Source organism: Pseudomonas monachiensis (genome assembly GCF_047345015.1).
In the GTDB taxonomy this organism is placed as follows: domain Bacteria; phylum Pseudomonadota; class Gammaproteobacteria; order Pseudomonadales; family Pseudomonadaceae; genus Aquipseudomonas; species Aquipseudomonas monachiensis.
This window is the reverse complement of record NZ_CP178857.1, coordinates 1,457,916-1,573,258: the sequence shown is the minus strand read 5'-3', so window position 1 is coordinate 1,573,258 and position 115,343 is coordinate 1,457,916. Positions and strand designations below refer to the sequence as shown.

Genomic DNA, 115,343 nt, shown 5'->3' with positions numbered 1-115,343 from the left:
CCGGCACGATGATCGACACCAGCGGGCGTTCGGTATGGCGGTAATCGATCTGATAAGTGCCAGGCAACGTCGAAGTGACCTTGGCCTTGTAGCCAAGATTGCCCAGGTGGCGCAACAACGCCAGGCGTTCATCGGCGTTTTCTTCCAGTGCCGGCGCCCGTGCAATCACCAGCGGTTCGTCCAGGTGGGCCAGCCCGTTGAGGCCACCCTGCTCGATGATGCGCAGCAGCAAGTCGAATTCCAGGGCCTTGCTGAAGTCTGGCTGGTAGCCGCCGACTTCAATGAACACTTCCCGACGGATCAACCAGTGACGCGCCATCAAGGCCGGCAGGCTTTGCAGCAAATCAAGGTTGAAACCCGGACGGAATACATCCACCAGTGCGCCTTCTGAGGTGCGCTGGATTTCGTCGGTGGCGACGGCGCGGCATTGCTCATCCGACAACAGCTCCAGGCTGGCGCGCAACAGGCCGCCAGCGGTGAACTCGTCGCCGGCTTCAGCCAGCATCAACCAGTCGCAAGGCGACTGACGAGCACTCTGGTTGAGTTTGTCGACATAGTTGCTTTGCGTGACACGGACAAAGTGCAAGGTGTTCTGCGCCGTGGTCGCCGCCGGTGCTTCACCGGTAGTGAAGATCACAATCTTGAATGCCTTGCCGTGACCTTCGAGCAGGCTGTCGAGAGAGACTTGCAGCTTGTCGATATCGTTATCCAGGTCCAGCAGGAAGATCCCGAACTGTGGACCACCGTCGTTGGCCGCCAGGTACTGGTTGATCGACTCAGCCTCGTCAGCCTCTGGCTGGCGGGGCGCGAGCCATTTGAGCAGTCGACCGGAGAGCATCTTGTCGAATGTCGCGCTGTTGCCTTCGACCGACACCGCCTCAAGACGCGCGGCCCAGTCAGTCATGGCCTGCGCTTCCTCCTCTTCGCCCAGCAGTTCGAGCTGCGCCGCCAGGCGCTTGACCACCGTACGGTTGAACACGTTGCTGTCGTGGGCTTGCCACAAACGGTCGACCACGCTTTCCGGTGTGTCATTGTTACGCGCCTGCATCAGGCTCTGTTGCCGCGTCCAGACGCCTTCCAGGCCTTGCAACTGGACACGACCGGCCGGCATGGCGTGCAACAGGAATTCGAACTGGGTCAACTGATCGAAAAACTGCTGATTGTAGAACGGCATTTCGACGTATTGCTTTGGACCGAAACGGCGCACAGGGCCAGTCTCGACACTGGTCCACGCAGACTCGAAAATCAGCTCTGTTGTCAGCGCCCGGCCCGTGCGCAGGCTATCGGCCAGGGTTTCGAAGCTTTGCAGTGCGAACTGCCTGCCTCGCTCTGGGTCCTCGCCTTGAACTTGAGTCGGCAGCCCGAAGAGGAAAGCGGCAAAGGCTTCACGTTCGGCGACCGTCCTGGTATCCGTATGAGCCAGCGTGTGGAAGATCTCGGTGTTGTGATCCGAGTACCCGTAGTTCATCTCGCGCACGACATACGGGATCGGCAGAATTCGCGCCTTGCCCCGCGCCAGCATGTAGTACGTGTGACCGATTTCCTGCCATTGGAAGGACGTATCGTGAGGCATGGCCTGATACCAGTCACGTACCAGGTCTGTGCGCTGGACTGCATAGAATGGCGGGAGGTACTGGTGCATGTAATCGAGCACACGCTCCTCGGCGTGCTCGGAGCAATAGTCTTCGCAGACTTTCTTGTCACGCCGGAAGTAGCTGACGCTGTTGGGTTGTGACAGGTACATCATGCTGTAGCCATGGCACAGGCCGTAGTCGGGATTGGCCTCCATGAATGCCACGGCGGCGCGCAGGGCGTCATGTACATGGAAGTCATCGTCGGCGGCGAACACCATGAACGGCGTGGTCACTTGCTCCACGCCAAAGGCCAGCTTGGCGCGAACGCCCCAGTAGCCAAACTGCGGGACATGCTGGTAATCCACATTTTCAAACTGCCCGGCCAGGCTTGGCTGACCTTCGGTCGAAGAATCCAGCACCAGAATCCTGCAAGGCAAGCCGCTGTAGAAACGTGCCGCCCGGCGCAAAAATGCCGGCCGCTCATGAGACATCAGCACCACGGTCAACTGTTCGTTGAGTGCCAACCCGTGTTCAGAATTATTCTTGCCTTGCATACATTTCCCCACAACGGCGAATCGCCGAAAAAACCCAACGATGTCTTGTCGATTACCGCACGCGACGCAGGTAGCCATCCGGCGCGACGGTGATCAGCAGCTTGCTGTGAATGGCCTGGTCGATTTCAAAGTTGCGGTTTTCTTCCAGGTAGGCCCATACCGCGGTTTTCGGATTGTCGCCCTTGCCCCACGGACGGTCCGGGAAGGCATCTTCCGGCATGTCTTCAACCACGGTGTCCATCACCACGCAGTAGCTGCCCACCGAGGTCATCGGTGCATAGGCACGCAGCTCTTCGAGTACGTGCTCGTGGGTGTGGTTGGAGTCCAGAACCACCAGCACTTTCTTGCCTTCGACGCGCTGGCGAACCTGCTCGACGATCGCCGGATCAATGCTCGAACCCTGGATCATCCGGATCCGCTTACTCATCGGGTGCGCTTCGATTGCCTCACGGTTGTGCTGGCGGATATCGATGTCGACGCCCAGCACTTCGCCATGGCCGATCAGCTCCAGCATCGAGGCGTAAAACACCAGCGAGCCGCCGTGGGCGATACCGGTCTCGACGATGATGTCCGGCCGCAGCGCCCAGATGATCTCCTGCATGGCGACCATGTCCTGGGGGAACTGAATGATCGGGCGGCCCATCCAGCTGAAGTTGTAGGTGTACTTGTGTTTGGCGGTCGTGCCGACCCAGTCCAGCGACGTGGCTTGCAACGCTTTGTCCTGTTGCAGGCCTTCGATGTTCTCTTTTACTTCTTCACGAAACTGCTCATGAGGATTCATTACAGACTCTCCGGAAATTAGTCGCGGTGGTTAGTTGAAAACCCGACCGTCTTGAAAGGAAACAGGATTGGTCTTGATGGTCCTGGCGGGACTGCCCACCACAACCGCGTAGTCTGGAACGTCTCTGGTCACCACGGCACCCGCACCGATGGTGACCCAGCGGCCGATGCGCAAACGCGGCAGGATCGTGGCGTTGGTGCCGATGAAGGTGCCGTCGCCGATCTCGACACAACCGGCAATGCAGACACCCGGCGCCATGAACACCGAATGGCCGATCTGCCCCTCATGCCCGACCACGCAGCCGGCGCTGATGCTGGTGTTGTCACCCAGGCAGACTTGCGCCTGCATGATCACGCCCTCTTGCAGATAGGTGCCGACGCCCATCGTGATCATCGTCAGATCGATGCCCGGGTGGATGAAGTTGCCCAGGGTGCCACCGGCCTCGACGATCTCACAGGTGGTCCGGTAACGCAGCGCCGTGCTGCCGGTGATCAAATTGACAAAGCGTGTGTCGGGGCCTTTCAGCTCGGTCACCTTGTCGGTGCCACCCACCACCGGCACGCCATGAAACAGCGTGCCTTGCTTGGCCGGATCGTTATCGAGAAAGGCGAACTGCACGTCCGGCTGACTGCGTTTCAGGGTGAGGATCATCCGTACCGCTTCAGGATTGGCCGCCCCCAGCAGGTAAACCTTCATAGCCGCGTCCTTTTGAGTACCAGCGCGCGCAGCACCTCGATGACCCGGTGCTGATCGTCATCGGTCATGTCGTGGTAACTCGGCAGATTGATCGCGCGCTCAGGCAGCGCATGCGCCACGGGCGAGTCAGCCGACAGTTGGCTGAACATCGGCAAGGACGACAGCGGCCAGAAGAACACCCGCGCGTCGATATCGGCGGCCTGGAAGGCTGCGATCAACATGTCCCGCGTAATCCCCAGCTCGCGGTCAAAGACCACGGTGGGCATCCAGTAACCGTTGCGCGCGTGTTCGGGCTCAGGGTTCATGGACAAGCCCGGCAACGGCGCCAGCGCCTGGGCGTAGTTGGCGAAGATCGCTCGCTTGCGTTCGATCAACTCGTCGATCCGCTCAACCTGTGCGCAACCGACGGCCGCTTGCAGGTTGCTCATCTTGTATTTGAAACCGAGGAAATCCGGCCAGAACTGTTTGCTGCTGCCCGCCACCCGGCCATGGTTGGACAGGGTCAGTACGCGGTCATACAGGGCCTTGTCCGACGTCACGAAGATGCCGCCTTCGCCGGTGGTCATGGTCTTGGTGCCATGAAAGGAAAACGCGCCGAACGCGCCCAGCGAACCGGCGGCCCGCCCACGCCACTGCGAGCCAATCGCCTCGGCGGCGTCTTCGATGACCGGCAGGCCAAACTCGCGACCGATGGCCAGCAACGCATCCATGTCGCAGAGATTGCCGTAAAGGTGCACCGCCAGAATCGCTTTGGTTCGTGGGGTGATCGCCCGCCTGACCTGCTGCGGGTCGAGGCACCAACTGTCCGCCAGCACGTCGACGAACACCGGTGTCGCCCCCAGATAGGTGATGGGCGCGGCCGAAGCGATCCAGTTGGTATCGGCAAGGATCACCTCATCGCCGGCACCGATGCCCAACGCCGCCATGCCCATGTGCAGCGCGCCGGTGCAACTGGAGGTTGCGATCGCGTACGTCGCCCCCACGTGCTCGGCAAAGGACTTTTCGAAGCGCGTCAGGTACTCGTAGCAGCGCTCTCCCCAACCATGGCGGACGGCATCGAGTACGTAGTCGGCTTCCAGCTCACCGACGCTGGGCTTGGTGTAATGAATTCGGCTCATCGAATGATCAACTCGGGAATGGCAATGACAAAACGACCGTCCCATGCACGGATGCCGGCAAAGGCCTGGGTAATCTCATCCAGCAGGTTCCACGGCAATACCAGCACGTAGTCCGGTTTTTCGATGTCGATCTGTGCTGGCGACACGATCGGAATACGGCTACCGGGCAGGTACTTGCCTTGCTTGTGCGGGTTGGCATCGGCCACCCAGGCCAGCAGGTCCGGCTTGACGCCGGCGTAGTTGAGCAGGGTGTTGCCCTTGGCGGCGGCGCCGTAGCCGACCACGCGCTTGCCATCGGCCCTGGCCTGCAACAAAAAGCGCAGCAGGTCATGCTTGATGCGTTCGGCGGCGGGCGTCAGGGTCGCGTAGAACTCCGGCGTTTTCACCCCGGCGGCGAGTTCGGCCTGCAGCTGTTGCCGGACCGCCGGTTGCACGTCGCGAGGCTCGCCGTCCAGGCGCTGGACGAACACCCGCAGGGAACCGCCATGGGTCGGGAGTTGGCTGACGTCGAACACTTGCAGGCCATTGCGCTCGCACAAGGTCTGCACAGCGGTCAGCGACAGGTAGGAATAATGCTCGTGGTACAGCGTGTCGAATTGCTGGCCGGCCATCAGGGTCAGCAACTGCGGGAATTCGAAGGTTGCCACCCCCGTCGGCTTGAGCAGGGTCGCGAAGCCGCCAAGGAAATCGTTGATGTCCGGCACATGCGCCAGCACGTTGTTGGCGGCCATCAGGTCGGCGCCCCAGCCTTCGTTTTTCAATTGCGCGGCGGTGTCACGACCGAAAAACAGTTCACGAATCTCCAGGCCTTTTTCCCGCGCCGCTTGCGCGGTGCTGCGAGTCGGTTCGACGCCCAGGCAAGGAATGCCGCGCCCGTCCACGTACTGCAACAGGTAACCATCGTTGGCGGCGACTTCCACCACACGGCTGTCACCGGTCAGGCCGAAGCGCTCGACCATCTCGGCCACATAGCGCTCGGCATGGGCCAGCCAGGTACTGGAGAACGAACTGAAATAGGCATACTCGGCATCGAACAGGCTGTCGGCGCTGGTGTAATCCTCGGTTTGCACCAGCCAGCACTGCTGGCACACGGCAACCTTCAACGGCACCCATTGTTCGGCCTGCTCCAGCTGGTCGGCACGCACGTAGGCGTTGGACGGCGGCGAGGTGCCCAGGTCGATCAGCGGCAGGGTCAGCGCAGCGGCGCAACCTCGGCAGTTCATAGACGCACTCCGGCAAAGTGTTCATCAAGCGCCGGATGACTCGCATCGCGCGCCGACAGATTATTGACAGGCAACGGCCAGGCAATCGCCAGCCGTGGATCGAGCACCGACAACCCGCCTTCGTGTTCCGGCGCGTAGTCGTTGCTGTGCAGATAAAGCAGCTCGGCGTCGGCACTCAGGGTCTGGAAGCCATGGGCGAACCCGGCCGCAATCAACAGGCTGCGGCCATCGCCGGCACGCAGGTGTTCGGCGTGCCAGTGCAGGAAGGTCTCGGAGTCGGGACGCAGATCCACCGCGACATCCCAGACCTCACCGCGCAGGCAGGTGATCAATTTGGCTTCCGGCGCTCGGGCATTCTGGTAATGCAGGCCACGCACGCTGCCGCGTTCGCGGGTGCAGGAGTGATTGATCTGGCGGATATGAAACGCCTGGCCAAACGCATTGAGGCTGCCTTCGCAAAACAACCGGGAAAAGTGCCCGCGCTCGTCCTCGAAGCGTTTGTGCTGCACGCTGAACAAACCGTTCAGCGGCAACGCCTTCAACAGAAATTCACTCACAGCGTGCCTCGGTACAGGTTCAATTGCGCCAGGCTGACGGCGCGCATGTCGTCGCCGTTCTGCCACGCCAGATGCCAATCCAGGGTCTGGGTCAGGCACTGCTGCAGCGACCAGCGCGGTTGCCAGCCGAGCAATTGACGGGCGCGGCTGCTGTCCAGGCGCAACAGGCCGGCTTCATGCATATCGCTCGGTTCGATACGTAGTCCGCGTGCTTGCGGCCAGCGGCTGGCGAGCAGTTCGACCACTTCACCGACGCTGCACATGTCCGCTTCACCGGGACCGAAATTCCACGCCCCAGCCAATTGCGGGCCTTGCTCGAACAAGCCGGCCGCCAGTTGCAGATAGCCGGCCAGCGGTTCCAGCGCGTGTTGCCATGGGCGCACCGCCTGCGGATAGCGCAAGGTCACCGGCTCATCCGCCGACCACGCCCGCAGCACGTCGGGAATCAGCCGCTCCGGGGCGAAATCGCCACCGCCGAGCACGTTGCCGGCACGCGCCGTGGCCAGCGCCAAACCGTGCTCGGCGTGCTTTTGCGGCGCAAAGAACGAGGCGGCATAGGATTGCGCCAGCAATTCGCAGCACGCCTTGCTGCTGCTGTAGGGATCGTGACCGCCCAACGCTTCGTTTTCGCGGTACGGCCACAGCCATTCCTGATTGGCGTAGACCTTGTCGGTGGTCACCAGCACGCAGGCGCGCACGCCGCCCACCTGACGGATCGCCTCGAGCAGGTTGAGCGTGCCCATGACGTTGCTGGAGTACGTGCCCAACGGGTCGCGATAACCTTCACGCACCAGCGGCTGTGCCGCCAGGTGCAGGACGATTTGCGGCTGGGTCTCGGCGATCAGTTCCAGCAAAGCGCCCAGGTCACGCAAGTCGCCGCGCTGATCGTTGATGCCTTCATGCACCCGCGCCAGTTCGAACAGACTCGGCTCGGTGGACGGATCGAGGGAAAACCCGCTGACTTCGGCACCCAGGCTTTGCAGCCACAACGTCAGCCAACTGCCCTTGAAACCGGTGTGGCCGGTGACCAGCACCCGCTTGCCGCGCCAGAATTGCGGGCTCAGTCCCATTGCTTCCATGGGGCCTCCCCGCTCTGCCACAATGCTTCGAGGTGATTCTTGTCGCGCAGGGTGTCCATCGGTTGCCAGAAACCGTCGTGCTGGAACGCCATGAGCTCGCCGCGCTCGGCCAGGCCGTCCAGCGGGCCGGACTCCCAAGAGGTGTCGTCGCCGTCGATCAACGGCAGCACTTTGGGCGACAGGACAAAGAACCCGCCGTTGATCCAGCCACCGTCGCCGCGAGGTTTTTCAGTGAAGCCCAGGACCTTGTCGCCATCGCGATTAAGCGCGCCGTAGCGGCCTGGCGGCTGTACCGCGGTGACGGTCGCCAACTTTCCGTGCTTGAGATGGAAATCCACCAATGCACCGATATTGAGGTCCGATACACCGTCGCCATAAGTAAAACAGAAGGCCTGTTCGTCTTCGAGGTAGCGTCGGGCGCGGCGCAAACGGCCGCCGGTCATGGTCTCTTCGCCGGTGTCGATCAGCGTGACGCGCCATGGCTCGCTGTAGTTCTGGTGAACATCCATGCGGTTGTTACACATGTCGAACGTGACGTCGGAGGTGTGCAGGAAGTAGTTGGCGAAGAAGTCCTTGATCGCATAGCCCTTGTAGCCAAGGCAGATCACGAAATCGTGGATTCCGTGAGCGGAGTACTGCTTCATGATGTGCCAGAGAATTGGCTTGCCGCCGACCTCGATCATCGGCTTGGGCTTGAGGTGCGACTCTTCGCTGATCCGCGTACCCAGGCCACCCGCCAAAATAACTGCCTTCATCCCCTTTCCCTCTTGTTCGTCACAGGGCTCAGCCAAGCTGTATCAAGCTTTTGCGGGCCATCTGGGTTAAACCTGCCGCCGTTCAGAGCGCATCCGGACTCACCGCAAGTGCTCGTTTTATGGCGATATAAGGGGGACTTGCAGGAAACGCGCCAGCTCTTTCAATCCGCTACCGGGCAATGCCTGGCGGGCATCTTCAACGCTGATTGCAAAGTCTGGCGGCAAAAAAAAGGCAGGCGACTCAAGGTCGCCTGCCTGTTCCGGATGGATGCGCGAACGGTCAGTCCGCCAGCCAGCCATTTTCCCAGTAGCGCAAATTGTCGCCGCGCAGCACGTAGTCACGCAGCACGATCTCGCGCAACTCATCGCCCATGCGATAGCTCGCGTCGGGATCGGCCAGGTGCATGCGGATCGCCTGCAGCCATTCATCCGTGGAGTTGGTCTTGATCCGGGTGCACGGCAGGTAGCCGCGATAGGCCTCGGTGTCGGTGCAGATCACCGGGTAACCGCAAGCACCATACTCCAGTAGCCGCAGGTTGCTCTTGCAGTCGTTGAAGATGTGGAACTCCAACGGTGCCAATGCCAGATCCAGGTTCAGGCTGGCCAGTTTGGCCGGGTACACGTCCAGCCCGATCACCCCGTGAAACTCATGCATGTACGGGCGCAAATCGTCCGGGCACATACCGAAGAATACCCAGTCGACTTCATTGGCCAGTTCGCGGACCACATCGGCGATGACCGCCAGGTCACCGTGGTGGCTGGTGCCGCCCCCCCAGCCGACCCGAGGCTTTTTCGAGGTGCGGCGCTGACTGCGCAGATCGGTCCACAAGTGCGACGCCAACATGTTGGGCACCACGCGAATGTCCTGATGCATGTCCGACAGCGCGTTACCCAGCGGCTCGGTGGACACCACCACGCGATCGCACATGCCGATGGCGCGCCGGACCAGCGCCTCCATTTCATCCTTGCCCGGCATATTGCGGATATGCGCATTGCGGTGCGGGACGTTGATCACGAAGTCATCGAGCTCATAGATGCGTCGCGCGCTGGAGTATTTTTGCAGGCTCGGGATTTCGTTGATCGGACCTTCGGAATAGCGCCCCTGCAAGATGATCACGTCAGGCGAATGGCGCTCAACTTCAATGATGGTCGGCAGGTTGTAATGAATGCGTCCGTGCGCCCTGCCGGCGGCCTCAAGCTCGATCAACGGTTGCGTGACCCGGTAATGGCCGATGGCGGACGCGTTGACCGGCAACGCGAGAATCTTCGGCAACTGAGCCTTGGAAAACGGGCTCCAACCAGATCGCAAGCCGGGCTCGAGACTGAAGCTTGCCCCGCCCAATCCCTGCAATGTCAGGTTGGTGTTGTAGGCCGGATCACGGGCCACGATCGGCAGCCAGCGCTTATAGAAAACCTCCTGCTCCTGCTCGCCCCGGGCCTGGTCACCTTCTTGCGCAGCCACCGCCGGTTGCGCGCCCAACGCCAGTTGAGCGTGAGGCGTCCAGACCACCAGGTAACCTTCCTGGCCGACGCGCAAACACAGGTCGACCTCGTTGAGGGACTGCGCCAGGCCCTGCTCATCCAGGCCACCGACCGCGTCAAAGACCGCCTTGCGCACCATCAGGCAATCGCCGCCGACAGCACTGTAATTATGAGCGACCTGCAAGCGGTACATGTACCCCGCTGCGTGCAACATCTCACCATGGAACGGCACCCCGGCCGGCCCTTGCAACCCGAGAATCAGGCCGGCGTGCAGCACGCGGCCATCGGGGTTGAACAGCTTGGCCCCCACCACGCCGACTTCCGGACGTTGCGCATGATTGAGCAGTTCACCCAGCCATTGCGCCTGGGTGATCACCGTGTAGGGATTGAGCATCAGCACGTACTCGCCAGCGGCCTGCTTCACGGCGAAGTTGCGCACCGCCGCCGCATTGCCCTGCAACTCGCAACGCAGCACCCGGATCCGGTCGCTGCCCAGCTGCGACATGCCGGCGAACCAGTCAAGCGCCTCGGCGCTCTCGCTGCCGTTGTCCACCAACAGCAACTCGTATTCGCCGTAGGCGGTTTTCTCCAGCAGGCTCTCGACACAGCGTTGCAATGCCAGGGTCTGGTCCTTGCTGACGATCACGATCGACACCAGCGGCCGATCCGCATGGAGATAGTCGACCCGATTGAGCAGCGCCGAACTGCCCTGGCGAATGTCGTGGGCGACACCCAGGCGCTGCAAGTGCGCCTCAAGCAACCGTGGATTGGTGTCCACCACTTGCGGCAGCGACAGCCATTTGGCCAGGTCGAACGCCGACTCCAGCAACACCTCCGAAATGTGCCCGACCACGTGCGTGCCAGCACTCTCGACCATTCGCCACAACACATCGTGTGGCGCCAATTCGCCGTACACCGAATCGAAACCGCCCAGCGCCAGGAATTGCTCGCGCTCGAATGCCAGCGCACGCCCCACGTAGGGATAGCTGCGCATCAGGTCCAGGTTGAAGTCTGGCTTGAATGCAGGCTCGGCCGACTCCCCCTGATGCAGCCCACCTTCGTCGCTGTACAGGCAGGTCAGCGTGCGCGACAGCGCAATGCGTTCAGCCATGACCAGCAAGGCCGGCGCCACCAGGCGATCACCGGCACGCAACAGATAGAACCAGCCAGTGCCTTCCAGTTGCGGTAACAGCGCGTTGATCTGCTGCTGCCAGTCGTCCTGCAACGGCATGCGGAACACACGCTCGTCCAGCACGGCTTCCGTGCAAGACGCCGAAAGCACCAGCGTCAGCTCAGGGGCGTATTCCTGATCCACCAGCGATTGCAGGGTGAGTTCCAGCGCCGAACGGCTGCCTTGCTCATCGATGATGATCGGAACGATTCTGGGTCGGGTTGGCCACCCCTCCAGCGTATCCGCCAGCAGCTCGCGCTGACCCTCGGTGAGAGCGCGGCACGCCAGCCACTGGGCATACAGTTGCGCGAAACTGACACTGGCGATGCCGACATGCCAGTCCTGGGTGGTCTGCTTGGTGCCCAGGGTCCGGCTCAGTGGCAACTCCTCCCAAACCCGTGGCGATTCATCCGCCCGAGTCAGTGGCAGATAGCGCACCCAGCCCTGCGCCGGCGCTGATTCGCCGCTACGGGCCTTGAGCATCTGCGACAGCCACTGCCGTTCGGTTTCGGCTGCGTCCTTCATCGACTGCTGGCTGCTCAAACGCTCGGGGTACAGGCGCTCGATGACGAGCACGTGATTGGACACCGCCAGGTTGCCGCGCCGCATCAGGCAGACGTACAAGGCGAAATCGAGGGTCGCGACAAAGCAATGGCCGGGCTGAGTCAGTGCTGGAAACAGTTCGAGCACATCAGCCCGACGGAACATGGCGTTGCTGAAACCACCGAGGATGTTGACCGGGAAGTTTTCGAAGATCGCCAGCAGGTCCTCGCCCTTGAATATCCCGCCCACCGGGGAAAGCGGAGTGTTTTCCAGGCGCGACGGCAGTGGCATGTCGTCGGCATCCCAGAGCAGGCGCTGGGCCACGACCAGATTGACGTCAGCGCAGTCGATGAGCACCTGGGCCTGACGCTCGATGCAAGCCGAAAACAACTGGTCGTCATCACAAAGAAACTTGATGTACTCGCCCTGCGCCTGCTCCAGGCAAGCCTGCAGGTTACCCACCAGCCCCAGGGTCCGCGGGTTACGCATATAGCGCACGGTCGCCCCTTCCTCGACCAGCGAAGCCACGATGTCTTCGATCTCACGGCCGCGACTGTCATCGCAAACGATGATCTCCAGATTGCCGTAGCTCTGGCTCACAGCCGTGTGCAAGGCACGACCGAAAAAGCGCGGATTGAAGGCGGGAATGACCAGGCTGACAAGCGGGAGTGAATTCACGGCAGGCTCACAGGCGGCGCGAGCCCGCCCTGAAAAGCGAGCCCTTTGTTACCGCAAAAAAAGACGATAAATACTGAAGGGGCAAGGCCATCGGGCGCCTGCGCGCCCGACCACCGTCAGATCTTGTTGAACAGGCCCAGCTGGGAAATCTTGCTGAACGCCAGCTGCGCCGCCTGCAACATGGTCTGCTGCAAGGTCAGGCGAGTCATGACTTCGGCCGGATCCGAATCGCGAATAGACTTCTGACTGGCGCTGTTCGCCAGGGTCAGGCTCTCGTTGGTCGCGGTCTGGTTATCCAGTGCCTGACCGCGGGCACCGATCGTGGTGATGGCCGAGCCGATCTGGTTGGCCGCACTGTCGATGTTGCCCATCCCCGACTCCATGGCGCCGAGAAACTTCTGCTTGGCCACCGCGTCGCCGTCGATTGGCGTGTTCAGCGCAGTCATCATCTGGCCCAGGGTGTCGAGCACGTTCTGGGTCTGATGGTTGTTGTTCTGGATCACGAACTGGTCACCAGACGCCGGGGCACCACCGCCCAAGGCAAAGGTCACGCCCGCGGCGGTAGCGTTGCCGCTGGATACGGTGCCCGACGACACCGGCTTGCTGTCGGCGGTGATCGGGGCCGCATACAGGTCGAAAGCGGTCGCGCTGGTGAACTTGAGGATCGCCCCGCCCGACGGGAAGGCGTTGGTGTAAGCCGCCGGGTCGGTCACGCTGGAACCGGTGATGACCGCGGTCGACGGGTTACCGGCGCTGCGCGAGGTGTTGAAGCTATCCGACGTGGAAGACAGGTTGAAACTGTGGCCGGCGATCACCGCATCCGGGTTGGTATCACCGGTTTTGAGGTTGATGTTCAGCTTCAGGTCGACGCCACGGAAACTGACCGTCTGGTTGGCACCATTGGAGTTGCTGATCAGACCGTTCTGGCTGGCTTCGGCGGTCACGTCGTTGCCCAGCGAGTCGGTGATCTTCAGCTGGGTGCTGCTGAGGAAACTGACGGTATAGGGTTGGCCGCCGGTGAACTTCGCGTTGTAGGTAGAGCTGGTGCCGACCGTGCCGTTGGACAGCACCACGCGGCCGTCATCCACCGCTGGAGCGGTCATGGTGGTCTGGGTGCGACTGGTGTTGATGGTCTGCTGAAACGCATCCCAGCCTGTGGTGTTGGTCCCGACCGTCATGCCATCGCCAATGCCGAGGTCCACGGTGGTCTGGTCACCGTTGTAGCTGTAGGTGCCGTCGGCGTTCTGCGAGTAAGGCGCGGTGTCGGTTTTCGAACCGGAGAACAGGTAGTTGCCGCTTGCATCCTTGGAATTCATCAGGCCCAGCACCTGTTGCTGGATCTGGCCTAACTCCGACGCGTAGGCCTTGCGGTCAGCGTCGGTGGCAATGCCATTGCTGGCAGCGAGAGCCAGTTCCTTGGCGCGCTGTAAAGCGGTACCGATGGAGTCGAGCGTGGTTTCCTGCAGGCTCAACGCACTCTTGGTGGTGTTGATGTTGGTGCCGTACTGATCAAGCATCGCACTCTGCTGACCCAGTTGCAGCAAACGACCGGCACCGATCGGATCATCGGCGGCAGTGTTGACGCGGATCTGGCTGCTGACTTCGTTGCTGGTCGCGATGGCCTTGTTGAAGTTGCGCTGGTAGTTGGCAGCGGTGATTTCGTAATACTGGGCGGTGGAAATGCGCATGAATTACGACTCCTTAAAGGCTGTTGATCAGTGTGGTGAAAATTTCCTGCGCCGCCTTGATGATCTGCGAAGACGCGGTGTAGTACTGCTGGTACTTGACCAGGTTGCCGGTTTCTTCATCCAGGTCGACCCCGGAGTTCGAATCCCGCGCACCCTTGGCGTTGGCCAGGATCGCCGTGGTGGCCTCGCTGTCTGACTTGCCCTGGGCAGCCTTGGCGCCGACGTTGGTCACCAGCTTGTTGTAGGCATCGGTCAGGCTGATGCCCTTGCTCGCCGTGCCGGTGTCGACGGTCTGTTTGGTTTGCAGTCCGACCAGTGCCTGAGCGTTGCGGTTGTCCGAAGACGCCGCGCCCGTCAGGTTGATGGTGAAGCTTTCGCCGCTGGCTGGCGTGGCGCCCACCGTGGTCTGCACGGTGAACGTCTTCTGCACGGCCGGCGTGACGCTGGTGTCCATGACCGGAGCACCACTGGCATCGACCATGCCCACTTTCAGGTTCAGGGTGTTGCTCTGGCCCGGAACGATGGTGCCGGTGCCGATCGAATTACCCTTGGAATCGACCATGTTGTAGGTCTGGCTACCGCCGCTGGCCGCCCCGAACACCAGTTTGACCGGCGTCGAGCTCTTGAGCGCGGTCTGCATTTCTGCCTGGGCCGCCGGGTTGTAGATATCGAGGGTGCTGGTCAGTGTCGGCTGAGTGTAGGTGCCGGTGTTGTTGGCACTGGTCACGCCGGTCAAGGGGGCTGCCGCGGCGATTTTTTTCGGGTCGGTGAGCACGGCCTGGATACCGGCCGCCGCGCCACGGGTCGGCGTCACCTTGAACGAGTCGCCGGCGCTCAGCGCACCGCCGTTGAGGTTCAGGCTGAAGCCATCGATCACCGGAGCCGGTGTGGTCGTGGTGCTGAACGATCCCATGTCGGTGCCGTCCGAGCGCTTGACGGTGTAGTTGGTCGCACTGGTGAACGTCACCTGATAGTCGCTGGCGGTCAGCCTGCCGGTGTCCTTGATGGTGACATCCAGGTTGCCGGAGCCGGCACTGTTGCCAGCCGCCGCAATGCTGCGCTGACTGATCAGGGCGGCACTGTTGATGTTGTTGAAGATCGCCGCGCCGAAATCACCGTTCTTGTCGATGCCTTGCGCCTGCTGGCTGTTGATCTGGTCGGCCACCACCAGCGCCACGCGCCCCAGCTCATTGAGCGAAGGGTCGAGCACTTCCTTGCGGTAAGTCAGCAGACCACCGATTTCGCCACCGCTGACCACCGCGGTCACGTCGATGGTGCTGGAGCCACGATTCAGCTGCAGCGCCATGCGCGATGGATCGCCCTGGCTCGGCACGGTTTGCAGTGTATTGGTGGTATTACCCACTACCAGGGGCTGGCCGCTGCCGATGTAGATGTCGTAGCTGCTGCCACGTTCGACCACCTGGGTACCGACCAGCTCGGAGAGTTGACGCACGGCTTCGTTGCGCGAGTCCAGCAGGTCGTTTGGCTGATTGGTGCCGGTGGAGAGTTCGGAAATCTTCTGGTTGAGCGTGGCAATAGTGGTAGACAGCTTGTTCACCTGATCCGCCATGTCGCCCAGGCTGCCGTTCAGGTTGGTGTTCTGGTCGTTCAACTGCTTGGCAATCGAATTGAAGCGCGCCGACAAGGCCTGGGCACCGGTCAGCACCGACTGGCGGGACGTGTCGTCGGTGGCCGAGGTCGAAACGCCTTGCATCGACGTGAAGAATTTTTGCAGCACACCGGTCAGCCCGGTGTTGGAATCGGAAAGCGTGGCGTCCAGCGGCGTGGCCTGAGCGTTGTACGACGTAGCTTCGCTGTCGAGCGAGGTGGCGGTACGCAGCTGCGAATCGAGATACGAGTTATACACGCGACGCACATCGGCCAGCGTCGTGCCGGTGCCGATGAACACATTGCCGTACTGAATCGAGCCCTTGGTGCTCTGCACAGACTGCTGGCGCGAGTACCCGGCGGTGTCGACGTTGGCAATGTTGTTGCCAGTCGTCACCAACGAGTTATGGCCAGCACTCAGCCCCGACATCCCGATATTGAGCAAACTCATGATTCAGACCTTATACCTTGTGCCTATAAAGGCGTAGTGGAAACGCCCGCCGCAGCGTAGTTCTGGTAACTCGTCATCTGCCTGGCTATCTGCGAAATCTTGCTCGCGTAGTTCGGATCGGTTGCGTAACCGGCTCTCTGCAACTCGCGTACAAACTGTTCTGGGTTATCGGCCGACTTCACGACATCTTGATAGCGATTGTTGGTCTGCAACAAAGTTACAAGGTCGTGGAAACTGTCCTTGTAGGAGTCGTAGGAGCGGAACTCGGCCGTCTCCTTGACCATCTGCCCGTTCCTGAATTCGCTGGTGATCGCCCGCGCCGAATTGCCCTGCCAACTATTGCCGGCCTTGATGCCGAACAGGTTGTGGCTGCTGCTGCCGTCCTGGGCACGCATTACCGACTTGCCCCAGCCGGTTTCCAGGGCCGCCTGAGCCACCAGGTAACGTGGATCGACCCCAATCCGTGCGGCGGCCTCCTTGGCCATCGGCAGCATGGTGTTGACGAACTGGTCGGCGGAACTGAAGGCTTTCTTCGCCGGCGCCAGCGGAATCTGCGCCATGGCGCGACCGTAGATCTGCATGCCTCCAGAGGAGGATTGTTGCGCGGTCGCCAGCCAGTCGCCGTTGTACAGCGGCCCCGTGCCGGTGTTCGTCGTGCGCTCTGGCAAGGCTGTCCGGTTGAGCATCGTGGTGGCAGCGGTCGTCGCCGAAGGCACCAGCCCGGCCAACAGCCGGTCAGCCAGTTTCGGTGGCAGTGCCAGGCGTCGCTGATTGATCAGCGCCATGTCATTGCGATGAGCACCCTCGCCCGCCTCTTGTGGCGTATGGATTGAGCGCGAAGCCCACAACGGACGCTGGCCATTGACCCGCGACAACGGGCCATTGATTGCCACCGTGCCGGCCGCCACCGGCGTCTGCACGGCGGCCTTGGCAGCCTCTTGCTTGGCCAGCGATGCAGCGGCCGCCTCGCCCGGCGCCAATGGCTTGTTCTTCGACATCTGGCGCATCAGCACGTCCGCCAAACCAATACCACCGCCCTCGCGGGACATGGAAACGGCCAGCTGCTGATCGTACATTTCCTGGTACTGCTTGGCCGCCGGCGTGTTCATTGGATTGTCCTGCCCCAGCGCTTCGGTTGCCGAGCGCATGGACTTGAGCATCTCACCGAGGAACAGCGATTCGAACTCCTGCGCCACCTTGCGCATATTGCCGTCGCTGTTCTTGTCGCCGACCTTGAGCTGATTCAGGCGATTGAGGTCCGAATAGGAGCCCGAATCGCTGCTGCTGACCAGACCGCTCTTGCGCATATCCACGATGGCCGTCCTCAGATCACGATCAGATCGGCTTGCAGGGCGCCGGCCTGCTTCAGCGCTTCGAGGATCGCCATCAAGTCACCCGGTGCCGCGCCAACCTGGTTCACCGCCCGTACGATTTCGTCGAGGGTGGTGCCGGGGCCAAACTTGAACATCGGCTTGGCTTCCTGCTGGGCGTTGACCTTCGAACGGGGTACCACCGCCGTCGTGCCATTGGACAGAGGGCCGGGCTGGCTGACGATCGGGTCTTCGGTAATGGTCACGGTCAGGCTGCCGTGGGTCACGGCGGCCGGGGAAACCTTGACGTTCTGGCCGATCACGATGGTGCCGGTGCGGGAGTTGATGATGACTTTGGCCACCGCCTGGCCCGGATCGACTTCGAGATTTTCCAGGATCGACAGGTAATCGACGCGCTGGCTCGGATCGAGCGGCGCGGTCACGCGAATCGAACCGCCGTCGATGGCCTGGGCCACGCCAGGGCCGAGCATGTTGTTGATCTTGTCGACGATGCGCTTGGCGGTGGTGAAGTCAGAACGGTTGAGGTTCAGCGTCAGGCTGTTGCCCTGGTTGAAACCGCTCGGCACCGAACGCTCCACCGACGCACCACCGGGGATGCGACCGGCCGACGGAACGTTGACGGTAATCTTCGAGCCGTCTCGCCCTTCCGCATCGAAACCGCCGACCACCAGGTTGCCCTGGGCCACCGCATAGACGTTACCGTCGATACCCTTGAGTGGCGTCAACAGCAAGGTGCCGCCACGCAGGCTCTTGGAGTTACCGATGGATGAAACAGTGATATCGACCTGCTGACCCGGCTTGGCGAACGCCGGCAAATCGGCACTGATCGACACCGCCGCGACGTTCTTCAACTGCACGTTGCCCGAACCCGGCGGCACCTTGATGCCGAACTGCGAGAGCATGTTGTTGAAGGTCTGCAGGGTGAACGGGGTCTGCGTCGTCTGGTCGCCGGTGCCGTTTAGCCCGACCACCAGGCCGTAGCCGATCAATTGGTTGGAACGCACGCCGGAAATGCTGGCGATGTCCTTCAGGCGCTCGGCTTGAACGTTGAACGCTGCGGACATCAGGAACGCAGCCATCATGAGACTTCTGAAATTCAACGTAGCCACCTAGAAAGGGAACAGCGGGCTGAGGAAGAAACGGTCGAACCAGCCTGGCTGACTCGCATCGGCAAACGAACCGGTGCCCGAGTAGGTGATGCGCGCATCGGCGACACGGGTCGACGGCACGGTATTGTCGGTGGCGATGTCATCGGCGCGAACCAGGCCGGCAATCCGCACCAGCTCGTCGCCGGTATTGAGGGTCATCCACTTTTCGCCGCGTACCGCGATGATGCCGTTGGGCAACACATCGGCGACGGTGACCGTGATCGAACCGGTCAGGGTGTTGCCCTGAGCCGCCTTGCTGTCACCCTTGGTCGCGCGGTCACCTTCGTAGCTGGCACTCAGGCTCAGGTCGCCATCGCCGAACGGGTTGTTGGTGGTGGCGCTGCTGCCGAACAGCGAACTCAGGCCGATGTTGGCCTTGCTGTTCTTGCCAATTTGCGAGTTGGCGTTTTTGCTGGCCTGGGTCCTTTCGTTCAGGGTGATGGTGATGATGTCACCGATCCGGAACGCCTTGCGGTCGGTGTACAGGTTCTGTTCGAAACCGGCCTGATAGATCGAGCCATTGTTCGCGGCCGCCGGCAACGGCGTGCGCGGCAACACCGGAGCGTAGTAAGGGTCATTGGGCTTGGGCGTCGCAGGTACGCAACCTGCGAGCGCGGTGATCCCACTCAGTGCCAGAACAAATACATAGCGATTCATGACCCTACCTCACGGTGTTGCAGGCGGCCCAATGGCCGCCACATAGACTTGATTACAGATTCTGCGTTACGAACGAGAGCATCTGGTCGGCGGTGGAGATCACCTTGGAGTTCATCTCGTAGGCGCGCTGGGTGGTGATCATGTTGACCATCTCCTCAACGGTGCTGACGTTGGACGTTTCCAGGGTGTTCTGCAGCGTGGAGCCGAAACCGTTCAGGCCCGGAGTGCCGACTTGCGGCGCGCCGCTGGCGGCGGTTTCCAGGAACAGGTTGTTGCCCACGGCCTGCAGGCCGGCCGGGTTGATGAAGTCGGCGGTTTGCAGGTTGCCGATCACCTGGGCTGCCGGGTTGCCGGCAACGGTGATGGACACGGTGCCGTCGCGGCCGACCGTGAAGGTCTGCGCTTCGTTCGGAATGACAATGGCCGGCTCCAGGGCAAAGCCGCTGGCATTGACGATCTGGCCGTTGGAGTCCAGGTGGAACGTACCGTCACGGGTATAGGACGTGGTGCCGTCCGGTTGCAGGATCTGGAAGAAACCGCGACCGTCGATGGCCATGTCCAGCGGCTGCTCGGTGGTTTGCAAGCTGCCGGCGGTGAAGTTTTTCTGGGTGCCGACGATGCGCACACCGGTACCCAGTTGCAGGCCCGACGGCAGTTCGCTGTCCTGGGTCGACTGGGCGCCAGGCTGGCGCTTGATCTGGTAGAGCAAATCCTGGAACTCGGCGCGGTCACGTTTGAAACCCGTGGTCGACACGTTGGCCAGGTTGTTGGAAATGGTCGTCAGGTTGGTGTCCTGGGCGGACAGACCTGTCTTGGCAACCCATAGAGCCGGAAGCATTCGATTCTCCTCGTGCGCCTGTTTTACGGCGCGACGTTCTGGTAATTAGCTGATCTGCAAGACCCGAGCCATGGCCTGGTCATCGTCTTTGGCGGTGTTCATCATCTTGATGTGCAGCTCGAACTGCTTGGCCAAGGCCAGTACCGAGGTCATCTCTTCCACGGCATTGACGTTGCTCGACTCGAGGAAACCGGACACCAGCTTGACGTTGGCATCGGCCTGCGCCGGTTGGCCGTCCTTGGTATGGATCGAACCATCCAGACCCTTGGTCATGTTCTTGAGGTCCGGGTTGACCAGCTTGATGCGGTCGACTTCCGCCATCACCCGGGGACCTTCGCCCAACGCACGGATGCTGATGGTGCCATCCTCGCCGACTTCGATCTGCTGCTCCGGCGGTACGGCAATCGGCCCGCCATTGCCTATGACCGGCATGCCGTTGCCGGCGCGCAACACGCCCAGGGCGTCAACGTTCAGGCTGCCGGTGCGCACGTAGCTTTCAGTGCCATCGGGCGTCTGCACGGCAATCCAGCCGTTGCCTTGCACGGCAACGTCGAGGTCGCGACCGGTTTCCACCAGTGAACCAGGGGAGAAATCCGTGCCCGGGCGTTCGGACATGGCAAACGCACGCGCCGGAAAGCTGTCACCGAACACCGGCATCGAACGGGCTTGCTCCAGGTCTTTCTGGAAACCGTTGGTGGAGATGTTCGCGAGGTTGTTGGCATGAGCCTTTTGCGCCAGTGCATTCTGGCTGGCGCCGGTCATTGCCACATAAAGGTACTTGTCCACAATTGTTCCTCTGCCTGCCGGACGTTTGCCGTCCACTGCTGTACTGCTGAGCCATAAGCAATTTGCAGACCAACTTGTTTTTGGCAGCGCGAGGCCCGGCAAACAGGGGACTTTGAGGAATCAGAAGGGAATGGTGATTTGTATCAGAGACGAAAAACCGGCGGTGTCATGCCGCTTCGCGGCAACGGATCAAAAGATCGCAGCCTTCGGCAGCTCCTACAGGGTTCGACGTAGGAGCTGCCGAAGGCTGCGATCTTTTGATCTTAAATGCTGTTGTCCTTACCCACCTCATACTCACGCAACTTGTTGGCAATGGTGGTATGCGAAACCCCCAGGCGCTTGCCCAGTTGCCGACTGCTCGGATGCTCGGAATACAGCCGCTCCAGCACCGCCTTCTCGAAACGTCCAACGATCTCGTCCAGCCCTCCTTCCAGCGAAAAGTCGCCAAGGGGCTGACGCACGCCATAGTCCGGCAAACGAATGTGCTCGGCCTTGACCGTGCCGCCGTCGCACAGGGAAACCGCCTGGAACAGCACGTTCTCCAGTTGCCGTACGTTACCCGGCCAATGGTAATGACTGAGCCGCTCCATGGCCGCCGGGGCCAGTTTCGGCAGCGGGCAACCAATCTGCCGGCTGGCCTGGTCGAGGAAGTGCTCCACCAGCGGCGTCAAACCGTCGAGGCATTCGCGCAACGGCGGGATGTGCAGCGACAACACATTCAAGCGGTGATAGAGGTCCTGGCGGAACTCGCCGCGAGCGCACAATTCGGACAGGTCGACCTGGGTCGCGCAGATCACTCGCACGTCGAGGTAGACCTCTTCATCACTGCCTACACGGCGGAAGCAGCCGTCCTGCAGGAAGCGCAGCAATTTCACCTGCAAGCGCGGGCTCATCTCCCCGACGCCATCGAGAAACAGCGTACCGCCCGCCGTCAGTTCCAGCAGCCCGAGCTTGCCTTCGGCCCGCGCCCCTTCGAATGCACCGGGGCCGTAACCGAACAATTCCGTCTCGGCCATGGACTCTGGCAGACCGGCGCAGTTGAGCGCCATCAACGGCGATTGCCCACGAGGACTGGCCAGATGGCAGGCCCGCGCCAGCAATTCCTTGCCGGTGCCAGTCTCCCCTTCTATTAACAGCGGCGCATCCAGCGGCGCCATGCGCCGGGCTTCGCGCACCACGGCGGCCATGACTTTCGAGCTTTGGAAGATGCTGTCGAAACCACGCAGCTCCTGCTTGCGCACGTTGTAGATGCGCTCGCCCACCCGGTCGGCGCGGTGCAGCGTCAGCACCGCGCCAGCCATGGCCTCGCTGTCGTCATGCTCCGATTGCAGCGGCGCGATGTCGGCCAGGAACACATCGCCCTTGACCTTGACCCGCAACCCGTTGATCCGCGACTTGTTGGCACGCACCAGTTCCGGCAAATCGAAATCCTCGGCGTAGCGCGACAGGGGAATCCCCGGCACTTCGTCGACCCGCACCCCGAGCAACTGCGCCGCTGCCCGGTTGGCCGCGACGATGGAACCGCCCATGTCGATCGACAACACAGGGAATTCCAGCGCACCAAGCAGTGCATTGAGCTCCATGTGCCGACGCTCGCTGGGCATCAGTCCTACACGCTTGACGCCAAACACCCCGGCAATCGCTTCAAATTTCGGACGCAAGGCCTGGAACTGAATGTTGATCAGGTTCGGGCAATGCAGGTAGATGGCGTTGCCATGCTCACCGCCCACCTCACCGCGGGCCACGTTGATCCCGTACTCCACCAACAGGTTGAGAATGTCGCGCAGGATGCCGATGCGGTTCTGGCAGTGGACTTTGATACGCATATAAAGACCCGAAAAGCGATGAATAAGGTTGGTATCAACGCAAACCCTATGGGAATGGCGGTGCGACGATTCGACTTGCTCGCGAAGGCGGCCTGCCTGATACATCAATGTTGGACGTGCCAGCGCTTTCGCGAGCAAGCCCGCTCCCACAGGGGTATTGCGGTGCGCGCTCGATCGCATTTTTCTTTCGAGTCGCTCAGATAGTCGTCAAGATTATGTGACAGGCAAAGCGTTTTTCAAACCGGGAAATCTCAATAGCTGCGCGATCGCGACCAATTCGTAACGAAAACTTTACGAAATTTACGGTTTTTTCCTACGCGTGTCGCTGCTCACCTGCTGCAACAATGCAATCCTTGGGGTATTTCTAGGTCCATAGCAGTACATAACAAGAACGAAATCCCCTAGCAGGAGAGCAGCATGAAGCAGACGCAATACGTGGCTCGCGAGCCCGATGCGCAAGGTTTTATCGACTACCCCGCCGAAGAACACGCGGTGTGGAACACGCTGATCACCCGTCAACTGAAAGTGATCGAAGGGCGTGCGTGCCAGGAGTACCTGGACGGTATCGAAAAACTCGGACTGCCCCACGACCGCATTCCTCAACTCGGCGAAATCAACAAGGTCCTCGGTGAAACCACCGGCTGGCAGGTTGCCCGGGTTCCCGCACTGATTCCCTTCCAGACCTTTTTCGAATTGCTGGCCAGCAAGCAGTTTCCAGTGGCGACCTTTATTCGCACCCGCGAAGAACTGGACTACCTGCAAGAGCCGGACATTTTCCACGAGATCTTCGGTCACTGCCCGCTGCTGACCAACCCGTGGTTCGCTGAATTCACCCACACCTACGGCAAGCTCGGCCTCGAGGCGACCAAGGAAGAACGCGTGTACCTGGCGCGCCTGTACTGGATGACCATCGAGTTCGGTCTGGTCGACACCCCGCAAGGCCAGCGCATCTACGGCGGCGGCATTCTGTCTTCTCCGAAAGAGACCGTGTATTGCCTGTCGGACGAGCCTGAGCATCAGGCGTTCGATCCGCTGGAATGCATGCGCACGCCCTACCGCATCGACATCCTGCAGCCAGTGTACTTCGCATTGCCAAATCTCAAGCGTCTGTTCGACCTCGCTCATGAAGACATCATGGGCATGGTCAAGCAAGCGATGCAGATGGGTCTGCACGCACCGAAATTTCCGCCAAAACCAAAAGCCGCGTGATCCGCCGCTTTTAAAATCAAGTGAGCCTGTCAGAAACCATCGCTTTGGATTAGCGTGGTAGCACTGAGGGCCGATTTTCCAACATTCGATTTCAGGAACACATCATGACCGCATTAACTCAAGCCCATTGCGAAGCCTGCCGCGCCGACGCCCCACAAGTCAGCGACGAAGAATTGCCGATCCTGATCAAGCAGATCCCGGACTGGAACATCGAAGTACGCGACAGCATCATGCAGCTGGAAAAGGTCTTCCTGTTCAAGAACTTCAAGCACGCCCTGGCGTTCACCAACGCCGTCGGTGAAATCTCCGAGGCCGAAGGCCACCACCCAGGCCTGCTGACCGAGTGGGGCAAAGTGACCGTGACCTGGTGGAGCCACTCGATCAAGGGCCTGCACCGCAACGACTTCATCATGGCCGCGCGCACTGACGAAGTGGCGAAGAATGCCGAGGGGCGCAAGTAATGCATTTCGACGCCATCGGTCGAGTGCCTGGCGACCCGATCCTGGGCCTGATGGAGGCCTATGCGCAGGACCCGAATCCGCGCAAGTTCGATCTGGGCGTGGGGGTCTACAAGGACGCCCAGGGCCTGACGCCGATTCTCCAGTCGGTGAAGCTGGCCGAGCAGCGCCTGGTGGATCGCCAGTCCACCAAGACCTACATCGGTGGTCACGGCGAACCGGCGTTCGGCAAAGCGATCAATGAGCTGGTGCTGGGTGCCGACTCGAAACTGATCAGCGCACAACGCGCCGGCGCCACCCAGACGCCGGGCGGCACCGGGGCTTTGCGCCTGAGCGCGGACTTCATCGCCCAATGCCTGCCGGGGCGCGGCGTATGGTTGAGCAACCCGACCTGGCCGATCCACGAAACGATTTTCGCGGCAGCCAAGGTCAAGGTCAGCCACTACCCGTACGTGGGCAGTGACAACCGTCTCGATGTCGACGGCATGCTGGCGGCGCTCAATGAAGCGCCCAAGGGTGACGTGGTGTTGCTGCACGCCTGCTGCCACAATCCGACCGGTTTCGACCTGTCCCGGGATGACTGGCAGCGGGTGCTGGAGGTCGTACGCAAGCGCGAACTGCTGCCACTGATCGACTTCGCGTATCAAGGATTCGGCGACGGGCTGGAACAGGATGCCTGGTCGACCCGGTTGTTCGCCGCCGAGTTGCCGGAACTGTTGATCACCAGTTCGTGCTCGAAGAACTTCGGCCTGTACCGCGACCGTACCGGCGCGCTGATTGTCTGCGCGAACACCGCCGACAAGCTCACCGACATCCGCAGCCAGCTGGCCAACATCGCCCGCAACCTGTGGTCGACGCCGCCGGATCACGGCGCTGCCGTGGTCGCGACCATCCTCGGTGACACAGAGTTGAAAAACCTCTGGGCTGACGAAGTGGAAGCCATGCGCCTGCGTATCGCCCAACTGCGCAGCGGTCTGGTGGAAGCACTGGAGCCTCACGGTTTGCGCGAGCGTTTTGCGCACATTGGCATGCAACGCGGGATGTTCTCCTACACCGGCCTGTCGCCTGAGCAAGTGAAGAACCTGCGGGATCATCACAGCGTGTACATGGTCAGTTCGGGCCGGGCCAACGTGGCGGGGATTGATGCCACGCGCCTGGATCTGCTGGCCGAGGCGATTGCCAGCGTCTGCAAGTAACCATCAGACACTGCAAGCCCCCTGTGGGAGCGAGCTTGCTCGCGATAGCGGTCTATCAGTCAACATCACCGTTGAATGACACTCCGCTATCGCGAGCAAGCTCGCTCCCACATTTGTTTTGTGTCGCTCCTCCAGTCATGTCTAGACAATCCCATCCGTCGAAACAAATGGATATAAAAGTCCGTTTGTCATTTTCAGTGCTGTATCCTGCCCAAGCTTTTTAAAAAGCGCGGATCTACCAGATCTATCAACAGACTTAGCGAGGAGCGCAACCATGCACGAGATTCCTAATCTCCCCTTCCCAAGCCTGCACGAACCTGAGCAGACGACCACGCAGCAAGCCGGAGCCCAACAGCCCGAGCCGAAAGAAGCCACTGACAGCCGCCAGGCTGACAGAGAAGACTGAAACACCCGCCGCACAGACCGTGTGGAAAGCGCTACCATGCGCTTTCCACACTGCCTGAAATGAGCCTGACCATGACCGATGAATTCAGTGAAGCGCAGGCCAGCGTCCTGATCGGCACCGCCGAGAAAATGATCGAGATCTGGAACCGCCTCTCCCCCGAGAAACAAGCCACCTTGCTCGCCCGCTTCGGCACCCAGGAAAATGCGCTGGCCGCCCTGGTCACCACGCAATTGGTCGCTCCCGCCAAACCTGAATGACGCCGCCCGGCAAATAGTTTTACTTTTTCACGACCTGTGACCGTCCACACCGCTATCATAAGCAGCCTATCTATCCTGCTTTACCGTGGACCTTTACCCATGCCCGAAAACCAGCGCCCCCTGGCGGTCACGCTGCAAGTTGTCTCCATCGTCCTTTTCACCTTCATCGGCTACCTGAACATCGGCATCCCCCTGGCCGTATTGCCCGGTTACGTCCACAGCGACCTGGGCTTCGGCGCGGTGATCGCGGGGCTGGTGATCAGCGTGCAATACCTGGCCACCCTGCTCAGCCGCCCCTATGCCGGGAAGATCATCGACAACAAGGGCAGCAAGCTGGCTGTGATGTATGGCCTGGCCGGTTGCGGCTTGAGCGGGGTGTTCATGTTGCTCTCGGCCTGGACCCAGAGCCTGCCGACCTTGAGCCTGATCTGCCTGTTGATCGGCCGCCTGGTACTCGGCAGTGCCGAAAGCCTGGTGGGCTCGGGCTCGATTGGCTGGGGCATCGGCCGGGTCGGCGCGGCGAATACGGCCAAGGTCATCTCCTGGAACGGTATCGCCAGCTATGGAGCACTGGCTGTCGGCGCGCCCCTGGGCGTATTGCTCGTCCATCAACTGGGTTTGTGGAGCATGGGGGTGAGCATTGTTTTGCTGGCCGTGCTCGGTCTGCTGCTGGCCTGGCCGAAAACAGCCGCGCCGATCGTTGCCGGTGAGCGCCTGCCGTTCATGCACGTACTCGGGCGGGTTTTCCCCCACGGCTGCGGCCTGGCCCTGGGCTCCATCGGTTTTGGCACAATCGCCACCTTCATCACCCTGTATTACGCCACTCAACACTGGGACAACGCGGTGCTGTGCCTGAGCCTGTTCGGCGCCAGCTTCATCGGCGCGCGCCTGCTGTTCGGCAACCTGATCAACCGCCTCGGCGGCTTTCGCGTGGCCATTGCCTGCCTGTCAGTGGAAACCCTGGGATTGCTGTTGCTGTGGTTGGCACCGGATGCCCATTGGGCTCTGGCGGGCGCGGCGCTAAGCGGCTTCGGCTTTTCCCTGGTATTTCCGGCACTGGGCGTGGAGGCGGTCAACCTTGTCCCCGCATCCAGCCGAGGCGCAGCCGTCGGCGCCTATTCGCTGTTCATCGACTTGTCGCTGGGGATCACCGGACCGCTCGCCGGTGCGATTGCGGCAGGATTTGGTTTTGCATCGATCTTCCTGTTCGCCGCGCTCGCTGCACTCAGCGGTTTGCTGCTGAGCCTTTACCTGTACCGACAGGCACCGAAGCAACGCGAAGCGCGGGACGCCCGCTAGAAATCGACCTTGCCACGTCCGGCCTTGATGTTGCCACGCTTGGACTTTGACTCGAGTCGGCGGGTCTTCGAGCCGAGGGTCGGCTTGGTCGGGCGACGCTTTTTCTCGACCTTGGTGGCACTCTGGATCAACTCGGTCAGCCGCAACAGCGCATCGGCGCGGTTCTGCTCCTGCGTCCGGTACTGCTGGGCCTTGATGATCAACACACCGTCGCTGGTGATGCGGCTGTCGCGCAGCGCCAGCAGCCGTTCCTTGTAGAACTCGGGCAAGGACGACGCAGGTATGTCGAAGCGCAGGTGCACGGCACTTGAGACCTTGTTGACATTCTGCCCACCGGCGCCCTGGGCGCGAATGGCCGTCAACTCGATCTCGGCATCCGGCAGCTGCACGTTGTTGGAAATCACCAGCATGGAAAAGCGTCCGTATTCAGAACGTGCAGGATACCGCGAATGAGTGTCAGGAACGCAGCAGAACCAATGTGGGAGCGGGCTTGCTCCGGGCGGCGCTCCGACAAATGCGGAGTGTCAGTCGACTTGAATGCTGACGGTTAAACCGCTTTCGCGAGCAAGCCCGCTCCCACAAAGGGTTTTGTATGAACCTTGAAAACAACAAACCCGGCACTTGGCCGGGTTTTTTGTTTCTGCGCGGAGTTACTCCACTACGGCCTGCAAGGCACGCTGAGCACTGCGCTTGTTCTTGATGCCGTAGCAGACCCACATGAACACCAGCCACACCGGAATCGCATACACCGATGTCTGGATCCCCGGAATCAACAGCATCACGCCAAGGACGAACACTACGAACGCCAGGCAGATGTAGTTGCCGTACGGGTACCACAGAGCCTTGAACAGCGGCGTCTGTTTGGTCTTGTTCATGTGCTGGCGGAACTTGAAGTGCGAGTAGCTGATCATCGCCCAGTTGATCACCAAGGTAGCAACCACCAACGACATCAGCAGTTCCAGCGCGTTCTGCGGGATCAGGTAGTTCAGCAGTACCGCGATCAGGGTCACGGCGGCCGAAGCCAGGATCGAACGCACTGGCACGCCGCGCTTGTCGATCTTCGCCAGGCCCTTCGGCGCGTCGCCCTGCTCGGCCATGCCCAGCAGCATGCGGCTGTTGCAGTAGGTGCCGCTGTTGTACACCGACAACGCCGCGGTCAGGACCACGAAGTTGAGGATGTGCGCGGCGGTGTTGCTGCCCAGCATCGAAAACACTTGCACGAACGGGCTGCCGCTATAGGAATCACCGGAGGCGTTCAGGGTGGTCAGCAAGCTGTCCCACGGCGTCAACGACAGCAGGATCACCAGGGCACCGATGTAGAAAATCAGGATCCGGTAGATCACCTGGTTGATGGCTTTCGGGATCACGGTTTTCGGCTTGTCGGCTTCGGCAGCGGTGAAACCGAGCATTTCCAGACCACCGAAGGAAAACATGATGAACGCCATGGCCATCACCAGACCGCTGACGCCGTTCGGGAAGAAGCCACCGTGGGACCACAGGTTGCTGACCGCTGCTTGCGGGCCGCCATTACCGCTGACCAGCAGGTAGCTGCCCAGGGCAATCATGCCGACGATCGCCACGACCTTGATGATCGCGAACCAGAACTCAGCCTCGCCGAACACTTTGACGTTGGCCAGGTTGATGGCGTTGATCAGCACGAAGAAGGCAGCTGCGGAGGCCCAGGTCGGGATGTCCGGTGCCCAGTAGTGGATGTATTTGCCGACCGCGGTCAGCTCCGACATGCCCACCAGAATGTACAGGATCCAGCAGTTCCAGCCCGACAGGAAGCCGGCAAAGCCGCCCCAGTACTTGTGCGCGAAGTGGCTGAAGGAACCGGCCACCGGGTCCTCGACGATCATTTCACCCAGTTGGCGCATGATCATGAAGGCGATGAAGCCGCAGATGGCGTAGCCGAGGATCATCGACGGACCGGCGGATTTCAGTACCCCGGCCGAACCGAGGAACAAGCCGGTACCGATCGCGCCACCGAGGGCGATCAATTGAATGTGGCGATTTTTCAGGCCGCGTTTCAGCTCGCCTGATTGCGGGTTTTGTCCACTCATGAAAAGGGTCTCACGCAAGGTTTGATGATGTTCAGTAGACGTTGCTGCTCAAGAAAGGCGTTAAGCGGCACCGATCAAACCCCAGCGCAGGCACCAGGAGTTCAGCGTAATTACAACGGTCATGCGTCACCTGTTTGTTTTTATCTGTGACGAAATCGAACCCGACACGCTCGTGACGCGACGGAGTGAACAAGGCGGATAGCCTTGAGGTTTGCGCAGATGCGCAGGAGGTCACAGGTAAAACGCGGCGCATTGTACACCTGTAACCCCCTGCTGCCAGACCCGCTGGACAAGCGTGTCTATGGCCGGGATTGCCTGTGTCCGCCCCGAGAGGCTCGGGCGGCTGCAAAAAATGGGTCAGACCCTTGCGGATCATCGACGGGAAAGGCAGGAAAACCGCCCCTCGCAGAGAGATGGAGATGGAATACGGCGTTCATTGCGCCTCCTTTTTGTTATGCACCTGCACGACAGGCATGGCGCGCATAACACCCTGCATGGAGCGGTGAAACAAGCGGGCCAGAGGGCTGGAAGGAGGAAGGAAGACGCTGTTGCGTAAGCGTTTTCTTACGGCATTCGGGGAATGGCGATTCCACGGGGCTAATCCGTGATTTTTGTCAGGATTTCTTTACAAGCCGTAACATCGGGTTTCCATTCGGGAGAGTGTGGTGTTGCCGCTATCGCCTTCGCGGGCAAGCCCGCTCCCACAATGGATCGCATTTCGACCAAACAACTCCGCCCCCCCTGTGGGAGCAGGCTTGCCCGCAAAGAGGCCATTGAAAACACCTCACCACTGAAGCCTGACCCAAAAAAAAACGCCAACCCGAAGGTTGGCGTTTTTTTATGAAGCGCTTACCGATTACTCAGGCTTGCGACGACCAAAGCCTGGACGCTGGCCCGAACCGGCCGGTGCGCCACGGCGCTTGCCCGATGGGGTATCGCCGTCGACCAGTTTGATCCCCGGACGCTTCGGCGCTGGCTTGGCCGGGCGCTTGGTGTCGGCCGGGCGATCGGCTACCGGCGTACCACGACCTTCGCCCCGTTCGGTACGGCCATTGGCCGGACGTGGCGTGCGCGGACCGCGTTCGCCGTCCTGACGGGCAGCCGGCTTGCGCCCTGGACGCTCGCCTTCGATCTGCGGCTCGCGGCTTGCCCGTGGAGCAACAGGAGCGGCAGGAGCCCCAGCGGCTGGACGCAGGGTACGCACGCGCTCGGTCTTGGCCATTGGACGCGACGATTTGCGCTGCATCCGGTCAAGCTTGTCCTTGCTCTTGGCGTTCATCTGCGGCATCGCGACCGGCGTCAGGCCAACCTCGGCACTCAGGATGTCGACTTCGTACTGGCTCATTTCGCGCCAGCGGCCCATCGGCAGGTCGGAGTTGAGGAACACCGGACCGAAACGCACGCGCTTCAGACGGCTGACCACCAAGCCCTGGGATTCCCACAGGCGACGAACTTCGCGGTTGCGACCTTCCATCACCACGCAGTGATACCAGTGGTTGAAACCTTCACCGCCTGGCGCCTGCTTGATGTCGGTGAACTTTGCCGGGCCGTCTTCGAGGACAACACCAGCCTTCAGGCGCTCGATCATTTCGTCATCGACTTCGCCACGCACACGTACCGCGTATTCACGGTCCATTTCGTAGGAAGGGTGCATCAGGCGGTTGGCCAGTTCACCGTCGGTGGTGAACATCAGCAAACCGGTGGTGTTGATGTCCAGACGACCGATGTTGATCCAGCGTCCCTCTTTAGGGCGCGGCATCTTGTCGAACACGGTCGGACGGCCTTCCGGGTCGACACGGGTGCAGATCTCGCCGTCGGGCTTGTTGTACATGATCACGCGACGCACCGACTCGGCGGCCTCTTCGCGCTTGATCACCTTGCCATCGATGGTGATAGCGTCGTGCATGTCGACGCGCTGGCCAAGGGTGGCGTCTTTGCCGTTGACCTTGATGCGGCCGTGGCTGATCCAGGCTTCCACGTCACGGCGCGAGCCGACGCCGATACGGGCGAGGACTTTCTGCAGTTTTTCGCCTGCTGGGCCGATTGGCTGGTCGTCTTGCTGGTCTTTGATACTCATCTGGGCACCTCCCGGTGTGGTCTGAAAACTGGGTACTTGGGCGAAGGGATCGCCGAAGGGTCGCGAATCATACGCGCATGAGGGCGTTTGCGCATCAGAGACTAGCTGATCAAGGCAAGGTTATTTGTTTTTCCGCCGACCGGTGACACGCAACTTGCTAACGAACACAAAACCCTGTGGGAGCGAGCTTGCTCGCGATGACGGTGGCACATCCGACATCGAAGCGACTGACCTGTCGCCATCGCGAGCAAGCTCGCTCCCACAGTGAATCTCCATTGTTCATGAGAATCGTATCAATCTTCGAACTGGCGACGCTCTGCTTCGATGGCTTCGGCCAAAGCCTGGGCTTCGGCCTCTTCGTCCGACAGCTCCGGCTCGGGTTTCGGCTGTTCAAGGGCGGCAACGGCGGCCAGGAGTTTTTCCCGGGCTTCGGCAACGCCGAGGATATCGTCGTCCTGCTCCGGCTCAGTCTCCGGCTCAGGCTCGCCTTCCGGCCCAGGCTCGGGTTGTGCCGCTTCGACTTCTGGCTCGATGACCGACTGTTCCGGATCGAACTCAGGCGGCGCACCATCACGCAGCAAGTCGTCGAAGTCGGTCTTGATCCCCTCCTCCATGCTGTCCAGTTCCAGCAACAGCGTGTGGAAACTGGTTTCTTCCTTGGGTTCTTCCGGCTCGGCGCTGGCATCGGCCAACTCTTGCAACCCGGCGGGTACGGGGGCGTCGTCGAAGTCGAGCACCGGGTCCGGTTCCAGCTCGCGCAGTTCCGCCAGCGGCGGCAGGTCGTCGAGGTTCTTCAGGTTGAAGTGGTCGAGGAACGCCTTGGTGGTGGCGAACATCGCCGGTTTACCGGGCACGTCGCGGTAGCCGACGATGCGGATCCACTCGCGCTCCATCAAGGTCTTGACGATGTTGCTGTTGACCGCCACGCCCCGCACGTCTTCGATTTCGCCACGGGTGATCGGCTGGCGATAGGCAATCAGCGCCATGGTTTCCAGCATCGCCCGAGAGTAACGCTGCGGGCGCTCTTCCCACAGGCGCCCGACCCACGGCGCAAATTTCTCGCGAATCTGCAGGCGATACCCCGAGGCCACTTCCTTCAATTCAAAGGCGCGGCCATCGCAGGACTTGGCGAGAATCGTCAGGGCCTTCTTGAAGACCGGTGGTTCCGGGCGCTCACCCTCCTCGAAGAGTTCGAACAGGCTTTCCAAAGATTGCGGCTTTCCCGAGGCCAACAGAAAGGCTTCAAGCAAGGGTGCCAGATCACGGGGTTCAGTCAGGTTCATGTTTCGACTCGTTATTCGGCTCGGGCTCGCACGTGGATCGCGGCAAATGGCTCATTCTGCACCAGCTCGACCAGGGATTCCTTGACCAATTCAAGGATCGCCATAAAGGTCACCACCACCCCCAGGCGCCCTTCTTCAGCGGTGAACAGCTCGACAAACGGCACGAACCCGCCGCCCTTGAGGCGTTCCAGCACATCACTCATGCGTTCGCGGGTCGACAACGCCTCGCGGCTGACCTGGTGGCTTTCAAACATGTCGCCACGGCGCAAGACTTCGGCCATGGACAACAGCAGCTCTGACAAGCGCACGTCCGGCAACAGCTTGCGTGCCCGGGCTTCAGGGGCGTCCAGCTTGGGCACCACCACATCACGACCGACGCGGCTCAGGCCATCGATGCCTTCGGCCGCAGCCTTGAAGCGTTCATACTCCTGCAAGCGGCGGATCAGTTCGGCGCGGGGGTCGTCCTCTTCGTCTTCGACGGTTTCGGCCCGTGGCAGCAGCATCCGCGACTTGATCTCGGCCAGCATCGCGGCCATCACCAAATACTCGGCGGCCAGTTCCAGGCGCACCGACTGCATCAACTCGACGTAGCCCATGTACTGGCGAGTGATCTCCGCCACAGGGATGTCGAGAATGTTGATGTTCTGTTTGCGGATCAGGTACAGCAGCAGGTCGAGCGGGCCTTCGAACGCCTCTAGAAAGACCTCGAGGGCATCCGGCGGGATGTACAGGTCCAGCGGCATTTCCATGACCGCCTGGCCATAGACCATGGCGAAAGGCAGCTCTTGCTGGGCCCCGGCCTGACTGTCGACGGGTTCTACTGCAGACATCTAGGCCTCGACCATGAACGGCGCAGGGTCGCCGCAACCAACGCGAATGACTTCCGGCTCGCCGTCGGCAAGGCTGATCACCGTGGACGCCTTGATCCCGCCGAAGCCGCCATCGATGATCAGATCGACCTGGTGTTCAAGCAACTGGCGCATTTCGTGCGGATCGGTCAACGGGTCTTCATCGCCGGGCATGATCAGGGTCACGCTCATCAACGGTTCACCCAGTTCAGCCAGCAGCGCCAGGGCAATCGGGTGGCTCGGCACGCGCAGGCCGATGGTACGTTTCTTCGGGTGCAACAACAGCCGCGGCACTTCGCGGGTGGCGTTGAGAATGAAGGTATAGGGCCCCGGCAGATGGGCTTTGAGAATGCGGAACGTGCCGGTGTCGATCTTGGCGAACAGGCCTAGTTGCGACAGGTCGCTGCAGATCAGTGCGAAGTTGTGCTTCTCATCCAGCTGTCGCAGGCGTCGAACGCGCTCCACGGCCACCTTGTCGCCGATCTGGCAACCTATGGCGTAGGAGGAGTCCGTGGGATAAATCACCACCCCGCCCTTGCGGATGATTTCGACAGCCTGTTTGATCAGGCGCGCCTGCGGGTTTTCCGGATGAATCTGGAAAAATTGACTCACATTCTCTACCTGTTCAGACGGCGGCAATAACTGGGTCATGTTTGAATCGACACCATAGCGGCGGCAGATCCTCCGGGAGCGGCCGGTATTCACCGATCTCCGACCAGCCTCCAGGGCCATGAAAATCACTGCCGGCGCTGACCAGCAGACCGAACTCGCGGGCCAGGATGGCCAGGCTGCCCACTTGCTCGGCAGGCTGGTAACCATTGACCACTTCGATGGCGTGGCCCCCCGCTTGAATATAGTCGGCAATCAGACGACGGCGCTTGCTGCGTGTGAATTCATAGTGCCATGGGTGTGCCAGACTGACCCAGGCCTTGGCCGCGCGCAGGGTTTCGACGGTGTCCTCCAGAGTCGGCCAGTGTTGCTTGACGTCGCCCAGCTTGCCGGCACCCAGCCATTTGCGAAACGCCTCGGCGCGGTCCTTGACGAAACCTTCACGCACCATCCAGTCGGCGAAATGCGGGCGGGCCGGCGCGTTACCGCTGTCGCCCAGCTCCTGCTGGATCTCCCGAGCTCCATCCAGCGCCCCTGGCATGCCTTTGAGCGCCAGTTTGCGGCTGATTTCCTCGGAGCGTAGCCAGCGGCCATCATGCAATCTGGCGATGGCCTCGACCAACGGCGCGGCATTCACGTCAAAACCGTAGCCCAGGACATGAATGGTCGCGCCGCCCCAGGTGCAGGACAATTCGACGCCGTTGACCAGTTGCATCCCCAGCGCGGTAGCCGCGTGCCGGGCCTCGTCGAGGCCCTCGAGGGTGTCGTGATCGGTCAAGGCCAGGACTCGCACGCCTTTCTCGAACGCCCGCGCCACCAGAACCGCAGGCGCCAGGGCGCCATCGGAGGCCGTGCTATGGCAGTGCAAATCAACATTCACAGGGCTTTGTAACCTCAAATCAGCTGGCGCTATCGCGCGCCCATATGTTTGTTATTATGCCGCCACATCCTGCTTCTGGCTGCCACTGTGAAACAATTCATCGATTTCATCCCGCTCCTGCTGTTTTTCATCGTCTTCAAAATCGACCCACGGGTCGTCGACATCGCCGGTCATGAGTTCACTGTAGGCGGTATTTACAGCGCCACCGCAATGCTGATCGTCAGTTCCCTGGTGGTCTACGGCACACTGTTCATCAAGCAGCGCAAGCTGGAGAAGAGCCAGTGGCTGACCCTGATCGCCTGCCTGGTCTTCGGCAGCCTGACGCTCGCGTTCCACAGCGAGACGTTCCTGAAATGGAAGGCCCCGGTGGTCAACTGGCTGTTCGCCCTGGCGTTCATCGGCAGCCACTTCGTCGGTGACAGCCTGCTGATCAAGCGCATCATGGGCCACGCGCTGACCCTGCCGGAGCCGGTCTGGACGCGCCTGAACATCGCCTGGATCGCCTTCTTCCTGTTTTGCGGTGCCGCCAACCTGTTTGTCGCGTTCACCTTCCAGAGCTACTGGGTCGACTTCAAGGTCTTCGGCAGCCTGGGCATGACTCTGCTGTTCCTGGTCGGCCAGGGCATTTACCTGTCCCGCCATCTGCACGATGCCGACACCACAACGCCAAAAACCGAGGACTGACATGCTTTACGCAATCATTGCCACAGACGTCGCCAACTCCCTGGAAGCCCGCCTGGCCGCACGGCCCGCACACCTGGAGCGCCTGCAAGTGCTCAAAGGCGAAGGTCGCATCGTATTGGCCGGCCCACACCCGGCGATCGACAGCAATGATCCGGGCGCGGCGGGTTTCAGCGGCAGCCTGATCGTTGCCGAATTCGACTCCCTGAGCGCCGCCCAGGCCTGGGCCGACGCCGATCCGTACATCGCCGCGGGCGTCTACGCCAACGTTCTGGTCAAACCGTTCAAGCAAGTCCTTCCGTAACTTTCTTCTTTCAACTGCCCCACGCGGTGAACCATATCGGTTCATCGCGTTCTCAATCGCTCATTATTCTCGTTTGCCGGCCGACAACTTCCCCAATACTCGTATTGGAACCAGGAGTCGCCATGCGCAAGGGTCCGTTGTGCCTGATGTTGGTCACGTTGTCGATCGGGGCGCCTGCCCACGGTGAGGAAAGTGTCGAGGGCGGTAATTCGACGCCGTTTTCCTTGAGCGCCGGCAGCCAGATCACCGAGTTACAGCAACGCTTGAAAGAAAGCGAACGGCAACGGGAAGAACTGAACAAGCAATTGCAAACTGCCGATAGCGAACGCGAAAGCCCGCTGCTGGCCCGGTTGCGCCAGGAGAACCAGCGATTGAAGCTGCAACTCAAGGAAGCCCAGGCCAGCAGTCCCCTGCCGCGCCTGCTGACCGACCAGCAACAATGGTTCGTCATTGGCGCCGGGGTAGCGCTATTGGCTCTGCTCTGCGGTATCTTCGCCAGTGGAGCAAGTCGAAAACGTCGACAATGGCTAAATTGAGTGAGTCATGAGCGAGCTGTTACTTATTGATGATGACCAGGAGCTGTGTGAGCTCCTGAGCAGTTGGCTGAGCCAGGAAGGGTTTCAGGTACGTGCCTGTCACGACGGCCAGAGCGCACGTCGTGCGCTGGCCGAAACCGCTCCGGCGGCCGTGGTGCTGGATGTGATGCTGCCCGATGGCAGCGGCCTGGAACTGCTCAAGCAGTTGCGCAGCGATCACCCGGATTTGCCGGTGCTGATGCTCTCGGCCCGGGGCGAGCCCCTGGACCGTATCCTCGGCCTGGAGCTCGGCGCCGACGACTACCTGGCCAAGCCCTGCGACCCACGGGAACTGACCGCCCGCCTGCGCGCAGTCCTGCGTCGTAGCCACCCGGCGGCGGTGTCCAGCCAGATCGAACTGGGCGACCTGTGTTTCAGCCCGGTCCGCGGCGTGGTCAGCATCGACGAACAGGAATTTACCCTCACCGTCTCCGAAAGCCGCCTGCTGGAAGCCTTGCTCAAGCAACCCGGCGAGCCCCTGGACAAGCAGGAACTGGCGCAGATCGCCCTCGGCCGCAAGCTGACCCTGTACGACCGCAGCCTGGACATGCACGTCAGCAACCTGCGCAAGAAGATCGGTCCACACCCCGATGGCCGACCGCGCATCGTCGCCCTGCGCAGCCGCGGCTACTACTACAGCCTCTGACCCCGTAGGAGCTGCCGCAGGCTGCGATCGTTTGACCTTGGCTTTGAAGATCAAAAGATCGCAGCCTTCGGCAGCTCCTACGGGTTTGTCAGGGCGGCGCAAAACCATCTTTACCCAAGCTTTACCCTCCGCTGACCGCCGCTGACCTTGATCTGCGTAATCTGCACTCATCCGGAACGTACCGGGAACGAGACAAGGAGATACACCATGCGCAAGACTCTTATCGCCCTGATGTTCGCTGCTGCCCTGCCGACCGTTGCCATGGCCATGCCGGAAGGCGCGGGCCCCATGGATGGGTCGATGGACGGTTCGCGCCACGGCGGCCAGATGCACGGCATGCACGGCAAAGGCCCGTACAGTGAACTGGACCTGAGCCGCGAACAGCGCGAGCAGATCCGCAAGATCATGGGCGAGCAGATGCACGAGCGTAAGCAACTGGTCGACAAGTACCTGGAGAAGCTCTCGCCAGCCGACCAGAAAGCCATGAAGGACGAGATGGCCGCCAACCACAAGAAGGCTGAAGCGGACGTGCGCGCCTTGCTGAAACCGGATCAACAGAAGAAATTCGACGAGATCCAGAAAAAACAGGCTGAACGTCGCGCCGAGTGGGCCGAGTTCAAGGCCTGGAAAGCGCAACAACCGCAAAAAGCGCAATAATGCGCTAACCCCGGACCCAACGGCTCAACCCCGTTGGGCCTGACACCACGCAATTTAAATGTGGGAGCGGGCTTGCTCCCACATGGCTTGACGTTTGTTCGAGGATTTCCTGTGCGTTCATTGTTCTGGCGTATCCTGGCCAGCTTCTGGCTGGCCATCGCTCTGGTTGCAGGGCTTTCCATCCTGCTCGGACACATGCTCAACCAGGACGCCTGGATTCTCAGCCGCCACCCGGGTCTCAACACGCTGGCCGAAGAGTGGACGCAAACCTATGAAAGCCAGGGCGAAGACGCCGCCCAGGACATTCTCCAGCAACGCAAACGCCAGTATCACATCGACGTTCAGGTGCTTAACGAAAGCGGCGATCCGGTGGTGCGCGGTACCTTCCCGAAACGCGCGGCGGCCTTTGAGGCGCGCCAGAACAACGAGGACCGACGCCTGCCGTGGCGGCGCCTGACCGATGAATTCACCAGCGAAAAAACCGGTGACACCTTCCTGTTCATCTACCGCATCCCGCACCCGGAACTGGATGCCTGGCACCGAGAGAGCCTGCTCTGGCCGCTCAGTGCCCTGGGAATCGCCCTGGTGGTGCTGACCCTGTTCAGCCTGCTGGTGACCTTTTCCATCACTCGCCCGCTCAGCCGTCTACGCGGAGCGGTGCATGACCTGGGACAAACCACCTATCAACAAAACAGCCTGGTCAAGCTGGCCAACCGCCGCGATGAGTTCGGCGTCCTGGCCAACGACTTCAATCGCATGGGCGCGCGCCTGCAAAGCCTGATTGGCAGTCAGCGGCAACTGCTGCGGGATGTGTCCCACGAACTGCGTTCACCCCTCGCCCGTCTGCGTATCGCGCTGGCACTGGCCGAACGGGCCACCCCGCAGGAACGGGAACAGCTGTGGCCGCGCCTGATCCGCGAGTGCGACCGGCTGGAAGCGCTGATCAGCGAAATCCTGGTACTGGCGAGGGTCGACTCCGATAACGCCAGTGCCGAAGAGGTGGACCTGAACGCCTTGCTCAATAGCCTGCAAAAGGATGCGCAACTCGGTTCACCCGAGCAACTCGTCCACCTCGAAGCCGAGTCGCAACTGAATCTGAAGGGCTGGCCGACCATGATCGAACGGGCCGTGGACAATCTGCTGCGCAACGCCCAGCGTTTCAATCCGGTGGATGGCCTGCCGATCGAAATGCAGGCCCTGCGTCAGGGTGAACGGATCGTCGTGACCGTACGCGATCACGGACCGGGGGTCAGTGCCGAGTATTTGAGCCAGCTCGGTGAGCCGTTCTATCGGGCGCCAGGGCAAACAGCGGCCGGACACGGCCTGGGCCTGGCCATCGCCCGCCGCGCGGCGGAGCGACATGGCGGCAGCCTGGTGCTGGCCAATCACCCTGAGGGCGGGTTCATTGCCAGCCTGGAATTGCCGTTGGTGCCGGGGGCTGTCGTGCAGCCCTGAGCCTGGACCGACACGACAGGATCAAACGACACAAAACCAATGTGGGAGCGGGCTTGCTCGCGAAAGCGGCTAACTATTCAACATCTATGTTGGATGACAGACTGCTTTCGCGAGCAAGCCCGCTCCCACACTGATGTGTGGTGTCAGGCCTTGCCGGGCCAGGCGCTGACGAATTCGGCGAGATCGACTTTCTCCGCCACTCGCGGTTCTTTCTGCGGCGTGCCCAGATACAGGAAGGCAATCACCTCTTCCCCTTCTGCCAGGCCCAAGCCCTTGGCCACATGGGCCGAGTAAGCCAGGTCACCGGTACGCCACACCGCGCCAATGCCCTGCGCATAGGCCGCGAGCAAAATCCCGTGGGCCGCGCAGCCCGCCGCCAGCAATTGCTCGGACTTCGGATATTTGACGTGATCCTGCACGCGAGCAATCACAACCACCACCAACGGTGCCCGCAACGGACCACTGCGCGCCTTGTCGATGGCAGCTTCGCCGACTTCGCTGTCTGAAAGTTTCGCAGCTTCAGCCAGCAGCTCGCCCATCTGCTCACGCGCCGCGCCTTCCACCGTCAGGAAACGCCAAGGCTGCAAGTGACCGTGATCCGGAGCGCGCATGGCGGCGCCAAACAGCACCTCGCGCTGCTCGGCGGTGGGTGCAGGGTCAATCAGTCGCGGAACGGAAACACGGTTGAGCAAAGCGTCGAGAGCCTGCATCGGCCACCTCCTGAAAAATATGTGCGGCTATTCTAGCGGTAACTGCTGCAGCAGTGCCGGTTTACATGCCCTGCCCCGCAGGTAGAATGGCGCCCTTCCACTATCAGCCGAGCGGACCTCATGGCGTTGCCGACCTTACGGATCATTGGTTTCATCATCGGCATCTTCCTGATCACGCTGGCGATCTCCATGGTCGTGCCCATGGCCACGCTGGTCGTTTTCGACCGCACCAGCGATCTGCCGTCGTTCCTCTGGGCCAGCATGATTACCTTTGTCGCTGGTTTGGCGCTGGTGATTCCGGGGCGCCCGGAACACATTCACCTGCGCCCCCGGGACATGTACCTGCTCACCGTCAGCAGTTGGCTGGTGGTGTGCATCTTCGCCGCGCTGCCGTTCCTGCTGACCCAGCACATCAGCTACACCGATTCATTCTTCGAAAGCATGTCCGGCATCACCGCCACTGGTGCAACCGTACTCAGCGGCCTGGACACTATGTCCCCGGGCATCCTGATGTGGCGCTCGTTGCTGCACTGGCTCGGCGGCATCGGCTTCATCGGCATGGCGGTGGCGATCCTGCCGCTGTTGCGCATCGGTGGCATGCGACTGTTCCAGACCGAATCTTCGGACCGTTCCGAAAAGGTCATGCCCCGTTCGCACATGGTGGCGCGCCTGATTGTTGCGACTTACGTCGGCATCACTATTGTCGGCAGCCTGGCGTTCTGGTGGGCCGGGATGAGCCTGTTCGACGCCATCAACCATGCGATGTCGGCGATCTCCACCGGCGGTTTCTCCACCTCAGACCAGTCCTTGGCCAAGTGGCCGGAGCCTGCGGTGCATTGGGTCGCGATCGTCATCATGATTCTCGGTGCCCTGCCGTTCACCCTGTATGTCTCCACGTTGCGTGGTAACCGTCGTGCGCTGATCAAGGATGAACAGGTTCAAGGCCTGCTCGGCATGCTGCTGGTGACCTGGCTGGTGCTCGGCACCTGGTATTGGTGGACTACCCAGCTGCATTGGCTGGAGGCATTGCGGCATGTGGCGCTGAACGTGACGTCGGTAGTGACCACCACCGGTTTTGCACTGGGGGACTACAGCCTGTGGGGCAATTTCTCGTTGATGCTGTTCTTCTACCTGGGGTTTGTCGGCGGTTGCTCCGGATCGACCGCGGGCGGGATCAAGATTTTCCGCTTCCAGGTGGCCTATATCCTGCTCAAGGCCAACCTTAACCAGCTGATTCACCCGCGGGCGGTGATCAAGCAGAAGTACAACGGTCACCGCCTCGACGAAGAAATCGTGCGGTCGATCCTGACCTTTTCGTTCTTCTTTGCGATCACCATCTGCGTGATTGCGCTGCTGCTGTCGCTGCTCGGCGTGGACTGGATGACCGCCCTCACTGGCGCAGCCAGTACGGTGTCCGGTGTCGGCCCGGGGCTCGGCGAAACCATCGGCCCGGCGGGCAACTTCGCCACCCTGCCGGATGCCGCCAAGTGGATTCTCTCGTTCGGCATGCTACTGGGCCGGTTGGAGATCATTACGGTGTTTGTGCTTTGTATTCCGGCATTTTGGCGTCATTGATCGCGTCAGCCGATTGCATCAGCCGCATCCGGTACTCACCGGGTGTGGCATCGAACCAGCGCCGAAATGCACGGAAGAAGTTGCTCGGATCGGCAAACCCCAGCAAGTAGGCAATTTCCAGCAAGGTCATGTTCGGTTGCGCCAGGTACTGCTCGGCCAGTTCACGCCGGGTATCGTCCAGCAGCGCCTGAAAACTCGTGCCCTCTTCCTGCAAGCGCCGTTGCAAGGTGCGCTGGGACAGATGCAGCGTCTGCGCCACGGTGTCGCGTTTGGGCTCGCCTTGGGGCAACAGGCGGCACAACACCTGCCGCGCCTTGTGGGTTACGCGACTTTCGGAAAATCGCGCCAGGTACTCACCGGCAAAGCGGTCATGCAGCAGCGCCATGGCCTCGTTGGCCGTTGGCAGCGGCGCTTCCATATCGGCGCGCTCGAAAATCAGCGCATCGTAGGGCGCGTTGAACACCAGCGGTGCATGGAAGGCTTGCTTATAGGGCTCCAGGTTGGCCGGCTCGGCACCCTGCAGCAACACTTTGCGTGGTTGCAACGTACGCCCGGTCAACCAGCTGCACAGCGCCAAGGCACAGGCCAGCGAAGCTTCGGCGCTTTGCCGGGTCGGCGGCAGATGATCGCCATGGACCGTCAGAATCAGCGCGTAGCCTTCTTCCAGCAGCTTGAAACTCAGGTCGGCACTTTCGGCAATGATCCGCTGATAGCGCACCAGACGCTGAAAGCCTTCGGCGAGAGTCTGGCTGGACATCAAAGCGTAACCGGCCACATGAAACTGCGCCGGTCGCACCACCTTGCCCATGTTCAGGCCGATGGCCGGATTGCCGGACAGCTCGACCGCGCGCTGCCACAGCCGTGTCATGGAGTCTTGCGGGAAGCGTGCGTCCGGATCGTCCAGTGCCACGTAGTCGAGCCCCAGCTGCTTGAACAGGGCCCGGCAATCCAGGCCGTCCATCTCCAGCGCTTTGACAATCCCCATCGCCCAGCTTGCAGAAGTCGTTCGTTCGCTCATGGCGTTTTCTTACATGGTGGCCGCATGCTACGGCTATTGACCGAAGGATACTAAAGTGGCGCCTATTGTCAGTGGCTGATGCCATTGATCACTCTAGACTCAAATAAACTACCCGCAGAACAACTTGCAGCAAGAACAATAACCACAGAGATCGCTGTCGTGGAAAACGTCAAACGATTCAACAGCTTCGCTGAGTTCTATCCTTACTACCTCAGTGAGCACAGCAACAGCACCTGTCGCCGTTTACATTTTATCGGCACGACCCTGGTTATCTTGATTCTGACGCTGACCATTGGTCGCGGAGCCTGGATGCTGTTGTGGGCCCTGCCACTGGCAGGCTACAGCTTTGCCTGGGTCGGGCATTTCTTCTTCGAGAAGAACCGCCCGGCCACGTTTCAACACCCCTTCTATAGCCTGCTCGGCGATTTTGTCATGTACCGGGACATGGTCCTGGGGCGCGTTCCGTTCTAGCTGACATCCGTCACAAGAGAGTTGCCGATGAATGCCAATGCCCGCTTCACCCACATGAAGGACGGCACTCAGGAGGACTGGGCGATCATCGCCGCGGACTTCAGTGCCTACGCAAGACAATTGCCTGCACGGATCGTGGCGCACCTGAAGTTGCTGGAGGGTGATTTTGGCGGCTTCCCGGTGGATCGCCTGACCCACTCCCTGCAAACCGCCACCCGCGCCTGGCGCGATGGTCGCGACGAAGAGTACGTGGTCTGCGCCCTGCTCCACGATATCGGCGACACCCTGGGCTCCTACAATCACCCGGACATCGCGGCGGCGATCCTCAAGCCGTTCGTCAGCGCCGAGAACTTGTGGATGGTGGAAAAGCACGGGATTTTCCAGGGCTACTACTTCTTCCATCACCTGGGCATGGACCGGCATCTGCGCGAGCAATTCCAGGAGCATCCGCAGTACCAGGCGACCGTTGAATTCTGCGCCAGATACGATGCAGCGGCGTTTGATCCGGTGTACGACACGCTGCCGTTGAGCTTTTTCGAGCCGATGATGGAGCGCTTGTTTGCGCACCCCAGGAATTCGATCTACAAGGCGGCGATGGAAGAACATTCGCCAACCTGACAGATCCAGCGGGACCGCTTCGCGGTCCATTCGCGAGCAAGCCCGCTCCCACAGGTTATCAGGCGGTCACAAATCTTGTGCTCACCTTCGCCCACTGTGGGAGCGGCGGTGCGGCGATCCGACTTGCCCGCGAAGAGGCCAGCACAGGCACTGAATGATCAAGCCAACTCTGCCACCCTGGCCGCCTTCAACTGCGCCTCGCGCGCCTGGGCATCCGCCAGGCGATACAACTCGATTGAACCATCCCAGTGCTCGATCAGGGCGGTGCACGATTCCACCCAGTCGCCGCAATTGAGGTAGTCCACCTCGCCGACCTTGCGAATCTCGGCATGGTGAATGTGCCCGCACACCACACCGTGCAGCTCGCGCTTGACGCATTCATGGGCGATGGCTTCTTCGAAGTCGCTGATAAAGCTGACCGCGGTTTTCACCTTGTGCTTGAGGTAGGCCGACAGCGACCAGTAGCCGTAGCCATATCGCGCGCGCCAATGATTGAGCCAGCGGTTGAGGGTCAGGGTGAATTCGTAGGCCGAGTCACCGAGAAACGCCAGCCAGCGATGATAACGGGTGATCACATCGAACTGGTCGCCATGGATCACCAGCAGGTGCCGGCCGTCGGCGGTGACGTGCACGGCTTCGTCGACCAACTGGATATTGCCCAGGATCAGCTTCGAATAGCGGCGCAGGAATTCGTCGTGGTTGCCGGTGACGTAGATCACCTCCGTGCCGCGCTTGCTCATGGTCAGCAGGCGACGGATGACGTTAGTGTGCGCTTGCGGCCAGTACATGCCGCCGCGCAGTTTCCAGCCGTCGATGATGTCGCCGACCAGATAGATCTTGTCTGCGTGGTAGCCCTTGAGAAACCGCGACAGGTGTTCAGCCTGGCAATCCCGGGTGCCCAAATGCACGTCGGAAATCCATAAAGTCCGTACGCGTTGCTTACGGGTGGGTTTGGCGAGCTCGGCGCTGGTCATGGGCAACCCTCTGGCAAGTTTTGCCAAGTCTGCCCCGAGCCGGTTAATGGTCCATGACAGCGTCAAGTCAGTCCTGTGACAGCGCTTACAGGCCCGCTCGGTGTAGACTGACGCCCTGAGCCGGGAGACCCGCGATGAGACCGATCCTCACGCTTCGCCAATACAGCCACGACCTGATCGTCCATAGCCACGAACACGCGCAACTGGTGTTCGGGCTTTCTGGCGCCCTGGATTTCGAGGTCGACGGGCGGGGCAGCCAGGTGGTCCGGCAGAGTTTCGTGGTGGTGCCCTCCGGAGCGCATCACGCCTGTGGCAGCGCCAATGGCAGCCGCTGCCTGGTGCTGGATGTGCCAAGCGAACAATGGGTTGCCCAGTCGTTGGGCGATCACGCCGAGCCCAGCCGACGCCTGCTCGACAACGCCGGGCGCCTGCCCCTGAATGCCGGGCAAAGCCAATTGGTCAGTTGGCTGGCGAACAGTCCGGTGGATGATCCGCTGATCGCTCAACAAGGCGCGGTGCTGTTGCTGGCCAGTCTCAACAACGTCAGGCCCGAAGCCGTCGGCGGTCGGCGTCTGCCCTATGCGGCGCTGGACGCGCACATCGATCAGTACGCGGCATACCCGCTGCAAGTGGCCGACCTGGCCCGGGTGGCCGGTCTTTCCAGTGCCCGTCTGCATGCACGGTTCGTGGCCGAATGCGGGCAGACGCCAATGGACTACATCCGCAGCCGACGCCTGCACATAGCGGTGGGCTTGCTGCGCAACTCGGCACTGCCCATCGGCGAAATTGCCAGCCGTGTCGGCTACAGCTCCCAGAGTGCCTTCGCGGCGGCGGTACTGCGCGAGTTCGGGGCATCGCCCGGAAAACTGCGGCGCGAGACTGGCGACAAATAACGCGAGTTTGCCGACAGACTTGATGGGCCATTACGCGCTTCAATGAGGCCTCTGTTCGTTTGTCGTTAAGGATTGCAATGACTCCCCGTACCGCCCTTGGCGCCTTGCATATCGGCGCATTGATGTTCGGCCTGACTGGCGTGTTCGGCAAACTGGCCGCCGCGTCCCCGGCGATCATCGTGTTCGGCCGTGCCGCCTTTGCGGTGCTCGCGCTGGCGTTTTTTGCACGGTTCGCCAGCCAGACGCGCTGGCAGAAACTCGAGGCCGTGGACTGGCGTCGACTGCTGCTCAGCGGCTTGTTGCTGGCCGGACACTGGGTGAGCTTCTTCATTGCCGTGAAAGTCGCAGGCGTGGCGATTGCGACGCTCGGTTTCGCCAGCTTCCCGGCCTTTACCGTGATCCTCGAAGGGCTGATCTTCCGCGAGCGCATTCGCGCCAATGAGATTGTGCTGGTGCTGCTGGTGAGTGTCGGCCTGGTGTTGGTCACGCCCGACTTTGACCTGGCCAGCGGCGCCACCACCGGCCTGCTGTGGGCCGTGGGTTCCGGTTTGTTGTTCGCCCTGCTGTCACTGACCAACCGTGCCAGTTCCGGTCGAGTCCCGCCGGTCCAGGCGGCGCTGTGCCAGAACGTGGTGGTTGCCCTGTGCCTGCTGCCGGTGGCGGCGCCTCAATTGAGCGAAGTGCGCGCCATCGACTGGCTGTGGATCGGCCTGCTAGGTGTGTTCTGTACCGGTGTAGCCCACAGCCTGTTCGTCGCCAGCCTCGCGGTGATCAAGGCTCGCACTGCCGCCGTAGTGTTCGCCCTGGAGCCGGTCTACGGCATCACCGTCGCCTGGTTGCTGTTCAACGAAAACCCGACCCTGCGCATGTTGCTGGGGGGCGCGCTGATCATTGTGGCGATTGTGGTGTCCAGCCGGTTCTCAAGTGGCACAAGCAAGAAGGCCGTTGCAGCCGAGGCCGCGTCTCACTGAGTGCGGTCGTTGTGCCCCAGGTCGCGGTCCGGGTCGATCTGGTCACGGACCCGCTGCTTGAGTACCTTGGCTTCGGGGAAGCCTCCGTCCGCCTTGCGCTCCCAGATCTGTACGGCGTCACAGTAGATATGAAAGACCCCGCCGGTGCCCGGCACCAGAGAGACTTTGCCCAAATCATCACCAAAGGTGCTGAGCAGTTCCTGGGCCAGCCAGGCCGCACGCAACAGCCATTGGCATTGCGTGCAATAGGTGATGATGATTTCCGGTTTGCTGACGGTCATGATGGGGCCTGACTCCAGAGTTTGACGACGCCGCTATGATAGCCCGACCGGTGACTGTCGAGACGGCGGAGCGAATGGCGTTTCCAACTCGAACTCTGGCTCGATCATGGCCGGAGCAGCCGGCTGCGGGTTCCCGCTGGGGCTGATCAGGTCCCAACTCGACGCCAAGGAGAACTCCTCCAGGTTGAGCCGGTACTCATCATCAATGGCGGATTCACCGGACATCGCCAAACCCGGAACCACCGCCACGGCAGCAGCGACCGAGGTGGAACGACTGCTGTCGACCCACTCAAGCTCATCGTTGGCCGGTACCGCGACGGGTTGCCTGACGGTGGGCCACGTCACTGGCTCGGCATAAAGCTCCGCCAGCGGTTCCGGCTGCGACGGCAGCGCCTCTGAAGCTGCGGCCTGATGTTGCTGGCGCCGGCGGCGAACAAACCAGCCCAGCGCCAGCAACGCTATCAGCGCCGACATACCGGCAATCGGCAGCCAGCCAAACCCGGTTTTTTCAGCAATGGCGGGGGCTGGCGGCACTGCGTCGGAGGCAATGGGTTGAGCCTTTACCTTCTTGAGCTCCGCCAGTTGGGTGTGCAGTTCGGCCAACTGTTTTTTCTGGCTGGCGATCAACTCATCCTGGCCTTGAAGCTTCGCGTTGAGCTCATCGACCGTGGTTTGCAACTCGTGGTTTTGCAGGGTGCTGGCGGCCAGTTGTTCGATAGCGGGATCAACAACGGCGACGTCCGTTTCTGGCGGTGCCTTGACCACGGGTGACGGCGCCAGGACCGGTTGAACACGGGGAAATGCGGACGCCGGGGAGATGGAAACCGCTTCATCGGCGGCGGGAACAACCCCTGGCGCACCCGGCGGATCGATCAAAACCGTGTACTCGCGCAACAATCGCCCATTCGGCTGATTGAGCTGCACAAGGAAATTCAGGAAGGGTTCATTGACCGGCTTGGCGGAGGTCACCTGGATCACGCGGCGATTACCGCGCAGCACCGGAGTGAACTTCAGGTCGTTGAGGAAAAATGCCCGGTCGACCCCGGCACGGCTGAACTCGTCTGCCGTTGCCAGGCTCACCGACAGCTGGTTTTCCTCCAGGCCGGCGGTATCCACCATTGTGATATCGGCACGCAGCGGTTGATTCAGCGCCGAATGCAGGGTGATTTCACCCAGGCCCAGCGCAGGCGCCCATGCCGAGTATGTGACAGCAGCCCCGGCCAGCAACCACTGAGAACCACCGCGTAAAACCAATCGCCAACACTTGAGCATGAGCATCCTTGAGATCTACAGAAACCATCCGCACGGGTTCGTACATCCGTTACGAACACGATATTGCCGAGTAGTTCTTATAGTCTGCCCGATGCGGTCTCTCATAAACCTGGCGTTCGGTTATGCCTCAAGACTTTTCAAGGTTACCCAGGATGTGCCCGTGAACCCGCATGCACACCTTCAAATCCGCCTCATCAACGCCTTCGAACAGTTCGTGACGCAGTTGCGTGGCAATGGTTTCAATTTGTTCGATCAGGGGACGCGCCGGCGCGCAGAGCACAATTTTCTTCGCCCGACGGTCTTCCAGCACTGCCTGGCGTTGCACCAGGCCCTGGCTTTCCAGGCTGTCGAGCAAGCGGGCCAGGGTCGGGCCTTCGACGCCGACGCTTTGTGCCAGCTCACGCTGGGTCGGTGCTTCTTCGAAACGGGCCAGGTGCAGCAGCACCAGCCAGCGTGCCTGGGACAAGCCCATGCCCGCCAGTCGGCGGTCCAGTTCGGCACGCCAGCCACGGGACATCTGGGCCAATTGCATGCCAAAGCGGTGTTGATCGGTTAACGGCATAAAACACTCATGATTAGACTGAAATAAATAAAAACTAATTATTAGTCAGCTAAGCATGAGCCTCGATTTGAGGCAAGGCTTGATCTGTAGTGAATCGTTACATCAGCACTGCAGATGTCTCAAATCTCGAATTCCGACTGCAAGGCCGCCCGAACGCAGTACAACACCCCTTCCGGCACCCTGCCTGCGAACAGTGCGGCGATCTCGGAAACCGGCGGCAACTCGCCTTCGCCGTCGAGGAAGGCGTCCTGCACTTCACCCATCAGGTCTTCAGGCAGATCCAGCGCCTGCTCCAACGACAACTGCTGCTTGCCGATCGCTTCAGCCAGCATGGTGTAGACATTCTTTTCCGAGCACTGCAACTGACCGGCGATCTGTACCGGTGTCATGCCGGCCCGCGCCAACGTAATCAGTTCGTGACGTACATCGGCCACCGGTTTCGGCGCCTCGACCTGCCCGCCGAGCACTTCGAGGAAAGCCTCGCCGTAACGCTCCAGCTTGCGCGCGCCGACACCGCTGACAGTGGCCATTTCCGCCAGCGAGGTCGGCTGGCTGCGCAGCATCTCCAGCAAGGTCGAGTCGGGGAAGATGACGTACGGCGGCACGCCATGTTCTTCGGCGAGCTTGCGACGCAGGGCGCGCAAGGCTTCCCATTGTTCGCGCTCTTCGCCACGGACCAGCTGGCTCGCCTGGCTCTTGCTGCTTTTCGCCACGGTTTGCGCCTTGAGATCGCGGCGCAGCTCCAGGGTCACTTCGCCCTTGAGCAGCGGCCGGCAACTGTCGCTCAGGCGCAAGCCGCCGTAGCCTTCGAGGTCGATGTCCGCCAGACCACGGGCCACCAATTGGCGGAACAATGAACGCCATTCGCCCTCCGCCATCGTCTTGCCAACTCCATACACCGACAGGTGCTGATGGCCGAAGCTGCGGACTTTTTCGTTGTCCTTGCCCAGCAATACATCCACCAGGTGCCCGACGCCGTAACGCTGACCGGTGCGGTAGATCGCCGACAGCGCCTGACGCGCCGGCTCGGTGGCATCCCAGGTCTGCACGCCGTCGACGCAGTTGTCGCAATGACCGCAAGGCTCGGGCATGTCTTCGTCGAAGTAGGCCAGCAGCGTTTGCCGACGGCAGCGGGTTTCTTCGCAGAGCGAGAGCATGGCGTCGAGCTTGTGCTGTTCCAGGCGCTTGTGACGCTCGTCGCCTTCGGAGTTCTGCAACATCTGCTTGAGCATCACCACGTCTTGCAGGCCGTAGGCCATCCAGGCATCCGCCGGCAGGCCGTCACGGCCGCCACGACCGGTTTCCTGGTAATAGGCCTCAAGGGATTTCGGCAAATCGAGATGCGCGACGAAACGCACATTGGGCTTGTCGATGCCCATGCCGAACGCCACGGTGGCGACCATGATCAGGCCTTCCTCGTTGAGGAAGCGTTTCTGATGGTAGGCCCGCAGATCGTTGGGCAGGCCGGCGTGGTATGGCAACGCCGGGAAGCCTTGCTCGCTGAGGAACGCGGCGACTTCCTCGACTTTCTTGCGCGACAGGCAATACACGATGCCCGCATCGCTACGACGCTCGGCGAGGAATGCCAGCAACTGCTTGCGCGGTTGTTCCTTGGGCACGATGCGATAAAAGATGTTCGGCCGGTCGAAGCTCGACAGGAAGCGCTCGGCGTCCTGCAGGTGCAGGCGGGTGACGATTTCTTCCCGGGTGCGCTTGTCGGCCGTGGCGGTCAGGGCGATGCGCGGCACGTCGGGAAACATTTCCGCCAACTGGCCCAGCTGCAGGTATTCCGGGCGGAAATCGTGGCCCCATTGCGATACGCAGTGTGCTTCGTCGATGGCGAACAGGGCGATGTCCAGCCCCTGCAGGAAGGACAGCATGCGCGGCTGGACCAGACGTTCCGGCGCCAGATAGAGCATTTTCACTTCACCGCGGCGGATGCGGACGGCGAGATCGCGCTGCTGCTCGGCACTGAGGGTGGAGTTCAACGCGGCGGCGGCCACGCCCAGCTCTTCGAGGGTGGCGACCTGATCGTCCATCAGTGCGATCAGCGGCGAGACCACCACGGCCAGGCCTTCGCGCAACAACGCCGGGACCTGGAAGCACAGGGACTTGCCGCCACCGGTAGGCATCAGGACCAGGGCATCGCCGCCACTGGCCACGCGCTCAATGATTGCACCCTGGCGGCCACGGAAACTGTCGTAGCCGAAGATGTCCTTGAGGACGCGTTGAGCCTGTTCGAGCATAGAAACTCCAAAAATCACCGAAACATCCCTGCAAGGCTGGTTCAGAACCCGCGACGCTGCACCGATAAATCGTAAGTGCGCATTGCATGACGCTTCACATTTCAGCCGTGACGCCAGCAGGGCATCACAAAACGCGCGAGTATACCCGAGCCCCGTCCGGCAAAGGGCACCGCTGATAAGACTCACACAATCGGACTGTGGGAGCGGGCTTGCTCGCGAAGAGGGAGTGTCAGTCGACATTAATGCAACCTGGCACACCGCCTTCGTCGGAACGCCGCCCGGAGCAAGTCCGCTCCCACAAAGGTGCAAATATGCCGTGCGGCTGGCCCAAGTGCTCAAGAAGGCCTAGAATTCCCGCATCGAACATTCCCCAAGGTAGTCCTTTAATGTCCTTCGCTGAGCAACTAACCCGCCTGCAAGTCTTCCTCGACGCTGATGAACTGCATGACGAGGCGCTGGACTACGTGGCCGCCCACGGTTACCTCACCGCGCTGTCGATCTGTTCCGAAACCGTTCCTGACCGTGAGTGGATCGACGCGCTGTTCGCCGAAGAACCGCATTACAGTGGCGAAGCCCAGCGTGAAGAGATCGAAGCCACGCTGATCGGCCTCAAGGCCCACATCGCTCGCCAGCTGGCCTCCGATGAAGAGTTCGAGCTGCCATGCGACCTGGACCTGGGCGACGACCCGGATGATTCCGACCTGCGCGGCTGGTGCATCGGCTTCATGGAAGGTGTATTCCTGCGCGAAGCGGCCTGGTTCGAAAGCGCCGAAGAAGAAGTCAGCGAAATGCTGTTGCCGATCATGGTCGGTTCGGGCCTGTTCGACGAGCAGCCGGAGTTCGAAGACATCGCCAAAGATGCCAACCTGATGGACGACATGATTGTACAGATCCCGGAAGCCCTGACCGCGCTGTACCTGCTGTGCAACGCACCAGACGAAAAACCGGCGATTCTCAAGCCTCGCCACCACTAAGGTTCTGCCTATGGACAACCCCATAGGCAACCGCCCCCTGATGTTGCGCTACGTGCTGCTGGCCATCGGCTGGCTGAGCGTAGCGCTGGGGGTGATCGGGATTTTCCTGCCGGTATTGCCCACCACCCCTTTCCTGCTACTGGCGGCCGCCTGCTTCGCCCGCAGTTCCCCGCGCTTTTATCAATGGCTGGTCGAGCATCCACGGCTTGGCCCGTGGATCCGCGACTACCTCGATGGCAACGGCATTCCGCTCAGGGGCAAGGTCTACGCCATTGGCCTGATGTGGGCGAGCATCCTGCTCTCCTGCTACCTGGTACCGCAGCCTTGGGCACGGTGCTTCATGCTGACCAGTGCAGTACTCGTGACCATCTACATCCTCAAGCAGAAAACCCTGCATAAATCCTGAAGTCGCCCTTGGCCCTTTGTGGCGAGCCCCGTCCGACGACCTGCCCTCCCGCGCCCAAAACACCACCTAAACTTCACCCACCTACACTCGAGCAGCCAGACATGGCCCGCAGTCTGCGTAGTCCAGGATGGCCAACGCTCCGACTTCGGCTCGGCGGCGGGTTGCTGCTGGCTGGTTTGCTACTGACCGTATTCAACGGGGTCCGGGCTGACTGGGATTTTGCGCGGATTCTGCAAACCGTTGAAAAACAATACGGCCCGCTCGGAGCGGCACGAAGTCGGATCGAGGCCTGGAGTCAAATGCTGCAAAGTACACGCGGCGCTCCCGAACGCGAGCAGCTCAACGCGGTGAACCGCTTCTTCGATCAGCAGTTGGACTTCCAGGACGACACGCGCATCTGGCAACAGACCGATTACTGGGCCACGCCCGTCGAAGCCCTGATCAAGGGCGCCGCCGATTGCGAGGACTACGCCCTGGCGAAGTATTTCAGCCTGCGCCGGCTCGGTATTCCCAGCGAAAAACTGCGCATCACCTACGTCAAGGCCTTGAGCCAGAACCAGGCGCACATGGTGCTGACGTTCTACAGCACTCCCACGAGTGACCCACTGGTGCTGGACAACCTGATCGGCGATATCCGCCCCGCCTCCCAACGCAAAGACTTGCTACCGGTATACGCCTTCAACGCCGAAGGCCTGTACCTGCCGGGCAAGAATGGCGGCCAGCGCAGCGGCGACTCGAAAAAGCTATCGCGCTGGCAGGAAGTGTTGAAAAAGATGCAGGCCGAAGGGTTCGACATCGGCGACGGCTAACCGCCTTGGCAAGGAGCGAAGCATGACACTGCGTAAACAGTTGTTCCTGGCCATCTGTCTGTTCCTGCTGGTGGCGTTCAGCGGCAGTTTTTTTGCCAGCCTGGAAAGCTCCCGCGAACAAACGCTCAGCCAACTGCGTGCCCACGCCCAGGACGCGGCCACCGCGCTGGGGCTGTCGCTGACGGCACAGGTCGATGACCCGGCAATGATGGAACTGATGGTCAGTTCGATTTTCGACAGCGGCTATTTCAGCAGCATTCGCGTCATCAGGCTCAAAGATCAGCAAACCCTGGTGGAACGCACTGCACCGACGAAAATCAAGGGTGTGCCTGACTGGTTCGTCAACCTGGTCGACCTGCGCCCGGAAGGTGGCGATGCCTTGATCATGCGCGGCTGGGAACAACTGGCACGGGTCGAAGTGCTGAGCAATCCGCAATTCGCCCTGGCCAAGCTCTGGGACGGCACCCTCGGCAGCCTGATCTGGTTGCTGTTGTGCGGGCTGTTCAGCGCCGTGATTGGAGGATGGATGCTGCGCCGGCAATTTCGCCCACTCGACAGCATGGTCCGACAAGCCGAGGCCATCAGCAAACGCGAGTTTATCAGCCTGCCGAAACTGCCACGCACACCGGAACTGAAACGGGTGGTGCTGGCGATGAACCAGATGGTCGAGAAGCTCAAGGCGCTGTTCGTCGAGGAGGCTGCGCGCAGCGAAAAACTGCGGGCCGAATCCTATCTGGACAGCCTCACCGGCCTGGCCAACCGACGCCTGTTCGACGAGCAACTGGCCGACCATTTACGCGTGTGCGAACAGAGCCGAGATGGCCATTTGCTGATGTTGCGAATCAACGACCTGAACGGCCTCAATCAACGCCTGGGTGGCCAACGGACTGACGCGCTGATCACTGCCGTCGGCGAATTGCTCAAGCGCCTGACTCAATTGCCGGAGCGTCGAACCTGGCTGGCGGCGCGCAATCGTGGCGGCGAATTCAGCCTGCTGACACCGGGCCTGGATGCTGAAAGTGCCGCGCGCCTGGCTGCCGATGTCAGCGTCAGCCTGGAGAACCTGCGCCTGACCGGTGCCAGCGATTGCATGCCGGTCGCCCATCTGGGCGTTGTCGCCTACCGCCCCGGTGAGCCGATCAGCACCGTACTCCTGCGCCTTGATCAGGCGCTGACGGAGTCGCGGCAACATCCCGAACGCCCCTGGGTCCATTTGAGTCATCGTGATACGGCACCGAATCACTCCCAGCACGACTGGCGCACCTGGATCGACGATGCCTTGACCGAAGGCAAAATGCAGTTGTACTTCCAGCCCGTCGTGCAATGCACCGACACCCGCCAGGTGCTGCATCACAAAGTGCTCGCACGCCTGCTCGACCCGCAGGGCGAGGCGATTGCCGCCGGGCATTTCCTGCCGTGGATCGAGCGTCTCGGCTGGTCGGGACGGTTCGACCTGGCGATGCTCGAAGCCACGCTGGACGACCTGGTGGTCAACCGCAGGCCTTTGGCACTGAGCCTGTACGGGAGCACCCTGCGCGATCCGGTGCAATGGCGAACAATCCTCGATCTGCTCGACTCCCTGCCGGAACTGGCGCCGTTGCTGATCCTGGAAATCGACGAACGCCAGTTGCCTTCCCCCGAAGTGCTGCAAAACCTTTGCAGCTCATTGCTCAAGACCGGTTACCGAATCGGCCTGCAACACTTTGGCGGGCGCTTCAGTCAGATCGGCAACCTGACCCAATTGGGCCTGGCGTACCTGAAAATCGATGGGGCCTACATTCGCAACATCGACGAGCAGCCTGACAAGCGGCTGTTCATCGACGCGATCTTCCGCGCGACCCACAGCATTGATTTGCCGCTGATTGCGGAAATGGTCGAGACCCGTGGGGAACTGGAGGTAATCAGGGAGTTGGGAATATTCGGGGCCATGGGTCGATTGATCGGGACGCCAGAGCCAATGTGATAATGGGTACATCGAGGGTCAGTAACCCCTGACCGGACATCGACCTTTGTCCCGGGCAAAAAAAACCCGCCCCCTTCCCGGGGTGGCGGGTTTTTTGGCAGGTTTCAGTTCACACCGTATCCACCTTCAACGAATGATCATTGAGCATGCCGTTGATAATGGTCGCTGTGTCATGCCCGCCCGCGATCACCCCACCCGCCCCCGGCGTAACACCGTAGTGGCTGGCCAGGTCGACGCCGGCCAGGTCGATGGTCTGGTTCGGCGCGGCGCCGGCCATGGCGCTGACGTCGATGCTGGTCACTGTCGACGGCCCGCTGCCGATGACGGTGAAGTGCAGGTAGTCATCCAGCGAAGCCGTGGTGCCGTTTTCCCCTTGCAGCAGTTGCGACAGGTCGAGCTTGTCGGTGCCGGGCGTGAAATCGGTGATCACGTCATGGCCACTGTTGCCCTTGAGCCACTGGAAGGTATCGGTCCCCGCCCCGCCGGTGAGGGTGTTGTTGCCCAGGCCACCGATCAGCAAGTCATCCCCGCCTCCGCCGTTGAGGATATCGTTGCCCAGGCCGCCGTTGATCACGTTGTTGGTGTTGCCTCCAGTCAGGGTGTCGTTGAAGTTCGAGCCGGTGAGGTTTTCGATACCGGTCAGGGTGTCCGAGCCCGCGCCCAGGGTGTTCTGCGCAGTGAGCAGGCTGAGGTCGACAGTCACCCCGGCGCTGGCATGGGCGTAACTGGCCGTGTCGATGCCCGTGCCGCCATCGAGGATGTCATTGCCCTGGCCGCTGAAGAGCAGATCGTTGCCGGCGCCGCCATGCAGCTCGTTGTTGCCGGAACCGGCAGTGAGCACATCGTTGCCGTCGCCGGCATTGATAATGTTGTTGCCCGTGCCCGCCACCAGTACGTCATCCCCACTGGTGCCGGTAAGGGTGTGGCCTTCCTGATAGCTGATGGTCAGGTTGGCCGAGTCGCTGCCGCCGTGGTTGTCGTTGGCGGTGTAGGTGCCGTGGTAGTCCGTGATGACGGCCTGTGCTCCGGCGTAGTTTACGGTCATGGTCAGCTGATAGTTTTCCGCCGAATTCGTATCGCTGCCACTGGTGTTGGTGATGTTGGTCAGGTGGATCTGGTAAGTGCCATCCGCACTTGCGGTGATGGTGCCGCCATCGGCGATGCTTACGAACCCCCCACCGTTGAGCGAATACTCCATCGTGATGTGCCCAGGGTCCAGGTTGTGATCGAGGTTGAGCGTCTCACCCTGTTTCAGCTTGACCGTGATGAGGTCTTCATTGTTGCCATTGGAGTTGTTCGCCGCGCCAAGATAGCCACTGACCACCAGCAGCGCCGTCATGGTCGCCGCGTTGGCCTCAAAGGCGCTGCGCACGTTGGCCAGACTCTTGTTGGCGGGATTGTTGTTTTGACCGGCGAAGCTGATCGCGCCGGTTCCAGTGAAGTCCGCGTCCCCGGCGATCCAGCCGGTGTTGAACGAAGTCGGTGTCGCCGAGAGTTGATCGCCGTTGGGGTCGGTGTCGTTGGCCAGCAACAGTTCGCCCGGCACCACGACAGTGCCCGAGAGCACGTTGGTGATGACGTTATCATCAGCCGCCACTGGCGGTGCGTTCGGTATGACTTTGACCGTCAGGGTGGAGCTGGCCAGGTCGCCATCGTTGTCGCTGGCGGTGAATCCGATGTTTTCGGTAATCAACACCGACGTGGTTTTCTGCGAAATGTAGGCGTATTCACCGGTATCGAGATTGATCTGCAGGGTGCCGCTGTTGTTGGTGGAAATGCTCAACGTGTTGTCCACGGTGTTGAACGTGCCGTGGTTGAGCCCGCCGCTGAAGCTCAGCAAGCCCTGATTGCTGTTGCCGCTTGGATCGTAGGTGTAGGTGGTGCCATCCACCGTGATGGTCTTGATGAAGCCGCCATCGGCGCCGAATGTGCCACCTTCGCCCAGCAGTGAACCGGTCACCGGTGCGCCGATCACCGTGCCGGACAGCACCGAGTTGAGCTGGTTGAGGTCGGTCACCACCACCGCATTGGTGTCGGTATGGCTGCTGCCGTCATAGGCCAGTGGATTGAGGTTGGCGTTGCTCACGCCGCTGCCCAGGCCAATCGCGTAGTTCTTGATGTTGTTGGCATCGAGGAAGGTTTTCAGCGCGGTCTCGTCGGCGGTGCCGATTTCCTGATCGGTGGTGGGCTTGCCGTCGGAGAAGAAGTAGCCGACGTTTTGCGCACCGGTGAGTTTGCCCGAGGTGTTGAACGCAGTCTGCATGGTCGCCACGGCCGCGTCGTAGTTGGTGCCGCCGTTCGCGGTGAGGCCGGCCAGCAGTGTCTTGGCGGTCGCGACATCCACCCACACCGAGGTCATGTCGGTGGCGCTGCTGCTGAAGGTGACGAGCTGCACTTTCACATCGCCCAGGTCGTCGTATTTATCCAGCAAGGCACTGATGGCCTGCTTGGCCAGGGCCAGGCGTGACAGGCTCGCGCCCGACGCGTCCAACACGCCGGAAGGGTCGGCCATGCTGCCGGAGACGTCGAGCACGATCAGCAGGTTGGAATCGATCTCCACCGCCGCCACCGAGCGATCCGTTGCCACCGCCTTGGGAACATCATCGACGATGCTGACCACGATGGTGCTGGTGCTGCTGTTACCCAGCGCATCGGTGGCTTTGTAGGTGAAGCTTTCACTCAGGCTGTTCGGCCCGTCGTTGGCGTTCGGCGAGGTTTTCGGTGCCGAGGTCAGGGTGTAGGTGTAGCTACCGTCGGGGTTGATCAGGATCTGCCCGTAGGTGCCGATGGCGCTGCCAACCAGGGTGTAGGTGAGCGCGCCACTGGCACCCGAGACCGAACCGACCAGGGTCCCGGACGCGGTTTCGCCCGTATTGCCCGGGTCACTGCCGGTGACCGTACCAGCGGCCAGGTCCTGCCCGCCCTGACTCAGGTCGAGGGCTTTTTCATAGACCGTCACGTCGCTGTCGGGGTTGGCCTTGATCGTGCTGTTGGCGACGTCGATGGTGATGGTGGTGGTGCTTTCATCGCCATCGGAATCACGCACGGTGTAGGTGAACGTATCCGTGGCCCCAAGATCGCCGACGGAATTCTGGTTGCTGTGATACACCGCGTTGCCGTTGGCATCGAGGGTCAGGTAGCCATAGGTACCGTTGATCTGGCTACCCAGCCCACCAATGGCCGAGGTCAAGGTATTGCCGCCGGCACGTACGCCGACCACTGTCGCCGGACCATCGGCGCCGCTGACGTCGTTGCCCAGCACACTGATGTTGACGCTGCCGCCCTCCACTACCGACGACGAGTCAGGTTTGGCGCTTGGCAGGTCATCGACGATGCTGACGTCGAGGTTACCCGTGGCGGTGGTGCCGTTGTCGTCGACCACGGTGACGGCGAACTGCTCAGGGAGTGAGTTGGCACCATTGGCAGTTGGGTGGGCTTCGTTATCGACCAAGGTGTAGCTGTAGCTCACGACACCCGTCACCGCGTTGAAGCCGGTGATGGTCAGGGTGCTGCCCAGCGGCGTAGTGATCGATTGCGGGAAGCCGGCGGCCACACCAGCGGTGACCACGGCGATGCCGCCCACGGTCAGGGTCGTCACGCCGTCGAGGGCCGTGACGGTGAAGGTGCCGTTCTGGGTCAGCGCCGTGGCATCCGGGTTGCTGCCGTCGCTGAGGTTTTTCTCGTAGACCGTCAGTTCACCGCCATACACGTTGAGGCCGTTGAGGATTACTGGGTCATCGTTGTTGTGGATCTGCAGCACCAGGTTCGCGGTGCTGCTGTCGCCGTCGGCGTCGGTCAGCGTATAGGTGAAGGTTTCGGTGCCATTGCCGCCGCCGTGCAATGCCTTGAAATCGGCATCGCTGGTGTTGAGGGTATAGGTGTAGGTGCCGTTGGCATTCAGCACCAAAGTGCCGTAGGTGCCGGTGAAGGTACCGGGGGTGATCGGGCCGGCATTTTCACCAACCGTCACGCGGTCGGCGCCTTGCACGTCGTTGCTCAGCACGTTGCCGTTCAACGTCAGCAGGGTTTCCGAAGCGGTACTGGCGTTGCTGTCGTACACGGCTTTGGGCAGGTCGTCGACGATGTTGACGTCGAGGTTGCCCGTGGCAGTGGTGCCGTTGTCATCCACCACAGTGACGGCGAACTGTTCGGGCAAGGTGTTGGCGCCGTTGGCGGTCGGGTGGGCTTCGTTATCGACCAGTGTGTAGCTGTAGCTCACCACGCCGGTCGCCGCGTTGAATCCGGTGATGGTCAGCGTGCTGCCCAGCGGCGTAGTGATCGATTGCGGGAAGCCCGCCGCCACACCAGCGGTGACCACGGCGATGCCGCCCACGGTCAGGGTCGTCACGCCGTCGAGGGCCGTCACGGTGAAAGTGCCGTTCTGGGTCAGCGCCGTGGCATCCGGGTTGCTGCCGTCGCTGAGGTTTTTCTCGTAGACCGTCAGTTCACCGCCATACACGTTGAGGCCGTTGAGGATTACTGGGTCATCGTTGTTGTGGATCTGCAGCACCAGGTTCGCGGTGCTGCTGTCGCCGTCGGCGTCGGTCAGCGTATAGGTGAAGGTTTCGGTGCCATTGCCGCCGCCGTGCAATGCCTTGAAATCGGCATCGCTGGTGTTGAGGGTATAGGTGTAGGTGCCGTTGGCATTCAGCACCAAAGTGCCGTAGGTGCCGGTGAAGGTGCCGGGGGTGACCGGTCCGGCATTTTCACCAACCGTCACCCGGTCGGCGCCTTGCACGTCGTTGCTCAGTACGTTGCCGTTCAACGTCAGCAGGGTTTCCGAAGCGGTGCCATTGCTGTCGCCCACGGCGTTGGGTAGGTCGTCGACGATGTTCACGTCGAGGTTGCCCGTGGCAGTGGTGCCGTTGTCATCCACCACGGTCACGGCGAACTGTTCGGGCAAGGTGTTGGCGCCGTTGGCGGTCGAGTGGGCTTCGTTGTCATTGAGGGTGTAGCTGTAGCTCACCACGCCGGTCGCCGCGTTGAAGCCGGTGATCGTGAGCGTGCTGCCCAGCGGGGTGGTGATCGATTGCGGGAAGCCGGCGGCCACACCAGCGGTGACCACGGCGATACCGCCCACGGTCAGGGTGGTTACACCGTCGAGGGCCGTGACGGTGAAAGTGCCGCTCTGGGTCAGGGCTGGTGCATCCGGGTTGCTGCCGTCGCTGAGGTTTTTCTCGAAGACGGTGAGCTCGCCGCCCCCGACATTCAAACCGCCAATCGTGATCGGGTCATCGTTGTTGTGGATCTGCAGCACCAGGTTCGCGGTGCTGCTGTCGCCGTCGGCGTCGGTCAGCGTATAGGTGAAGGTTTCGGTGCCATTGCCGCCGCCGTGCAGGGCTTTGAAATCGGCATCGCTGGTGTTGAGGGTATAGGTGTAAGTGCCGTTGGCATTCAGCACCAGGGTGCCGTAGATGCCGGTGAAGGTCCCGGGGGTGATCGGGCCGCTATTTTCCCCAACCGTCACGCGGTCGGCGCCTTGCACGTCGTTGCTCAGTACGTTGCCGTTGAGGGTCAGCAGGGTTTCCGAAGCGGTACTGGCGTTGCTGTCGTACACGGCGTTGGGCAGGTCGTCGACGATGTTGACGTCGAGTGAACCGGTGGCGGTGGTGCCGTTGTCATCCACCACGGTGACGGCGAACTGCTCAGGGAGTGAGTTGGCACCATTGGCAGTTGGGTGGGCTTCGTTATCGACCAAGGTGTAGCTGTAGCTGACCACGCCGGTCGCCGCGTTGAATCCGGTGATGGTCAGCGTGCTGCCCAGCGGCGTAGTGATCGATTGCGGGAAGCCCGCCGCCACACCAGCGGTGACCACGGCGATGCCGCCCACGGTCAGGGTCGTCACGCCGTCGAGGGCCGTCACGGTGAAAGTGCCGTTCTGGGTCAGCGCCGTGGCATCCGGGTTGCTGCCGTCGCTGAGGTTTTTCTCGTAGACCGTCAGTTCACCGCCATACACGTTGAGGCCGTTGATGACCAGCGGATCGTCGTTGTTGTGGATCTGCAGCACCAGGTTCGCGGTGCTGCTGTCGCCGTCGGCGTCGGTCAGCGTATAGGTGAAGGTTTCGGTGCCGTCGCCACCGCCGTGCAACGCCTTGAAATCGGCATCACTGGTGTTGAGGGTATAGGTGTAGGTGCCGTTGGCATTCAGCACCAAAGTGCCGTAGGTGCCGGTGAAGGTGCCGGGGGTGACCGGTCCGGCATTTTCACCAACCGTTACCCGGTCGGCGCCTTGCACGTCGTTGCTCAGTACGTTGCCGTTGAGGGTCAGCAGGGTTTCCGAAGCGGTACTGGCGTTGCTGTCGTACACGGCTTTGGGCAGGTCGTCGACGATGTTGACGTCGAGTGAACCGGTGGCGGTGGTGCCGTTGTCATCCACCACAGTGACGGCGAACTGCTCAGGGAGTGAGTTGGCACCATTGGCAGTTGGGTGGGCTTCGTTATCGACCAAGGTGTAGCTGTAGCTGACCACGCCGGTCGCCGCGTTGAAGCCGGTGATGGTCAGGGTGCTACCCAGCGGCGTAGTGATCGATTGCGGGAAGCCGGCGGCCACGCCAGCGGTGACCACGGCGATACCGCCCACGGTCAGGGTCGTCACGCCGTCGAGGGCCGTGACGGTGAAAGTGCCGTTCTGGGTCAGGGCTGGTGTATCCGGGTTGCTGCCGTCGCTGAGGTTTTTCTCGAAGACGGTGAGCTCGCCGCCCCCGACATTCAAACCGCCAATCGTGATCGGGTCATCGTTGTTGTGGATCTGCAGCACCAGGTTCGCGGTGCTGCTGTCGCCGTCCGAATCGGTGAGGGTGTAGGTGAAGGTTTCGGTGCCGTTGCCGCCGCCGTGCAATGCCTTGAAATCGGCATCGCTGGTGTTGAGGGTATAGGTGTAGGTGCCGTTGGCATTGAGCACCAAAGTGCCGTAGGTGCCGGTGAAGGTACCGGGGGTGATCGGGCCGGCATTTTCACCAACCGTCACGCGGTCGGCGCCTTGCACGTCGTTGCTCAGTACGTTGCCGTTCAACGTCAGCAGGGTTTCCGAGGCCGTTGAAGCATTGCTGTCGTACACGGCTTTGGGCAGGTCGTCGACGATGTTGACGTCGAGGTTGCCCGTGGCAGTGGTGCCGTTGTCATCCACCACGGTCACGGCGAACTGTTCGGGCAAGGTGTTGGCGCCGTTGGCGGTCGAGTGGGCTTCGTTGTCATTGAGGGTGTAGCTGTAGCTCACCACGCCGGTCGCCGCGTTGAAGCCGGTGATCGTGAGCGTGCTGCCCAGCGGGGTGGTGATCGATTGCGGGAAGCCGGCGGCCACACCAGCGGTGACCACGGCGATACCGCCCACGGTCAGGGTGGTTACACCGTCGAGGGCCGTGACGGTGAAAGTGCCGCTCTGGGTCAGGGCTGGTGCATCCGGGTTGCTGCCGTCGCTGAGGTTTTTCTCGTAGACCGTCAGTTCACCGCCATACACGTTGAGGCCGTTGATGACCACCGGATCGTCGTTGTTGTGGATCTGCAGCACCAGGTTCGCGGTGCTGCTGTCGCCGTCGGCGTCGGTCAGCGTATAGGTGAAGGTTTCGGTGCCATTGCCGCCGCCGTGCAATGCCTTGAAATCGGCATCGCTGGTGTTGAGGGTATAGGTGTAGGTGCCGTTGGCATTCAGCACCAAAGTGCCGTAGGTGCCGGTGAAGGTGCCGGGGGTGACCGGTCCGGCATTTTCACCAACCGTCACCCGGTCGGCGCCTTGCACGTCGTTGCTCAGTACGTTGCCGTTCAACGTCAGCAGGGTTTCCGAAGCGGTGCCATTGCTGTCGCCCACGGCGTTGGGTAGGTCGTCGACGATGTTCACGTCGAGGTTGCCCGTGGCAGTGGTGCCGTTGTCATCCACCACGGTCACGGCGAACTGTTCGGGCAAGGTGTTGGCGCCGTTGGCGGTCGAGTGGGCTTCGTTGTCATTGAGGGTGTAGCTGTAGCTCACCACGCCGGTCGCCGCGTTGAAGCCGGTGATCGTGAGCGTGCTGCCCAGCGGGGTGGTGATCGATTGCGGGAAGCCGGCGGCCACACCAGCGGTGACCACGGCGATACCGCCCACGGTCAGGGTGGTTACACCGTCGAGGGCCGTGACGGTGAAAGTGCCGCTCTGGGTCAGGGCTGGTGCATCCGGGTTGCTGCCGTCGCTGAGGTTTTTCTCGAAGACGGTGAGCTCGCCGCCCCCGACATTCAAACCGCCAATCGTGATCGGGTCATCGTTGTTGTGGATCTGCAGCACCAGGTTCGCGGTGCTGCTGTCGCCGTCCGAATCGGTGAGGGTGTAGGTGAAGGTTTCGGTGCCATTGCCGCCGCCGTGCAATGCCTTGAAATCGGCATCGCTGGTGTTGAGGGTATAGGTGTAGGTGCCGTTGGCATTGAGCACCAAAGTGCCGTAGGTGCCGGTGAAGGTACCGGGGGTGATCGGGCCGGCATTTTCACCAACCGTCACGCGGTCGGCGCCTTGCACGTCGTTGCTCAGTACGTTGCCGTTGAGGGTCAGCAGGGTTTCCGAAGCGGTACTGGCGTTGCTGTCGTACACGGCGTTGGGCAGGTCGTCGACGATGTTGACGTCGAGTGAACCGGTGGCGGTGGTGCCGTTGTCGTCGACCACGGTGACGGCGAACTGCTCAGGGAGTGAGTTGGCACCATTGGCAGTTGGGTGGGCTTCGTTATCGACCAGTGTGTAGCTGTAGCTGACCACGCCGGTCGCCGCGTTGAAGCCGGTGATGGTCAGGGTGCTACCCAGCGGCGTAGTGATCGATTGCGGGAAGCCGGCGGCCACGCCAGCGGTGACCACGGCGATGCCGCCCACGGTCAGGGTCGTCACGCCGTCGAGGGCCGTGACGGTGAAGGTGCCGTTCTGGGTCAGGGCTGGTGCATCCGGGTTGCTGCCGTCGCTGAGGTTTTTCTCGAAGACGGTGAGCTCGCCGCCCCCGACATTCAAACCGCCAATCGTGATCGGGTCATCGTTGTTGTGGATCTGCAGCACCAGGTTCGCGGTGCTGCTGTCGCCGTCCGAATCGGTAAGGGTGTAGGTGAAGGTTTCGGTGCCGTCGCCACCGCCGTGCAACGCCTTGAAATCGGCATCGCTGGTGTTGAGGGTATAGGTGTAGGTGCCGTTGGCATTCAGCACCAAAGTGCCGTAGGTGCCGGTGAATGTGCCGGGGGTGACCGGTCCGGCATTTTCACCAACCGTCACCCGGTCGGCGCCTTGCACGTCGTTGCTCAGTACGTTGCCGTTCAACGTCAGCAGGGTTTCCGAAGCGGTGCCATTGCTGTCGCCCACGGCGTTGGGTAGGTCGTCGACGATGTTCACGTCGAGGTTGCCCGTGGCAGTGGTGCCGTTGTCATCCACCACGGTCACGGCGAACTGTTCGGGCAAGGTGTTGGCGCCGTTGGCGGTCGAGTGGGCTTCGTTATCGACCAGTGTGTAACTGTAGCTCACCACGCCGGTCGCCGCGTTGAAGCCGGTGATGGTCAGGGTGCTGCCCAGCGGGGTGGTGATCGATTGCGGGAAGCCGGCGGCCACACCAGCGGTGACCACGGCGATGCCGCCCACGGTCAGGGTCGTCACGCCGTCGAGGGCAGTCACGGTGAAAGTGCCGTTCTGGGTCAGCGCCGGTGCATCCGGGTTGCTGCCGTCGCTGAGGTTTTTCTCGTAGACGGTCAACTCGCCGCCCCCGGCATTCAAACCGCCAATCGTGATCGGGTCATCGTTGTTGTGGATCTGCAGCACCAGGTTCGCGGTGCTGCTGTCGCCGTCCGAATCGGTAAGGGTGTAGGTGAAGGTTTCGGTGCCGTTGCCACCGCCGTGCAACGCCTTGAAATCGGCATCGCTGGTGTTGAGGGTATAGGTGTAAGTGCCGTTGGCATTGAGCACCAAAGTGCCGTAGGTGCCGGTGAAGGTGCCGGGGGTGACCGGTCCGGCATTTTCACCAACCGTTACCCGGTCGGCGCCTTGCACGTCGTTGCTCAGCACGTTGCCGTTCAACGTCAGCAGGGTTTCCGAAGCGGTGCCATTGCTGTCGCCCACGGCGTTGGGTAGGTCGTCGACGATGTTCACGTCGAGGTTGCCCGTGGCAGTGGTGCCGTTGTCATCCACCACGGTCACGGCGAACTGTTCGGGCAAGGTGTTGGCGCCGTTGGCGGTCGAGTGGGCTTCGTTGTCATTGAGGGTGTAGCTGTAGCTCACCACGCCGGTCGCCGCGTTGAAGCCGGTGATCGTGAGCGTGCTGCCCAGCGGGGTGGTGATCGATTGCGGGAAGCCGGCGGCCACACCAGCGGTGACCACGGCGATACCGCCCACGGTCAGGGTGGTTACACCGTCGAGGGCAGTCACGGTGAAGGTGCCGCTCTGGGTCAGGGCTGGTGCATCCGGGTTGCTGCCGTCGCTGAGATTTTTCTCGAAGACGGTCAACTCGCCGCCCCCGACATTCAAACCGCCAATCGTGATCGGGTCATCGTTGTTGTGGATCTGCAGCACCAGGTTCGCGGTGCTGCTGTCGCCGTCCGAATCGGTAAGGGTGTAGGTGAAGGTTTCGGTGCCGTTGCCACCGCCGTGCAACGCCTTGAAATCGGCATCGCTGGTGTTCAGCGTGTAGGTGTAAGTGCCATTGGCATTCAGCACCAAAGTGCCGTAGGTGCCGGTGAAGGTGCCGGGGGTGACCGGTCCGGCATTTTCACCAACCGTCACGCGGTCGGCGCCTTGCACGTCGTTGCTCAGTACGTTGCCGTTCAACGTCAGCAGGGTTTCCGAAGCGGTGCCATTGCTGTCGCCCACGGCGTTGGGTAGGTCGTCGACGATGTTCACGTCGAGGTTGCCCGTGGCAGTGGTGCCGTTGTCATCCACCACGGTCACGGCGAGCTGTTCGGGCAACGTGTTGGCGCCGTTGGCGGTCGAGTGGGCTTCGTTGTCATTGAGGGTGTAGCTGTAGCTCACCACGCCGGTCGCCGCGTTGAAGCCGGTGATCGTGAGCGTGCTGCCCAGTGGGGTGGTGATCGATTGCGGGAAGCCGGCGGCCACACCAGCGGTGACCACGGCGATACCGCCCACGGTCAGGGTGGTTACACCGTCGAGGGCAGTCACGGTGAAGGTGCCGCTCTGGGTCAGCGCCGGTGCATCCGGGTTGCTGCCGTCGCTGAGGTTTTTCTCGAAGACGGTCAACTCGCCGCCCCCGGCATTCAAACCGCCAATTGTGATCGGGTCATCGTTGTTGTGGATCTGCAGCACCAGGTTCGCGGTGCTGCTGTCGCCGTCCGAATCGGTAAGGGTGTAGGTGAAGGTTTCGGTGCCGTTGCCACCGCCGTGCAACGCCTTGAAATCGGCATCGCTGGTGTTGAGGGTATAGGTGTAGGTGCCGTTGGCATTGAGCACCAAAGTGCCGTAGGTGCCGGTGAAGGTGCCGGGGGTGATGGGGCCGCTATTCTCCCCAACCGTCACGCGGTCGGCGCCTTGCACGTCGTTGCCCAGCACGTTGCCATTGAGGGTCAGCAGGGTTTCCGAGGCGGTGCCATTGTTGTCATCGACTGCTTGCGGTACGTCGTCGATGATGTTGATTGTCACTGTGCCGGTAGTGCTGTCGCCATTGCTGTCGCTGGCCACCACGGTGACGTGTTCGACAAGACTATTGGCACCCTCGCCACTCGCGTGGGATTCGGCACGGTTGAGGGTGTAGCTGTAACTGACCACGCCCGTGGCCGGGTCGAAACCGGTGACGGTCAGCGTGCCGCCCAACGGGGAGGTTAGCGACTGCGGGAAACCTGCCGCAACGCCGCCGCTGATCAAGTTGATCGCGCCGATGCTGAGGCTGCTCAGCCCGTCTGGCGCATTGATGGTGAAGGTGCCGCTTCGCGTCAGTAAGCCTTCGTTCCTCGCCGAACCATCGGCCAGGTTGGCCTCGTTGACAGTCCGCTCGCCGTTCTGTTCCGACAGGTCTTCGAAAGTGACCGGATTGTTCGGCACCTGCGCAACCACCGGCGGCACAACAGGGGCTTGCTCCGCTACAGCATTGTCCGGATTAGCGTTCAGGCGTTCTTCGGGAAGTTCGGGAATGCCATTGAACCCGGCAGTGGGGAAGCCGATGACCGGATCAACTCGCCCACCCACTTCCTCGAGCATGACGAAACTATGGCCACTGCCCGGGATGCCACCCGGTACACCGGTAGTCGTGGCGGGCCCGGCAGCGGTGGCTTCGGCGGTTTGGGTCGGGTCGTCGCCCGCCGCGATGGCTTTTTGCAGCTGTTCGACATCGGTCAGTTGCGCTTCGCTCGGCGTCAGGGCTTCAGGTGAGTCCACATGGGGAATCTGATTGGCGAGCAACTGCGGTGTCATCTGCATGCTGCTGTCGCGCCCGAGGGTCAGTTCCTGGCCATTTTGCAGATGCACCGCCACCGCGCCTTCAGCGCCAGTGGTCAGTTGGTCGCCAGCGAACAGCCGGTCCCCCTCGACCAAAGCACGCCGGGTGCCGTCGCTCGCAACCGCGAACACCTGACCGATGACCTTACTGACGATTCCGATGAGCGTTGCCATGTGCACTTCCTCCGCTGCCAACCGCTGTCGGCACCTTGATTGTGCGAAGAACGTGCTCATGGCTCGAGCGGGTTGTCTGGCGGATCGTGCACCGGGTGCCGGATTACTTGAGTAAGCCGTGGCCCCGGCACCGATCTCGCCCAGCCAGTCGCTCGCGGCGCTGTTTACGATTTCGGGAAAACCCCTCTGCAATCAATGGCATCGGATCCCTGTGCGCAACAACCTTGCCTGTGAGCGATGCGTAACGATCTTGAATCACTCAAGTGACAAAAAACCGTCACCACCAGATCGCTCGCGTCCCTCCCCTCCAGCACTTCTCCGCTCTTTGTCGATAAGTGGATTGGAACTTTCCTCAAACCCTCGATAAGCGCCAGAGAGCTCGTAAAACAAGGGCTTTCGAGTTGAACAATGTGCTGGATTTCGCAGAGCGCATAAGTTTTTTTTGGCATAAGCATTATGAAAAAAATTTCTTAGCTACGCTCCAGAATGTTCTTAGCTCTTTTGTTAAAGATGTGAAACAACTTTACCTATAAATGTCGTCAAATAATTGGCGACAGATAAGCACCATCAGGAATCAGGGAGATGTACATGCGCCTATTAACCCCCCTCTGCAGCGCGGTTCTTTTGGCCATGGCCTGCTCGTCCCAGGCTCAGGCCATGACGCTGACCGAAGCGATCCAGAGCACCATTGCGACCCACCCGGAACTGGCATCCCGGGTAGACAGCCGACTGTCGGCGGATGAGGACGTAAAGGTCGCCAAAGGGGGCTTTTATCCATCGGTTGATCTGAACGCCGCTTACGGGCGCGGGTACAGCGATAACACCAATACCCGGGCGCTCACTCCCGGCGGACACAACACAGAAACCTTGAACTACACCCAATCGGAATTACGCCTGCGGCAAATGCTCTTCGACGGGTTCAACACTTCAAATGAAGTCCAGCGCACCAAAGGCGTGGTCAACTCGCGAGCCTATTACGCTCAGGGTACGGCTCAGGATCTGGCCCTGCGCACCACCGAGGTTTACCTGGAAGTCCTCAAGCGCCGCGAACTGGTGACACTGGCCAAGAACAACCTGCAAGCGCACTTGCGGGTCAACGACCAGATCGGCCTGCGCACCCAGCGCGGCGTGGGCAGCAACGCCGATGCCGACCAGTCCAGCGCTCGCCGGGCACTGGCGGAAAACAACCTCGACACCGCCGAAGTCGATCTGGCCGACGCCGAGTCGAACTTCTATGCCGTTGTGGGGCGCATGCCCGATGAGCTCGAAACCCCGCCGTCGATTCGCGGCGAAGTCCCCCCCACCCTGCCCGAAGCCCAGCAGAGCATGGTGGAAAACAACCCTTACCTGAAATCCGCCCAGGCCGACGTGCAATCGGCCGAAAGCCAGTACGAAGTCGCCAAGTCACCGTTCTACCCGCGCTTGGACGCCGAGGCGGCAGTGGGCGCGAACAACAACGTGCAGGGTGACGAAGGACACGACAACGAATGGCGGGTCGGCGTGGTGATGAACTACAACCTGTTCCGTGGAGGCAGCGACAAGGCGCGCCTGGCCTCCGACTCGCACAAGATCAACCAGGCCATGGACATCCGTAACAATGCCTTGCGCCAGCTCAACGAGAACATTCACCTGGCCTGGAACGCCATGGTCAATGCCAAGAAACAAACCCCGACCGCCCGTGAGTACGCCGACACCAGCAAGCGTGTACGCATCGCCTACCAGGATCAGTTCGGCCTCGGCCAACGGACCCTGCTGGACCTGCTCGACAGTGAAAACGAGCTCTACAACGCCAACCGTCGCTACACCGAAGTGCGCTATACCGAAGAGTTCTCTATGTACCGTGTCCTGGCGAACATGGGCCAGTTGCTGAGCAAGCAACGGGTCGTACTGCCCGCCGACGCGATCGCCCAGACCGAAGTGAAAAACGAAGCTCGTCTGCCTGAAATGAAATAACCGTAGGAACTGCCGCAGGCTGCGATCTTTTGACTTTGCTTTTGAGCAATCAAGATCAAAAGATCGCAGCCTGCGGCAGCTCCTACAGTGAGATATGCAGATATCTGTCGATTGCCGCAGAGCAACGGGAGCAATCAATGTGACCAGCATGGAACCCGGCAACACTGGTGTCGATCCGCGCCTGAGCTTCGATGACCCGCTTCTGGACGGTCTGTTGATCCTCTGCAAACTCCACGGCGCGACGGTCAGTCGCGCCAGCCTCAGTGCCGGGCTGCCCATGGCACACCAACGCCTGAGCCTGGACCTGCTGCCCCGTGCAGCGGCCCGGGCCGGTTTGCAGGCGCGCTTGCTGCGCCGCGACCTCAAGGACATCTCCCCACTCAACCTGCCCGTGCTGCTGTTGCTCAACAACGGCCGCACGGCCGTGCTGCGCCGTTATGGCGAGGACGGCAAGGTGCTGATCCTGCCCAGCGAAGCCGACGGTGGCGAACAATGGCTCAGCCCCGAGGAGCTGGCCGAACACTACAGTGGCCAGGCGTTGTTTGCCCGGCCACGCCACGAACTCGAAGACTTGCGCTCGCCACTGGTGCCTCGGGTGCAGGCCTGGTTTCGCGATACGCTGAAGCTGTCGAAATGGCTGTACAGCGATGCAATCCTGGCGAGTTTCCTGATCAACCTGCTGGGCCTGATGGTGCCGCTGTTCGTGATGCAAACCTACGATCGCGTGGTGCCGAACCAGGCCACTTCGACCTTGTGGGTGCTGGCGATCGGCTTGCTGATCGGCACCGCTTTCGAACTGGTGCTGCGGGTCGTGCGTGCGCACTTGCTGGATACCGCCGGCAAGAAAACCGATGTGATCCTGTCGGCCACCCTGTTCGAGCGCATCACCGGCATGGCGATGAAGGCAAGGCCGGCGACCATCGGTGGCTTCGCCCAAAGCATTCATGACTTCCAGGGCCTGCGGGAATTTCTCACCGCCGTGACCCTCACCAGCCTGATCGACCTGCCCTTCTGCCTGCTGATGCTGCTGGTGATCGGCCTGCTCGGTGGCTGGCTGGTGGTGATCCCGATACTGGCGTTCCCCCTCACCATCATCTTCGCCATGGTGATCCAGGTGCGCCTGCGCGATACCGTGCAGAAAAGCCTCAGCCTGGGCGCCGAACGCCAGGCACTGTTGATCGAAACCCTCAGTGGCCTGGAAACCCTCAAGGCTTGCAGCGCCGAAAGCGAACGCCAGCACAAATGGGAAAGCACCCACGGCGCCCTCACCCGTCTCGACAGCCACGCACGCAACCTCTCGGCCCTGGCCACCAACGGCACGTTGTTCATCCAGCAACTGTCCGGCATGGCCACCATCGTCGCCGGGGTCTACAGCATCATCGCCGGCAACCTGAGCGTCGGTGCCCTGGTGGCCAGCTACATGCTCGGCAGTCGGGTACTGGCGCCACTGGGGCAAATCGCCGGCCTGATCACCCGCTACCAGCAAGCGCAACTGACCATGAAAAGCACCGATGCGCTGATGGGCCTGCCCCAGGAGCGCGATGCCAGACAACGGCCGCTGGAGCGCACCCAACTGCAAGGCGCGCTGGATGTTGTCGGCGTGACCTTCCACTATAACGGCCAGAGTACTCCCGCCCTGGCCAATGTCAGCTTCAGTGTGAAACCCGGCGAGCGCGTCGGCATCATCGGTCGCAGCGGCTCAGGCAAAAGCACCCTGGCGCGCCTGGTGATGGGCTTCTACGAACCGGATGAAGGCCAACTGCTGCTCGATGGCTTGGACCTGCGGCAACTGGACGTCGCCGACCTGCGCCATCAAATCGGTTACGTCGCCCACGACCTGCCGCTTCTGGCCGGCAGCCTGCGCGATAACCTGACCCTCGGCGCGCGCTATATCAGCGACTCACGCATGCTCGAAGTGGCGGAAATGACCGGCGTTACCGAGCTGGCCCGGCAACACCCGCAAGGCTTCGACCGGCCCGTGGGCGAACGCGGGCAACTGTTGTCCGGCGGCCAGCGTCAGGCCGTATTGATGGCCCGGGCGATGTTGCTCGACCCGCCCATCATGCTGCTCGACGAACCCACCAGCGCCATGGACAACAGCAGCGAAGACGTCCTGCGGCAAAAACTTCACGACTGGGTCCAGGGCAAAACCATCCTGCTGGTGACCCACCGAACCTCGATGCTGAGCCTGGTGGACCGGCTGGTGGTACTGGACAGCGGACGGATCGTCGCCGACGGTCCGAAGGAAGCTGTCATCGATGCACTGCGCAAGGGCCGTGTCGGCTCTGCGGCCGTCTAGGAGTAGCCCATGTCTGCCGATCAAGGATCCCGTGGCTACTTCGACAGTTTCAACAAAAGTGCCGAGACCGAGTTCATGCCGGAAACCGCCGGCGCCTCATTGCAGGACTCACCGCGCTGGTCGCGAATCACCGTGTGGCTGGCCGCCGCGCTGCTGGTCAGCGCGCTGGTCTGGGCCAAATTCGCCGTGTTGCAGGAAGTGACCATGGGCGAAGGCAAGGCGATTCCGTCGAGCAAGGTCCAGGTGATCCAGAACCTGGAGGGCGGCATCGTCACTGAAATTTTCGTCCGCGAAGGGCAAATGGTGAACAAGGGCGATACATTGCTGCGTCTGGATGACACCCGCTACCTGTCGAACAAGGGTGAAAGCGAAGCCGATCGCTACGCCTTGACCGCGCAGGTCGAACGGCTTTCGGCCGAAGCCGAAGGCCGGCCGTTCAAGCTGTCAGAAGAAGTGATCGCCAAGGCCCCGCAAGTGGCCGAAGACGAGCGCTCACTTTACGAGCAACGGCAACGGCGACTGGCCAGCGAGCAGCGTACTCTCAGCGAACAACTTCGGCAAAAAACCCAGGAATTGGCGGAGTTTCGCTCGAAACAGGGCCAATTCAGTTCGAGCCTGGCGCTGCTGCAACAAGAGATGAACATGTCCACACCGCTGGTGGGCACCGGCGCGGTGTCACCGGTGGAAATCCTCCGGCTCAAACGCAGCGCCGTGGAGATTCGCGGCTCGCTGAACGCCACCACCCTGGCGATTCCCCGGGCGGAATCGGCGATCAACGAGATCAAAAGCAAGATCGACGAGTCGGAGCAAACCTTCCGCTCGGAAGCCGCCAAAGAGCTGAATGAGAAACGCACCGACCTGTCGAAAATAACGGCATCAAGCATCGCCATCGACGACCGCGTGACCCGCACCACCGTGGTCTCGCCGGTGCACGGCATCATCAAGGTATTGAAGGTCAACACCATCGGCGGCGTGGTCCAGCCCGGCAGTGACATGGTGGAAATCGTGCCGCTGGAAGACAACCTGCTGATCGAAGCCAAGGTCCGCCCGCAGGACGTTGCATTCCTGCATCCGGGCCAGAAAGCCATGGTCAAGTTCAGTGCCTACGACTACACCATTTACGGCGGCCTGAGCGCCAAGCTGGAACTGATCGGCGCCGACACCATCACCGACGACAAGGGCAACAGTTTCTATCTGATTCAGGTGCGTACTGACAAAAACCATTTGGGCGGGGATGTGAAACCGCTACTGATCATTCCGGGGATGGTGGCGACGGTGGACATTATTACCGGGGAGAAAACGGTGCTGGATTACTTGCTTAAACCGGTGTTGAAAGCGCGGACCGAGGCGATGCGGGAGCGGTAGGCAGTATCCAGAATCTGCGGTGACTGATCTGCCGCCATCGCGAGCAAGCTCGCTCCCACAGTGTCCGCGTCGAACGCAAATTCTGAGAACGCCAGTAACCCTGTGGGAGCGAGCTTGCTCGCGATGGGGCCATGACAGGCACCGACTATTTCGGTCCATGGTTACGCTGGTAAACCTCCTCCCCCATCGCCGCAATCTGCCCCTCGATCAACGCCTCGAACGGCTTCAACAACGGCGCAAACGTCGCCGGCGCTTCGAGGGTTTCCAGCGCCTGCACAATCGCCTCCACCGTCGACAACGCCCCCGGTCCCGGCGCCTTGCGCAGGCGATAGCGGGACACGCCGCCCTCGGCCAGCGTCACCCTCGGCAACGCCGCCAGCAGCGGATTGAGGTGCAACATCTTGCGCGCCTTGCGCCAGGTGCCGTCGGGAACCACCAGCAACAAGGGTTCGTCCGTCGCGGCACACGCCTGCATCGGTTGGGCATCTTCGCCGGGAAACAGTAACCGCGCCCGATACCCCGGCTGATTCAACAGCGTCGGCAAATCCTCGAACACCTCGCCGACGATCAACTCGGCATTCTTCAACCCAAGCGCCGCCAGACGCGCGGTGTTCAACGCATGATTCACTTCGCTCGGATGCTGCAACAACAGTACCCGGGTGCGGCTGTCGAGGCTTGGGATCAACGGGCACAGGCAGTGGCTTTGCGGGCGCAGGCAGCGCGGACATTGAACTCTGGACATCGTCTTTATGCCTGATTCAGTTGGGCTTTAAGCAAATCACGGAATGTCTGGATCAGCGGCTCGCGGCTGCGCCCCCGACGCACGATCATCGAGAACGGCGCCTGATAACCGAAGGTCGCCGGCAGCAACACCCGCAAATCACCCTTGTCGGCCCAGGCCTGGGCGTAGTGCTCCGGCAGGTAGCCGATGTAGGCGCCGGACAGCACCAGGATCAACTGGGCCTCCATACTTTCTACCGTCGCGGCGCTGTGTTTGAACCCGTGGCGCGCCAGTTCGGCCTGGCTCCAGTAGCCACGACCGACCATGCGCTGTTGAGTGATGACTTGCTCGGGGATGCGCCGCTCGTTGAACAGAGGATGCCGCGTGCTGCAATACAACCAGTGTTGTTCACGGTACAGCGGCATGTACACCAGGCCGCTCATGCGCGTGGAAAACGCGCCGATGGCCAGGTCGAGACGGTTGTCCTGCACCCCGAGTTGCAATTCATAAGGGCTCATCACCGACAGGTGCAAGTGCACGGCCGGGTGCTCCTGGCTGTAGGCGCCGATGGCTTCGGCGAACGGCAGGGCCTTGTCACTGACGGTGGAGTCGATCACCCCGAGGTTCAAGGTACCGCGCAACTCTCCCTTGAGGGCGGCGGCGTACTGCTCGAAGCCTTCGAGCTCGCCCAACAGGCGCAGGGTTTCCTGATGGAACAGCTCGCCCTTGCTGGTCAGGCTGAAACCGCCACGGCCGCGATGGCACAGCACCAGGCCGAGGGCGGCTTCGAGCTGGCTCATGTAGGTGCTGATGGCCGACGTCGAGAGATTGAGTTCCTGCTGGGCGTTGGCGAACCCCTGATGGCGCACCACGCTGACGAAGATGCGCAATAGTTTCAGGTCGGGTAAAGCGTTGGCCATGGGGACTCTCCAAACACCGCTCGAATTTCAGCTGGCTCTGGCTACAGCCCAGTAGGAGCTGCCGCAGGCTGCGATCTTTTGATCTTGACTCTGTGCGATCTGAGACCGCTGGAAATCAAAAGATCGCAGCCTGCGGCAGCTCCTACAGGTTTATCTGCAGCTTTCGTGTTGCGGTGAAGTCTATCGATCTCTCGCACATTAGTTTAGAAAAATCTGAACTAAGTATTTGCCCGTAGCGATTCTTCCCGGTCACTACATTTCGCAGAATCGGCGCCACAAGGTTCGCCCGTACTCCCGTTAACGGCAACCGACATAAATAAAACAACGACGATGAGGCCCTACCCGTGGACAAGATTCTTCACCAACCACTGGGCGGCAACGAAATGCCGCGCTTCGGCGGCATCGCCACCATGATGCGACTCCCCCATTTGAATACCGCTGCCGGCCTGGACGCTGCCTTTGTAGGCGTGCCCCTGGACATCGGTACCTCCCTGCGCCCCGGCACCCGTTTCGGACCTCGCGAAATCCGCGCCGAGTCGGTGATGATCCGCCCGTACAACATGGCCACCGGCGCTGCCCCGTTCGACTCGCTGTCGGTTGCCGACATCGGCGACATCGCAATCAACACGTTCAACCTGCTGGATGCCGTACGGATCATCGAAGAATCCTACAACAACATCCTTGAACACGACGTGATCCCGCTGACCCTGGGCGGCGACCACACCATCACCCTGCCGATCCTGCGTGCCATTCATAAAAAGCACGGCAAGGTCGGCCTGGTGCACATCGACGCCCACGCCGATGTGAACGACCACATGTTCGGCGAGAAGATCGCCCACGGCACCACCTTCCGTCGCGCTGTCGAAGAAGGCCTGCTGGATCCGGACCGCGTCGTGCAGATCGGCCTGCGCGCCCAGGGCTACACCGCTGACGACTTCAACTGGAGCCGCAACCAGGGCTTCCGTGTGGTTCAGGCTGAAGAGTGCTGGCACAAATCGCTGGAGCCCTTGATGGCTGAAGTCCGCGAGAAAGTCGGCGGCGGCCCGGTGTACCTGAGCTTCGACATCGACGGCATCGACCCGGCCTGGGCACCGGGTACCGGTACCCCGGAAATCGGCGGTCTGACGACCATTCAGGCGATCGAGATCGTTCGTGGCTGCCAAGGCCTCGACCTGGTCGGTTGCGATCTGGTAGAAGTCTCGCCCGCTTACGACACCACCGGCAACACCTCGCTACTGGCCGCCAACCTGCTGTACGAAATGCTCTGCGTACTGCCTGGCGTAGTCCACCGCTGAGGATCAGTCATGAACGAACGTGATCAGGTGCTCAAAGCCGCCGCCGATCTGGTGTCCGCTTTTGCCCGTAACGATCGCGAAGCCTACTTCGGCGCGTTCAGCTTTGAAGCCAGCTTCGTCTTCTACACCCTCGAACAGCCCCTGCTGTCGCGCGACGCCTATCAGGCGATGTGGGACGGCTGGCGCTCCGAGGATGGCTTCGAGGTGCTCTCGTGCACCTCAAGCAACGCTTTCGTCAGCCTGCAGGGTGACGTGGCGATTTTCATCCATGACGTGGCCACCGAGTTGCGCATGCAAGGGGAGCAACACTTCAGCCAGGAGCGCGAGACGATTGTTTTCAAGAAACAAGCGTCTGGCCAAGAACAACAAGGCCTATGGCTGGCCTGCCACGAACATTTGTCCGCGATGCCGGAAGGGCTGCCACCCCCTTAGCCAACACAGGTGATGCTCACGCACGATGAGCGCGCCTTTATGATCGGAGCTGATCATGAATAACAAAAACAACGAAAAAAGCCTTAGCAGCATCGAAACAAACGGGGTCGAACAGATCCCGGACAATGAGCGTGACGCCAAGCCCAGCGATCTGTTTCGCCTGATCTTCGGCGGCGCCAACACCTTTGCCACCGCCGTGCTCGGCAGTTTCCCGGTACTGTTCGGCCTGTCCTTTCAGGCGGGCGTCTGGGCGATTGTGCTGGGCGTGGTACTCGGTTCGCTGATCCTGGCGCCGATGGGCCTGTTCGGCCCCATCAACGGCACCAACAACGCCGTCTCTTCCGGCGCACACTTCGGCGTGCACGGGCGAATCGTCGGCTCCTTCCTGTCGTTGCTGACCGCAATCGCGTTCTTCTCGCTCTCCGTCTGGAGTTCGGGCGATGCGCTGGTGGGCGGTGCCAAGCGCCTGATCGATCTGCCGGAAACCGATCTGACCCTGGGCCTGGCCTACGGTCTGTTCGCGCTGCTGGTATTGACCGTGTGCATCTATGGCTTCCGCTTCATGCTGTGGGTCAACCGCATTGCGGTGTGGGCGGCCAGCCTGCTGTTCCTGCTGGGGGTTTTCGCGTTCGCCCCTGCATTCGACAGCCAGTACGCCGGCACCGTCGCCATGGGCCAGGCCGGTTTCTGGGCTGCGTTCATCGGGGCAGCACTGGTCGCCATGAGCAACCCGATCTCCTTCGGTGCGTTCCTCGGTGACTGGTCGCGCTATATCCCGCGCGATACGCCCAAAGGCCGGATCATGGTATCGGTGATTGCCGCGCAACTCGCCACGCTGATTCCGTTCCTGTTCGGCCTCGTCACCGCCACCATCGTAGCGGTCAAGGCGCCGGACTACATTGCGGCCAACAACTATGTCGGCGGCCTGCTGGCGGTATCGCCGAGCTGGTTCTTCCTGCCGGTGTGCCTGATCGCGGTCATCGGCGGCATGTCCACCGGCACCACCTCGCTCTACGGCACCGGCCTGGACATGTCCAGCGTGTTTCCTCGGGTGCTGTCGCGGGTCAAGGCCACGCTGCTGATCGGTGTGATGTCGATTGCGTTCATCTTCATCGGGCGCTTCGCGGCCAACCTGGTGCAGAGCGTGTCGACCTTCGCCGTGCTGATCATCACCTGCACCACCCCGTGGATGGTGATCATGATCATCGGCCTGCTGGTGCGTCGCGGCTTCTACTGCCCGGATGACCTGCAAGTGTTCACCCGTGGCGAGAAAGGTGGCCGCTACTGGTTCACCCACGGCTGGAACTGGCGTGGCCTGGGCGCCTGGATCCCGAGCGCGGCCGTCGGCCTGTGCTTCGTGAACCTGCCGGGCCAGTTTGTCGGGCCGCTGGGCGAAATGGCCGGTGGTATCGACATCAGCCTGCCGGTGACCCTGGGCCTGGCCTCGCTGGTGTACCTGGCGCTGCTGAGCCTGTTCCCGGAATCGAGCGCAGTGTTCGGTCCGAACGACCCTCGCAGCAAGAGCACGGATTCGCTCGCTAAACCGGCGATGCGTCAAGCCGCCTGATTCAATGAACTAAACGCACTACCTGTGGGAGCGGGCTTGCCCGCGAAGACGGCAGCACATCCAACATTGATGTGACTGACAGACCGCTTTCGCGAGCAAGCCCGCTCCCACAGGGATTGATTTTCAGCCTCACATAAAAAAGACAATCGGAGACACGCCATAATGGCTTTGGATTTATTCGTCGTACTCATCTACGCCGCCGCGATGCTGATACTCGGCTACTACGGCATGCGCAAGGCCAAGACCAACGAAGACTTTTTGGTCGCCGGTCGTAACCTCGGCCCAAGCCTGTACATGGGCACCATGGCTGCCACCGTCCTGGGCGGTGCGTCCACCGTGGGCACCGTGCGTCTGGGCTATGTGCATGGCATCTCCGGTTTCTGGCTGTGTGCGGCCCTGGGTTGCGGGATCGTGGCGCTGAACCTGTTCCTCGCCAAACCGCTGCTGAAGCTGAAGATCTACACCGTTACCCAGGTCCTGGAAAAACGCTACAACCCGATGGCCCGCTCCGCGAGCGCGGTAATCATGCTGGCCTACGCGCTGATGATCGGCGTGACCTCGATCCTGGCAATCGGCACCGTGCTGCAAGTGCTGTTCGGCCTGCCGTTCTGGATCTCGGTACTGCTCGGCGGCGGCGTGGTGGTGGTCTACTCGGCGATCGGCGGCATGTGGTCCCTGACCCTGACCGACATCGTCCAGTTCGTGATCAAGACTGTCGGCCTGATGTTCATCCTGTTGCCGATCTGCCTGTACCGCGTCGGCGGCTGGGATGAGTTGGTGCTGAAACTGCCGGCGGCGAGCTTCAGCTTCACCACCATCGGTTGGGACACCATCATCACCTACTTCATGATCTACTTCTTCGGCATCCTGATCGGTCAGGACATCTGGCAACGAGTGTTTACCGTCAAGACCGCCAAAGTGGCTCAGGTTGCCGGTACCGCTGCCGGTATCTACTGCATCCTCTACGGCCTGGCCTGCGCCCTGATCGGCATGGCTGCCCACGTTCTGATCCCGGACCTGGACAACGTCAACAACGCCTTCGCCGCGATTGTGAAACTGTCCCTGCCGGACGGTATCCGTGGCCTGGTGATCGCTGCCGCACTGGCCGCCATGATGTCCACCGCCAGCGCCGGCCTGCTGGCCGCTGCAACCACCCTGACCGAAGACCTGCTGCCGAAACTGCGTGGCGGTAAACAGTCGAGCCTGGCGATCAACCGCCTGTTCACCCTGTTGACCGGCATCGTGGTATTGGGCATCGCCCTGATCGTGAACGACGTGATCAGCGCCCTGACCCTGGCCTACAACCTGTTGGTAGGCGGCATGCTGATCCCGCTGATGGGTGCGATTTTCTGGAAGCGCGCCACCACCGCCGGCGCTATCGCCAGCATGGGCATGGGCTTCGCCACCGCGCTGTTGTTCATGTTCAAGGACGGACTGGACGCCAACACCCCGATCTACTACAGCCTCGGTGTAGGCCTGGTGAGCTTTGTTGCTGTCAGCCTGCTGTCCCGTCGCCCGGTGACTGTGGCCAGCGCGGCCTAAGCTGAACATAACGACTTGATGCTTTCTTCGACGAGTGTGGCGTCGGTTGCCACACTCGTTTTTTTTCGTCTGGAGAAAACTGCTCATGAAGATCGTCAGCCGTGACCAGTGGTTCGAAGTCAAACATCTCAGCGACGGCATCCGCCTGATTCACGAGCCCTACATCCGGCCTTTCTACCGCTGCAATCTCTGGCACATCCAGGGCCGCGACAAAGACCTGCTGCTCGACAGCGGCTCGGGCCTGGTCAGCCTGCGCGAGCAACTGCCGTGGATCACCGAACGGCCACTGGTGGCCGTGGCCAGCCACTGCCATTTCGATCACATCGCCGGTCATCACGAGTTCGCTGAACGCCTGGTGCATCCGGCCGAGGCGGACATTCTTGCGGCGCCCGATGGCGACAACGACCTGAGTAAAGCCTTCGTCGGCGACGACATGTTCGAGGCGCACCCCGATTGCCCGCTGTGCTACGCCGAATACCGGGTCAAGGCCGCACCGGCCACAGGGTTTGTCGAAGATGGGGATGTGCTGGACCTGGGCAACCGGGTATTGCAGGTCGTGCACACACCGGGACACTCGCCGGGCGGCATCTGCCTGTACGAAGCCGCCACCGAAACATTGTTCAGTGGCGACATCATCTACGACGGCCCGCTGATCGAAGACGCCTACCACTCCAACCTCGATGACTACGCCCGCAGCCTGCAACGCTTGCACGGGCTGTCAATCCGCACGGTGCATGGCGGGCATTTCGGGAGTTTTTCCGGGGAGCACTTACGCAACATGATTGACCAATGGCAGCGCTCACACGGCTAAAGCCTGCTGTACTCAACGACAGGAACTGCACCGGCAGGAAGAACGACACCCGCCTCCTCGAAGAACGATCATGAAAGAAGCCGCCCTTCGTGCTGTCGTACATCGCTACATCAGCCGCCTGCTGGAAGGTCGGGACGACTTCGACGACAACGCCAGCCTGGCGCAGTTGGGATTGGATAAAAATGATATCGAAGAGCTGATCTTCCATCTGGAAGATGAACTGGGTGTCACGGCGTTTACCGTGGAGGAAGACCGGATGCTCAAGACCGCCAGGACGGCGAATGATTTGAGCCGGTTTTTGCTGGAGATCGGGCGGTACTAAGGCTGGTGATCAAACGTACACGAAGCGGCAAGGGAGCTTGCTCCCTCGCCACTGGAAACCTATCACCTGTCAGATGATATCTGCCATTACCGGCGTCGTTGCTGGCGTCGACGTTGTTCGTCGTCAGTACGAATTGGCACGGGTTGCAGAGGCGGCTCGATCAAGCCGAGAGCGACGCCCAGGTCATGCAGCCAGTTTTGGATTTTCTCTTTCATGGTGCCCCCTTCAGGGTAGTGCCGAGCGGCCAAAGTTCTGTAGCCCCTTCGTACAGATAATAGTCCGAAGTCCTACGCAATGCTCGCGCAAAGTCACAATGATCTGTTACTGAATCCATCACAATCAGCCTGTGTTCAGGCAATGTCCTGTGCCCGCACCCGTGTCGGCGGAAAAACCACCTGTTGCTGCTCGATCCAGGCATTCAGGTTGGCCCCGACCATGCCCTTGCGCCACATCAGCCAGGTGGTCGCACTGGCGAACGGCTCGGCCAACGGATGCACGGCCACACTCTCGCGGCCCGGCAGACTGGCGAGCATCGACTCCGACATCAGCGCCACACCGGAACCGGCAATCACACATGCCAGCATCCCCGGATAGGACTCGATCTCCATCGCCCGGCCCATGGCCGCGTGGTCATGGGCGAACCAGGCCTCCAGGCGCATGCGGTAGGAGCAGCCCTGGCGAAAGGTGAACACCGAACGACCTTGCACATCCAGCGCGCTGCGCACGGGCGGATGGTCGGCCTCGCTGATCAGGACCAGGCGCTCGTCGCACAAGGGCACCCCGTCGAGACCGGCCAGCTCCAGGGGGCCATCCACCAGCGCCGCATCGAGCCGGCCGGTGAGCAGGCCTTCGAGCAGTTCACCGCTGGGCCCGGACTGTACTTGCAGGTTCACTGCCGGATACAAGCGGTGGTAGTGCGCCAATAGCCCCGGAAGGTGAATCGCTGCCGTGCTGTACATGGTGCCGAGCACGAAGTCGCCCGCCGGTTGACCGCCCTGCACTGCCGCGCTGGCCTCATCGTGCAAGGCAAACAGCCTGGCGGTGTAGTCCAGCAGGACTTTTCCCGCAGGCGACAACTGCAAGCGCTGACGTTCGCGCAGGAACAGTTCGACGCCCAGTTGCTCTTCCAGCTGTTTGAGCCGGGTCGACAGGTTCGATGGCACTCGATGCAACCGTTCTGCGGCCCGGGTGATGGACCCTTCTTCCGCCACTGCCTGGAAGATGCGCAATTGGCTGAACTCCACGATATTCTCCAAAAAAGAACAAGTTACTCACTATTATTCATTTTTAAAGAAAGTCAATCAGTCCTAGCCTGACGGTCATTGATCCCCCAGACGGAATCCAGACCATGTCTCCCCTGATCCGCTTATCCGCCAGTTTCGTTGCCCTGATGATGGCCATGGGCATCGGCCGTTTTGCCCTGACACCGCAACTGCCGCACCTGCTCAGCGAAGGCCAGATCGACCTGACCGCCGCCGGACTGATTGCCGCCGCCAACTACCTCGGTTATTTCATTGGTGCGGTGGACGCCATGTTTTCCCGGCGTCCGGCGCAAGTGCACCGGCGCTTGCTCGGCGGATTGTGGCTCTGCGTGCTGTTGACCCTGGCGTCGTTCTGGGCCAATGGTTTCTGGTCGCACCTGCTGCTGCGTTTTGGCACCGGCGTGGCCAGCGCCTGGGTGCTGGTGATGATTACCGCCCTGAGCCAGCCACTCGCAGCAGAGGCCGGTCGACCTCGGCTCGGCGCCCTGGTCTTCGCCGGGCCGGGTTTGGGGATTTTCCTGACAGGTCTGTTGGCCCTGGGCTCTAATCTGCTGGGCCAGACTTCCGCCACCTTGTGGCTGGTGTACGCCGCCGCAGGGCTGGCGATGCTGCTGGGGATCCTGCCGTTCCTGCCACAACCGGGTGCCACCGCGACTGCTGCGCCCAGCGCCAGCGCCTCGGGTAATCAAGGTATCGCTCGCCTGGGCTGGATCTATGCCTTGTACGGATTGGGCTACATCATTCCGGCGACTTTTTTGTCGCAAATGGCCAATGCGCAATTCCATGGCCAATGGCAGGCCGACCTGTTCTGGCCATGCTTTGGTTTGGCGGCGGCAACCGGTGTGGTGCTGGTGTGTCTGCGGCGGCAAAAACCTCGCGCCACCGGTCACTGGTTGATGGCGACGTTATGGCTGCAAGCCGCTGGCGTGTTCGCTTGCCTGCTGGGTAACGGGCCAGGCCTGGCGTTGGGTGTGATCCTGTGCGGCACGCCGTTCCTGGCCTGCATGCAACTGGTGATGCAACGCTCCCGGGAACTGGCGCCCCATGCCACCCAGCGCAATGCCGGCCTGCTGACAGCCTGCTTTGCCGTGGGCCAGCTCAGCGGACCATTGCTGGCGGCGCTGAGCAGTCATTTCAGTGGCGGTTTGCAGCCGGCACTGGTAGTCGCTGGCTGCGGCTTGTTGCTCGCCGGCGGTCTGTTGCTCGCGCCGGTCAGTGCTGCCCAAGAGCTTTGCGCAAACGACGGCGCAACCACTGCTCGGCGCTGACAAAAGTGATGCCCGCCAATACCAGTACGGCACCGATGACGAAGTTCAGGCTCAGTTCCTCGCCGAGCAGCACCACGCCGAAGGTGACGCCGAACAATGGCGTCATGAACGAAAACACCGCGAGGTTGGCCGCCAGGTAACGGCGCAGCAGCCAGAACCAGATCAGGTAACTGAAGAACGACACGACCACGCCCTGAAACAGCACACTGGCCACCGCCACATGAGTCAGGCTGACATGGGTGATCTGGCCGCTGAGCAGCGCAATCAACAACAAGCCGAAGAAGCCGACAATCAACTGATAGAACAGCGTCAGGGTCACCGGCGCTTCCGACAGGCGCGAGGCGCGCACCACCACCGTGGTCGCGCCCCAGGCGGCACCCGCCAGCACGCCCAGGGCATCGCCCATCAACATGCGGTAATCAAGGTTGTCCCAGGACACCCCGCCGGCAAACGCAATGGCAATCCCGATAAAGGCCAGGACAATCCCCAGCCATTGCAGCGGCCGCAATCGCTCACTGGGCAGCAACCAGTGCACTCCCAAGGCGGTGAAGATCGGCGCCGTGTAGAGGAACACCGACATGTGCGCCGCCGTGGTCAGTTGCAGGCCTTCGGAAATGAAGAAGAACTCCAGGCCGAACAAGGCACCGGCCAACAGACCGCCGCGCCAGGTCGCCCCCACCTGGTTCCAGCCACCCTTCCAGCAGATCAGCAGCCCGACCAGCAACGCCGACATGCCGGAACGTCCGGCCGCCTGCATCACCGGCGCGATATCGGCCGCCGCCCACTTGATCATCACCTGCTGCACGCCCCAGACCAGGCACAACCCGACCATCACTTGCAGGGCAAACCCGTCGGTGCTGCGCCGGGTGGCGCTCACCGGAACACCTCGAAGACACAATCCATGGCAAAGACTCGGCAGAAAAAAGCAAAACCCCGGCCTTCTCGTTGAAAAGAAATCACCGGGGCGATGAATCATGTTGTCGATTATTAACCAGAAGGCCAGAAAATGCCCCTGTAGGAGCTGCCGAAGGCTGCGATCTTTTGATCTCTAAAAATCAAGATCGCAGCCTTCGGCAGCTCCTACACGTCAGAGTGGGGTCAACTGAGCTCGATACGATCGGCATGAATGACAATCTGGCCGTTCTTGTACAACGCACCGATGGCCTTCTTGAAGTTGCCCTTGCTGACACCGAACAGACTGCTGATCAATGCCGGATCGCTCTTGTCGCTCACCGCCAGGCTGCCGTTGTTTTCGCGCAACTTGGCGAGGATCTTCGAGTTCAGGCTGGTGGCCGCTTCCTGGCCGACCGGTTGCAGGCTCAGGCTGATCTTGCCGTCGGCGCGAACTTCCTTGATGAAGCCCTTTTCTTCTTTACCGGCGCGCATGAACTTGAAGATTTCGTTCTTGTGGATCAGGCCCCAATGCTTGTTGTTGATGATGGCCTTGAAGCCCATGTCCGTGGCTTCGGCCACCAGCAGATCCACTTCCTGGCCCGCGGTGTAGTTGGCCGGGGTCTTGTCCAGGTAGCGGTCCAGGCGCGCGGTCGCGGTGATGCGACGGGTGTGCTTGTCGAGATAGACGTGCACCACCACATACTCACCCGCCGTCATCTGGCGCTTCTCTTCGGAGAACGGCAGCAACAGGTCTTTCGGCAAGCCCCAGTCCAGGAATACGCCGATGCTGTTGACTTCAACAACTTTCAAACTGGCGAATTCACCGACTTGAACTTTCGGTTTTTCAGTAGTTGCGATGAGTTTGTCATCGCTGTCCAGATAAATAAAAACGTTGAGCCAGTCTTCATCTTCGGTAGGAATATCTTTTGGAATATAACGATTAGGCAGAAGGATTTCGCCATCCGCGCCACCGTCCAGATATAAACCGAAGTTAGTGTGTTTAACCACTTGCAAACTGTTGTAACGCCCGACTAAAGCCATGTCCAATACCCTCATTGCGTGGGCGGCATTCTACCCGGTTTTAAGCGCTGCGTTCGGCAGCCGGCCCGGTGGCGCGAGAAAATCCTCTGAAACCCTTAATTTTCCCGGGGTTTCATCCCGCGTCTGGCCGCTCGTCAGGCCGTTCCGGGCATTTACGCCATGCCCAGGCAAGCGCAACACGATATTTTTTCGGGCAATGTTTTTAGTTAAAACAGCGGCTTAGGTGCATATTTCGGATATTGTCCGGTGACTGATTACCCCGTCCTCAAGAATATGCCGAGGGGATATTTGCCAAGCAATTATCAGGTAATTCCTGTACGATGCCTGGCCAAGTTAATTTTCTACAGGTTAATGGCCGCCATGCGCGTAAAAGCATCCACCAGCAAAGCAAAGCCAGCTCCAGCCGTCGAAACCAGCGAATCGATCAACAGCCAGATCGCTGCGTTCCTCAAGTCCGGCGGTGAAATCCAGCAAATTGCCAAAGGCGTCAGCGGCCAGACGTTCGGCCCGTCCAAGCAGATCACCCTGGGCAAAAAGTAATCCCCCCGCGTCACCTGGTCCCAAAGCGCTTTGAGCTTCGAAGCGCTTGGACTGGAACCCTCGTTATTCCCCCCGCCACTCCTTCAAATCGTTCGGAAATCGACGAACGGCCTTCATTGCCGATCATTCGCCGGTATTCTTGCACACGTCTGGATCAAGCGTTTCAGCGGGCCCGCCAGCCTGTCCTCGCTGTTCATGGAGTGACGCATGTTCAAACCTTTCTATCTATCGGCATTGCTCGCCAGCCTGCTGGCCTGCTCCGTGGCACACGCACAAATCTTTCAGCGTGAGCTGGGGGGCTTCGACCTCAAGCTCGGCACCACCCCCACCCGCAGCATGGCCCAGGGCCTGGTCAAACCGTCGGCCGTCGGTTCGTTCCACGGCGGCCTGGATCTGAGCCACGACAGCGGTTTCTACGTGGGCCAATGGTCGCCCAGCGTGGGGATCAGCCCGGGGAAAGACCTCGAGATCGATTCCTACATGGGTTTTAAACAACCCTTCGACCAAACCCTCGGCTACGAAGTGGGCCTGATCCGCTACAGTTACCCCGAAGTCACGACCCCTGACAGCCAGGAACTGTTCGGCGGCCTGACCTTGCTCGGCAGCCGATTCGGCATCGCCTTCAGCAATGACCCGGACAAACAGAACAACACTCTGTTCGCTGACTTGAGCGGCAATCAACCTTTCGGTGTAGGCATCAGCCTGAAATACACCACCCACCAATTCAATACGCCAGTGGCGGTGGATGGCGGGTATGTAGGCAGTTTTACCGATTGGTCGCTGAAATTGTCCCGCCCGTTCATGGGCATCGACCTCGACCTGATCTACAGTGACTCCAACCTGAGCGGCAGCGGTTGCTCGGCCTATGCCGGGCACAACAACCAGTGCGACGGGCTGGTGACGCTCAAGGCCGAACACGCGTTCTATTGATCGGCTGAACTGCCGGGCTCCTCTTGGGTTCACATGAGAATCAGACACCGAAGACTGGCTTTCGCAAGGACTCGCCCATGTCCCGCTGGTTCAAACATATCGCCTTTATGCTGATAGTTGCCCTTGCCCTCGGCGCGTGCAGCCGCGTGGGCCTGGCCTACCGCAATCTCGATGTGATCATCCCGTGGACGCTCAGTGACTACCTGGACATGAACGGCGAGCAAAAAAGCTGGCTGGACGAACGCTTGAAGGAACACCTGAGCTGGCACTGCACCACCCAACTGCCCGGCTACCTCGACTGGCTGGACCGTCTGCAAACCATGATCACCACCAACCAGGTCACCGATGCAGCCTTGCAAGCCCGCGCCCACGAAGCCGAACAGGCGATCGCCGAGACCGCGCGGGAAATCACCCCGTCGGCCATCGAGTTGCTGAAAGGGCTGGATGACAAGCAAGTCGCCGAAATGAACGACGCCTTTGCCAAGGACCAGCGCAAACGCCAGCAGGAATACCTCAAACCTTCCCTCGACCAGCAGATCAAGGAACGCGGCGCGCGCATGGAGAAGCGCCTGAACGACTGGCTCGGGCCTCTGAACACTACCCAGCAACAACGGGTAGCCACATGGTCCAGGACCCTGGGCGAGCAGAACACCCAGTGGCTTGCCAACCGCGTCCATTGGCAGAAACAGTTCAGTGCAGCTGTTGCCCAACGCCAGAGCCCCGAATTCCCACAACGCATCGAGACACTTCTGGTCAATCGTGAGAGCTTGTGGACACCCGCCTATCGGCAGGCCTTTGCCAACACCGAAGCCCAGGCGCGTTCACTGTTCGTGGATCTGATGGCTGAAAGCACGCCGAGCCAACGCGCACGGTTGCTGAAGAAAATCGAGGGTGTGAGGAAAGACTTCAGCGACTTGAAGTGCCTGAAAGCCGGGAAACAAGGCTGAGGACAACACAAGACCAATGTGGGAGCGAGTTGCTCCCACAGGGTGATTCCACAGGATTGCATGAGAACAATCAGGCAATCTGCGCCTTCGACGCCACCTCATCGAACGTCACCTCATCCAGCGCATCCTCCTGTTCGTCCAGCACCTGCCGCGGGTGATCATTGCCAGGGATGCTGCTGTCGATCAGGCTCAACAAACGCGAACCCCGCGCCGTCAGAATGTAATTGGTGCCCGTACCACCTTCGTCCTCCGGTCGCGGTTCGATATAGCCACGCGCCAGCAGTAACTTTTCGTACTCTCCAGCCACCGTTTTCAAGTGATCAAGATTTTCAATCGGCTCACCTTCCGCAGCCTTCTGCGCGGCATGCTGTTCGGCGTAAGGCCGCGGCGTAAAACTGTGGCCCGCACTGTTTTGCACTTCATGCAGCAAGCGCTCAATCAAGTCCCAATTGTAAGTCGTCATCCTGATTCAACCTCCGGTGCCCGTTCGATTGATGCCCGTGCAATTGCACGGACCTTACAGGTTGTGACCGGTACGCCCGCCCGCCGTTCAGCCGGGCGTTTGCAGACGACCGACCGACGGCATGTCGAAATCCACGCAAGCCAAACGACTAGTCTGTGTAAGTCACCTCCCCGCCCCATGCAGGAGAAAACAACATGAACATTCAGAACCATCCCGTCGTATCGCAGGAAGAATGGCTCGCCGCCCGCAAACAGCACCTGGCCCACGAAAAAGCCTTCACCAAGGAAAGGGACAGACTCAGCGCCGAACGCCGCGCCCTGCCCTGGGTGAAAATCGACAAGGACTACCACTTCCAGGGGCCCGACGGCGAACTGAAACTGGCGGACCTGTTCGGGGGGCGCAGCCAGTTGGTGATCTACCACTTCATGTTCGCCGAGGGCTGGGATGAAGGCTGCCCTGGTTGCTCGTACCTGAGCGATCACATCGACGGCGCCAACCAGCACCTGGCCCACCATGACGTGGCCGTGGTAGTGGTTTCCCACGCACCGTTCGCCGAATTCCAGGCTTTCAAACGGCGCATGGGCTGGAAGTTCGACTGGGTGTCGTCCGAAGGCTGCGATTTCAACTACGACTTTGGCGTCACCGCCCGAGCTGAAGACGTCGCCGCCGGAAAGGCTACATACAACTACGAAAAAACCGACGGCGCCGAAGAAGAACTCCCCGGTCTCAGCGTGTTTTATCGCAATGACGCCGGAGAAATTTTCCATACCTACTCTACCTATGCCCGGGGCCTGGACATGCTGGTCGGCGCCTACAACTACCTCGACCTGACGCCCAAGGGCCGCAACGAGGACGAGATCATGGAGTGGGTGCGGCATCACGACCGGTACGAAGAACAGGCTAACCCTGGTTGCTGCCATGGGGGTTAGCCTTGAAACTGAATCGGGCCCGCTCGCGAAGAGCGCCCGATCCGCCCGAAAAGAAATAGTGCTCAGCCGATGAAATGACCGGTGAACTGTCATTTCTTTAAGCTACGCTCAAGACTTTCTGACAGTTACAACACTAAAAAAACTATTGGAGAGAACTGTGTCAGGACGACAAGACCAGAATAAAGTGACTGACGAAAGCTATTGGGACAGTGTGTGGTCCCCTGCACAGTCCTCGCTGTCTGCATTGAGCGGTTCAGATTTCTACTACGGGAAAAATGGCCTCTTCGCCAGGTTGATTCATGCGCGGCTTGGCTCGATCAAGGGTACTCGTATTCTGGAACTGGGAGGTGGCGGTGAAAACAAACGCCTCTTGTCCATGAATAAATGGATGGACGCAGACGTCACTGCGCTCGATTTCTCCGATGAAGGTCTGAAAGTAGTCAAGGAGCTGTTTGATATCAATCAATGCTCAGGCCACTTCCTCAACGCCGACATATGCAACTGGACACCCGACCAGCAATACGACACCGTCGTTCACTGGGGTGTCCTGGAACATTTCATTGATCCAAGGCCTATGCTTGAGAAATCATTTTCCGCCTTGAAGAGTAACGGCAGGCTGCTTTTTTCGATGCCGAACATGGAAGCTGTTGGCGCGCAACTGTGGAAAAACTGGTGCCCTGAAAACTGGTCGAAACACGTATTTCACTCCAGGGAACTCATCGAAAAAACATTACATGAGATCGGCTTCTCAACAGTTGGAAGCTTCCATTATGGCGTGCCGTTCTTGAAAGGCGCTGAGTGGGAGATTGCGGCCATGGGCCAGCGTCCCATCGATCTGTTACAGAAAGTCTGCAGTGCCTCGGCACGGGTAGTACCGATTTTTCATAAATATGGAAACAAGCATATCTCGATGGAAAGAGGATTCATTGCGGTCAAGTGATCGAGGCTTGAGTAAACGGAACGACTCTTTCATCACTTTGCCGAGTGTAGAAAAACCGGACATTGTCCGGTTTTTTGTTGGCCACCCTATACCAGACTTATCCGCCACCTCGGCTGAACTTTTCTTGCTGTTGTCCCCTCAACCGGATATCTGCCGTTGCCGGAACAGAGGACGCTTATGAAAACCCTGAGCAAGCTGACCCTCGCTATCACCCTCGCCTGCGCCCTGCCCGCCTGGGCCTGCACCCCCGACGAAGCCACTGCCAAGCGCGAGCAACTGGCCCGGGAAGTGGCAAGGCTCACCGAGCAAAATCCGACCAAGGCCAAGGAGATCAATGATGAGTTGCAGAAGATGGATCTGGGCACTGCCGCCAAGGACCTGCCGGACAAGTGCCAGTTGATCGACCAGCGCTTGAAGGAACTGGAGTCTGCCGAGAAGAAAGCCGAAGGCTGATAAAACACCAGGGATAAAAAAACCCGGACACTGTCCGGGTTTTTCACTGATCGTCTACAACGACTTACTCAGCCGCCGGTGCTTCCGGCTTGCGGCGCTTGAGTGGGGCCATGCCGTCCTTGCTGACCAGGGAATCACTCTTGGGCCGGTTGGCGCTCTTGCGCTTGGTCGGGGTCTTGGCGGCAGTTTTTTTCTTGTCGCCCTTGGCGTCGGTCTTTTTCTTCTTCACGCCAACAGCCTTGCCCGAGGCCTTGACCTTTTTCGGTCCGCCGTAGGTGCCTTTGACTTCCTTGATGGTGCGGCGCTCGAAGCTCTGCTTGAGGTAGCGCTCGATGCTCGACATCAGGTTCCAGTCGCCGTGGCAGATCAGCGAGATGGCCAGGCCATCGTTGCCGGCGCGACCGGTACGACCGATACGGTGCACGTACTCATCACCGCTGCGTGGCATGTCGAAGTTGATCACCAGGTCCAGGCCGTCCACGTCCAGACCACGGGCTGCGACGTCGGTGGCCACGAGGATTTTCACGCCGCCCTGCTTCAGGCGGTCGATCGCCAGCTTGCGATCCTTCTGGTCTTTCTCGCCGTGCAGCACGAACGCCTTGTATTCCTGCGCCACCAGGCGGCCGTAGATGCGGTCGGCCATGGCCCGGGTGTTGGTGAACACGATGGCTTTCTGGTAGGTCTCGTTGGCCAGCAACCAGTTGACGATCTGTTCTTTGTGCTGGTTGTGGTCAGCGGTGATGATTTGCTGGCGAGTGGTTTCGTTCAGCTGGCTGACCGCGTTGAGCTGCAAGTGCTCAGGGTTGTTCAGGACCTTGGCGATCATCTCGCGCAAGCCCGAACCACCGGTGGTGGCGGAGAACAGCATGGTCTGCTGACGGTTGGTGCACTCGTCCACCAGACGCTGAACGTCGTCGGCGAAGCCCATGTCGAGCATACGGTCGGCTTCGTCGAGCACCAGCACTTCAACTTCTTTCAAGTCGAGGTTGCCGGCGTTCAATTGCTCGATCATCCGGCCCGGGGTACCGATCAGGATGTCGGGTACCTTGCGCAGCATGGCGGCCTGGACCTTGAAGTCTTCACCGCCGGTGATCAGGCCGGACTTGATGAAGGTGAACTGCGAGAAGCGTTCAACTTCCTTCAAGGTCTGCTGGGCCAGTTCGCGGGTCGGCAGCAGGATCAGGGTCTTGATGCTGACGCGGATTTTCGCCGGGCCGATCAGACGGTTGAGAATCGGCAAAACGAATGCAGCGGTTTTACCGCTACCGGTTTGCGCCGTCACCCGCAGGTCACGCCCCTGGAGCGCCAGCGGGATGGCCGCGGCTTGCACAGGCGTTGGCTCGACAAATTTCAGCTCGGCCACGGCTTTGAGCAGGCGTTCGTGCAGGGCGAATTGGGAAAACACGGGTGCTACCTCGAAGAAATGCAAAAAAACAGCTGCATAGGGTAACGGTTTCGAGCGCTCAGGCCGAGTTTCTTTATACAAATGGCGGTAAACAGTTGGTTTTTTGTTGCCTGATTTTTCCCGAAACGTAATACAAAGCGTCTTAAATGCTCTAATCCCCTCTCGTGCCTTATAGAAGAATCGTTTCAACCATGGATATCAAACAGCTCTGGACCAACGTCCTGGACCTTTGGGGTGCCCTCGACCAGCACCCGCTCGTGCACTCCAGCCTGTCGCTGTTGCTACTATTGGCGATTGCGCTGTTCCTCGGACGGGTGGCGCGTTACCTCATTCTGCACGCGGCAAAAATGCTCAGCCGCCAGCCGGCCCTGCACTGGGTCAATGATTTCCTACAGAACAAGGTGTTCCATCGCCTGGCGCAGATCACCCCTTCACTGGTGATCCAGTTCGGCCTCAATCTGGTGCCGGACCTGAGCAAAACCAGCCTGAACTTCCTCGGCAACGTCGCACTGTCCTTCACCTTCCTGTTTCTGCTGCTGGCGGTCAGCGCCCTGCTCAACGCCCTGCTGGACATCTACGCCCGCACCGAGCACGCCCGCACCCGCTCGATCAAAGGCTATGTGCAATTGGCGAAAATGGTGCTGTACGTGTTTGGCGCGATCATCATCGTCGCCACACTGATCGATCGCTCGCCGCTGTTGCTGCTGTCAGGCCTGGGCGCCATGTCGGCGGTGATCCTGTTGGTCTACAAGGACACGCTGCTGTCGTTCGTCGCCAGCGTGCAACTGACCAGCAATGACATGCTGCGGGTCGGCGACTGGATCGAGATGCCCCAGGTGGGCGCCGACGGCGATGTGGTGGACATCACGCTGCACACGGTCAAGGTGCAGAACTTCGACAAGACCATTGTCTCGATCCCGACCTGGCGCCTGATGTCGGAGTCGTTCAAGAACTGGCGCGGCATGCAGGCTTCCGGTGGCCGCCGAATCAAACGCAGCCTGTTCATCGACGCCAGCGGCGTACGCTTTCTGCGTGACGACGAAGAACAGAAGCTGTCCCAGGTGCACTTGCTCACCGACTACATGACCCGCAAACAGGCCGAACTCAAGGCCTGGAACGAAGCCCAGGGCAACGTCGCGGCCATGTCGGCCAACCGTCGGCGGATGACCAACATCGGCACTTTCCGCGCCTATGCGCTGGCCTACCTGAAGAGTCATTCGGGGATCCAGCCGAACATGACCTGCATGGTGCGTCAGATGCAGACCACGGCCCAGGGTATTCCGCTGGAAATCTACTGTTTTACCGGCACCACGGCGTGGGCTGATTACGAGCGGATTCAGGGGGATATTTTCGACTACCTGCTGGCGGTGCTGCCGGAGTTTGGCTTGAGCCTGTATCAGCAGCCGAGCGGTATGGATTTGCGTGCGGGAGTATTGCCGGCGGTGCTGGGGGCGAGCCATATTCCCGAAGCTGAAAAGCGCAGGGTGTAACACCACAAAACCTGTGGGAGCGAGCTTGCTCGCGATGAGGGCGTGTCAGTCAACATATGTGTCGTCTGACAGCCCGCAATCGCGAGCAAGCTCGCTCCCACAGGGGTTACATCATTTTCAGAATTTGCGGGTTACTTCACCTGCCGCTGCGGTGCCTTGTGCACCATGGTGTAGGCGTAATCCACGCCCATGCCGTACGCGCCGCTGTGTTCCAGCACCAGTTCCATCACCGCCTCGTAAGTATCCTTGTGCGCCCAGTCACGCTGGTATTCGAGCAACACTTGTTGCCAGGTCACCGGCACCGCGCCGGCCTGAATCATCCGTTGCACCGACATGTCATGGGCTTCCTTGCTGGTGCCGCCGGAGGCGTCGGTGACGATGTACACCTCATAGCCTTCAGCCAGGGCTTCCAATGCCGGAAAAGTCAGGCACACCTCGGTCCACAGCGCGGCAATGATCAGCTTCTTGCGACCGGTGGCTTTCACCGCGTCTACCAGTGCCTTGTCTTCCCAGGAGTTCATCGAAGTGCGTTCGATCGGCTTTTGATCCGGGTGCACAGCCAGCAATTCGGGCCAGATGTAACCGCTGAAGCTTTCGGTTTCGACCGAGGTGTAGATGGTCGGCACGTTGAAGATCTTCGCCGCCTTGGCCAGGCCCACGGTGTTGTTCTTCAGGGTCTGACGGTCGATGGACTGCACGCCGAAAGCCATTTGCGGCTGGTGGTCGATCAGGATCAGGGCGGAGTTGGTTGGGTTGAGCAGTTCACGAATAGACATGGCGCGTTCCTTTTGATGTCGATACTTCGAATGGGTGAGGGGGTAGTCGACCGTGCCTTCTGCGGCGTTGTTGTCGGCTTGGATGTCACTTTAGGGGCTGGCGATAAAAGGGACAATTACCTAAAATCGAGAAACATTGATTCTAAAAAAGGGACAATATGGATCGCATCGAATGCATGCGCGCCTTCGTCGTCACGGTCGGCGAGAACGGCTTCGCCGCAGCCGCCCGGGCCATGGATGTGCCGCGCTCGAAAGTCAGCAAACAGATTCAGGCGCTGGAAGAAGCCATCGGTGTGCAATTGCTGCAACGCACCACCCGCAGCCTGCACCTGACCGAAGCCGGGGCCGAGTATTTCGATGCTGCACGGGAGGTGTTGGCGGCACTGGACGAGGCCGAGCAACGCGCCCGTGACGGCATCGGTGAGTTACGCGGTGTGTTGCGGGTCAATGCGCCGATGTCGTTCGGTCTTCGGCGGCTGGGGCCATTGATTCCGCTGTTTCACGAACAGCACCCGAACATCGAGTTGCAACTGGTGCTCAGCGACCAGCAGGTCGACCCGGTGCGGGGCGGGTTTGACGTGACCATCCGTATCGCCAGCATGCCCGACTCGACGATGATCGCCCGGCAACTGGCACCCGCACCACGCATCATGGTGGCATCCCCGGCTTATCTCGAGCGCGCGGGCGTTCCGCAGACTCCGCAGGATCTGCGCGCCCATCAATGCCTGAACTACGGGTATCTGCAGAGCGGTGTCAGCCTGCAACTGTGCAATGGCAAGGATACCCAACGGGTGAACGTCACCGGCCCACTCCACGCCAACAACGGCGACCTGCTCGCCCAGGCCGCCGAAGCCGGCATGGGCATCGCCCTGCTGCCCGACTTCATCGTCGAGGATGCGCTGGCGGCCGGGCGAGTGGTGCCAGTGCTGTGTGAATGGCAGGCCCCGGCGATCACCATCAATGCGGTGTATTCGTCGGCGCGGCGGGTGCCACAGAAGACCCGGGCGTTTATCGAGTTTCTGGTGGGGCAACTGGCGCCGAAGTGATTTTCGAAGATCACACAATCTATTGTGGGAGCGGGCTTGCTCCCACAGGGTTCAGCGTGCCACCAACGACTGGCGTACGCCCAACCGACTGATCCACACCGCCAGCAAAATCACCGAACCGCCGAGCAACAACCGCCCCAGTTCTTCGTGCTGATTCCAGATGAGCAGATTGATCAGCAGCCCCACTGGCACATGCAGGTTGTTCATCGCCGCCAGGGTCCCGCCGCTGACCAGACACGCCCCCTTGTTCCACCAGTAAAGACCCAAAGCGGTCGAGACCAGTCCGAGGAACAGCAGCACGCCCCATTGCAACGGTGCTTCAGGCAGGAAGTCCTGTTTGCCGAACAGCAGAAACGCCGGCAACACCACCGCCAGAGCACCGAGGTAGAAGAAGCCGAAGCGACGGTAATGCGGCAGATCGCTCGGATGACGCGCGACCAGATGTTTGTAGAGCACCTGCCCGGCAGCGAAGGTGAAGTTGGCCAGTTGCAGCAACAGGAAGCCCATGAAGAAGTCCGGGTTGATCCGGTCAAAGCGAATCACCGCCGCCCCCGCCACCGCCACCAGAGCCGCGACCAGGGCCCATGGATTGAAACGACGATTGAGCGCATCCTCGATCAGGGTCACGTGCAGCGGCGTGAGGATGGTGAACAGCAACACTTCCGGCACCGTCAGTACGCGAAAGCTCAGGTACAGGCAGACATAGGTCACGCCGAACTGCAACGCGCCGATCAACAGCATGCCGCGCATGAATGCCGGCTCCACCGAACGCCAGCGGGTCAGCGGGATGAACACCAGCCCCGCCAGCAACACGCGTACCAGCACGGCGAAGTAACTGTCGACATGACCGGCCAGGTATTCGCCGATCAAACTGAAGGAAAACGCCTGGATCAGCGTGACAAAAAGTAGATAGCCCATGCTCGCCTCATTTCGAATGGCGGCGACGATAGCGGTTTTTGCTGCTGATCGCGAACACCCAAATAATACAAATTCCTTGTGGGAGCGAGCTTGCTCGCGATGACTGAGTGTCAGTCGACAACACCTTGTCTGACACACCGCAATCGCGAGCAAGCTCGCTCCCACAGGGTTTTGCAGGTGTTCGTCAGATCGCAGGCAAAAAAAAGCCCGATCTCGCTAAAGCGTTCAATCGGGCCAGGGCACTCAGGAGCAACAAGTGCGAAGGGAGGTTCGATGCGCGTACAGGCTTGAAGGGTTGCGCCAGGTCACTAGACCATCCAGCGATTATCTGGCGATTAACCGGTCAGGCCACTTGCGAAAGCTTGGCGTTCGCCTGGTTCAGGCCTTTCTCCTGGAAGTCGCCGCCCAGGTTCATGCCTTCGGCGTGGATGAACGTCACGTCGTGGATGCCGATGAAGCCCATGACCTGGCGCAGGTACGGTTCCTGGTGATCGGCGGTGCTGCCGGCATAGATGCCGCCGCGAGCCGTCAACACATAGGCACGCTTGCCGCTGAGCAGGCCTTGCGGACCGGTCTCGGTGTACTTGAAGGTCACGCCGGCACGCAGCACATGGTCGAGCCAGGCTTTCAGGGTGCTGGGGATCGCAAAGTTGTACATGGGCGCGGCCATGACCAGTACGTCGGCAGCGAGCAATTCATCGGTCAACTGGTTGGAACGCTCCAGGGACGCCTGCTCGATGTCGCTGCGCTGCTCGGCGGGCTTCATCCAGCCACCCAGCAGGTTGATGTCCAGGTGCGGCACGGGCTTGACGGCCAGGTCCCGGACGGTGATCTGGTCATTCGGGTGAGCGGCTTTCCACTGGCTGATGAAGGTCTGGGTCAACTGGCGGGAAACCGAGTCTTGCTGACGGGCACTGCTTTCGATGATCAGAACGCGGGACATGGGATGTAGCCTCCATCTGAGAATGCGGTAGGTCGATGGAGTGAAGGTTAAACAGAGTCATATCGATGAAAAAGCGCAAATAACTGCTATAACCCATCAAGAAATTCGTTTATAAGCTCTGCATACCCTGTGAGAGCGGGCTCGCTCCCACAGAAGAGCCTGGCGTCATTTCGGGGTGCAGGTCAGCTCGATGCGCAATTTGATGATGTTGCGGCTGAATTTGGCCGTGGCGTTTTTGTGTTTGCCGGCCGGTACATCGATCTTGCGAGTGCGGGGGGCTTCCGGGCCATTGCTGAAAACCGCCTTGCAGCTCGCATCGACGTCGCCGTAGTTGGCGACCCGGATGGAGCCGATATCGCTGTCGGTGTCGAAGGTTTCAAAGTCTATCTTCATTCCGTTGAGGTTCTTCTGCACATCAATCGGATAAGCAAACGCCGTCAGCGGCAGCAGCGCCAGCAGCACACAACAGATTTTTTTCATTCGGCAGCCTCCAATAAGGGCTGCCAGCTTAGGACAAGAGGAGCTCAACATGAAAGCGCCCCGCGTGACCCTCGATCAATGGCGAACGCTGCAGGCCGTGGTCGATCACGGTGGTTTCGCCCAGGCCGCCGAGGCGCTGCATCGCTCGCAATCGTCAGTCAGCTACACCGTGGCCCGCATGCAGGATCAACTTGGCGTGCCGTTGCTGCGCATCGACGGACGCAAAGCCGTACTGACCGAAGCCGGCGGGGTGCTGTTGCGCCGCTCCCGGCAACTGGTGAAACAGGCCAGCCAACTCGAAGACCTGGCCCATCACATGGAGCAGGGTTGGGAAGCCGAAGTGCGCCTGGTGGTCGATGCCGCCTACCCAAGCGCCCGCCTCGTCCGCGCCTTGACCGCGTTCATGCCGCAAAGCCGTGGCTGCCGGGTGCGCCTGCGTGAGGAAGTGCTGTCGGGGGTGGAGGAAGTCTTGCTCGAAGGCGTGGCCGACCTGGCCATCACGGGCTTCAGTATTCCCGGTTACCTGGGCGCGGAATTGAGCGACGTCGAGTTCGTCGCAGTCGCCCACCCGGAGCATCCCTTGCACCGCCTCAACCGCGAACTGAGCTTCCAGGACCTGGAAAGCCAGATGCAGGTGGTGATCCGCGACTCAGGCCGCCAGCAACCGCGGGACGTCGGCTGGCTCGGCGCCGAACAGCGCTGGACCGTCGGCAGCCTGGCCACCGCCGCGACCTTCGTCAGCAGCGGCCTGGGTTTTGCCTGGCTGCCCAGGCACATGATCGAACGGGAACTCAAGGAAGGCACGCTCAAGCTGCTACCGTTGGATCAGGGCGGCAGCCGTAACCCGAGCTTCTACCTGTATTCGAACAAGGACAAACCGCTGGGGCCGGCCACGCAGATTCTCATCGAACTGCTGCGTACCTTTGACACCGCACCACTGGACGCACCGTTCGCCGCCCCCGAACAAGCCTGACACGGAGTGTATGCATGGCCTATTTCGAACACGAAGGTTGCAACCTGCACTATGAGGAATATGGCCACGGCACGCCGCTGCTGCTGGTCCATGGCCTGGGCTCCAGCACCCTGGACTGGGAAAAACAGATCCCGACACTGGCCACCCGCTACCGGGTGATCGTCCCGGATGTGCGCGGTCACGGCCGTTCGGACAAACCCCGGGAGCGCTACAGCATTGCCGGATTCAGCGCCGACCTGATTGCATTGATCGAACACCTCAATCTCGGTCCGGCACATTATGTCGGCCTGTCCATGGGCGGCATGATCGGCTTCCAGCTGGGCGTGGATCAGCCACAACTGCTCAAAAGCCTATGCATCGTCAACAGCGCGCCAGAGGTCAAACTGCGCAGCCGCGACGATTACTGGCAGTGGTTCAAGCGCTGGAGCCTGATGCGCGCCCTTAGCCTGGGTACCATCGGCAAGGCGCTGGGCGGCAAGCTGTTCCCGAAACCCGAGCAGGCCGACTTGCGACAAAAAATGGCCGAGCGCTGGGCAAAAAACGACAAACATGCTTATCTCGCCAGCTTCAACGCCATTGTCGGCTGGGGGGTTCAGGAACGACTTTCGAAGGTCACCTGTCCAACCCTCATCGTCAGCGCCGACCGTGACTACACGCCGGTGGCGCTGAAGGAAAACTACGTAAAACTGCTGCCCGACGCGCGGCTGGTGGTGATCGCCGATTCACGCCACGCCACGCCGCTGGACCAGCCGGAACACTTCAACCAAACACTGCTGGAGTTTCTGACCGCAGTCGATACCACCACTCAGGATCACTGACCCATGCTGAAAAAAATCGCCCTCGCCGCAGGCTCCGTCCTGTTTGCCGCCAACCTGATGGCCGCGACGCCGGAAAAGGCACCGCATGTGCTGCTGGACACCACCAACGGCCAGATCGAAATCGAACTGGACGCGGTCAAGGCCCCGATCAGTACCAAGAATTTTCTTGAGTACGTCGACAAAGGCTTCTACAACAACACGATTTTCCACCGGGTGATCCCGGGCTTCATGGTCCAGGGCGGCGGATTCACTCAACAGATGCAGCAAAAAGACACCAACGCACCGATCAAGAACGAATCGAAGAACGGCCTGCATAACGTGCGCGGCACCTTGTCCATGGCCCGTACGTCGGTGCCTGACTCGGCCACCAGCCAGTTCTTCATCAACGTCAAGGACAACGACTTCCTTGACCAGGGCGACGGCTACGCGGTGTTCGGCAAAGTGGTCAAAGGCATGGACGTGGTGGACATCATCGTCAACTCGCCAACCACCGCCCGTGGCGGCATGAAAGACGTGCCGGCGGACCCGGTGTTCATCAAGTCGGCCAAGCGCATCGACTGAGACTAAGCTGGACAAGGATGTCCGAGCCGTTGCCGGTGTCTGCCGGCAACGCTCAACACGTTAAAAGGAGAGCCCGTTCGCGGGTGAACAACCAATGCTTTATCGCCGCTTTGAAAAACTGATCGATGTTTTCCGTGAAGCACCGACGGCGTCTCCGCCGGACCGGGTTTTCCCTTTCTACACTTATTACCTCAAGCAGGTCTGGCCGAGCTTCGCCGCCCTGCTGATCGTCGGCCTGATTGGTGCCTTGATCGAGGTGGCGCTGTTCAGCTACCTGAGCCGCATCATCGACCTGGCCCAAGGCACGCCAAACGTCAGTCTGTTCCAGGATCATGCCCTCGAACTGACCTGGATGGTGGTGGTTGCGCTGGTGCTGCGCCCCATATTTGTCGGCCTGCATGACCTGCTGGTGCACCAGACCCTGAGTCCCAGCATGACCAGCATGATCCGCTGGCAAAACCACAGCTACGTGCTCAAGCAGAGCCTGAATTTCTTCCAGAACGACTTCGCCGGGCGCATCGCCCAACGCATCATGCAAACCGGCAACTCACTGCGCGATTCCGCCGTGCAGGCGGTGGATGCGTTGTGGCATGTGCTGATCTACGCCATCAGTTCCCTGGTGCTGTTCGCCGAAGCCGACTGGCGCCTGATGATCCCGCTGCTGACATGGATCTTCGCCTTCATCGCCGCCCTTTGCTATTTCGTGCCACGGGTCAAGGATCGCTCGGTGGTGGCGTCCGATGCGCGCTCCAAACTCATGGGGCGGATTGTCGACGGCTACACCAACATCACCACCCTGAAACTGTTCGCCCACACCAACTTCGAACAGCAATACGCCCGCGAAGCCATCAAGGAGCAGACCGAAAAAGCGCAACTGGCCGGCCGCGTGGTCACCAGCATGGACGTGGTTATCACCAGCATGAACGGCTTGCTGATCGTCTGCACCACCGGCCTGGCCCTGTGGTTGTGGACACAGTCGTTGATCAGCGTCGGGGCGATTGCCCTGGCCACCGGCCTGGTGATCCGCATCGTCAACATGTCCGGCTGGATCATGTGGGTGGTGACCGGCATCTTCGAAAACATCGGCATGGTGCAGGACGGTCTGCAGACCATCTCGCAACCGGTCGGCATCACCGACCGCGACCAGGCCAAACCCCTGGCGGTGGCCCGTGGCGAAGTGCGATTCGAACAGGTGGATTTCCACTACGGCAAGCAGAGCGGGATCATCGGCGACCTCAACCTGACCATCAAGGCTGGCGAGAAAATCGGCCTGATCGGCCCGTCCGGCGCCGGCAAATCGACCCTGGTGAACCTGCTGCTGCGCCTGTACGACGTTGAAGGTGGACGCATCCTGATCGACGGCCAGAACATCGCCGACGTCAGCCAGGAAAGCCTGCGCGAACGCATCGGCATGATCACCCAGGACACCTCGCTGCTGCACCGCTCGATCCGCGACAACCTGCTGTACGGCAAACCCGACGCCACTGACGCGCAACTCTGGGAAGCGGTGCACAAGGCCCGGGCCGACGGTTTCATTCCATCACTGTCGGACGGTGAAGGCCGCACCGGTTTCGATGCCCACGTCGGTGAGCGCGGGGTGAAACTCTCCGGCGGCCAGCGCCAGCGCATCGCCATCGCCCGGGTACTGCTCAAGGACGCGCCGATCCTGATCATGGACGAGGCCACCTCGGCACTGGACTCGGAAGTCGAAGCAGCGATCCAGGAAAGCCTCGAAACCCTGATGCAGGGCAAAACCGTGATAGCCATCGCTCACCGGCTCTCGACCATCGCCCGGATGGACCGGCTGGTGGTGCTGGAAAACGGCAAGATCGCCGAAACCGGAACCCACGCCGAACTGCTCGCCCATGGCGGTTTGTATGCGCGGTTGTGGCAACACCAGACCGGTGGTTTTGTCGGGATCGATTGAGTATTGCGGCGGCCACAAAACCTGTGGGAGCGGGCTTGCTCGCGAAGACGGAGTGTCAGTCGACAGCAATGTTGCCTGGTCCACCGCTATCGCGAGCAAGCTCGCTCCCACAGGGTCCCCAGTGAAGCAGATCGATCACAGATATCCGCCAGGCCCCCTCAACCACAGGGTCCTGGCGGTTTTTTATGCCTGCTGGAATTATGAAAAAACCGTGCTGTACTCACTCCAACGTTCTGGAGATGGTTCTGCAGTCCATCGGCTGGATGCTCAAGGCAGCATAATCTCGAAAGGGCACTCTCTTATGTCTCTGTTAAAACGTTCGGCGACTGAGTTGGTAGGTACGTTCTGGCTGGTGTTGGGTGGTTGCGGCAGCGCGGTGTTGGCTGCGGCTTTTCCGGAGGTGGGGATCGGCCTGCTCGGGGTGTCCTTCGCGTTTGGCCTGACCGTGCTGACCATGGCTTTCGCCATCGGCCATATTTCCGGCTGTCATCTCAATCCCGCGGTATCTCTCGGCCTGGTGGTGGGTGGGCGATTTCCGGCCAGGGAATTGCCGGCCTACATCATTGCCCAGGTCATCGGCGGCGTGATTGCCGCCGCCCTGCTGTACTTCATTGCCAGCGGCAAACCCGGTTTCGAACTGGCGGGAGGCCTGGCGTCCAACGGCTACGGCGAACACTCCCCTGGCGGCTACTCGATGGCGGCAGGGTTTGTCTGTGAACTGGTGATGACCGCGATGTTCATCCTGATCATCCTCGGCGCCACCGACAAGCGTGCACCGGCAGGACTGGCGCCGATTGCCATTGGCCTGGGGCTGACGCTGATCCACCTGATCTCGATCCCGGTCACCAACACCTCGGTCAACCCGGCGCGCAGCACCGGCCCGGCATTGATCGTCGGCGGCTGGGCGATTCAACAACTGTGGATGTTCTGGGTCGCACCGCTACTCGGCGCAGTGGCCGGCGGCGTGCTGTATCGCTGGCTGGGCAAGGAAGAAAGCTGAAACGCTGAAGATCAGCCTTGTCGATAAGGCAAGGCTGACTTCGCATCCTCTGCATAAGCCAGCACTCCCAGGCGTTCCTGCTCCAGAAAGTCTTTCACCGCCGCTTTCAATCCCGGATGTCGCAAGTAGTGCCAGGAATGGGTAATGACTGGCTCGAATCCGCGAATCAACTTGTGCTCGCCCTGGGCACCGGCATCAAAACGCTGGAAACCGTTGGCAATGGCATAGTCCATGCCTTGGTAGAAACAGGTCTCGAAATGCAGGCGATCGAACTCCGCCAGGCATCCCCAGTAACGCCCATAAAAGCTGTCGCCCCCCACCAGACTGAACGCCATCGCCACCGGCCGTGAACCTTGCCTGGCCAATACAACGCGAATCGACTCCGGCATGCGTTCGGCCAACAGGCTGAAAAACTCCCGGGTCAGATACGGCGCTTGCCGGCGCACTGCGTAAGTATTGGCGTAGCAGGCATAAACGAAATCCCATTGCGCCTGGCTCAGTTCCCGACCTTCGAGCCATTCGAAATCGAAGCCCTGCCCCGCCACCTGTTCGCGCTCCTTGCGCATCTGTTTGCGCTTGCGCGAACTGAGCACATCGAGGAAGTCCTGGAAATCCCGGTAGCCGCGATTCTGCCAGTGGTATTGACAGCCAACGCGCTGCAGCCAGCCCGGTTGCTCGCTCAGTGCCGCGTCGGTGAACAGATCGGTGAAGTTGATGTGGGCGCTGGAGAGCCCTTCAAGCTCAAGGTAGCCCGGCAGGCTTTTCAACAACTCGAAACCGTCTTCGACCGTGGCCGCCAACAGCCGTGGTCCCGTGACGGGACTGAACGGCACCGCGCTCAACAGTTTGGGGTAGTAGTCGATGCCGGCACGTTCACAGGCATCGGCCCAGGCGTGATCGAACACGTACTCGCCGTAGGAATGCCACTTGCGGTAACCAGGCAGCGCGGCGATCAGTCGATCTCCTTCGACGTGCAATAAATGCTCGGGCTGCCAGCCTGTATGGGGTCCGACGCTGCCGCTGTCTTCCAGTGCACTCAAAAAAGCGTGACGCAGAAAAGGCTGAGTCTCGGGCACCAGTGCGTCCCACGTCTGCGGGACGATTTCTGACAGTTTTTGCAGGCGTTGCAACGGCATCACCATCCTCACTCTTCATGGCGTGAAAGCCCCGCGAGTATCGCCTATCGCTTTGCAATGCACACGGGCAAAACGACGGCAGTGTTCTAACTCAATAGTTCACGGCGACTTTGTATCGTCACCGACATGACATCACATTGCCACCGGTCTGTAATAAACCATCGCGATACTGGCGCCTGTTTTTAGAGCGTCGGGTTATACCCGGCCACTGTTTTCCGCCCCTTACGGTCGGTTGTGTCCCGGATGGCTCTGTCATCCCCTCTCATCTTCGGAGATTGATATGCGTCTTGCTTCCATGAAAACTGCGGCGGCCTTGTGCGGTGGCCTGTTGCTGGCCATGAGTGTTCCGGCCAGTGCCGCAGTCGACGCCAAACTGCTCGACATGCTCAAGGCTAACGGCTCGATCACCAACGCGCAGTACAGCGAACTGCAAGCCGAGCTGGCCAGGGATCAGAAAGACCAGCAGATCGCCCGTCAGGCTCAGCAAGAGACCAACGAGCAAATCGCGGCCACCGCGAAGAAAACCGACACACTGAGCGCTTTCGACCAGAAGCTTGCATGGGCGGCAAAGACCCAGTTCAAGGGTGACGTACGCTTCCGTCAGGAAACCGTGCACAACGATGGCGTGCCAAACAACAAGGACCAGGACCGTCAGCGCATTCGTGCCCGCCTGGGTGCCTACAGCGAAATCAACCCGCAGGTCGACACCGGTATCCGTATCGCCACCGGCAGCAACGACGACGCTCGCTCGACCAACCAGGACCTGAACAACTACTTCGACAAGAAGCAGATCTGGCTGGACCAGGGTTACATCGACTACCACCCGGACGCGATCAAGAACCTGCACCTGGTTGGCGGCAAGATGCCGCAACAATGGGTGAGCATGGGCGACATCATCTGGGATAGCGACATCAACCCGGAAGGTCTGGCCGTCACCTACAAATACCCACTGAGCGGCAGCACCGAGCTGTTCGGTAGCGCCGGTCACTACACCCTCAAGGACAACGTCGACGGCGAAGGCGTGCAGTTCAAGCACGACCTGCGTCTGTACGCCGGCCAGTTGGGTGCGCGCTTCGCCATCACCGACAGCATGAAAATGACGTTGGGCGGCAGTCTCTACGCCTACGACAACGACGACAGCAGCGCTTGCCCTACCTCGGGTACCGTCACCGCGCCATGCGCACTGGCCGTCAACGGCAACAGCCCGGGCGAGCAGTTCAAACTGTACGAAGGCTTTGGTCAGCTGGACTTCAGCAACCTGCCAGTACCGCTGTCGATCTACGGTCAGTACGTCAACAACACCGATGCCAGCAACGACCAGGACACCGGCTGGCTGGCTGGCGTGAAGTCAAAGCTCTACGGCTTCAACGTGGACTACAACTACCGCGACGTGCAGCGTAACGCTGTGGTGGGTGCCTTCACCGACTCCGACTTCGCCAACGGCTACACCGGTTCGCGCGGCAGCAAGCTGAAAGTGAGCTACGACCTGGACAAGAACTTTGCCCTGGGCGCGACCTACTTCATGGCGACCTCGGACCAGACCAACGCCAACATCAACAAGAAGGATTCGGACATCAACACCCTGCAACTGGATGCCGAAGCCAAGTTCTGATTCCCCCCCGCTACACGACTCGGGCAAGGAAGCCCGGGCCCCTTTTACAGCCTGGCTGTTGATGTGTCGGTCCCCATCATCCTCCGATGCATCAACGCGAGACTGTTTTCTCTCCCGCAAAAAAATCGCAGCCTTCGGCAGCTCCTACACAGAGCGGATTCACCGCGATATCACGTTGAAATCCAGTCCCGTAGGAGCTGCCGCAGGCTGCGATCTTTTTAAGCCGCAGACTCAGCGCTTGCGCAGCAACACGCTACCAATCGAATAACCGGCACCGAACGAACTGAGCACGGCCAGCGAACCGGCGGCCAGATCGTCCTGATTCTTGTGGAACGCAATCACGGAACCGGCGGAACTGGTGTTGGCGTAGGTGTCGAGAATCACCGGCGCTTCCTGTTCGGTGGCGTCGCGACCCAGCAGTTTCTTGACGATCAGGTGGTTCATGCTGAGGTTGGCCTGGTGCAGCCAGAAACGCTTCACGTCGCTGACGTTGAGCTGGTTCTCTTGCAGATGCTCACTGATCAGCTCGGCAACCAGCGGGCAGACTTCCTTGAACACCTTACGGCCTTCCTGCACGAACAGTTTGTCCTTGGCGCCGATGCCCTCTTCCGCCGCGCGGTTGAGGAAGCCGAAGTTGTTGCGGATGTTGTTGGAGAACTTGGTCAGCAGCTTGGTGCTGACGATGTCGAACTGGTACCTGGACGTCGCCAGGTCGGCACGCTCGATGATCACCGCAGTGGCAGCGTCACCGAAGATGAAGTGGCTGTCGCGGTCACGGAAGTTCAAGTGGCCGGTGCAGACTTCCGGGTTGACCATCAGGACTGCCCGGGCCTGGCCCAGTTGAACGCTGTTGGCGGCAGTCTGGATACCGAAGGTTGCGGACGAGCACGCCACGTTCATGTCGAAACCGAAACCCTGGATGCCCAGCGCTTCCTGGACTTCGATGGCAATGGCCGGGTAGGCACGTTGCAGGTTGGAACAGGCGACGATCACGCCGTCGATGTCCGCGGCGGTCTTGCCGGCACGCTGCAAGGCTTGTTCGGCAGCGCCGATAGCCATTTGGCAAAGCACCGACCACTCGTCGTTGGAACGCTCCGGCAGGCGCGGGGCCATGCGTTGCGGGTCGAGGATGCCTTCCTTGTCCATGACAAAGCGGCTCTTGATGCCGGAAGCTTTTTCGATGAACGCGGCGCTGGACTCGGTCAATGCTTCCACTTCGCCGCGCGCGATAGCGTCGGCGTTGTCGGCGTTGAATTGCGCGACGTAAGTATTGAAAGACTGCACCAGCTCTTCGTTGGAGATGCTGTTGGCCGGGGTGTACAGGCCGGTGCCGCTGATGACGACGTTATGCATGGTCGTGTCTCTAATCTGTTCAGGCAGAAAGCATTGGTACCTTCGTACCAACACACAAAGGGTCTATTCCCATCCGTGGGACGAAAACCTGGCATCGCTTTATTCCGACCTGCCCGAGACCGTGAAGGCTCAAAACCGCGGGGCCGGCGTTTATAGGCGCGAAGTTTGCCATAAACCGTGGGTTTTGGCCCCTTTTTGCTGGATAACTCCCACTTGCAGGCCATACAAAAACCTGTGGGAGCGAGCTTGCTCGCGATGGCGGCCTGACATGCAACATAGATGTTGAATGTAATGGCCCTATCGCGAGCAAGGTCGCTCCCACAGGTATTGCGCCAACCTCGGGTTCAGGGCTCGACCTGGCTCCACTGCTTGTTCAATCGCTTGTCGGAGATCGGCACCTTGGTCCCCAATTGCTGGGCGAACAACGAAACCCGATATTCCTCCAGCCACCAGCGATACAACTCCAACTGCGGGTCGCGCTTGCCTTCTTGGGCGTGTTTGTTGGCGCGGGTCTGGTATTGCGTCCACAGCCCGCTCAACTCACCGCTCCACACCCGATCGCGCTGCACCTGGGCAGCGATTTTTTCAAAGCGCTGCTCGATCGCCTTGAGGTAACGCGGCAATTCCTTGAGCCACTGCATCGGCGTTTCCCGGACAAACCCCGGATACACCAGGTGGCTGAGTTGCTGCTTGATGTCGTTCAGGGCCACGGCTTGCGCCAGGTCGATCTTGCCCTTGAAGCGTTTTTGCAGGCCATGCCAGAGCTTGAGGATTTCCAGGGTCAGCTTCGCCACACGCTCGGCGTGCTCGGTCCAGGCGCCACGCTTGCGCTCAGCCAGGGACGCCAGACCGGCGCCATCACGGGGCAGCGGGTCTTCGCCCTCAAGAATGCAGCTGTCGAGACTGGCCAGCAGAATGTCTTCCACCAGCGCATCGACGCGGCCCATGTCGCGGTACAGCAGGCCAAGTTCGGTCAGGCCAGGCAACTTGCCACGCAGGAACCTGGCAGGTTCGGCCAGTTGCTGCATCAGCAAGCGTTGCAAGGCACGGCGATGCTGGAACTCGGCCTCGGCCGGGGTCGAAAAACGCCCTTCCTTGACCGTCCCGCCCTCTTCCACCAGCGCCGGGTAGACCGTCATCGACAGCCCGGCGATCTTCTGCTGGGTTTTCTCGGCCACCGCGGCGAACACTTTCGGCTCCACCGGCTGCTGGCTCTTCGCGGTTTGCGGCACGGCCAATGCTGCCTGGCTGGCCTCGGCGAAACGCGCAGTCAGTTCAGCCAGATCGCGACCTTCACCGAGGAACTTGCCCTGGGCATCGACGATTTCCAGGTTCATCCGCAGATGGCTTTCGACCTGCTGTGCCGCCTCGGCCCAGGCTTCATCGCTGACGCGGGCACCGGTCATGCGCAGCAGTTCGCGACCCAGGGCCTGGGGCAGAGAACCCTCGGCAAAGGTCATGCGCTGCAAGGCCGCCTTGACGAAGTCTGGCACTGGCACGAAATTCTTGCGCAGTGCCTTCGGCAGGTTGCGCACCAGGGCAATGCACTTGGCCTCGATGACACCCGGCACCAGCCATTCCAGGCGTTCCGGCGGCAGCATCGGCAACAACGGTGCCGGCACGCGCAGGGTCACGCCGTCGCGCGGGTGATTCGGTTCGAAGTGGTAGCTGAGGGCCAATTCCAGATCGCCGATGTGCAGCGTATCCGGGTAGTGCTGGGCAGTGACTTCACTGGCTTCACGGGCCAGCACGTCTTCTTCACGCATGATCAGCAGCTGCGGGTCTTTCTGGCTGTTGATCCGATACCAGCTGTCGAAGGTCGCGGTCTGGTGGATCTCCGCCGGCAGCCGCGCGTCGTAGAAGGCGTACAGGGTTTCTTCGTCGGCGAGGATGTCGCGACGACGGGCCTTGGCTTCCAGTTCGTCGAGCTGTTCCAGCAATTGCTTGTTGGCCGTCAGGCACTTGGCCCTGGACTGGATTTCGCCGCGCACCAGCGCTTCGCGGATGAACAACTCGCGGGACACCACCGGGTCGATCGGGCCGTAATGCACCGGCCGGCGCCCGACCACGATCAAGCCGAACAGGGTGATCTGCTCGAACGCTACGACCTGACCGCGCTTCTTCTCCCAGTGGGGTTCGAAGTGGTTTTTCTTGATCAGGTGACCGGCCAGCGGCTCGATCCAGTCGGCGTCGATCTTGGCGACCATACGCGCATATAGCTTGGTGGTTTCCACCAGTTCGGCCGTCATCAGCCACTGCGGGCGCTTCTTGCCGATGCCCGAGGACGGATGAATCCAGAAGCGCCGCTGACGGGCGCCAAGGTAATCGCCGTCTTCGGTTTTCTGCCCGATCTGGCTGAGCAACCCCACCAGCACCGCCTTGTGCAGTTTCGGATAGTCCGCCGGCTCTTTATTGAGGCTCAACTGCATGTCGCGGCAGATCAGGCTCAATTGGCGATGGGAGTCACGCCACTCGCGCAGGCGCAGGTAGTTGAGGAAATTCTTGCGGCACCAGTTACGCAGCGGACTGGCAGTCAGCGCCTGGCGCTGCTCTTCGAAACCGCGCCACAGATTGACCAGCCCGGCGAAATCCGAGTCGGCGTCTTTCCACTGGGCGTGGGCCTGATCCGCTGCTTGCTGACGCTCCGGCGGACGCTCGCGCGGGTCCTGGATCGACATGGCGCTGGCGACGATCAGCACTTCCTGCAAGCTGCCGAGCTTCGCCGCTTCGAGCAGCATGCGGCCCATGCGCGGGTCCACCGGCAGGCGCGCCAGTTGCCGACCGAGCGGGGTCAACTGGCTGTTGCGGTCCACTGCCGAGAGTTCTTGCAGCAGGTTGTAACCGTCGCTGATGGCCTTGCCATCCGGCGGCTCGATGAACGGGAACTCGCTGACCTCGCCGAGGCGCAGGTGCAGCATCTGCAAAATAACCGCCGCAAGGTTGGTGCGCAGGATCTCAGGATCGGTAAATTCCGGGCGACCGAGGAAGTCCTCTTCGCTGTACAGGCGCACGCAAATGCCCGGCTCGACCCGTCCGCATCGGCCTTTACGCTGGTTGGCGCTGGCCTGGGAAATGGCTTCGATCGGCAGGCGCTGGACCTTGGCCCGGTAGCTGTAGCGGCTGATGCGCGCGGTGCCACTGTCGATCACATAACGTATGCCCGGCACGGTCAGCGAGGTTTCCGCGACGTTGGTTGCCAGCACCACGCGACGGCCCGGGTGCGACTGGAAAATCCGCTGCTGCTCGGCCGGCGACAGCCGCGCGTACAACGGCAGGATTTCGGTGTGCTTGAGCTGGGCCTTGCGCAGCATGTCGGCGGCGTCGCGAATCTCGCGCTCGCCAGGCAGGAACACCAACACGTCACCGGGACTGCGGCGTTCACTGCGCTCATAAGCGGCGATTTCGTCGAGGGTGGCGAGGATCGCCTGATCCACCGTCAGGTCGTCCTCGACGCGGTTGCCCTCTTCGTCCTGCTCAAGCGTCAGCGGGCGATACCAGGTGTCCACCGGGTAGGTGCGGCCGGATACCTCGACAATCGGCGCGTCATCGAAGTGCTTGGAGAAACGCTCCAGGTCGATGGTCGCCGAAGTGATGATGACCTTCAGGTCGGGACGACGCGGCAGCAGGGTTTTCAGGTAACCGAGCAGGAAGTCGATGTTGAGGCTGCGTTCGTGGGCTTCGTCGACGATGATCGTGTCGTAGCGTTCCAGATAGCGGTCGTTCTGGGTTTCCGCCAGCAGGATGCCATCGGTCATCAGCTTGATCAGGGTGCTGGAATCGCTCTGATCCTCGAAGCGCACCTGATAACCGACCAGCGCGCCCAGCGGCGTGCCGAGTTCTTCGGCGACACGGCTGGCGACGCTGCGCGCAGCGATCCGTCGAGGCTGGGTGTGGCCGATCAGGCCATGCTGGCCGCGACCGATTTCCAGGCAAATCTTAGGCAACTGAGTGGTTTTACCCGAGCCGGTCTCACCGGCAATGATCAGCACCTGGTGTTGTTCCAGCGCCTTCTTGATTTCGTCGCGCTTGGCGGCGATCGGCAGGCTGTCGTCGTAACGAATCACCGGCAGGCTGGCCTTGCGCGCCAACACCTGCTCGCAGGACGCCTGCATCCGCGTCACCCACTGGCCCAGTTTGGCCTCGTCGGTTTTCTTGCGAAGCTCAAGCAACTGCCGCCGCAGCCGGTGGCGGTCGGCGAGCATGGCGTGATCGAGGTTTTTCAGCAGTTTGTCGATGGAGGGCGATTCGTCGGTCATCGGGTACGCAATTCAGTCGTCTAGTGGCGCAGGGGGGCGATTGTCGCAGATTTGGCATGGATTGGCTGGTTCCCCTGTAGGAGCTGCCGAAGGCTGCGATCTTTTGATCTTGTCGACGCGTCTGAAAAACAAAATCAAAAGATCGCAGCCTGCGGCAGCTCCTACTCGTTATCGAGGCCTTTACGCCGATACGGAAACACATCAATCACCTTCCCCGCCCGAATCGCTTCCTGCAGGCTCTTCCAGTAATCGGCGTTGTACAGCTCGCCATGCAGTTGATCGAACAACTTGCGTTGCCCGAAATCGGCAAACAGGAACGGCGGAAACTCCTCCGGGAACACATCCAGCGGCCCGATCGAATACCAGGGTTCGGAAGCCATTTCATCTTCCGGGGTGCGGGGTTGCGGGATATGGCGGAAGTTGGCCTCGGTGAGGAAGCAGATCTCGTCGTAGTCGTAGAACACCACCCGACCGTGACGGGTGACACCGAAGTTCTTTAGCAGCATGTCGCCGGGAAAGATGTTGGCCGCCGCCAGTTGCTTGATCGCCAGCCCGTAGTCTTCCAGGGCCTCGCGCACCTGCGCCTCGTTGGCGTGTTCCAGGTAGAGGTTCAGCGGGGTCATGCGGCGCTCGGTCCAGCAGTGGCGGATCAGCACCGTATCGTCTTCCACCGACACCGTGGACGGCGCGACTTCCAGCAGCTCCTCCAGGCACGCCGGATCGAACTTGCTCAGCGGAAAACGGAAATCGGCGAATTCCTGGGTATCGGCCATGCGCCCGACGCGGTCGACGCTTTTCACCAGGCGGTACTTTTCGATCACCGTGGCGCGGTCGACGTTTTTCGACGGCGAGAAACGGTCCTTGATGATTTTGAACACGGTGTTGAAACCCGGCAGGGTGAACACGCTCATGACCATGCCGCGCACGCCTGGGGCCATGATGAACTGGTCGTCGGTGTTGGCCAGGTGATTGATCAGCGCCCGATAGAACTCCGACTTGCCGTGCTTGTAGAAGCCAATCGAGGTGTACAGCTCGGCAATGTGCTTGCCCGGCAGAATACGCCGCAGGAAGCCGATGAACTCCGCAGGCACCGGCACATCCACCATGAAATACGAACGGGTGAACGAGAAGATGATCGATACGTCCGCCTCATCGGTGATCAGCGCATCGATCTGGATGCCGCGACCCTCCAGGTGCAGCAATGGAATTGCCAGCGGCCATTGCTCGTCGGCGGTGTAGATGCGCCCCACCAGGTACGCGCCTTTATTGCGGTACAGCACCGAGGAAAACAGCTCGACACTCAGCTCCGGGTCTTTGCACACCCAGTCCGGCAGATTTTCGCGCAGTTGCGCTTCGAGGCGCTTCAGGTCCCCGGCCAGGTCGGCGTAGTCCTCGCTGAAGCGGTAGTCGGCGAAGATGCTGGCGAGCATCGCCGACAATTGGCCTTGCGGCTTGTAGGTGCGGGTTTGCGCGGCCCGGGCACGGCGAAGGCTCGGCCGGGTGGTGTGGATGAACATGCAACCGTCGCTGATCAGGTCATGGCTGAACAGCCCGCAGAAGATCGAGTTGTACCAGGTCTCGGACAGTTCATCGTCAAAACGCAGGTCGATCAGGCTGATGTAGGCGTTTTTGACCAGCGGCCAGCAGCTGACGTCCAGGGTGTCGGCGTCAAACGCGGTGCGCAGTCGCTCCACCGTTTCACCGACCTTGTCTTCGTACAGATTGATCCGTGCCGCCGACGCCGTCTGCGTTTCCTGCCACCTGGCCTGTTCGAAGCGTGCCCGGGCGCCGTCGGTGATCTGGCGAAAATGCTCGCGGTAATCGTCGAAGCCATCGAGTATCAAGCGGGCGATGTCGGCGGCTGGCCATTGCTGCGGCATGGTGAGACCTCTGCGGGAATTCGGGAGGCTTGAGCTTAGCCAGTGAACCGGGTGCAGGAGAAGCGTAATTTTCCAGCCGAATTAAATGCCCGGTTTTCGGTTGCCATCGATCACACACTCAGCAACACTTTCGCCCCTCCCCCAAGGAAGGACCTCGCTGTGAACCCCGTCGATATTTTCCGTTTACTGTCCCTGGCGGCCATTTGGGGTGCGAGTTTTCTGTTCATGCGCATCATCGCCCCGGTGATTGGCAGCATTCCTACCGCTTTTTTCCGAGTATCGATAGCCGCTGCCGGACTGCTGGTGATTCTTGGGCTGATGCGCATCAGTTGGGATTTCAAGGGCAAACTCAAGACCGTGATGCTGCTCGGGGTGATCAACTCCGGAATTCCGGCGACGCTCTATTCGGTGGCCGCGCAGGTGCTGCCGGCCGGTTACTCGTCGATCTTCAATGCCACGACACCCTTGATGGGCGTGCTGATCGGCGGCCTGTTTTTCCATGAAAGGCTCACTGGCGCCAAACTTGGCGGCGTGTTTCTGGGGCTGTTCGGCGTGGGAGTGCTGACCCGTGCCGGGCCGGTGGCGTTCGATATGGAACTGCTGATGGGTGCCGTCGCCTGCCTGCTTGCGACCACCTGCTACGGATTTGCGGGGTTTCTGGCCCGCCGCTGGCTCGATCAGGCCGGTGGCCTGGACAGCCGTTTGTCGGCACTGGGCAGCATGCTCGGCGCGACGTTGTTCCTGCTGCCGCTGTTCGGCTACAGCGTGATCAGCCAGCCACCCGCAAGCTGGGGCGGCTGGAGTGTCTGGCTCTCGTTGCTGGGGTTGGGTCTGGGATGCACGGCGTTTGCGTACATTATTTACTTCCGGCTCCTGAGCTCGATTGGTCCGGTGAAATCGATGACTACGACCTTTTTGATCCCGCTATTCGGCGTGTTGTGGGGGGCGCTGTTTCTCGATGAGCCGCTGTCGTTGGCGCATATCTATGGCGGGTTGTTGATTGCGCTGGCGTTGTGGCTGGTGTTGAAGCCGGCTGTGGTGAAACCGGCTTTGGCGGCTAATCGATAGAGTTGTGGTGTTGTGGATGACGCCTTCGCGAGCAAGCCCGCTCCCACAGGGTTCCGTGTTGTACGCAAAATCCGTGTACGACATCAATCACTGTGGGAGCGGGCTTGCCCGCGAAGGCGGCTGATCAGACGCCAAAAATCACAAAGGCCTGGAGCATTGCTCCAGGCCTTCCCGGGTTTACCCGCAACTACACGGTTTTACGGAACACAAACACCAGACCGACGATGATCAACAGCATACCGAACAGGCTCAACAGCGCCAGGCGATTGCCGAAGATCAGATAGTCCATCACCGCCGTGACCGCCGGCACCAGGTAAAACAGGCTGGTGACATTCACCAGATTGCCCCGGGCGATCAAGCGGTAGAGCAACAGTGTCGCCAGCACCGACACCACCAGCCCCATCCATAGCACCGGCAGGATGAAACCGCTGCCGTGCTCGAAGTGAAACGGCTGGAAGGGTACGAAAATCCCGCACAACAGCAGTCCGGCCAGATACTGCACCGGCAGTGTGCCGAGGGGATTGTCGGTGATGCGTTTCTGCATGATCGAACCGAAGGTCATGCTCGCCAGCGCCAGCAGACCGAAAAGCATCCCGACCAGCGACATCCCGGCCAGCCCGATGCCCTGATAGACCACCATGACCAACCCGGTCAGCCCCAGGGCCAGGCCGAACATCCTGCTCCAGGAACGCTGGCGCTCCATCAGCACCACGGTGAGGATCGGCTGCACGCCCATGATGGTCGCCATCACCCCAGGCGTGACTTTAAGGTCCAGGGCCAGCAGATAGAAAATCTGATACGCCCCCAACAACACCACGCCGGTGGCCATCGCATACAGCATCGGCTTGCCACCCGCGGGCAACTTCAGCTTGAGCAACGGCACCAGCAACGCCAGGCCGCCCAGGGCGATGACGAAACGAAACATCAGGAAGGCGAAGGGCGACGCGTGGGCAAGCCCCCATTTGGAGAAAATCGCCCCGCTGCTCCACAGCAGAACGAACAGGCTCGTGGACGCCGCCGCGAGCGCGGACTTTTTCGAAAGGACAAACATGAAGACCACCTGTAGTCAGGCA

The 115,343-nt window shown here is 60.9% G+C and carries 95 protein-coding genes (1 of these 95 only partly in view); 46 read left to right on the top strand and 49 right to left on the bottom strand.

The window, feature by feature from the left end; all coding sequences use genetic code 11:
* The 17 genes from ACMDB8_RS06980 to ACMDB8_RS06900 all read right to left on the bottom strand — a co-directional run.
* Window positions 1-2,128, bottom strand: the 5' portion of a protein-coding gene (locus ACMDB8_RS06980) for a TIGR00180 family glycosyltransferase (RefSeq protein ID WP_409078500.1). It extends 797 nt beyond the left edge of the window; only the first 2,128 of its 2,925 coding nucleotides appear in the window; it begins with the start codon at window positions 2,126-2,128; the stop codon falls past the left edge of the window.
* A 52-nt stretch (window positions 2,129-2,180) separates the two neighbouring features.
* Window positions 2,181-2,909 carry a cephalosporin hydroxylase family protein gene (locus tag ACMDB8_RS06975; RefSeq protein WP_409078501.1) on the bottom strand — a complete coding sequence of 243 codons (729 nt, stop codon included), beginning with the start codon at window positions 2,907-2,909 and terminating at the stop codon, window positions 2,181-2,183.
* A 30-nt stretch (window positions 2,910-2,939) separates the two neighbouring features.
* Window positions 2,940-3,605 carry an acetyltransferase gene (locus tag ACMDB8_RS06970; RefSeq protein WP_409078502.1) on the bottom strand — a complete coding sequence of 222 codons (666 nt, stop codon included), beginning with the start codon at window positions 3,603-3,605 and terminating at the stop codon, window positions 2,940-2,942.
* A complete protein-coding gene (locus ACMDB8_RS06965; RefSeq protein WP_409078503.1) occupies window positions 3,602-4,723 on the bottom strand; it encodes a DegT/DnrJ/EryC1/StrS family aminotransferase in 1,122 nt (373 codons plus the stop codon). Before ACMDB8_RS06965 ends, ACMDB8_RS06970 begins: the two co-directional genes overlap by 4 nt.
* Window positions 4,720-5,946, bottom strand: a complete 1,227-nt coding sequence (locus tag ACMDB8_RS06960; RefSeq protein ID WP_056721531.1) for a class I SAM-dependent methyltransferase — start codon at window positions 5,944-5,946, stop codon at window positions 4,720-4,722. Before ACMDB8_RS06960 ends, ACMDB8_RS06965 begins: the two co-directional genes overlap by 4 nt.
* On the bottom strand, window positions 5,943-6,503 hold the full coding sequence (locus ACMDB8_RS06955) for a dTDP-4-dehydrorhamnose 3,5-epimerase family protein (protein ID WP_056721528.1): 561 nt from the start codon (window positions 6,501-6,503) through the stop codon (window positions 5,943-5,945). Before ACMDB8_RS06955 ends, ACMDB8_RS06960 begins: the two co-directional genes overlap by 4 nt.
* Entirely contained in the window at window positions 6,500-7,582 is a 1,083-nt protein-coding gene (gene rfbG / locus ACMDB8_RS06950) for a CDP-glucose 4,6-dehydratase (protein WP_223541119.1), read from the bottom strand. The genes ACMDB8_RS06955 and rfbG overlap by 4 nt, the downstream gene beginning before the upstream one ends.
* On the bottom strand, window positions 7,564-8,337 hold the full coding sequence (gene rfbF, locus ACMDB8_RS06945; protein WP_056721524.1) for a glucose-1-phosphate cytidylyltransferase: 774 nt from the start codon (window positions 8,335-8,337) through the stop codon (window positions 7,564-7,566). The genes rfbG and rfbF overlap by 19 nt, the downstream gene beginning before the upstream one ends.
* Window positions 8,338-8,617: 280 nt before the next feature.
* On the bottom strand, window positions 8,618-12,211 hold the full coding sequence (locus ACMDB8_RS06940) for a glycosyltransferase (RefSeq protein WP_409078504.1): 3,594 nt from the start codon (window positions 12,209-12,211) through the stop codon (window positions 8,618-8,620).
* Between the two features lie 116 nt (window positions 12,212-12,327).
* On the bottom strand, window positions 12,328-13,899 hold the full coding sequence (locus ACMDB8_RS06935) for a flagellar hook-associated protein 3 (protein ID WP_409078505.1): 1,572 nt from the start codon (window positions 13,897-13,899) through the stop codon (window positions 12,328-12,330).
* 13 nt (window positions 13,900-13,912) lie between these two features.
* Window positions 13,913-15,958 (bottom strand): flagellar hook-associated protein FlgK, encoded by a 2,046-nt coding sequence (gene flgK / locus ACMDB8_RS06930; protein WP_056721519.1) that lies wholly within the window; start codon window positions 15,956-15,958, stop codon window positions 13,913-13,915.
* A gap of 23 nt (window positions 15,959-15,981) precedes the next feature.
* Window positions 15,982-17,271, bottom strand: a complete 1,290-nt coding sequence (flgJ, locus tag ACMDB8_RS06925) for a flagellar assembly peptidoglycan hydrolase FlgJ (RefSeq protein WP_409078506.1) — start codon at window positions 17,269-17,271, stop codon at window positions 15,982-15,984.
* Between the two features lie 11 nt (window positions 17,272-17,282).
* Entirely contained in the window at window positions 17,283-18,371 is a 1,089-nt protein-coding gene (locus tag ACMDB8_RS06920; protein ID WP_056721516.1) for a flagellar basal body P-ring protein FlgI, read from the bottom strand.
* A 27-nt stretch (window positions 18,372-18,398) separates the two neighbouring features.
* Window positions 18,399-19,094: a flagellar basal body L-ring protein FlgH gene (gene flgH / locus ACMDB8_RS06915; RefSeq protein ID WP_056721514.1), complete on the bottom strand. Its 696-nt coding sequence runs from the start codon at window positions 19,092-19,094 to the stop codon at window positions 18,399-18,401.
* A 52-nt stretch (window positions 19,095-19,146) separates the two neighbouring features.
* Complete coding sequence (gene flgG, locus ACMDB8_RS06910) at window positions 19,147-19,932, bottom strand: flagellar basal-body rod protein FlgG (protein WP_056721513.1); 786 nt, start codon at window positions 19,930-19,932, stop codon at window positions 19,147-19,149.
* A gap of 45 nt (window positions 19,933-19,977) precedes the next feature.
* On the bottom strand, window positions 19,978-20,718 hold the full coding sequence (locus ACMDB8_RS06905; protein ID WP_056721511.1) for a flagellar basal body rod protein FlgF: 741 nt from the start codon (window positions 20,716-20,718) through the stop codon (window positions 19,978-19,980).
* A 263-nt stretch (window positions 20,719-20,981) separates the two neighbouring features.
* Entirely contained in the window at window positions 20,982-22,544 is a 1,563-nt protein-coding gene (locus tag ACMDB8_RS06900) for a sigma-54-dependent transcriptional regulator (RefSeq protein WP_056721509.1), read from the bottom strand.
* Window positions 22,545-22,961: 417 nt separating this feature from the next.
* On the opposite strand from ACMDB8_RS06900, the gene phhA reads away from it, so the two are divergent.
* The 6 genes from phhA (at window position 22,962) to ACMDB8_RS06870 (ending at window position 27,369) form a co-directional block, all read left to right on the top strand.
* Window positions 22,962-23,753 carry a phenylalanine 4-monooxygenase gene (gene phhA, locus ACMDB8_RS06895; RefSeq protein ID WP_056721507.1) on the top strand — a complete coding sequence of 264 codons (792 nt, stop codon included), beginning with the start codon at window positions 22,962-22,964 and terminating at the stop codon, window positions 23,751-23,753.
* Window positions 23,754-23,857: 104 nt separating this feature from the next.
* Window positions 23,858-24,214, top strand: a complete 357-nt coding sequence (locus ACMDB8_RS06890; RefSeq protein ID WP_056721506.1) for a 4a-hydroxytetrahydrobiopterin dehydratase — start codon at window positions 23,858-23,860, stop codon at window positions 24,212-24,214.
* Window positions 24,214-25,407: an amino acid aminotransferase gene (locus tag ACMDB8_RS06885; protein ID WP_409078507.1), complete on the top strand. Its 1,194-nt coding sequence runs from the start codon at window positions 24,214-24,216 to the stop codon at window positions 25,405-25,407. Before ACMDB8_RS06890 ends, ACMDB8_RS06885 begins: the two co-directional genes overlap by 1 nt.
* A 274-nt stretch (window positions 25,408-25,681) precedes the next feature.
* Complete coding sequence (locus tag ACMDB8_RS06880; protein ID WP_256220589.1) at window positions 25,682-25,813, top strand: hypothetical protein; 132 nt, start codon at window positions 25,682-25,684, stop codon at window positions 25,811-25,813.
* Between the two features lie 71 nt (window positions 25,814-25,884).
* Window positions 25,885-26,070, top strand: coding sequence for a hypothetical protein (locus ACMDB8_RS06875; protein ID WP_046037768.1), 186 nt, complete (start codon window positions 25,885-25,887; stop codon window positions 26,068-26,070).
* A gap of 99 nt (window positions 26,071-26,169) precedes the next feature.
* A complete protein-coding gene (locus ACMDB8_RS06870; protein WP_056721502.1) occupies window positions 26,170-27,369 on the top strand; it encodes an MFS transporter in 1,200 nt (399 codons plus the stop codon).
* Here the strand turns inward: ACMDB8_RS06870 and arfB are convergent.
* The 7 genes from arfB to ACMDB8_RS06835 all read right to left on the bottom strand — a co-directional run bounded on the left by arfB (window position 27,366) and on the right by ACMDB8_RS06835 (window position 35,129).
* Entirely contained in the window at window positions 27,366-27,779 is a 414-nt protein-coding gene (gene arfB, locus ACMDB8_RS06865; RefSeq protein ID WP_056721500.1) for an alternative ribosome rescue aminoacyl-tRNA hydrolase ArfB, read from the bottom strand. The two genes, ACMDB8_RS06870 and arfB, sit on opposite strands and share 4 nt — an antisense overlap.
* Before the next feature lie 240 nt (window positions 27,780-28,019).
* Window positions 28,020-29,432, bottom strand: a complete 1,413-nt coding sequence (locus ACMDB8_RS06860; RefSeq protein WP_223541125.1) for an amino acid permease — start codon at window positions 29,430-29,432, stop codon at window positions 28,020-28,022.
* Between the two features lie 856 nt (window positions 29,433-30,288).
* Entirely contained in the window at window positions 30,289-31,509 is a 1,221-nt protein-coding gene (gene rluB, locus ACMDB8_RS06855; protein WP_007984125.1) for a 23S rRNA pseudouridine(2605) synthase RluB, read from the bottom strand.
* 293 nt (window positions 31,510-31,802) lie between these two features.
* Window positions 31,803-32,792: an SMC-Scp complex subunit ScpB gene (gene scpB / locus ACMDB8_RS06850; RefSeq protein WP_056721491.1), complete on the bottom strand. Its 990-nt coding sequence runs from the start codon at window positions 32,790-32,792 to the stop codon at window positions 31,803-31,805.
* Between the two features lie 11 nt (window positions 32,793-32,803).
* The gene (locus ACMDB8_RS06845) at window positions 32,804-33,562 is read right to left on the bottom strand and encodes a segregation and condensation protein A (protein ID WP_173862173.1); all 759 of its coding nucleotides are present in this window, start codon (window positions 33,560-33,562) and stop codon (window positions 32,804-32,806) included.
* A gap of 60 nt (window positions 33,563-33,622) precedes the next feature.
* Entirely contained in the window at window positions 33,623-34,252 is a 630-nt protein-coding gene (locus ACMDB8_RS06840) for an L-threonylcarbamoyladenylate synthase (RefSeq protein ID WP_156385711.1), read from the bottom strand.
* Window positions 34,253-34,265: 13 nt separating this feature from the next.
* On the bottom strand, window positions 34,266-35,129 hold the full coding sequence (locus tag ACMDB8_RS06835) for a PHP domain-containing protein (protein ID WP_056721484.1): 864 nt from the start codon (window positions 35,127-35,129) through the stop codon (window positions 34,266-34,268).
* A gap of 87 nt (window positions 35,130-35,216) precedes the next feature.
* Between ACMDB8_RS06835 and ACMDB8_RS06830 the strand changes: the two genes are divergently transcribed.
* From ACMDB8_RS06830 to ACMDB8_RS06805, 6 genes are all read left to right on the top strand, one after another.
* Window positions 35,217-35,813, top strand: a complete 597-nt coding sequence (locus ACMDB8_RS06830) for a septation protein A (protein WP_056721482.1) — start codon at window positions 35,217-35,219, stop codon at window positions 35,811-35,813.
* A 1-nt stretch (window position 35,814) separates the two neighbouring features.
* On the top strand, window positions 35,815-36,114 hold the full coding sequence (locus tag ACMDB8_RS06825; protein WP_056721480.1) for a YciI family protein: 300 nt from the start codon (window positions 35,815-35,817) through the stop codon (window positions 36,112-36,114).
* Between the two features lie 122 nt (window positions 36,115-36,236).
* The gene (locus tag ACMDB8_RS06820) at window positions 36,237-36,650 is read left to right on the top strand and encodes a hypothetical protein (protein WP_056721478.1); all 414 of its coding nucleotides are present in this window, start codon (window positions 36,237-36,239) and stop codon (window positions 36,648-36,650) included.
* A gap of 7 nt (window positions 36,651-36,657) precedes the next feature.
* On the top strand, window positions 36,658-37,335 hold the full coding sequence (locus tag ACMDB8_RS06815; RefSeq protein WP_056721476.1) for a response regulator transcription factor: 678 nt from the start codon (window positions 36,658-36,660) through the stop codon (window positions 37,333-37,335).
* 207 nt (window positions 37,336-37,542) lie between these two features.
* The gene (locus tag ACMDB8_RS06810; protein WP_056721474.1) at window positions 37,543-37,992 is read left to right on the top strand and encodes a Spy/CpxP family protein refolding chaperone; all 450 of its coding nucleotides are present in this window, start codon (window positions 37,543-37,545) and stop codon (window positions 37,990-37,992) included.
* Between the two features lie 111 nt (window positions 37,993-38,103).
* Window positions 38,104-39,447: a sensor histidine kinase gene (locus tag ACMDB8_RS06805; protein ID WP_409078508.1), complete on the top strand. Its 1,344-nt coding sequence runs from the start codon at window positions 38,104-38,106 to the stop codon at window positions 39,445-39,447.
* A gap of 143 nt (window positions 39,448-39,590) precedes the next feature.
* Here the strand turns inward: ACMDB8_RS06805 and ACMDB8_RS06800 are convergent, their stop codons facing one another.
* Complete coding sequence (locus tag ACMDB8_RS06800; RefSeq protein ID WP_056721470.1) at window positions 39,591-40,157, bottom strand: NAD(P)H nitroreductase; 567 nt, start codon at window positions 40,155-40,157, stop codon at window positions 39,591-39,593.
* A gap of 120 nt (window positions 40,158-40,277) precedes the next feature.
* Between ACMDB8_RS06800 and ACMDB8_RS06795 the strand changes: the two genes are divergently transcribed.
* Window positions 40,278-41,732 (top strand): TrkH family potassium uptake protein, encoded by a 1,455-nt coding sequence (locus ACMDB8_RS06795; RefSeq protein ID WP_056721468.1) that lies wholly within the window; start codon window positions 40,278-40,280, stop codon window positions 41,730-41,732.
* Here the strand turns inward: ACMDB8_RS06795 and ACMDB8_RS06790 are convergent.
* Window positions 41,689-42,750, bottom strand: coding sequence for an AraC family transcriptional regulator (locus ACMDB8_RS06790; protein WP_409078509.1), 1,062 nt, complete (start codon window positions 42,748-42,750; stop codon window positions 41,689-41,691). The two genes, ACMDB8_RS06795 and ACMDB8_RS06790, sit on opposite strands and share 44 nt — an antisense overlap.
* A gap of 159 nt (window positions 42,751-42,909) precedes the next feature.
* Here ACMDB8_RS06790 and ACMDB8_RS06785 point away from each other — a divergent pair, with 159 nt between their 5' ends.
* Entirely contained in the window at window positions 42,910-43,221 is a 312-nt protein-coding gene (locus tag ACMDB8_RS06785) for a DUF962 domain-containing protein (protein ID WP_008051185.1), read from the top strand.
* A 27-nt stretch (window positions 43,222-43,248) separates the two neighbouring features.
* Window positions 43,249-43,839 (top strand): HD domain-containing protein, encoded by a 591-nt coding sequence (locus ACMDB8_RS06780; RefSeq protein WP_056721464.1) that lies wholly within the window; start codon window positions 43,249-43,251, stop codon window positions 43,837-43,839.
* A 158-nt stretch (window positions 43,840-43,997) separates the two neighbouring features.
* Here ACMDB8_RS06780 and ACMDB8_RS06775 read toward each other — a convergent pair whose 3' ends face one another.
* On the bottom strand, window positions 43,998-44,813 hold the full coding sequence (locus ACMDB8_RS06775) for a UDP-2,3-diacylglucosamine diphosphatase (protein WP_056721462.1): 816 nt from the start codon (window positions 44,811-44,813) through the stop codon (window positions 43,998-44,000).
* A gap of 134 nt (window positions 44,814-44,947) precedes the next feature.
* Between ACMDB8_RS06775 and ACMDB8_RS06770 the strand changes: the two genes are divergently transcribed.
* On the top strand, window positions 44,948-45,706 hold the full coding sequence (locus tag ACMDB8_RS06770) for an AraC family transcriptional regulator (protein WP_056721460.1): 759 nt from the start codon (window positions 44,948-44,950) through the stop codon (window positions 45,704-45,706).
* 77 nt (window positions 45,707-45,783) lie between these two features.
* Entirely contained in the window at window positions 45,784-46,677 is an 894-nt protein-coding gene (locus ACMDB8_RS06765; RefSeq protein ID WP_056721458.1) for a DMT family transporter, read from the top strand.
* Here ACMDB8_RS06765 and ACMDB8_RS06760 read toward each other — a convergent pair.
* The 4 genes from ACMDB8_RS06760 to recQ form a co-directional block, all read right to left on the bottom strand.
* Window positions 46,671-46,958, bottom strand: coding sequence for a SelT/SelW/SelH family protein (locus tag ACMDB8_RS06760; RefSeq protein WP_056721456.1), 288 nt, complete (start codon window positions 46,956-46,958; stop codon window positions 46,671-46,673). The genes ACMDB8_RS06765 and ACMDB8_RS06760 overlap by 7 nt on opposite strands.
* Window positions 46,959-46,991: 33 nt before the next feature.
* Window positions 46,992-48,230, bottom strand: a complete 1,239-nt coding sequence (locus ACMDB8_RS06755) for a type IV pilus assembly protein FimV (protein WP_409078510.1) — start codon at window positions 48,228-48,230, stop codon at window positions 46,992-46,994.
* Between the two features lie 127 nt (window positions 48,231-48,357).
* Complete coding sequence (locus ACMDB8_RS06750; RefSeq protein ID WP_007984163.1) at window positions 48,358-48,792, bottom strand: MarR family transcriptional regulator; 435 nt, start codon at window positions 48,790-48,792, stop codon at window positions 48,358-48,360.
* Between the two features lie 119 nt (window positions 48,793-48,911).
* Window positions 48,912-51,038 (bottom strand): DNA helicase RecQ, encoded by a 2,127-nt coding sequence (recQ, locus tag ACMDB8_RS06745; RefSeq protein WP_056721452.1) that lies wholly within the window; start codon window positions 51,036-51,038, stop codon window positions 48,912-48,914.
* A gap of 386 nt (window positions 51,039-51,424) precedes the next feature.
* On the opposite strand from recQ, the gene ACMDB8_RS06740 reads away from it, so the two are divergent.
* The 4 genes from ACMDB8_RS06740 to lapD all read left to right on the top strand — a co-directional run bounded on the left by ACMDB8_RS06740 (window position 51,425) and on the right by lapD (window position 55,190).
* Window positions 51,425-52,012, top strand: coding sequence for a YecA family protein (locus ACMDB8_RS06740; protein WP_056721450.1), 588 nt, complete (start codon window positions 51,425-51,427; stop codon window positions 52,010-52,012).
* A gap of 10 nt (window positions 52,013-52,022) precedes the next feature.
* A complete protein-coding gene (locus ACMDB8_RS06735; protein ID WP_409078511.1) occupies window positions 52,023-52,418 on the top strand; it encodes a YbaN family protein in 396 nt (131 codons plus the stop codon).
* Between the two features lie 101 nt (window positions 52,419-52,519).
* Complete coding sequence (lapG, locus tag ACMDB8_RS06730) at window positions 52,520-53,227, top strand: cysteine protease LapG (RefSeq protein WP_056721447.1); 708 nt, start codon at window positions 52,520-52,522, stop codon at window positions 53,225-53,227.
* Between the two features lie 22 nt (window positions 53,228-53,249).
* Window positions 53,250-55,190: a cyclic di-GMP receptor LapD gene (gene lapD, locus ACMDB8_RS06725; protein WP_409078512.1), complete on the top strand. Its 1,941-nt coding sequence runs from the start codon at window positions 53,250-53,252 to the stop codon at window positions 55,188-55,190.
* A gap of 109 nt (window positions 55,191-55,299) precedes the next feature.
* Here lapD and ACMDB8_RS06720 read toward each other — a convergent pair whose 3' ends face one another.
* Entirely contained in the window at window positions 55,300-67,734 is a 12,435-nt protein-coding gene (locus ACMDB8_RS06720) for a retention module-containing protein (protein ID WP_413966568.1), read from the bottom strand.
* Between the two features lie 588 nt (window positions 67,735-68,322).
* On the opposite strand from ACMDB8_RS06720, the gene ACMDB8_RS06715 reads away from it, so the two are divergent.
* The 3 genes from ACMDB8_RS06715 to ACMDB8_RS06705 all read left to right on the top strand — a co-directional run bounded on the left by ACMDB8_RS06715 (window position 68,323) and on the right by ACMDB8_RS06705 (window position 73,351).
* On the top strand, window positions 68,323-69,687 hold the full coding sequence (locus ACMDB8_RS06715; protein ID WP_056722286.1) for a TolC family outer membrane protein: 1,365 nt from the start codon (window positions 68,323-68,325) through the stop codon (window positions 69,685-69,687).
* A 139-nt stretch (window positions 69,688-69,826) separates the two neighbouring features.
* The gene (locus ACMDB8_RS06710; RefSeq protein ID WP_056721437.1) at window positions 69,827-71,986 is read left to right on the top strand and encodes a type I secretion system permease/ATPase; all 2,160 of its coding nucleotides are present in this window, start codon (window positions 69,827-69,829) and stop codon (window positions 71,984-71,986) included.
* Between the two features lie 9 nt (window positions 71,987-71,995).
* Window positions 71,996-73,351, top strand: a complete 1,356-nt coding sequence (locus tag ACMDB8_RS06705) for an HlyD family type I secretion periplasmic adaptor subunit (protein WP_056721436.1) — start codon at window positions 71,996-71,998, stop codon at window positions 73,349-73,351.
* A gap of 145 nt (window positions 73,352-73,496) precedes the next feature.
* Here ACMDB8_RS06705 and ACMDB8_RS06700 read toward each other — a convergent pair whose 3' ends face one another.
* Together ACMDB8_RS06700 and ACMDB8_RS06695 are read right to left on the bottom strand one after the other, a co-directional pair.
* Complete coding sequence (locus ACMDB8_RS06700) at window positions 73,497-74,093, bottom strand: tRNA-uridine aminocarboxypropyltransferase (protein ID WP_223541617.1); 597 nt, start codon at window positions 74,091-74,093, stop codon at window positions 73,497-73,499.
* A 5-nt stretch (window positions 74,094-74,098) separates the two neighbouring features.
* The gene (locus ACMDB8_RS06695) at window positions 74,099-74,992 is read right to left on the bottom strand and encodes a LysR family transcriptional regulator (RefSeq protein WP_007972518.1); all 894 of its coding nucleotides are present in this window, start codon (window positions 74,990-74,992) and stop codon (window positions 74,099-74,101) included.
* Window positions 74,993-75,336: 344 nt separating this feature from the next.
* On the opposite strand from ACMDB8_RS06695, the gene speB reads away from it, so the two are divergent.
* The 6 genes from speB to ACMDB8_RS06665 all read left to right on the top strand — a co-directional run bounded on the left by speB (window position 75,337) and on the right by ACMDB8_RS06665 (window position 80,961).
* Window positions 75,337-76,287 (top strand): agmatinase, encoded by a 951-nt coding sequence (gene speB, locus ACMDB8_RS06690; RefSeq protein WP_056721431.1) that lies wholly within the window; start codon window positions 75,337-75,339, stop codon window positions 76,285-76,287.
* 9 nt (window positions 76,288-76,296) lie between these two features.
* Complete coding sequence (locus tag ACMDB8_RS06685) at window positions 76,297-76,719, top strand: YybH family protein (protein WP_409079346.1); 423 nt, start codon at window positions 76,297-76,299, stop codon at window positions 76,717-76,719.
* Between the two features lie 55 nt (window positions 76,720-76,774).
* Complete coding sequence (locus tag ACMDB8_RS06680) at window positions 76,775-78,286, top strand: purine-cytosine permease family protein (protein ID WP_056721427.1); 1,512 nt, start codon at window positions 76,775-76,777, stop codon at window positions 78,284-78,286.
* Window positions 78,287-78,448: 162 nt separating this feature from the next.
* Complete coding sequence (locus tag ACMDB8_RS06675; RefSeq protein ID WP_056721425.1) at window positions 78,449-79,828, top strand: sodium:solute symporter; 1,380 nt, start codon at window positions 78,449-78,451, stop codon at window positions 79,826-79,828.
* An 85-nt stretch (window positions 79,829-79,913) separates the two neighbouring features.
* On the top strand, window positions 79,914-80,639 hold the full coding sequence (locus ACMDB8_RS06670; RefSeq protein WP_056721423.1) for an MBL fold metallo-hydrolase: 726 nt from the start codon (window positions 79,914-79,916) through the stop codon (window positions 80,637-80,639).
* A gap of 70 nt (window positions 80,640-80,709) precedes the next feature.
* Entirely contained in the window at window positions 80,710-80,961 is a 252-nt protein-coding gene (locus ACMDB8_RS06665) for a phosphopantetheine-containing protein (RefSeq protein ID WP_056721421.1), read from the top strand.
* Between the two features lie 86 nt (window positions 80,962-81,047).
* On the opposite strand, the gene ACMDB8_RS06660 is transcribed toward ACMDB8_RS06665, so the two are convergent.
* Both ACMDB8_RS06660 and ptrR read right to left on the bottom strand, forming a co-directional pair.
* Window positions 81,048-81,176: a PA1414 family protein gene (locus ACMDB8_RS06660; RefSeq protein WP_007914492.1), complete on the bottom strand. Its 129-nt coding sequence runs from the start codon at window positions 81,174-81,176 to the stop codon at window positions 81,048-81,050.
* A gap of 135 nt (window positions 81,177-81,311) precedes the next feature.
* A complete protein-coding gene (ptrR, locus tag ACMDB8_RS06655) occupies window positions 81,312-82,205 on the bottom strand; it encodes a putrescine utilization regulator PtrR (RefSeq protein WP_056721418.1) in 894 nt (297 codons plus the stop codon).
* Between the two features lie 104 nt (window positions 82,206-82,309).
* Between ptrR and ACMDB8_RS06650 the strand changes: the two genes are divergently transcribed.
* On the top strand, window positions 82,310-83,491 hold the full coding sequence (locus tag ACMDB8_RS06650) for an MFS transporter (protein ID WP_056721416.1): 1,182 nt from the start codon (window positions 82,310-82,312) through the stop codon (window positions 83,489-83,491).
* Here the strand turns inward: ACMDB8_RS06650 and ACMDB8_RS06645 are convergent.
* Together ACMDB8_RS06645 and ACMDB8_RS06640 are read right to left on the bottom strand one after the other, a co-directional pair.
* The gene (locus tag ACMDB8_RS06645) at window positions 83,436-84,368 is read right to left on the bottom strand and encodes a DMT family transporter (RefSeq protein WP_056721415.1); all 933 of its coding nucleotides are present in this window, start codon (window positions 84,366-84,368) and stop codon (window positions 83,436-83,438) included. The two genes, ACMDB8_RS06650 and ACMDB8_RS06645, sit on opposite strands and share 56 nt — an antisense overlap.
* A gap of 221 nt (window positions 84,369-84,589) precedes the next feature.
* Window positions 84,590-85,426 carry a CvfB family protein gene (locus ACMDB8_RS06640; protein ID WP_056721413.1) on the bottom strand — a complete coding sequence of 279 codons (837 nt, stop codon included), beginning with the start codon at window positions 85,424-85,426 and terminating at the stop codon, window positions 84,590-84,592.
* 351 nt (window positions 85,427-85,777) lie between these two features.
* Between ACMDB8_RS06640 and ACMDB8_RS06635 the strand changes: the two genes are divergently transcribed.
* From ACMDB8_RS06635 to ACMDB8_RS06625, 3 genes are all read left to right on the top strand, one after another.
* A complete protein-coding gene (locus ACMDB8_RS06635; protein WP_015096330.1) occupies window positions 85,778-85,966 on the top strand; it encodes a hypothetical protein in 189 nt (62 codons plus the stop codon).
* Window positions 85,967-86,173: 207 nt separating this feature from the next.
* On the top strand, window positions 86,174-86,896 hold the full coding sequence (locus ACMDB8_RS06630; protein WP_056721411.1) for a TorF family putative porin: 723 nt from the start codon (window positions 86,174-86,176) through the stop codon (window positions 86,894-86,896).
* A gap of 77 nt (window positions 86,897-86,973) precedes the next feature.
* Window positions 86,974-87,843: a DUF6279 family lipoprotein gene (locus tag ACMDB8_RS06625; RefSeq protein ID WP_056721408.1), complete on the top strand. Its 870-nt coding sequence runs from the start codon at window positions 86,974-86,976 to the stop codon at window positions 87,841-87,843.
* A gap of 70 nt (window positions 87,844-87,913) precedes the next feature.
* On the opposite strand, the gene ACMDB8_RS06620 is transcribed toward ACMDB8_RS06625, so the two are convergent.
* On the bottom strand, window positions 87,914-88,306 hold the full coding sequence (locus tag ACMDB8_RS06620; RefSeq protein WP_409079345.1) for a transcriptional regulator: 393 nt from the start codon (window positions 88,304-88,306) through the stop codon (window positions 87,914-87,916).
* 194 nt (window positions 88,307-88,500) lie between these two features.
* Between ACMDB8_RS06620 and ACMDB8_RS06615 the strand changes: the two genes are divergently transcribed.
* From ACMDB8_RS06615 to ACMDB8_RS06605, 3 genes are all read left to right on the top strand, one after another.
* Entirely contained in the window at window positions 88,501-89,235 is a 735-nt protein-coding gene (locus tag ACMDB8_RS06615) for a DUF899 domain-containing protein (protein WP_409079344.1), read from the top strand.
* A gap of 184 nt (window positions 89,236-89,419) precedes the next feature.
* Window positions 89,420-90,175 carry a class I SAM-dependent methyltransferase gene (locus ACMDB8_RS06610; protein ID WP_162252401.1) on the top strand — a complete coding sequence of 252 codons (756 nt, stop codon included), beginning with the start codon at window positions 89,420-89,422 and terminating at the stop codon, window positions 90,173-90,175.
* A gap of 177 nt (window positions 90,176-90,352) precedes the next feature.
* Window positions 90,353-90,628, top strand: a complete 276-nt coding sequence (locus tag ACMDB8_RS06605; protein ID WP_056721400.1) for a hypothetical protein — start codon at window positions 90,353-90,355, stop codon at window positions 90,626-90,628.
* 64 nt (window positions 90,629-90,692) lie between these two features.
* Here ACMDB8_RS06605 and ACMDB8_RS06600 read toward each other — a convergent pair whose 3' ends face one another.
* The gene (locus ACMDB8_RS06600) at window positions 90,693-92,033 is read right to left on the bottom strand and encodes a DEAD/DEAH box helicase (protein ID WP_046043701.1); all 1,341 of its coding nucleotides are present in this window, start codon (window positions 92,031-92,033) and stop codon (window positions 90,693-90,695) included.
* A 191-nt stretch (window positions 92,034-92,224) separates the two neighbouring features.
* Here ACMDB8_RS06600 and ACMDB8_RS06595 point away from each other — a divergent pair, with 191 nt between their 5' ends.
* Window positions 92,225-93,523 (top strand): mechanosensitive ion channel family protein, encoded by a 1,299-nt coding sequence (locus ACMDB8_RS06595; RefSeq protein ID WP_056721399.1) that lies wholly within the window; start codon window positions 92,225-92,227, stop codon window positions 93,521-93,523.
* A gap of 131 nt (window positions 93,524-93,654) precedes the next feature.
* On the opposite strand, the gene ACMDB8_RS06590 is transcribed toward ACMDB8_RS06595, so the two are convergent.
* Window positions 93,655-94,299, bottom strand: coding sequence for a hydrolase (locus ACMDB8_RS06590; protein WP_008018228.1), 645 nt, complete (start codon window positions 94,297-94,299; stop codon window positions 93,655-93,657).
* Window positions 94,300-94,457: 158 nt separating this feature from the next.
* Here ACMDB8_RS06590 and ACMDB8_RS06585 point away from each other — a divergent pair, with 158 nt between their 5' ends.
* A complete protein-coding gene (locus tag ACMDB8_RS06585) occupies window positions 94,458-95,345 on the top strand; it encodes a LysR family transcriptional regulator (protein WP_056721397.1) in 888 nt (295 codons plus the stop codon).
* Between the two features lie 51 nt (window positions 95,346-95,396).
* On the opposite strand, the gene ACMDB8_RS06580 is transcribed toward ACMDB8_RS06585, so the two are convergent.
* The 3 genes from ACMDB8_RS06580 to ACMDB8_RS06570 form a co-directional block, all read right to left on the bottom strand.
* Window positions 95,397-96,263: a carboxylate/amino acid/amine transporter gene (locus ACMDB8_RS06580; protein ID WP_056721395.1), complete on the bottom strand. Its 867-nt coding sequence runs from the start codon at window positions 96,261-96,263 to the stop codon at window positions 95,397-95,399.
* 343 nt (window positions 96,264-96,606) lie between these two features.
* The gene (locus tag ACMDB8_RS06575) at window positions 96,607-97,206 is read right to left on the bottom strand and encodes an FMN-dependent NADH-azoreductase (protein ID WP_046043697.1); all 600 of its coding nucleotides are present in this window, start codon (window positions 97,204-97,206) and stop codon (window positions 96,607-96,609) included.
* 165 nt (window positions 97,207-97,371) lie between these two features.
* Window positions 97,372-97,686: a hypothetical protein gene (locus ACMDB8_RS06570; protein WP_056721393.1), complete on the bottom strand. Its 315-nt coding sequence runs from the start codon at window positions 97,684-97,686 to the stop codon at window positions 97,372-97,374.
* Window positions 97,687-97,735: 49 nt separating this feature from the next.
* On the opposite strand from ACMDB8_RS06570, the gene ACMDB8_RS06565 reads away from it, so the two are divergent.
* The 5 genes from ACMDB8_RS06565 to aqpZ all read left to right on the top strand — a co-directional run bounded on the left by ACMDB8_RS06565 (window position 97,736) and on the right by aqpZ (window position 102,965).
* Entirely contained in the window at window positions 97,736-98,659 is a 924-nt protein-coding gene (locus ACMDB8_RS06565; protein WP_008018223.1) for a LysR family transcriptional regulator, read from the top strand.
* Between the two features lie 14 nt (window positions 98,660-98,673).
* Window positions 98,674-99,477 (top strand): alpha/beta fold hydrolase, encoded by an 804-nt coding sequence (locus tag ACMDB8_RS06560; RefSeq protein WP_056721391.1) that lies wholly within the window; start codon window positions 98,674-98,676, stop codon window positions 99,475-99,477.
* Between the two features lie 3 nt (window positions 99,478-99,480).
* Window positions 99,481-100,038 (top strand): peptidylprolyl isomerase, encoded by a 558-nt coding sequence (locus ACMDB8_RS06555; protein ID WP_056721389.1) that lies wholly within the window; start codon window positions 99,481-99,483, stop codon window positions 100,036-100,038.
* 94 nt (window positions 100,039-100,132) lie between these two features.
* Window positions 100,133-101,965, top strand: coding sequence for an ABC transporter ATP-binding protein (locus tag ACMDB8_RS06550; protein ID WP_409079343.1), 1,833 nt, complete (start codon window positions 100,133-100,135; stop codon window positions 101,963-101,965).
* A 301-nt stretch (window positions 101,966-102,266) separates the two neighbouring features.
* Entirely contained in the window at window positions 102,267-102,965 is a 699-nt protein-coding gene (gene aqpZ / locus ACMDB8_RS06545; RefSeq protein ID WP_056721385.1) for an aquaporin Z, read from the top strand.
* Between the two features lie 11 nt (window positions 102,966-102,976).
* Here the strand turns inward: aqpZ and ACMDB8_RS06540 are convergent, their stop codons facing one another.
* Window positions 102,977-104,101 carry a GNAT family N-acetyltransferase gene (locus ACMDB8_RS06540; protein ID WP_409079342.1) on the bottom strand — a complete coding sequence of 375 codons (1,125 nt, stop codon included), beginning with the start codon at window positions 104,099-104,101 and terminating at the stop codon, window positions 102,977-102,979.
* Window positions 104,102-104,381: 280 nt separating this feature from the next.
* Here ACMDB8_RS06540 and ACMDB8_RS06535 point away from each other — a divergent pair, with 280 nt between their 5' ends.
* Entirely contained in the window at window positions 104,382-105,713 is a 1,332-nt protein-coding gene (locus ACMDB8_RS06535; RefSeq protein ID WP_056721383.1) for a putative porin, read from the top strand.
* A 231-nt stretch (window positions 105,714-105,944) separates the two neighbouring features.
* Here ACMDB8_RS06535 and ACMDB8_RS06530 read toward each other — a convergent pair whose 3' ends face one another.
* From ACMDB8_RS06530 to aceK, 3 genes are all read right to left on the bottom strand, one after another.
* Window positions 105,945-107,066: a beta-ketoacyl-ACP synthase III gene (locus ACMDB8_RS06530; RefSeq protein ID WP_056721381.1), complete on the bottom strand. Its 1,122-nt coding sequence runs from the start codon at window positions 107,064-107,066 to the stop codon at window positions 105,945-105,947.
* A gap of 344 nt (window positions 107,067-107,410) precedes the next feature.
* Window positions 107,411-111,322 (bottom strand): ATP-dependent RNA helicase HrpA, encoded by a 3,912-nt coding sequence (gene hrpA / locus ACMDB8_RS06525; protein WP_056721379.1) that lies wholly within the window; start codon window positions 111,320-111,322, stop codon window positions 107,411-107,413.
* Between the two features lie 161 nt (window positions 111,323-111,483).
* Window positions 111,484-113,202, bottom strand: coding sequence for a bifunctional isocitrate dehydrogenase kinase/phosphatase (gene aceK, locus ACMDB8_RS06520; protein ID WP_056721377.1), 1,719 nt, complete (start codon window positions 113,200-113,202; stop codon window positions 111,484-111,486).
* Window positions 113,203-113,361: 159 nt separating this feature from the next.
* Between aceK and ACMDB8_RS06515 the strand changes: the two genes are divergently transcribed.
* Window positions 113,362-114,270 carry a DMT family transporter gene (locus ACMDB8_RS06515; protein ID WP_056721375.1) on the top strand — a complete coding sequence of 303 codons (909 nt, stop codon included), beginning with the start codon at window positions 113,362-113,364 and terminating at the stop codon, window positions 114,268-114,270.
* Between the two features lie 187 nt (window positions 114,271-114,457).
* On the opposite strand, the gene ACMDB8_RS06510 is transcribed toward ACMDB8_RS06515, so the two are convergent.
* Window positions 114,458-115,321, bottom strand: a complete 864-nt coding sequence (locus ACMDB8_RS06510; protein WP_223541612.1) for a DMT family transporter — start codon at window positions 115,319-115,321, stop codon at window positions 114,458-114,460.
* Between the last annotated feature and the right edge of the window lie 22 nt (window positions 115,322-115,343).

Excerpts from the sequence above, each read along its gene's own strand:
- ACMDB8_RS06975 (WP_409078501.1), bottom strand. The coding sequence starts at position 2,909 with ATGAATCCTCATGAGCAGTTTCGTGAAGAAGTAAAAGAGAACATCGAA.
- ACMDB8_RS06970 (WP_409078502.1), bottom strand. The coding sequence starts at position 3,605 with ATGAAGGTTTACCTGCTGGGGGCGGCCAATCCTGAAGCGGTACGGATG.
- ACMDB8_RS06965 (WP_409078503.1), bottom strand. The coding sequence starts at position 4,723 with ATGAGCCGAATTCATTACACCAAGCCCAGCGTCGGTGAGCTGGAAGCC.
- ACMDB8_RS06960 (WP_056721531.1), bottom strand. The coding sequence starts at position 5,946 with ATGAACTGCCGAGGTTGCGCCGCTGCGCTGACCCTGCCGCTGATCGAC.
- rfbG (WP_223541119.1), bottom strand. The coding sequence starts at position 7,582 with ATGGAAGCAATGGGACTGAGCCCGCAATTCTGGCGCGGCAAGCGGGTG.
- rfbF (WP_056721524.1), bottom strand. The coding sequence starts at position 8,337 with ATGAAGGCAGTTATTTTGGCGGGTGGCCTGGGTACGCGGATCAGCGAA.
- ACMDB8_RS06935 (WP_409078505.1), bottom strand. The coding sequence starts at position 13,899 with ATGCGCATTTCCACCGCCCAGTATTACGAAATCACCGCTGCCAACTAC.
- flgK (WP_056721519.1), bottom strand. The coding sequence starts at position 15,958 with ATGAGTTTGCTCAATATCGGGATGTCGGGGCTGAGTGCTGGCCATAAC.
- ACMDB8_RS06920 (WP_056721516.1), bottom strand. The coding sequence starts at position 18,371 with ATGATGGCTGCGTTCCTGATGTCCGCAGCGTTCAACGTTCAAGCCGAG.
- flgH (WP_056721514.1), bottom strand. The coding sequence starts at position 19,094 with ATGAATCGCTATGTATTTGTTCTGGCACTGAGTGGGATCACCGCGCTC.
- flgG (WP_056721513.1), bottom strand. The coding sequence starts at position 19,932 with ATGCTTCCGGCTCTATGGGTTGCCAAGACAGGTCTGTCCGCCCAGGAC.
- ACMDB8_RS06900 (WP_056721509.1), bottom strand. The coding sequence starts at position 22,544 with ATGCGTATCAAAGTCCACTGCCAGAACCGCATCGGCATCCTGCGCGAC.
- phhA (WP_056721507.1), top strand. The coding sequence starts at position 22,962 with ATGAAGCAGACGCAATACGTGGCTCGCGAGCCCGATGCGCAAGGTTTT.
- ACMDB8_RS06890 (WP_056721506.1), top strand. The coding sequence starts at position 23,858 with ATGACCGCATTAACTCAAGCCCATTGCGAAGCCTGCCGCGCCGACGCC.
- ACMDB8_RS06885 (WP_409078507.1), top strand. The coding sequence starts at position 24,214 with ATGCATTTCGACGCCATCGGTCGAGTGCCTGGCGACCCGATCCTGGGC.
- ACMDB8_RS06880 (WP_256220589.1), top strand. The coding sequence starts at position 25,682 with ATGCACGAGATTCCTAATCTCCCCTTCCCAAGCCTGCACGAACCTGAG.
- ACMDB8_RS06875 (WP_046037768.1), top strand. The coding sequence starts at position 25,885 with ATGACCGATGAATTCAGTGAAGCGCAGGCCAGCGTCCTGATCGGCACC.
- ACMDB8_RS06870 (WP_056721502.1), top strand. The coding sequence starts at position 26,170 with ATGCCCGAAAACCAGCGCCCCCTGGCGGTCACGCTGCAAGTTGTCTCC.
- arfB (WP_056721500.1), bottom strand. The coding sequence starts at position 27,779 with ATGCTGGTGATTTCCAACAACGTGCAGCTGCCGGATGCCGAGATCGAG.
- ACMDB8_RS06860 (WP_223541125.1), bottom strand. The coding sequence starts at position 29,432 with ATGAGTGGACAAAACCCGCAATCAGGCGAGCTGAAACGCGGCCTGAAA.
- rluB (WP_007984125.1), bottom strand. The coding sequence starts at position 31,509 with ATGAGTATCAAAGACCAGCAAGACGACCAGCCAATCGGCCCAGCAGGC.
- scpB (WP_056721491.1), bottom strand. The coding sequence starts at position 32,792 with ATGAACCTGACTGAACCCCGTGATCTGGCACCCTTGCTTGAAGCCTTT.
- ACMDB8_RS06845 (WP_173862173.1), bottom strand. The coding sequence starts at position 33,562 with ATGGTCTATGGCCAGGCGGTCATGGAAATGCCGCTGGACCTGTACATC.
- ACMDB8_RS06825 (WP_056721480.1), top strand. The coding sequence starts at position 35,815 with ATGCTTTACGCAATCATTGCCACAGACGTCGCCAACTCCCTGGAAGCC.
- ACMDB8_RS06820 (WP_056721478.1), top strand. The coding sequence starts at position 36,237 with ATGCGCAAGGGTCCGTTGTGCCTGATGTTGGTCACGTTGTCGATCGGG.
- ACMDB8_RS06815 (WP_056721476.1), top strand. The coding sequence starts at position 36,658 with ATGAGCGAGCTGTTACTTATTGATGATGACCAGGAGCTGTGTGAGCTC.
- ACMDB8_RS06810 (WP_056721474.1), top strand. The coding sequence starts at position 37,543 with ATGCGCAAGACTCTTATCGCCCTGATGTTCGCTGCTGCCCTGCCGACC.
- ACMDB8_RS06800 (WP_056721470.1), bottom strand. The coding sequence starts at position 40,157 with ATGCAGGCTCTCGACGCTTTGCTCAACCGTGTTTCCGTTCCGCGACTG.
- ACMDB8_RS06795 (WP_056721468.1), top strand. The coding sequence starts at position 40,278 with ATGGCGTTGCCGACCTTACGGATCATTGGTTTCATCATCGGCATCTTC.
- ACMDB8_RS06790 (WP_409078509.1), bottom strand. The coding sequence starts at position 42,750 with ATGAGCGAACGAACGACTTCTGCAAGCTGGGCGATGGGGATTGTCAAA.
- ACMDB8_RS06780 (WP_056721464.1), top strand. The coding sequence starts at position 43,249 with ATGAATGCCAATGCCCGCTTCACCCACATGAAGGACGGCACTCAGGAG.
- ACMDB8_RS06775 (WP_056721462.1), bottom strand. The coding sequence starts at position 44,813 with ATGACCAGCGCCGAGCTCGCCAAACCCACCCGTAAGCAACGCGTACGG.
- ACMDB8_RS06770 (WP_056721460.1), top strand. The coding sequence starts at position 44,948 with ATGAGACCGATCCTCACGCTTCGCCAATACAGCCACGACCTGATCGTC.
- ACMDB8_RS06765 (WP_056721458.1), top strand. The coding sequence starts at position 45,784 with ATGACTCCCCGTACCGCCCTTGGCGCCTTGCATATCGGCGCATTGATG.
- ACMDB8_RS06760 (WP_056721456.1), bottom strand. The coding sequence starts at position 46,958 with ATGACCGTCAGCAAACCGGAAATCATCATCACCTATTGCACGCAATGC.
- ACMDB8_RS06755 (WP_409078510.1), bottom strand. The coding sequence starts at position 48,230 with ATGCTCAAGTGTTGGCGATTGGTTTTACGCGGTGGTTCTCAGTGGTTG.
- ACMDB8_RS06750 (WP_007984163.1), bottom strand. The coding sequence starts at position 48,792 with ATGCCGTTAACCGATCAACACCGCTTTGGCATGCAATTGGCCCAGATG.
- recQ (WP_056721452.1), bottom strand. The coding sequence starts at position 51,038 with ATGCTCGAACAGGCTCAACGCGTCCTCAAGGACATCTTCGGCTACGAC.
- ACMDB8_RS06740 (WP_056721450.1), top strand. The coding sequence starts at position 51,425 with ATGTCCTTCGCTGAGCAACTAACCCGCCTGCAAGTCTTCCTCGACGCT.
- ACMDB8_RS06735 (WP_409078511.1), top strand. The coding sequence starts at position 52,023 with ATGGACAACCCCATAGGCAACCGCCCCCTGATGTTGCGCTACGTGCTG.
- lapG (WP_056721447.1), top strand. The coding sequence starts at position 52,520 with ATGGCCCGCAGTCTGCGTAGTCCAGGATGGCCAACGCTCCGACTTCGG.
- lapD (WP_409078512.1), top strand. The coding sequence starts at position 53,250 with ATGACACTGCGTAAACAGTTGTTCCTGGCCATCTGTCTGTTCCTGCTG.
- ACMDB8_RS06720 (WP_413966568.1), bottom strand. The coding sequence starts at position 67,734 with ATGGCAACGCTCATCGGAATCGTCAGTAAGGTCATCGGTCAGGTGTTC.
- ACMDB8_RS06715 (WP_056722286.1), top strand. The coding sequence starts at position 68,323 with ATGCGCCTATTAACCCCCCTCTGCAGCGCGGTTCTTTTGGCCATGGCC.
- ACMDB8_RS06705 (WP_056721436.1), top strand. The coding sequence starts at position 71,996 with ATGTCTGCCGATCAAGGATCCCGTGGCTACTTCGACAGTTTCAACAAA.
- ACMDB8_RS06700 (WP_223541617.1), bottom strand. The coding sequence starts at position 74,093 with ATGTCCAGAGTTCAATGTCCGCGCTGCCTGCGCCCGCAAAGCCACTGC.
- ACMDB8_RS06695 (WP_007972518.1), bottom strand. The coding sequence starts at position 74,992 with ATGGCCAACGCTTTACCCGACCTGAAACTATTGCGCATCTTCGTCAGC.
- ACMDB8_RS06685 (WP_409079346.1), top strand. The coding sequence starts at position 76,297 with ATGAACGAACGTGATCAGGTGCTCAAAGCCGCCGCCGATCTGGTGTCC.
- ACMDB8_RS06680 (WP_056721427.1), top strand. The coding sequence starts at position 76,775 with ATGAATAACAAAAACAACGAAAAAAGCCTTAGCAGCATCGAAACAAAC.
- ACMDB8_RS06675 (WP_056721425.1), top strand. The coding sequence starts at position 78,449 with ATGGCTTTGGATTTATTCGTCGTACTCATCTACGCCGCCGCGATGCTG.
- ACMDB8_RS06670 (WP_056721423.1), top strand. The coding sequence starts at position 79,914 with ATGAAGATCGTCAGCCGTGACCAGTGGTTCGAAGTCAAACATCTCAGC.
- ACMDB8_RS06665 (WP_056721421.1), top strand. The coding sequence starts at position 80,710 with ATGAAAGAAGCCGCCCTTCGTGCTGTCGTACATCGCTACATCAGCCGC.
- ACMDB8_RS06660 (WP_007914492.1), bottom strand. The coding sequence starts at position 81,176 with ATGAAAGAGAAAATCCAAAACTGGCTGCATGACCTGGGCGTCGCTCTC.
- ACMDB8_RS06650 (WP_056721416.1), top strand. The coding sequence starts at position 82,310 with ATGTCTCCCCTGATCCGCTTATCCGCCAGTTTCGTTGCCCTGATGATG.
- ACMDB8_RS06640 (WP_056721413.1), bottom strand. The coding sequence starts at position 85,426 with ATGGCTTTAGTCGGGCGTTACAACAGTTTGCAAGTGGTTAAACACACT.
- ACMDB8_RS06635 (WP_015096330.1), top strand. The coding sequence starts at position 85,778 with ATGGCCGCCATGCGCGTAAAAGCATCCACCAGCAAAGCAAAGCCAGCT.
- ACMDB8_RS06630 (WP_056721411.1), top strand. The coding sequence starts at position 86,174 with ATGTTCAAACCTTTCTATCTATCGGCATTGCTCGCCAGCCTGCTGGCC.
- ACMDB8_RS06625 (WP_056721408.1), top strand. The coding sequence starts at position 86,974 with ATGTCCCGCTGGTTCAAACATATCGCCTTTATGCTGATAGTTGCCCTT.
- ACMDB8_RS06620 (WP_409079345.1), bottom strand. The coding sequence starts at position 88,306 with ATGACGACTTACAATTGGGACTTGATTGAGCGCTTGCTGCATGAAGTG.
- ACMDB8_RS06615 (WP_409079344.1), top strand. The coding sequence starts at position 88,501 with ATGAACATTCAGAACCATCCCGTCGTATCGCAGGAAGAATGGCTCGCC.
- ACMDB8_RS06605 (WP_056721400.1), top strand. The coding sequence starts at position 90,353 with ATGAAAACCCTGAGCAAGCTGACCCTCGCTATCACCCTCGCCTGCGCC.
- ACMDB8_RS06595 (WP_056721399.1), top strand. The coding sequence starts at position 92,225 with ATGGATATCAAACAGCTCTGGACCAACGTCCTGGACCTTTGGGGTGCC.
- ACMDB8_RS06590 (WP_008018228.1), bottom strand. The coding sequence starts at position 94,299 with ATGTCTATTCGTGAACTGCTCAACCCAACCAACTCCGCCCTGATCCTG.
- ACMDB8_RS06585 (WP_056721397.1), top strand. The coding sequence starts at position 94,458 with ATGGATCGCATCGAATGCATGCGCGCCTTCGTCGTCACGGTCGGCGAG.
- ACMDB8_RS06580 (WP_056721395.1), bottom strand. The coding sequence starts at position 96,263 with ATGGGCTATCTACTTTTTGTCACGCTGATCCAGGCGTTTTCCTTCAGT.
- ACMDB8_RS06575 (WP_046043697.1), bottom strand. The coding sequence starts at position 97,206 with ATGTCCCGCGTTCTGATCATCGAAAGCAGTGCCCGTCAGCAAGACTCG.
- ACMDB8_RS06570 (WP_056721393.1), bottom strand. The coding sequence starts at position 97,686 with ATGAAAAAAATCTGTTGTGTGCTGCTGGCGCTGCTGCCGCTGACGGCG.
- ACMDB8_RS06565 (WP_008018223.1), top strand. The coding sequence starts at position 97,736 with ATGAAAGCGCCCCGCGTGACCCTCGATCAATGGCGAACGCTGCAGGCC.
- ACMDB8_RS06560 (WP_056721391.1), top strand. The coding sequence starts at position 98,674 with ATGGCCTATTTCGAACACGAAGGTTGCAACCTGCACTATGAGGAATAT.
- ACMDB8_RS06555 (WP_056721389.1), top strand. The coding sequence starts at position 99,481 with ATGCTGAAAAAAATCGCCCTCGCCGCAGGCTCCGTCCTGTTTGCCGCC.
- ACMDB8_RS06550 (WP_409079343.1), top strand. The coding sequence starts at position 100,133 with ATGCTTTATCGCCGCTTTGAAAAACTGATCGATGTTTTCCGTGAAGCA.
- aqpZ (WP_056721385.1), top strand. The coding sequence starts at position 102,267 with ATGTCTCTGTTAAAACGTTCGGCGACTGAGTTGGTAGGTACGTTCTGG.
- ACMDB8_RS06540 (WP_409079342.1), bottom strand. The coding sequence starts at position 104,101 with ATGCCGTTGCAACGCCTGCAAAAACTGTCAGAAATCGTCCCGCAGACG.
- ACMDB8_RS06535 (WP_056721383.1), top strand. The coding sequence starts at position 104,382 with ATGCGTCTTGCTTCCATGAAAACTGCGGCGGCCTTGTGCGGTGGCCTG.
- ACMDB8_RS06530 (WP_056721381.1), bottom strand. The coding sequence starts at position 107,066 with ATGCATAACGTCGTCATCAGCGGCACCGGCCTGTACACCCCGGCCAAC.
- hrpA (WP_056721379.1), bottom strand. The coding sequence starts at position 111,322 with ATGACCGACGAATCGCCCTCCATCGACAAACTGCTGAAAAACCTCGAT.
- aceK (WP_056721377.1), bottom strand. The coding sequence starts at position 113,202 with ATGCCGCAGCAATGGCCAGCCGCCGACATCGCCCGCTTGATACTCGAT.
- ACMDB8_RS06510 (WP_223541612.1), bottom strand. The coding sequence starts at position 115,321 with ATGTTTGTCCTTTCGAAAAAGTCCGCGCTCGCGGCGGCGTCCACGAGC.